This window comes from Streptomyces yatensis, assembly GCF_018069625.1.
GTDB classification, from domain to species: Bacteria; Actinomycetota; Actinomycetes; order Streptomycetales; family Streptomycetaceae; genus Streptomyces; species Streptomyces yatensis.
In genome coordinates this window covers 5948565-6063499 of the sequence record NZ_CP072941.1, presented here as the reverse complement: position 1 = coordinate 6063499, position 114935 = coordinate 5948565, and the positions used below count along the sequence as shown (strand labels likewise).

Here is a 114935-nt window from a genome sequence, read left to right as displayed (position 1 = left end):
GGCGGGCTTCCTGGGCGCCGAGCGCGGGCTGAAGCTGCTCTCCCTGTCCACTCTCGCGGATCTGCCGCGGGAGCCCGTCCCCGCCGACGGGGACCGCTGGCGGCTGGTCACCTCCGAGCGCGGTGAGCCGCTGGGCTGGCGCGACACCGAGGGGCCGGAGGGCGACCGGGCGCCGCTGCTGCCGGTGCGGGCGCTGCGGGACGGCGATTCACTGCTCACCGCCCTGGACGAGTCGCTGGCCTCCCCCGCCGGTCTGGTGGCCCGGGTGGACGCCGACGGCGTGCTGACCGGGGTCACCGGGCGCGAGCGCATACATGAGTTCGCGGGGCGCCGCCACGCGGAGGCGGGCCGCGCGGCGGCCCTCAAGAACGCTGCCGAAGCCGACGAAGCCCCCGGCACCGCTGAAGCCGCCGCGCCCCATGGCGAGACCGACGACGAGGGCACCCCGGCCTCCGACCCGAGCGTGACCGCATGACCGTCGACTGGGGCTGGTTCCCCGATCACCAAAGCGACCTGGTCACGCTCACCCTCGACCACCTCTCCACCGCCGTCCCCGCCGTCCTCTTCGGTCTGCTGATCGCACTGCCGCTGGCCGTGATCGCCCACCGGGTGCGGGCCCTGCGCGGACTCCTCCTCGGGCTCTCGAACATCCTGTTCACGATCCCGTCCATCGCGATCTTCGTCCTGCTGCTGCCGATCACCGGCCTCACCCGCACCACCGCCATCACCGGCCTGACCATCTACACCCTGGTCGTGCTGCTCCGGAACACCGTGGAGGGGCTCGACAGCGTCCCCACCAAGGTCCGCGAGGCATCCACCGCGATGGGCGCCCGTCCGCTGCGCACCCTGCTCACCGTCGAGCTGCCGCTCGCCTTCCCGGTGATCATGGCGGGCGTACGGGTCGCCACGGTGATGGCGATATCCCTGGTCAGCGTGGCCAGCTACATCGGGTACGGCGGTCTCGGCCAGCTGTTCACCGACGGCTTCCAGCGCAACTACCCCACCCCCGTCGTGGCCGGGGTCCTTCTGTCCCTGCTGCTCGCGCTGGTCGCGGACGCCGTGCTGGTCACCATCCAGTGGCTGTGCACCCCGTGGCTGAGGAGGCGTGCCTGACATGATCGAACTGCTCAAGGACCTCCTCCGCTGGCTGACCAGCGGCTCCCAGTGGTCCGGGACCGACGGCATCGCGACCCGCCTCCTGGAACACCTCCAGTACTCCCTGCTGGCCACCCTGGTCGCCGCCGCCATCGCCCTCCCGGTCGGGCTGCTCATCGGGCACACCGGACGCGGCGCGTTCCTCGCCATCAACCTCTCCGGCTTCGGACGGGCGCTGCCCACCGTCGGCCTGGTCACCCTGGTCTTCCTGGCCAGCGGGCTGAGCATGTGGCCGGTGTACATCTCGCTGGTCGCCCTCGCGGTCCCGGTGATCGTCACCAATACGTACGCGGGCATGGCCGCCGTCGACCCCGAGGTCCGGGACGCGGCGCGGGGCCAGGGCATGCGCTGGTACCAGGTGCTGTTCCAGGTCGAGCTGCCCCTCGCACTCCCGCTGATCATGACCGGGCTGCGGCTGGCCTGCGTCCAGGTCGTGGCCACCGCCACCATCGCCGCGTACGTCAGCTTCGGCGGGCTCGGCCGCTACGTCTTCGACGGGCTCGCCCAGCGCGATCTGGTGCAGGTGCTGGGCGGGGCGGTGCTGGTCGCCGTGCTGGCCATCGCCCTGGACCTGGCGCTGGCCGGAGTGCAACGCCTGCTGTTCCGCAACCGCCCCCCGCGCGCCCACGCGCACTGACGTCACCGACCCACTCCGGATCCGAGGAGAGCACCCCATGAACCGCAGGAAACTGCTCGGCGGCCTGCTCGCCGGCGCCTCCGTACCCGCGCTGGCCGCCTGTAGCGGCGGCGTCACCTCGCTCAAGGGCGACGGCGGCAGCGGTGGCTCGGGCGGCGGCAGCAGCCTGGGCGGCCTGGTCATCGGCACCGCCAACTTCACCGAGAACCAGCTGCTGGGCTATCTCTACGCCGAGGCGCTGAAGGGCGCGGGCATCAAGACGAGCGTGCGGCCCAACCTCGGCTCCCGCGAGATCGTCATCCCCGCCCTCCAGCAGGGCGATATCGATCTGCTCCCCGAGTACCAGGGCAATCTGCTGCTCCACTTCGACGACAAGGCCCCCCAGACCGAGGCCGGCGACCTGCAGAACGCCCTCACCGTCGCCCTCCCCAGCGGCCTGGAGGCCCTGTCGTACGCGGCCGCCGAGGACAAGGACGTCTTCTGCGTCACCCATGAGGCCGCGCAGAAGCACGGTCTGCGCAGCTTCGCCGACCTGGCCAAGCAGAACGGCAAGCTGGTCTTCGGCGGCCCGGCCGAGGACAAGAAGCGCGTGGTCGGCCTGGTGGGCCTCAAGGACCGCTACGGCGTGACCTTCAAGGAGTTCAAGGCCCTCGACGCCTCCGGCCCCCTGGTCAAGGGCGCGTTGAAGAAGGGCGATGTCGACGTCGCCAACCTCTTCTCCACCGACCCCGACATCGAGGCCAACGACTGGGTGATCCTCGCCGACCCCAAGGCCCTCATCCCCGCCCAGCACATCGTGCCCGTCATCCGCTCCGCCAAGGCCGACGCCAAGGTCCGCAAGGCCCTGGCCCGCCTGGGCGGCGCCCTCACCACGCAGGAACTGGCCCGGCTCAACAAGCTGGTGAGCAACGACAAGAAGGACCCGGACCGGGTCGCCGCCGACTGGGCAGCCAAGAACGGCCTCACCAAGAAATAGCGGCAGGAGCACACCGTCATGACCGACTCTCTCGACTCCCGCGGCTCCCGCGACGCCACCGACTCCCGCGCCGCCCTCGACTCCCTCGTCGAGAAGCGCTCGATCGACGTCGTCCCGGACGCGGAGCGCCATGGCACCGCCTTCAGCCAGTTCACCCTGTGGCTCGGCGCGAACCTCCAGATCACCGCCGTCGTCACCGGCGCGCTGGCCGTCGTCTTCGGCGCGGGCGCCTTCTGGTCGATCATCGCCCTGCTGCTCGGCAACCTGCTCGGTGGAGCCGTCATGGCGCTCCACTCGGCCCAGGGCCCCCGGCTCGGCCTCCCCCAGATGATCTCCTCCCGGGCCCAGTTCGGGGTCCGGGGCGCGATCGTCCCGCTGCTGCTGGTCATCGTCATGTACGTGGGCTTCTTCGCCAGCGGCAGCGTGCTGGCGGGCCAGGCGGTCGGCGAACTCACCCATCTCGGCGACACCACCGGCATCATCATCTTCGCCCTCATCACCGGTGTGGCGGCCGCCGTGGGCTACCGCCTGATCCACACCCTGGGCCGGATCGCCGGCGTGGTCTGCGCCCTGGCCTTCGTCTACCTGGGCATCCGGCTGCTGGACCGCACCGACCTGGCCACCCTCCTCCACGACCGGACCTTCGACTTCCCGCTCTTCCTCCTCGCGGTGTCGCTGTCCGCCTCCTGGCAGCTCGCCTTCGGCCCGTACGTCGCCGACTACTCCCGCTACCTGCCGCGCGCCACCTCCCCCAAGGCCACCTTCTCCTGGACCCTGGCCGGCACCGTCCTCGGCTCGCAGTGGTCCATGACCTTCGGCGCCCTCGCGGCCGCCGCGGCCGGCCACGCCTTCGTCGGCAACGAGGTCTCCTACATCGTCGGCCTCGGCGGCGGCGCGGCCGTGATCACCTCACTGCTCTACTTCGTCATCGCCCTCGGCAAGCTGACGATCAACGTCCTGAACACCTACGGCGGCTTCATGTCGATGGTGACCAGCATCAGCGGCTTCCGCGGCAACGCCACCCTCTCGCCGCGCGGCCGGGCCGCCTACATCGCCGGGATCATGGTCGCGGGCACGGCGGTCGCGCTGCTCGGCAAGGACAGCTTCCTGTCGTCCTTCAAGGACTTCCTGCTGTTCCTGCTGACCTTCTTCACCCCGTGGAGCGCGATCAACCTCGTCGACTACTACGCCATCGCCAAGGAGCGCTACGACATCCCCGCCCTCAGCGACCCGGACGGCCGCTACGGCGCCTGGCGCTGGAAGGCCCTCTCCACCTACGCGGTGGGCGTCCTGGCCCAACTCCCCTTCCTGTCAACGCACTTCTACACCGGCCCCCTCGTCGCCCCGCTGGGCGGCGCGGACATCTCCTGGCTCGTCGGCCTCGCCGTCCCCGCCGCCCTCTACTGGCTCCTGGCCCACCGGGACACCGCTCACGTTCCCGACCACATGATCCTCGCCCCGGGGCCGACCCCCGACCGCCCGTACGCCACCGAGCCCGGGTGACGGCGAGGCCCCCGGGTGACCGCGGGGCCCCCGGGAGCCAGGGACCGGGTCAGGCCGGGGGCAGGAGCTTCTTCTGGGGCTTGCCCATGGCGTTGCGGGGCAGGGCCTCCAGGAAGCGGACCTTGCGGGGGCGCTTGTGGACGGAGAGCTGGGTGGCGACGAAGTCGATCAGCTCCTGTTCGCCGATGCCGTCGGCCACGACGTAGGCGACGATCTCCTGGCCCAGATCCTCGTGCGGGGCGCCGACGACGGCGGCCTCGCGGACGGCGGGGTGGTCCAGGAGGGCGTTCTCGACCTCGCCCGCGCCGATGCGGTAGCCGCCGGACTTGATCATGTCGGTGGAGGCGCGGCCCACGATGCGGTGGAAGCCGTCCGGGTCGACCGCGGCGATGTCGCCCGTGCGGAACCAGCCGTCCTCGGTGTACGAACCGGCCGTGGCCTCGGGCCGGTTCAGATAGCCGTCGAAGAGGGTGGGGCCGGTGAGCTGGAGTTCGCCGATCTCGGCGCCCTCCTCGGTGGCGATCCGGGTGCGGATGCCCGCCAGCGGGGTGCCGACGTAGCCGGGGCGGCGCTCGCCGTCGGCCCGGGTGGAGATCGTGATGAGGCTCTCGGTCATGCCGTAGCGCTCGATGGGGCGCTGGCCGGTGAGCCGTTCGAGGTCGCGGAAGACCGGGGCGGGCAGCGGGGCGCTGCCGGAGACCAGCAGCCGGGCGGAGGCCAGGGTGCGGGCGGAGTCCGGGTCCTGGACGATCCGGTTCCAGATCGTGGGCACCCCGAAGTAGAGGCTGCCGCCCGCGGCCGCGTACGCCGCCGGGGTCGGCTTGCCGGTGTGGACGAGGCGGCTGCCCGTGCGGAGCGCGCCCAGGACGCCCAGCACCAGGCCGTGCACATGGAACAGCGGCAGCCCGTGGACCAGGGTGTCCTCCGCGGTCCAGGCCCAGGCCGCGGCGAGCCCGTCCAGGTCGGCGGCGACCGCCCGCCGGGAGATCAGCGCGCCCTTGGGCGCCCCCGTGGTGCCCGAGGTGTAGAGGATGAACGCCGTGGACTCCGCGTCCGGCTCCGGCTTCGTCCACGCGGCCCGCTCGGCCGGGTCCACCGGGACGGTCTCGATCGGGGCCTCCACGGCCTCCCCGGTGAGCAGCAGGGTGGCGCCCGAGTCCCGGAGTATGTGGTCGCGTTCGGCCGGGCCGGAGTCCGGCGGTACGGGCACCACCGGCACCCCGGCCAGCAGCGCGCCGACCACCGCGACCACCGTCTCCGGGGTCGCGGTCGCCCGGACCGCGACGACCGGCGCACCGGCGATACGGGCCGCCACCGCGCCCGCGGCACCGAGCAGTTCCTCGCGCGAGAGGGAGCGGCCGCCGACGCTCAGCGCGTCGGGGCGGTCGCCGCCGGGCGCGGCGAGGGACGTGAGGAGAGGTGCGGTCACGGAACTGACTCCTTCCACAGCGGGCCGGGGGTACCAGGGTGTACCTCTTCGCGCCCGCGCGTCTTTCGGGGGCTAGCCCTACCGACAAAGCGTCCCCGCGACCGTACCGTCATTGAGTATGGACGCCCGTGACCCGGATCTGAAAAAAGAACTCGACGCGGCCCTGCAGACCCGTAAGGAGCTGGGTGCGGAGTACGAATCGGAACTGGTCGACTCCTTCATGGACAAAGTCGAGCAGCGCTTCAACGATACGGCGGACCGGCATGTCCGCCGCCAGCTCGCCGAACAGCAGATGGCGGCGGCCCGCGGCACCCGCCCGTACGCCACCGGCACGCATGCGGACCAGGCCCATGGCATGGGCGTCGGCGAGCGCTTCGCCTTCGTCGGGATCTCCTTGGTGCTGGCGATCCCGCTGTCGGCGATCGGCGTGGTGAACGAGGGTCTGCCCGGCCTGCTGATCACCTGGGCGGGGATCTTCGGGGTCAACGCGGTCCACGCCGCGGGGGGCTTCTCCTGGCTGCGGCGGGGCCGTGGGGCGTCCGCCGACAGCGAGGAGGTGTAGCCGGCCGGGCCCCGGCGGGGTAGCCGACCCGCGCCCCGGCGGGTTACGGCCGTACCGGCGGGAGTGTGGGTATTACGCCTGCTCCGCGGTGACGATCCGGGGCAGGTCGAATGCCGTGACGGCGGGGGGATCGTCGCACTTCTCGACCTCCACCAGGCATGTCTGGGCCACCGAGCCCTGCGCGAGCCGTGAGGTGCCCTTGTCGAGCGTCACGACATTCGGATTGCCGTGTTTCTCCAGGCTCCCGGGCACCCCCGGTTCCATGGGGTCGTACCACGAGCCGGTGGAGACCTGGACCACTCCGGGCAGCAGGTCCGGATCGCAGCGGACACCGGCGAGGAATGCTCCCCTGTCGTTGAAGACCCGCACCACATCGCCGTCGGCCAGTCCGCGGGCCGCAGCGTCCCGTGGGGTGATGTGGAGCGGTTCACGGCCGCCGATCTTGGCCTTCCGGCTCAGCGGGGCGTGGTCGAGCTGGCTGTGCAGCTTGTTCTTCGGCTGGTTGCTGAGCAGGTGCAGCGGGTAGCGCTCGGCGAGCGCCCCGCCGAGCCACTCGGCCGGCTCGATCCAGGAGGGGTGCGGAGGGCAGTCGTCGTAGCCGAAGGACCGGATCGTCTCGCTGAACAGCTCGATACGGCCGGACGGTGTGTTGAGCGGAGCGGCGTCCGGGTCGGCACGGAAGTCCGCGAACAGCGCCGGCTCGGCCTCCCGCACCGCGAACTCGTAGGCCTCGCCCTTCCAGAAGCTGTCGAAGTCCGGTGGGTCGAAGCCGCGCTCCTCAGCGATGAGCCGCGCCTCGTCGTACATATGGCGCAGCCACTGCATCTCGTCGCGGTTCTGGTGGTACGCGAAGCCGAAGCCCAGCCGGTCGGCCAGTTCGCCGAACATGTCCAGGTCGTTGCGTGACTGGGCGTACGGCGGCACGACCTGGTGCATCGCGATCCAGTACTTGCCGTGCGCGGGAGCGGCGATGTCGTTGCGCTCCATCGTCGTCGTGGAGGGCAGCACGATGTCGGCGAACCTGGCCGGCGGATTCCACCACTGCTCGTGGACGATCACCGTTCCCGGCCGCTGCCAGCCCTCGAGGAACCGGTTGAGATGCAGGTTGTGGTGGAACGGGTTGCCGCCGGCCGAGTAGATCACCTCGGTGTGCGGCAGGTCGATGACCTTTCCGTTGTACTCGAGCCGGCCTCCCGGGTCGAGCAGCGCGTCGTTCAACCGGCCCACCGGCACCCGGAACGGCACCGGATTGCGGCCGATCGGCTTCGTCGGACGGGGGATGCCTGCCGGGCGGGCCAGGTTGCTCCCGCTCAGCGCGCCGAACCCGATGCTGAAACCGCCGCCGGTCAGGCCGATCTGACCGAGCATCGAGGCCAGCGCGACCGTCATCCACACCGGCTGCTCACCATGGTCCGCGCGCTGTACCGACCAGCTGGTGTTGATCAGCGTCCGGGTCCCCGCCATCCGCCGGGCCAGTCCGGTGATCGTCGCCTCGGGCACTCCGGTGATCCGTGACGCCCAGGCCGCGTCCTTGGGGACTCCGTCGTCCAGGCCGAGCAGATAGCGCTCGAACTGTGGATAACCGGAGCAGTAACGGTCCAGGAAACCGGCGTCGTGCTGTCCCGTGGAGACCAGAGTGTGGGCCAGGCCGAGCATCATCGCGGTATCGGTATTGGGGCGGATCGGCACCCATTCCGGACCGGCCGAGTCCATCACATCCGCGCGGGACGGACTGATGTTGACGACCTCGATGCCCGCCTGCCGGGCTTTTGCGTACCAGTGGGCGTTTTCGTGGTTGACCGCGCCGCCGTTATCGATCTGGGTGTTCTTCACATGCGCGCCGCCGAACATCACCAGCAGCCGGGTGTGGCCGATGATCTCATTCCAGCGCACCACGAGATGCGGGATGTCGGCCCGCCCCATGACATACGGCATGACCCCCGCCGCGGCGCCGAAGCTATGGTCACCTGCCTTCTCGGTGAAGCCGCCGAACAGCGACAGAAAGTGCTTGAGCGTGCTCTGCGCGTGGTGCAGACGGCCGGCACTCGCCCAGCCGTAAGAGCCGCCATAAATCGACTCGTTCCCGAACTCCTCCCGGGCTTCCAGCAACGCTTCGCAGATCAGCTCGTACGCCTGGTCCCAGCCGACCGGGACAAAGCCTTCCGCGCCGCGGCCGCGGCGGCTCGCCTTACGCGAGCGCAAATAGCCCTCACGGACATACGGGCGGTCGATACGCAGTCCACCGTGCACGACATCCGGCAGGCTGCGCTGGATCGGGGAGGGGTCCGGGTCGAAGGGCACTCCGCCGACGGACAGAACTCGGTGCGTCTCCGGATCGGTCTCGACCCGATAGACACCCCAATGTGACGCCGTCTGCGTGGAATTTCCCGCCCTGTCGCCCATAAAGTCTCCCTTGCCTTTCCGGCGGTACGCACGGTACGTGCGGTATACACGCGCGCCGCCTGATCAGTCTAAGCCTCGATCCAGGTGCGTCACGAACGCCAAAAGGGGTTTACATTCATCGCTCGGCGCGCATCAACGCCTAGGTGGTTATCGAGCGTTATCCCGGAATTTTCGCGCAACGAGCGCCAAAAAGACTGCGCGGGGACCGCCGCACCCCGGTGCTGGGCACCGAGGGCGGGACGACGGCGGTCCCCGCGGGGGACGCGGGCCGGGTCAGGGCCGGACTTCCGCGTCCAGGCGACCATGGAGGTCCGGGAGCCGCTCCGGAGGTCCTGTCGCCTCATCCTGGGTGTCGGTGTCGTCCTTCCGACACCCACTAATCTGCCGGAGCTGTGTTAACCCTGTGCTGCGGGCGCGTGACACGTGCGTACCACTTCCCCGAAGCCCTGGCGGGCCTCCCCCGGAGGGCGAGTTGGGCCCCGTTGAGCCCGCTGCTGTGCGCTTACTTGACGCCGCTGGCCAGGTACGCCAGCAGGTCCTGCCGGCTCACCACACCCTTCGGCTTTCCCTCCACCAGCACGATCGCCGCGTCCGCCGTGCCCAGCACCGCCATCAGGTCCTCGACCGGCTCACCGGAGCCGACGTGCGGCAGCGGCGGGCTCATGTGCTTCTCCAGCGGGTCGGTCAGCTCCGCGCGGCGGGCGAACAGGGCGTCCAGCAGCTCGCGTTCCACCACCGAACCGATGACCTCGGCGGCCATCACATCCGGGTGCCCGGCGCCCGGCTTGACGATCGGCATCTGCGAGACGCCGTACTCCCGCAGGACGTCGATGGCCTCGCCCACCGTCTCGTCGGGGTGCATGTGGACCAGCGAGGGCAGTCCGCCCTGCTTGCCCTGGAGGACGTCGCCGACGCGCACCGAGGGGCCGTCCTCCTCCAGGAAGCCGTAGTCGGCCATCCACTCATCGTTGAAGATCTTGGACAGATAGCCACGGCCGCTGTCGGGCAGCAGCACGACCACCACATCGTCCGGGCCGAGCCGCTCGGCGACCTTCAGCGCGCCCACGACCGCCATGCCGCAGGAGCCGCCGACCAGCAGCCCCTCCTCCTTGGCCAGCCGCCGCGTCATCTGGAAGGCGTCCTTGTCGGAGACCGCGACGATCTCGTCCGCGACGGTCTGGTCGTAGGCGGTCGGCCAGAAGTCCTCACCGACGCCCTCGATCAGATACGGGCGGCCGGAGCCGCCGGAGTAGACCGAGCCCTCGGGGTCGGCGCCGATCACCTGGACCCGGCCCTCGCTCGCCTCCTTCAGATAGCGCCCGGTGCCGGAGATCGTGCCGCCGGTGCCGACGCCCGCGACGAAGTGGGTGATCTTCCCGTCGGTCTGCTCCCACAGCTCGGGGCCGGTGGACTCGTAGTGGGAGAGCGGGTTGTTCGGGTTGCTGTACTGGTCGGGCTTCCAGGCCCCCGGCGTCTCGCGGACCAGCCGGTCGGAGACGTTGTAGTACGAGTCGGGGTGCTCGGGATCCACGGCGGTGGGGCAGACCACCACCTCGGCGCCGTAGGCCCGCAGCACGTTGATCTTGTCCGTGGACACCTTGTCCGGGCAGACGAAGATGCACTTGTAGCCCTTGCGCTGGGCGACCATGGCGAGGCCCACGCCCGTGTTGCCGGACGTCGGCTCGACGATGGTGCCGCCCGGCTTGAGCTCACCGGAGCGCTCGGCTGCCTCGATCATCCGCACCGCGATCCGGTCCTTCACCGAGCCGCCGGGATTGAAGTATTCGACCTTGGCCAGGACGGTTGCCCGGATGCCCTCGGTCACGGTGTTGAGCTTCACCAGCGGGGTGTTGCCGACCAGCTCAATCATCGATTCGTAGTACTGCACACCTGCTCCTGGTCCGGTTCCGCGGGATCTCCGCGTCGGGGCGGCCGCCGTCGCGGCGCCGTGCTGTCAGCTTATTGCGCGCCTGCGCGCTGCGGCCCGTGCGTGGGGAGGAAGCCCGTGCTCGGGGAAGAAGGCTGTGCTCGGGGAAGAAGGCTGTGCGTTGGGAGGAAGGCTGTGCGGGGCAACAAGTTGTTAGCGAGGCGTACAAAGGAGAAAGAAGCGCGTGCGCGTGCGGACGGAGGTGGGCTGGACCCATGTCGATGTCGAGGGCGAGGGTGGCGCGGCGGATCGCGGCCGCGGCGGCGTACGGGGGCGGCGGGATCGGGCTGCTGGGCGGGGTGACCGCCGTGTTGTTGCTCACTGAGGTGTCCCATGCGAAACGGGTCGTGGGCGGGTCGGACGACCCTCCGCCGCGCGCGGACGGCCGATATGGCTTCGCCTTCGCCCGCAGGACCGGCCAGCCCCCACTGCGGCTGGCCTTTCTCGGCGACTCCACGGCCGCCGGACAGGGCGTCCACCGCCCTAGTCAGACACCGGGCGCGCTGCTCGCCTCGGGGCTCGCGGCGGTCGCCGAGCGCCCGGTGGACCTGCGGAACGTGGCACTGCCGGGGGCGCAGTCCAGCGATCTGGAGCGCCAGGTCACGCTGGTGCTGGAGGATGCGGAGCTGCTCCCCGACGTATGCGTGATCATGATCGGGGCCAATGACGTCACCCGCCGGATGCCGCCCGCCAAGTCGGTGCGGCTGCTGTCGGACGCGGTGCGCAGGCTGCGCGAGAGCGGCTGCGAGGTGGTGGTGGGCACCTGTCCCGACCTCGGCACGATCGAGCCCGTCTATCAGCCGCTGCGCTGGGTTGCGCGGCGGCTGAGCCGACAGCTGGCCGCCGCGCAGACGATCGGGGTGGTGGAGCAGGGCGGGCGTACGGTCTCGCTGGGCGATCTGCTGGGCCCCGAGTTCGCGGCCAATCCGCGCGAGCTGTTCGGCCCGGACAACTTCCACCCCTCGGCGGAGGGGTACGCGACGGCCTCGATGGCCGTTCTGCCGACCCTGTGCGACTCGCTGGGCCTGTGGCCCGAGGAGGCCCCGGAGACGCTCGACGAGGGCATCCTGCCGGTCGCCACGGCGGCGGCCGAGGCGGCCGCGGAGGGGGGCACCGAGGTCACGGCGGCTCGGGGCCCCTGGGCTCGGTTGCTGCGGCGTCATCGGCCCGCGACGAGGGAGCCGGCGGCCGTGTCCGGCTCCACGGACACCTCGTCCCCGAGCCCCCCGCCCCCGTCGGGCTGCTGACCCCGGCCAAGCCCGGGCCCCTGGGCTAAGCGGCCTCGATGACGTCCGGTGCGGTTCGGGTGCGCCCCGAAGGGGCGCGGGGAACTGCGCGACCAGCCACGACACCGCCGCGGATGAACGACCGCACCTCACGGCACTTCCCGCGAGCGCTTAGCGGCTCGGGTCCCTGGACCAGCGGCGCGGGCCCCTTCGGTGGGAGCTGGTCTGCCCGGCCGGGCGCGAGTCTCGCCTCGCGCCTTCGGCGCAATTGAGCAGCGGCGGCGGACGTGCCCCGCCGAGCCCTCGCCGCCGACCGCCGGGCCGCAAGGGCAGAGGCCGGTGGCGGCCCCACCGCCGGGACCGAGGCAAACGCCGGACAGCGGGCAGTGCCGCGCCGGGCCCGCGCCGCCGCCGGACCGGAGTCGGCGAGGGCCGGTGGCGGCCTCCGCCGGCGGGGGTCAACGGCAGCGCCGGACAGGAGGAGGTGCCGGGCCGGGCCCGCGCCGCCGGGCCAGTAGCAGCCTCTGTGGCCGCGCCCCGGCCGCCATGTCCCTCCAGGGCGGACTGATTTGCCCGGCCGGGCGCGAGTCTCGCCTCGCGCCTTCGGCGCAATTCAGCAGCGGCGGCGGACGTGCCCCGCCGAGCCCTCGCCGCCGACCGCCGGGCCGCAAGGGGCAGAGGCCGGTGGCGGCCCCCGCCGACGGGGCCAAGGCCGACGCCGGACAGCGGGCCGTGCTGGTCCCTCGCCACCGGCCGCCAGGGTGGGCAGCCTCCGTGGCCCGGGCGCCAGGCCGACACCGGACAGCGGGCCGTGGCCGGCCGGGCCCTCGTCACCGTCCGCCGAGTGGGTGGCAGCCTCCGTGGCCCGGGGGGTGGGGTATCCCTCTCGAAATCGCTTGATGAATTAGTTGCACCAGATCAAGTACTGGGCGCGCCGGGGGCGAGGGCGTCGGCCCCGGAATCGGCCGCCCGCCCGGGTAGCGGGCGCTCGGCCCATATTCAGGGCCCGGGGGCACTGGGCCCCGGGCGGGCGGCGCCCGGGGGCGTATGGGCGCCCCGTGGGGCGTGAGACGAAGCGTCGCGGGCGACGCCAACCCGGGGGCGCTGAGCGTACGCTTGGAAAAAAGAGTTCCGCGTCACAGCCCGCACCCCGTGACCCTGTCGATACGTGCAGGTAACTTCCCTCACAGTCCCAGCCCGCACCCCCGCCCCCATGGAGCCGTGATGCCCGAAGCAGTGATCGTCTCTGCAGCCCGTTCTCCCATCGGCCGCGCCTTCAAGGGATCGCTCAAAGATCTGCGCCCGGACGACCTCACCGCCGAGATCATCCAGGCCGCGCTCGCCAAGGTCCCCGAGCTCGATCCGCGCGACATCGACGACCTGATGCTCGGCTGCGGGGCGCCCGGCGGTGAGCAGGGGCACAACCTGGGGCGGGTCGTGGCCGTGCAGATGGGGATGGACCACCTCCCCGGCTGCACGATCACCCGCTACTGCTCCTCCTCCCTCCAGACCTCGCGGATGGCGATGCACGCCATCAAGGCCGGCGAGGGCGACGTCTTCATCTCGGCGGGCGTCGAGATGGTCTCGCGGGCCAAGAAGGGCACCTCGGACGGGCTGCCGGACACCCACAACCCGCTGTTCGCGGACGCCGAGGCCCGTACGGCCACGCGCGCCGAGCAGGGCGGCGAGGACTGGCACGACCCGCGCGAGGACGGCCTGCTCCCCGATGTGTACATCGCCATGGGCCAGACCGCCGAGAACCTGGCCCGACTCAAGGGCGTCACCCGCGAGGACATGGACGCGTTCGGCGTCCGGTCCCAGAACCTCGCCGAGGAAGCCATCAAGAAGGGCTTCTGGGAGCGCGAGATCACCCCGGTGACCACCCCGGACGGCACGGTCGTCAGCCAGGACGACGGCCCCCGCGCGGGCACCACCCTGGAGGCCGTGCAGGGCCTGAAGCCGGTCTTCCGCCCCGACGGCCGGATCACCGCGGGCAACTGCTGCCCGCTCAACGACGGCGCCGCGGCGCTGGTGATCATGTCCGACACCAAGGCGCGGGAGCTGGGCGTGACCCCGCTGGCCCGGATCGTGTCGACCGGCGTCTCCGGCCTCTCCCCCGAGATCATGGGGTACGGACCGGTCGAGGCGTCCAAGCAGGCGCTGGCCCGCGCCGGGATGTCGATCGGCGACATCGACCTGGTGGAGATCAACGAGGCGTTCGCCGCGCAGGTCATCCCGTCCTACCGCGATCTGGGCATCGACCTGGACCGGCTCAACGTCAACGGCGGTGCGATCGCCGTGGGCCACCCCTTCGGCATGACCGGCGCCCGGATCACCGGCACGCTGATCAATTCGCTGCAGTTCCACGACAAGCAGTTCGGCCTGGAGACCATGTGCGTCGGCGGCGGCCAGGGCATGGCGATGGTCATCGAGCGTCTGAGCTGAACCGGCCTGAGCCGGGCGGCCGAGCCCGGCCGAGCCGCTGGACCGATCCGGACCGGGCCGGGGGGCCCGGCCGCCCCGCGTCTGAGACACTGGTTTCGATCGAGCCGTGACCGAATCTCCCCCAGGATGTGACAAAGGTCCTGGGGGAGAGCCGTCTGCCCAGCTCAGCACCGGTGACCAAAGGCCCTTCCGGTACCGAATTCTGTCCATTTGGTGATGGTATGCACTGACGTCGGGAGGCGATAAGCCTCAAGCTGAGGTAGGAATTCGGGGGATCAACAGCCAACCGGGAGTACGTCAGTGAGCCCCACGACTCTTGCCCTCCTCCTGGCCGCGGTGACCGCCACGGCCGTAGGGGCGGCCGCCCTGCACACCGCGCGCGGTATGCGCCGGCAGATCTGTGAGCTGCGCGCCGAGCTCGCGGCCACCGTCGCCGCCGGCGCCCGGGCGGCCGGAGGCGGCGAGGAGAACGGCGTGACGGTGCCCGCACCCCGCGCCACCCCGGCCGCCGAGATACGCGCGGCCGTGGCCGAGGCGCTCGCCGAGGAGCGGGAGCGCGAGCTGGCCGAGGCGCGGGCCTTCTGGGCCGCCCAGGAGGCCAGGGACTCCGCCGGAACGGCCGACGCCCACTCCCTGCTGGGCGGGGCGGGCGGATACGGCGAGGACTCCGCCCAGGACGCGCAGCTCTTCGTGCCCCGCCAGGCCGATCTGGCCGGGCTCGAACCGCTGCTCGGCCTGGACGCGCTGGGTCCCGAGGCCCTGGACTCCGCCGGGGACCAGGAGCCCGAGGTCGAGGCCGAGGTGGAGCTGGAGCTGGGCGTCGAGCCGGAGCCGGCGGCCGAGCCCCGGGAGTCGGCCGAGCTCGCGGCGGCCCGCCGGCGCCATCCGTCCCACCCCGACTTCTCCCCGTCGTCACCCGTGGCCGACCACGACCGTACGGTGACCCGGATCACCGAGCTGGCCGACGCCCGCACCCCGCTGTCCGATGTGCGCCCCGGGCCCCTCGGCACCCTCGATGTCTATGTCTTCGCCGACGGCACCACGATCTGCATGACCCCGGGCCACCGCGAGACGGCCGACCGGCTGGCGGACGCGCTGCGCGAGGGCACCACCCCGGTGCTGCTCGGCGGCTCCGGCGTCTCCGGTGCGTATGCGCTCACGTTCGGTTGCGGCGAGGACAATGTGTACGTCCTGGCCGACCGCGTCATCGCCTCGCTGTAAGGGCAGCCCCCGGCCTCCGGCCGGCGCTCTCAGACCCCGCAGCGCCGGGCCGTCTCCACCACCAGCGCCACCGCCTCGGTGACCCCCTGCGCCGCCCGGCCGCCCCCGGAGCCGCCCGGCGCACGCTCCAGCGCATGCACCAAGTCATGTCCGGCCACCGCGACCTGGTCGGCGATCACGAACAGCCCCGCGTCCGGCATGGTCCGCGGCGGGGTTCCCGGCTCCTCCAGGCGCTGTGCGCGCGCCGACAATTCCCTGGCCAGCGCCAGCCCTTCGGCCGCCGCGCCCGCGCGAAGCCGGGATTGCGGAAGGGCCCGCAGCCGGTCGGCGAGCCGGTCGACGGCGGTCAGGAGGGGGGTCGTATCATCCACGCTCCGAGCGTATGCGCCACTGAGGGACTGTTGCCAACGGGCGAACACTCAGGCACGGTGAGCTGAAGGAAACCCGGGCCATGGACCCGGGGGCCGGCATGGAAGCGTCCGGAGGCGCCGATGTCCCAAATCTTCTCCGACGAGACTCACCGGAACCTACTCTCCCGCATCCCCCAGTGCACGGGCCGTGAAGTTGCCGACTGGCTGCGCACGGTCGACGACGGCCCCGCTTTCTTCCGCTTCGAGGAGAAGGTCAGCTGGTTGCGCGGCGAGCACCAGCTCGCGTACGGCCACGCGAAGGCCATCATCCATGAACACGACTTGAGGCGTGCGGCGCGCAAGCTGCTGTAGCCGCTGCCCGGAGGCAGAAGCGTGTATGACAGACCCACCGAACCGGGCGGCTTAAGCCGCACAGGAAGAAGGGCCCGCGGAGGTCATCGCCTCCGCGGGCCCTTTCAGGTGGTGCGGGTGGGAGCGGGTGGTGCGGACGGGGCCCGCACCACGGGCGCTAGTCCCTGAAGATGGAGATCAGCCGGAGCAGCTCCAGGTAGATCCACACCAGCGAGAGCGTCAGCCCGAAGGCCGCCAGCCAGGACTCCTCGCGCGGAGCGCCGTACCGGACGCCGTCCTCGATCTGCTTGAAGTCCATCGCCAGGAACGCCGCGCCGAGCACGACACCGACGAGGCCGAAGACGATGCCGAGGCCGCCACTGCGGAAGCCGAGGCCGTCCCCGCCGCCGAAGGCGGCGAACAGCAGGTTGACCGCCATCAGCAGCACGAAGCCGATGGCGGCGGCGAGCACAAAGCGCTGGAATCGCGCGTTCACCCGGATGAGACGGGTCTTGTACGCGACGAGCACACCGACGAACACGGCCATCGTGCCGAGCACGGCCTGCATCGGGATGCCGGACCAGCGCTCGTTGTACACCTGGCTGATGACGCCGAGGAAGAGACCCTCGAAGAGGGCGTAACCCATGATCAGCGCGGGCGAGGCCGTGCGCTTGAACGACTGGACGAGACCGAGCACCATCGCCACGAGCGCGGCACCGATGCCCACGCCCACCGGAAGCTGCGCGATCCACGCGGCCGCGGCGGCGACGATGACGGTGCCGAGCGTCATACCGGTGCGCATGACGACGTCGTCCATCGTCATCCGGCCGGTCTGCGGCGGCGCCGTCGGCGGCGCGCCGTACATCTGCTGCAGCTGCTCGGGGGTCAGATTCTGCTGGTCGCCCGCCGCGTAGGGGTTCGTGGGCGCCTGTGTCTGCGCGTACGGATTGCCCTGACCGGCGACGGGGCTCCCGGCCTGCGGCGCCGCGCCGAAACCGGCGTAGCCGCCGCTGCGGCTGAACCCCCGTCGCGAGAAGACCGGGTTGCTGCTCCTCATCTCACTCCTCCATGGCCGCCGGGCGCGACCTTGACTCAAGAGTAATAGGTAAGCAAAGAAAGCACCCTAGTGCCCAAGGAGGATCTTTTCACGCAGGGAGAGACCGCGCGAGGCCCCTGCGGGCCCCGCGCACGCACATGGGGCGACCATCCACACACGCTGAGTGCGCCCACCGGATCTGAAGGTGCCCGGAACCGGACTTGAACCGGTACGCCCGCGAGGGGCAGCGAGGTTTAAGCTCGCCGTGTCTGCATTCCACCATCCGGGCGGCGGTTCCCCCTGGGCCGTACGGAGCGCATACGGCCCTCCCCTGGAAGAGAGCAGCACGAGCCTATCCGGGGACATGCCCCCGCACAGTGAATCCGCGGACCGAGGTTGTCTTATTTTATTGGCAACTGAGGGTGCATCAGCAGCGGGGCGGGGTACCCGAAGATGCCGACGGCCATTGGACCTGCCGATATGCCCTGAACCCCCATTAACTGGGGATTGACGCAATCTCGACGCCCCGCCCGGGGTGTCTTCTCCTCCTCAAGGAGGACTCCGCCACCACCACCTACATCGCGAGACCCCCCGCAGAACCGGAGCACGGGCTGATCCCGTCCCCCTTCACAACCGGAACCATGGAGTGACGTCCCGCCCACTCCCGTAGAGCACGACAGGAGTCATCCACCGTGACCACCACCCCCTTCGGCGTCGAAACCGCCCACCGCACCTCAGCGGCGGCCGCCCGGGCCACCGATCTCTCCAAGGTCTACGGCGAGGGCGAGACCCAGGTCATCGCCCTGGACTCGGTCTCGGTCGAGTTCCGCCAGGCGGAGTTCACCGCGATCATGGGCCCCTCGGGCTCCGGCAAGTCGACGCTGATGCACTGCATGGCGGGTCTCGACACGATCTCCAGCGGCTCGGCCCGGATCGGCGACGTCGAACTGACCACGCTCAAGGACAAGAAGCTCACCCAGCTGCGCCGCGACAAGATCGGCTTCATCTTCCAGGCGTTCAACCTGCTGCCGACGCTGAACGCGCTGGAGAACATCACCCTCCCGATGGACATCGCCGGTCGCAAGGCCGACTCCGCGTGGCTGGACAAGGTCGTGGCCACGGTCGGCCTGGCCGGGCGGCTCAAGCACCGGCCCAACCAGCTGTCGGGTGGTCAGCAGCAGCGCGTCGCGGTGGCCCGCGCCCTGGCCGGCCAGCCGGAGATCATCTTCGCCGACGAGCCGACCGGAAACCTGGACTCCCGCTCCGGCGCCGAGGTCCTGGGCTTCCTCCGCAACTCGGTGCGGGAGATGGGCCAGACGATCGTGATGGTGACCCACGACCCGGTCGCCGCGTCCTACGCCGACCGCGTCGTCTTCCTCGCCGACGGCCGGATCGTGGACGACCTGCGCAACCCCACCGCCGACTCGGTCCTGGACCGCATGAAGCGGTTCGACGCCAAGGGCCGTACGAGCTGACGCGAGGCGCGCCCCCATCCGCCTTTTCGGTTCGCCGCCTCGCACTCCCCTCCCCACCCCTCAGGACTGACACCCATGCTCCGTACAGCCCTGCGCAATGTGCTTGCGCACAAGGCCCGGTTGCTGATGACCGTGCTCGCCGTGATGCTCGGCGTGGCCTTCGTCGCCGGCACCCTGGTCTTCACCAACACCATCTCCGACGCCTACCAGAAGAGCTCCCAGAAGGGCTTCCAGGGCGTCGACGTCGCCATCAGCCCGGACAAGAAGGACGACGACTCCGCCATCCCCGGTGAGGCCCCCCGGCTGAGCCAGCAGGTGCTCGACAAGGCGGCCAAGGTGCCCGGCGCCGCCTCCGCCTACGGCGTCGTGAACGGCTACTCCGCCCTCGCCGACAAGAAGGGCGACCTGCTCGGCGGCGGCTTCTCCAACCGCGGCGGCAACTACTACCCGGGGGCCGACGGCAAGGACCCGCGGTACACGATGACCGAGGGCCGCGCCCCCAAGGCCGCGGGTGAGATCGCGCTCGACTCCAAGACCGCCGAGCGCGGCAAGTACAAGGCCGGGGACTCCATCCGGGTCTCCGTCGACGGCCCGGTGCGCAACGAGAAGGTCGTCGGCGTCTTCACCACCGACGACGGCAATGTCGCGGCCGGCGGCACCCTCGCGCTCTACGACACGGTCACCGCCCAGAAGCTGTTCGCCAAGCCCGGGCAGTTCGACGAGATCGACGTGAAGGCCGCCGCGGGCACCTCGCAGGCGACGCTGAAGTCCGCGCTCGACAAGGTCCTGCCCGAGCAGGCCAAGGCCACCACCGGCGAGAAGCTCGCCAAGGACCAGGCCAAGGCGATCGAAGAGGGCATGAGCAGCATGCAGACCGCGATGCTGGTGTTCGCCGGGATCGCGCTCTTCGTCGGCATCTTCATCATCGTCAACACCTTCTCCATGCTGGTCGCCCAGCGCACCAGGGAGCTCGCCCTGATGCGCGCGGTGGGTGCGACCCGCCGTCAGGTGACCCGGTCGGTGCTGATGGAGGCCACCTTCGTGGGCGCCGTCGCGGCCGTGGTGGGCCTCGCGGCCGGTGTCGGCATCGGCGCCCTGCTGCGCTCGGTGCTCAACTCCACCGGGGCCAGCGTCCCGGACGGTCCGCTGATCGTCGCGCCGACCACCGTGCTGGTCTCGGTGCTCGTGGGCGTCGTGGTGACCGTGCTCTCCGCCTGGCTGCCCGGCCGCCGCGCCGCCAAGATCCCGCCGGTCGCCGCGATGAACAGCGTGCACGCCGCGCCGACCACCCGTGGTCTGGTGCTCCGCAACACCATCGGCTCGATCCTGGCGGCGGCCGGTGTCGCCCTGGTGGTGGCCGGTGCGGGCATGGGCGGCAGCGACGGCCAGGGCCCGATGGCGTTCGGCGCGGCCGTCCTGGTGATCGGCATCTTCGTCCTCACCCCGCTGCTGTCCCGGCCGCTGATCGCGGCCGCCTCCCCGGTGCTGCGGATCTTCGGGATGCCCGGCAAGCTGGCCCGGCAGAACGCGGTGCGCAACCCGCGCCGTACCGCCGCCACCGCCTCCGCCCTGATGGTCGGGCTCACCCTGATCACCGGTATGACGGTGATCGCGGGGAGCATGCAGAAGGGCATCAACAACATGGCCGCCGACGGACTGAAGTCCGACTACGTGGTCAGCATGGGCGGGGACGGCACCCGGCCGCTGTCGCCGGAGGTGGCCAAGACCCTGGCCAAGGTGGACGAGGTCAGCGCGATCAGCCCGCTGCGCTCCTCCCCGGCCCGGGTCGCCGGTGACACCGACACCCTGATGGGCGTCGACCCCAAGGCCATCAAGGAACTGGTGAACGTGGACTTCACCGAGGGCTCCTTCGGGGCGCTCGGGGGCACCAAGGTCCTCGTCGACGACAAGATCGCCGACAAGAACCACTGGAAGGTCGGCTCCACCATCCCCGTGACCTACGAGGACGGCAGCAACGGCAAGCTGACCGTGGGCGGTGTCTACGAGGGCAACCAGATGGTCCACGGCGTCATGCTCGACAGCGCCACGGTCACCCCGCACATGACGACCGTCGCCGACTTCCAGGTGATGCTGAAGACCAAGGGCGGCGCCACGCAGGACACCCAGGACCTGCTGAAGAAGACGCTCGGCGACAACCCCGCGATCAAGATCCAGAACAAGCAGGACCTCTCGGACGAGATCGCCAAGGCCTTCACCCTGATGCTGAACATGCTCTACGGGCTGCTCGGCATGGCCGTGATCGTCGCGGTGCTCGGGGTCATCAACACCCTGGCGATGTCGGTCTTCGAGCGTTCCAAGGAGATCGGCATGCTGCGGGCGATCGGCCTGGACCGCCCCGGTATCAAGCGGATGGTGCGGCTGGAGTCCCTGGTCATCTCGCTCTTCGGCGGGGTGCTCGGCATCGGCCTCGGCGTCTTCTTCGGCTGGGCGGCCGGTGAGCTGATCGCCGCCGAGCTGCCGACCTACGAGCTGGTGCTGCCGTGGGCCCGGATGAGCCTGTTCCTGCTGATGGCCGCGCTGGTCGGCGTCATCGCCGCGCTGTGGCCGGCCCGGCGGGCCTCCAAGCTCAACATGCTGATGGCCATCAAGGCCGAATAGCGGCGAGCCGATCGGCCGGCCGTTACCGGACGTCCCCGTCCGCCCCCTCACCGGGGCGGGCGGGGACGTCCGCGTTTCAGCCGCGCCAGTCGCGGGTGCGCAGCGGCAGCCCCGACGTGCCGCTCTCGGGGGTGCGGACGGCGAGGATCTGGTTGACCCCGATCCGGTTGCGTTCGAAGGAGAGGGCGGAGGCCGCCATGTAGAGCCGCCAGACCCGGGCCCGGCCCGGGGAGGTCAGCCGCACGGCCTGGGGCCAGGACAGCTCCAGATTGGCGACCCAGCCGCGCAGCGTGAGCGCGTAATGCTCGCGGATGGCCTCCACATCGCGTACCTCGAAGCCCGCCTCCTCCAGCTGGGTGACGGTCCGGCCGACCGGGGCGAGCTCACCGTCGGGGAAGACATACCGGTCGATGAACTCGTCCACGTGGTACGCCTCTTCGTCCGGCTGGGGGCGCCGGGCGATCTGGTGGTTCAGCACCCGGCCGCCGGGCCGCAGCAGCCGGTGCAGGATGGCGGTGTACTCGGCGTAGCGCACGGAGCCCACGTGCTCGGCCATGCCGATGGAGGAGATGGCGTCGTAGGGCCCGTCCGGCACCTCGCGGTAGTCCTGGACCCGGATCTCCACCTGGTCGGTGAGCCCGGCGTCCGCGATGCGCTTACGGGCGTACGCCGCCTGCTCCTCGGAGAGCGTGACGCCGACGGCGCGCACCCCGTACTCGCGGGCCGCGTGCAGCACCATCGAGCCCCAGCCGCACCCCACGTCCAGCAGCCGCTGGCCCGGCCGCAGGGCCAGCTTGCGGCAGACGAGGTCCAGCTTGGCGCGCTGGGCGTCCTCGAGCGCCGCGTCCGGGCTGTCCCAGTAGGCGCAGGAGTAGACCATCGAGGGGCCGAGCACCAGTTCGTAGAAGTCGTTGCCGACGTCGTAGTGGTGGCTGATGGCCTTCTTGTCGCGGCGCAGGGAGTGCAGCGGTCCGAAACCGGTCCGCGCCTCCTCACGGGGCGGGGGCGGCGGCAGCCCGGGCCCGGCGAGCGCGATCAGCTTACGGGCGGCGGTGCGCAGCGCGGGGTCGCGCAGCACCTGGATGCCGGTGCTGAGCCGGGACCGCGGCGCGGTGGCGGGGCCGCGCTCCCACAGCAGCCCGGACAGGCGCTCCAGGGCGTCGTACAGATCGCCCTCGACATCCAGGTCTCCGGCGACCCAGGCGCGGGCCAGGCCCAGCTCGCCCGGCCGCCACAGCAGCCGGCGCAGCGCGCGGCGGCGCCGGATGACCAGGGTGGGGGCGCCGGGCGGGCCGGTCTCGCTGTGGTCCCAGGCGCGGACGCGGATCGGGAGGGGGGCTCCCAGCATCTCCTTGGCCAGGGTGTCGATCCGCCCAGCGGCGTCGGACATGTCACACCTCCGTGATGGCGAGTCAGGAAGATTCACTCACCACGTAAACACCATGGAACCCGCTTTACAGTCCCGCCGACACGTCTGGAATCGGCAAAACAGCTTCAAAAGGCGGGCCATCGGCGGGCAGACGAAAGGGCGTCCGCCCCACGGATGGCGGACGCCCTCGGCGTCAGATGTGCGGGTCCGGCCCGGAGGTCAGGACGCCTTGGCCTTCTCGGCCGGTGCCGACGGCTTGACCGCGGCGGCGGCGCTGACCGGGGAGGCGGCCTCGTAGAACTCCTCGCGGGGGTTCTCGATGGCACCGAGCGAGACGACCTCGCGCTTGAGGAACATCCCCAGCGTCCAGTCGGCGATCACCCGGATCTTGCGGTTGAAGGTCGGCATGGCCATGCCGTGGTAGCCACGGTGCATGTACCAGGCGAGCCGGCCCTTCAGCTTGATCTTCATCTTGCCGAAGACGATCATCGCGACGCCCTTGTGGAGGCCCAGGCCCGCGACGGCGCCCTTGTTGGCGTGCTTGTACTCGCCCTGCGGGAAGCCCCGCATACCGGAGATCACGTTGTCACCGAGGACCTTGGCCTGGCGCAGCGCGTGCTGGGCGTTCGGCGGGCACCAGGCGCCCTCGCCGACGGCGAGGTCCGGGACCTGGGCGTTGTCGCCGGCGGCCCAGATGTAGTCGGTGCCCTGGACCTGGAGGGTCGGGGCGGTGTCCACATGGCCGCGCGGGCCGAGCGGCAGGCCGAAGCGGGCCAGCGCCGGGTTGGGCTTGACGCCCGCGGTCCACACGATGGTGTTGGAGTCGACCTCGAGGCCGTTCTTGAGGACGACATGGCCGTCGATGCAGGAGTCCATCGAGGTCTTGAGGTAGACCTCGACACCGCGCTTCTGCAGGTGCTCCAGACCCCACTGGCCGAGCTTCGGGCCGACCTCGGGGAGGATCTTGTCGGCGGCGTCGACGAGGACGAAGCGCATGTCCTCGCGCTTCACGTTCGGGTAGTACTTGGCCGCGTCGCGGGCCATGTCCTCGATCTCGCCGATGGTCTCCGCGCCGGCGAAGCCACCGCCGACGAAGACGAAGGTGAGCGCCTTGCGGCGGATCTCCTCGTCCGTGGTGGAGTCGGCCTTGTCGAGCTGCTCGAGGACGTGGTTGCGCAGGCCGATGGCCTCCTCTATGCCCTTCATGCCGATGCCGTTCTCCGCGAGACCGGGGATCGGGAAGGTGCGGGAGACCGCGCCGAGGGCGATGACCAGGTAGTCGAAGGGCAGCTCGTACGTCTCGCCGACGAGCGGCTGGATGACGGCGACCTTGCGGTCCTGGTCGATGGTCGACACTCGGCCGGTGAGGACCTCCGCCTTGGGGAGCACGCGCCGCAGCGGAACCACGACGTGGCGCGGGGAGATGCTGCCGGCCGCAGCTTCGGGGAGGAAGGGCTGGTACGTCATGTACGAGCGGGGGTCGACGACCGTGACGGTCGCCTCGCCGTACCGCATCTTCTTGAGGATGCGGCGTGCCGCGTACAGGCCTACGTACCCACCGCCTACAACGAGGATCCTGGGACGCTCCGTGGTGCTCATGTTTCGAGTATCCAGCACCTCCCGAGGGGGACCTCGTGAGCCCCTTCACAAGCATGGTGACGGTATCTGCTACACTCCGCCGCCCCCGTGACGGATGCCATATCCGCGGAGGGGAACCATGAGGCGGATCGGCACGTTCCCGACCCCTCTGAGCAGGGCTTGTGGTTGAACTCGGGAGTAGACCAGGCGGTCCGCCCCGGGGCCCGCGACACCCCCCTGACACCTCACGATCCGGTCAATGACGGGGCCCGGCCACCGAAACCGCCCCGGAGGGCCGCATCGGCCGGCCACCAGGCGCCTTTTTCATGTGAAGAGTTTCACGAACTTTCTCGGAGGCGGTTCACGGAAGGCCCCCGAAGGGGGGTCCGTGGCCGCTCATACGTTATTCCGCCCGCTCAGGCGATGCTCCAGGCGATGCCGTCGAGGATGTCATGTTCGCTCACCACGACCTCCTCGGCGCCGGTCCTTTCCATGATCGAAAGCAGGATGACCGCCCCCGCGCCGATCACATCGACCCGCCCCGGATGCATCACCGGAATCTCCGCCCGCTCGGCGTGGGTGGACCCGAGCAGCTTCGCGGTGATCTCACGGACCTGGTCGACGGTGATCCGCGAGTGGTGGATCGCGGAGGAGTCGTACTCCTGCAGACCCAGCGCGATCCCGGCCACGGTGGTGACCGAACCGGCCAGCCCGACCAGTGCGTGGCCGTCCGCGGGGCGGCAGGCGCGGGTGAGCGGCACGGTCCGCTCGGCGAGGTCCAGCGCCGCTTCCACATCGCGCTTCATGGCGGCGAGCTGATCCTCCGTCGGGGGATCGGTGATCCGGCCGTCGATCACCAGATGGCGCTCGGTCAGCCGGACGCAGCCGATGTCCACACTGCGGGCCGCCCGCACCCCCTCGCCGCCCTCGACGAACTCCGTCGAACCGCCGCCGATGTCCACCACCAGATACGGCCCGGCCACATGATCATGGCCCATGAGCTCCTTGGTGGCCCCGGTGAAGGAGAACTCCGCCTCCTGGTCCCCGGTGATCACCTCGGGTTCCACGCCCAGGATCTCCACGACCCCGCGCACGAACTCCTCGCGGTTCTCGGCGTCCCGGGAGGCGGAGGTGGCCACGAAGCGGATGCGCTCGGCGCCCAGCTCCCGGATCACCTCCGCATACTCGCGGCAGGCGGCGAAGGTGCGCTCCAGCGCCTCGGGGGCGAGCCGGCCGGTGCGGTCCACACCCTGGCCCAGCCGGACGATCTTCATCCGGCGGTCGAGCTCGCTCAGCTCCCCGGTGGCCGGATCGGCGTCCGCCACCAGCAGCCGGATCGAGTTGGTGCCGCAGTCCACGGCGGCGACGCGGGTCATGCGCTCTCCTCCCGGCCCGTGTCCTCGGCCCCGCAGAGGCTCACACACGGGCCCTTGCGCCACCACTCCGGCAGCATCGCCAACGCCTCGTCCCCGAGCGGATTGACCCCGGGCCCGGCCGCGAGGGCGTGGGCGACCAGGACGTGCAGGCACTTCACCCGGTCCGGCATCCCGCCCGCGCTGGGAAAGCCCTGGAGCACCTCGATGGCGTCGCGGCGCGCGATGTAGTCCTCATGGGCGGCGCGGTAGGCGGCGGCGAGCTCGGGATCGGAGGCCAGCCGGGCCGTCATCTCCTTCATCACGCCCTCGGCCTCCAGCGTGCCGATCGCGGACGCGGCGCGCGGGCAGGTCAGGTAATAGAGGGTCGGGAAGGGCGTACCGTCCTCGAGCCGCGGCGCGGTCTCCACGACGTCCGGATTGCCGCAGGGGCAGCGGTGCGCGATCGCACGCAGACCCCGGGGCACACGGCTGAGCTGCTCCCGTACGGCGTGAATGTCCGCGTCGGTGGGCGCGGTGGGCTCCGTCTGGGGCGGGGGCGTATCCATGAGTGGGAAGTTCTTCTTCTTCGTTTCGATTCGTCACCGGGTGCGACCGGCGGCCACAGCGCGGCGCCTCAGCGGCGCGCGCTGCCCGCCCCCGCCGCGTCCGCCGTGTCCACGGCGTCCCAGAGGTTGGAGTACCAGGGGCGGCCGGCCGCGCCCTGGTCGGTGGAGCGCTCGGTGGCGCCGCTGCCGTCCACCATGCTGTAGCCGGTCTCCCCCGGCATCAGGAAGTGCAGCCGCTCCCGGGCCTGCTGCTCGGTGTAGGCGGGGTCGCGCAGCCGGGCCTTCCGCTCCCGCAGCTTCTTCACGTCCTCGCGGGCGCGCTGGGCCTCGCTCCGCTGCTCGGCGATGTCGGAGCGCTGGGAGATGTACTGCCGCATCGGGTAGGCGAGCGCCACCACGAGGGAGCAGACGACCAGCGCGAGCAGGGCCGCGCGGCCGGTCAGCCGGCCCCGGCGGCGCTTGGTCCGCACCCGGTAGACCCGGGCGGCGGCATGTTCGCCGAGCGCCTTGAGCCTGGTCGCGGTGGAGAACCGTTCGCGATCCGCCGGCACGTCGCCTCCCCGATGATGACTTCGCTTGAGTGACGCGTAACGCCGTCCCCGGTCACGGTACGGGACCGCGGCCGGGGACGGGTGTCAGACGTGTCTGCTACTTGAGGACGTACGCGGGTCAGCCCTTGAAGCGCGGGAAGGCCGAGCGGCCCGCGTAGACCGCGGCGTCGTCGAGGATCTCCTCGATGCGCAGCAGCTGGTTGTACTTGGCCACCCGCTCGGAGCGGGCCGGGGCGCCGGTCTTGATCTGGCCGCAGTTGGTGGCGACGGCCAGGTCGGCGATGGTGACGTCCTCGGTCTCACCGGAGCGGTGCGACATCATGCACTTGTAGCCGCTGCGCTGGGCCAGCTCGACGGCGTCCAGGGTCTCGGTCAGCGAGCCGATCTGGTTGACCTTGACCAGCAGGGCGTTCGCGGTGTCGTTCTCGATACCGCGGGAGAGCCGCTCGGGGTTGGTGACGAAGAGGTCGTCGCCGACCAGCTGGACCTTGTCGCCGAGCTGCTCGGTGATGGTCTTCCAGCCGTCCCAGTCCTCCTCGTTCAGCGGGTCCTCGATGGAGACCAGCGGGTACGCGGCGACCAGCTCGGCGTAGTACGAGGTCATCTCGGCGGCGGTGCGGGACTTGCCCTCGAACTCGTACGACCCGTCCTTGTAGAACTCGGAGGCGGCGACGTCCAGCGCGAGCGCGATGTCCTGGCCCGGCTGGTAGCCGGCCTTCTTGATCGCCTCGAGGATCAGGTCGAGGGCCTCACGGTTGGAGCCGAGGTTCGGCGCGAAGCCGCCCTCGTCGCCGAGGCCGGTGGACAGGCCGCGCTCCTTCAGCACGGACTTCAGGGTGTGGTAGACCTCGGCGCCCCAGCGCACGGCCTCGGAGAAGGACTCCGCGCCGATCGGCGCGATCATGAACTCCTGGATGTCCACATTGGAGTCGGCGTGCGACCCGCCGTTGAGGATGTTCATCATCGGGACCGGCAGCAGATGCGCGTTCGGCCCGCCGAGGTAACGGAAGAGCGGGAGGTCGGACGCCTCGGAGGCGGCGTGCGCGACCGCGAGGGAGACGCCGAGGATGGCGTTGGCACCGAGCGAGGACTTGTCCGGGGTGGCGTCCAGGTCGAACATCGCCTGGTCGATCAGGCGCTGCTCGGTGGCGTCGTAGCCGACCAGCTCGGGGCCGATCTGCTCGATGACGGCGAGGACGGCCTTCTCCACGCCCTTGCCGTTGTAGCGGTTCTTGTCGCCGTCACGGAGTTCGAGGGCCTCGAAGGCGCCGGTGGAGGCGCCGGACGGAACGGCGGCACGGCCGGTGCTGCCGTCGTCGAGGCCGACCTCGACCTCGACCGTGGGGTTGCCTCGCGAGTCGAGGATCTCGCGAGCTACGACGACGTCGATGGACGGCACGAGGTTCTCCTTCGTATGGGTCTGCGGTAGCAGCACGAGCCTAACGGGCCCGGAGGGCTGCACCCCGCGTTCGCCCGCCCCACGAGACAGGGGCGTGACACAAAAAGCCAGATTCCGAATCACATATCCAGATTTCTGATGAATCCGGTCATGGGGGAGCCCCGGCGGGGCGCGCCATAGGGGCGGCACGCCCGACCGGGGCTCGGCTCTCAGGTGCTCACCCGGCTCAGCCGAGGTGGAGCTTCTGGCCCGGGTAGATCAGGTCGGCCTTCTCCACGATGTCGTCGTTCAGCTTGAAGAGCTTCTTCCAGCCGCCCTTGACGTGGTGCTCCTTGGCGATCGAGCCGAGGGTGTCGCCGGACTTGACCTTGTACTCGCCGTCACCCTTCTTGATCGGGCCACGGGGCTGCTCACGCGTGGCGCGCTCGGGCGCGGAGTGCGGCTGCGCCTTCGGCTGGGCAGGCTGGGCGGCCGGCGCCGACTTGGTGGAGGCCGACGGCTGGTCCTGCGAACCGGAGGGCGCGGAGGGCGCGGAGGGCGCGGAGGGCGCGGACGGGCTGCCGCCGGAGGTCAGACCCTTGCCGCAGACCGGCCAGGCGCCCTTGCCCTGGCTGCCGAGGACCTTCTCGGCGATCTGGATCTGCTGGCTCTTGCTGGCCTTGTCCGCGGTGGGGGCGTAGGCGGTGCCGCCGTACGCGGCCCAGGTGGAGCTCGAGAACTGCAGGCCGCCGTAGTAGCCGTTGCCGGTGTTGATCGACCAGTTGCCACCGGCCTCGCACTGCGCGACCTGGTCCCACTGGGAGCTGGTGGCCGCGGAGGCGGAGGTCGCCCCGATGAGGGGCGCGGCCACGGCGGCACCGGCGAGACCGGTGAGCGCGGCGATACGGGTGGCCTTGGAGGGACGGCGGTGCTTCCCGTTGGACTTCAGCATCGTTGGTTCGTTTCCTCACCGACGCCTACGAGGTGAGCTGTCGGGTTCGGACGTGAGTTGCCCGGCCGGTCGCGATGTGATCGCGCCCGGCTTCACCCCTAGCCGACGAGCCCGTGTCCACAGGCCACTCGGCACCTACCTTGGGTCCCCCGCTCCTGCCTTCGGCGCTGACGCGTCGGATTCCCCCCGACCGCCGGCAGGATTCGGCGTGACGATCGACGGTGCTCGCGGTGGCGAGCGGAAAGACGTTAAACACACCTCCCGAGAACGTTCAAACACCCCAAGGGCAGCGAATGGGGCTGTAATTGATCTCACCCGGCCCACATCGGCGCAGGTAGGGCCGGGTGAGGAGAGATCGGACAGGAGGTGTGGCCCGGAAATTGTGACGAGATGTATGTCTCACCGGAACCAGATCGGGCAATTCCCCCCGAATCACTGCTCCCTGATGGAGAGGTCAAGTCGCTGACCAGGGATGATCAGGTCGGGGTCGATTCCGATGAGCTCCTCGTTGCTCTCGTAGAGCCCTTCCCAACCTCGGGCCACATTCCGGTCCTCGGCGATCCCTGACAGATTGTCACCGGGGCGAACAGTGTAATCGTCGCCCGCGGGGCTCTGGTCGCGGTCCGCGGCGCCCCGCGAAGCGTGGCGGCCGGAGGGCTGGCCGTCCGCCGCGCCGCCGTCATCGGCCCGCTCCCCGGCGTCCGGGGAGCCGCGGTGGCGGCCGGAGGGCGAGGGGTCGGCGGAGGGATCCGCCGAGGACCCCTTCGAGCCGTCCGACGCCGAGTCGCCCGAGCCGTTCGAGCCGTCCGATGCCGGGTCGTCCGAGGCCGAACCCCCCGGCGTCCGGGTGCCCGATGCCGAGCCGTCCAGCCCGTCGGGGGACTTGGAGGTGTGGGGGACCTCCGGCTCCTCGGTCGATCCGGACGAATCCGGCTCACCGGTGCCGTCGGACGTACCCGAACGGTCCGCCTCCGGCGAGGAGGAGCCGTCCCGGCCCCGGTCCCCCGCCTCGCCCCGGCCGGTCCCCTGGTCGGGGGTGGCCGTGCCGCCGGGGTTCACATCGGGGGCGCCGGAGCCGTCGGTGAGCCCGGCGCCCAGCGCACAGCTCGGCCAGGCGTCGGGGCCGCGGTCGCCGAGGATCGACTGGGCGACGGATATCTGCTGGGAACGGCTGGCCAGGTCGGGGCGCGGGGCGTACTCCGTGCCGCCGTAGTCCTTCCACATGTCGAGGGTCAGCTGCAGCCCGCCGTAGAAGCCGTTGCCCTCGTTGGCGCTCCACATACCGCCGCTCTCGCACTCGGCGACCTGGTCCCAGGTGGCGGTGTCGGCGGCCTGGGCGCCCGAGGCCCCGAAGAGGGGCAGGGCGATGCTCGCTCCCGTGACCCCCGCCGCGACGATGATGGCCGGAGCCTGACGGGGGCGACGGTGTCGACCATTACCGGAACGCATGCGATTGCCCTCTCTATGGCGAACTCGGTTGCCGGTGAACATAGCGAGGGCACTCGATCATCACAAGCCGATGTATCCCAGGTCACGCCGAGGTCACACGGCTGATCATTCGTCACCAATGTCCGTACGAAAGGGGCTTGGACGCCTCAGTGGTCCGCGGAATTCCAGGTCACCGGGAGCGTGCGCAGCCCGCGCATGATGAGCCCGCCGCGCCACCGCAGATCCTCCGGATCCGCCGCGAGCCGCAGCCCGGGCAGGCGCCGCAGCAGGGTGGCGATCGCGGTCTGCGCCTCCAGCCGAGCCAGCGGGGCGCCGAGGCAGTAGTGGATGCCGTGGCCGTAGCCGAGGTGCTGGTTGTCGCGGCGGGTGAGGTCGAGCACATCGGGCTCCGCGAACCGCTCGGGGTCCCGGTCGGCCGCGGCGAGCACCACCAGCACCGGCTCCCCCTCGGCGATGCGCTGCCCCGCGAGGGTGAGCGGCTCGGTGGCGAACCGCCAGGTGGCGATCTCCACGGGACCGTCGTAGCGCAGCAGCTCCTCGACCCCGGCGGCCAGCAGCCGCTCGTCCCCTTCCTCCAGGGCCCGCTGCATGACGGCACGCTGCTCCGGATGGCGCAGGAGTGCGTAGACGCCGTTGCCGATGAGATTGACGGTGGTCTCGAAGCCGGCGAACAAGAGGATGAAGGCCATGGCCGCGGCCTCGTTCTCGGTGAGGTGCTCCCCGTGGTCGCCGGCCCGGATCAGCCCCGAGATCAGATCCTCCCCGTCCTCTTCTTCCCTCCGCTCCACGAGCTCCAGGCGCTTGCGGTGGATCAGCTCGCCCAGATACGCGCGGATCCGCTTCACGGCGCGGGCCACTCCGCCGCGCGGGCCTCCGCCGTGCCGGATCATCGCGCCGGCCCAGTCCCGGAAGTCGTCCTGGTCCTCGCGCGGCACCCCGAGCAGATCGCAGATCGCATAAATAGGGAGAGGGAAGGCGAACTCATGGATGAGGTCCGCCTCTCCCCTCTCCTCGAAGGCGTCGATGAGCTGATCGGTGAGGGTCTGCACCCGAGGGGCGAACGCGGCCACCCGGCGCGGGGTGAACGCCGTGGAGACCAGCCGCCGCAGCCGGGTGTGGTCGGGAGGGTCGATATTGAGCAGATGTGTCATCAGATCGGCACGTTGTTCGCCGGGAATGCCCACCTTGCCCTTTGCGTGGGCCGCCGCGCTGTGCCGCTGGGGGTTCTTGGAGAGCCGGGGATCGGCCAGCGCCTTCCGGGCATCGGCGTAACGGGTCACCAGCCAGGCGTCGACACCACTGGGCAGCGTGGTCCGGTACACCGGGGCGTGCTCGCGTAGCCAGGCGTACGCCGGGTAGGGATCGGTGGCGAACTCCCAGGTGAAGAGGGTGGGAGCGGAGCTGTCACGGGGCTGTTCCGACACGCCCCGACGATACCCGCGACCCGTCACCCCCTCCGGCCTGTCGGAAGTAACGGGCAACACGAGAAATAAGTGAATAAGCAGAACAAAGAGAATAAGAGAGTAATGACCGGGATGAATGTCCGGCGGAATTCCCCATTCATCTCCACACACCCTTCACCACCCACGCACAGCGCGGGTCGAATGCCCGGATATCTGATGGCTGCGACCGCCGTTCGGCGGTTGCCCGCGCCGCCCCGATACGAACCCCCGGGACATGCCCTGACGTCGGTCAACGCGGTGAACTGGCGGTGTGGCTGAAACGACGTCAGGTGAACGAATGGGACTGGGGCACATGCACGGGGCCCAGTGATACCGGTGATACGATCACCGCGCTTGCCAGGCGAGCCAAGGGCGCGTAAGACACACGGCGATCCGGCACATCAGCCGAGAGGATCCCCACTCTGAGGAGCATTATGCCGCCAGTTGGGCATATGGAGCCGTTCCGGCGCACCGACGCCTGCGCGCTGCCGCCGGCAAGACGAGTGCGATGTCCCCGGAACCCGCGGGCGCCGTACGGGCGCTGACTTACCGCTGCTCAGGAACATTCCAGACGCATAACGCACCACACCTCCCTAAAGTCCCTGGCGGTCTAGTCGTTTAAAGAGAGTCTCAATGACGCAATATCTACAGGATCCAGCGCTCTGGGCCCTGATCGCCGGCACGCCTCTCGCCGCAACCGCCATTGTGCGCGGGCGAAAGGCGCGAGCGAATCTGCGCCAGGAGAAGGCGGAGCTAGAGAAACGCGCGGCCGATCTCGAGAACAATTACGCCGACGCGGTGCAGGAGGCTCACAACCGCGCCGAGGAGGCCACCAAGAGCGCGCTGAAGTCCGCTATGCGTACGCTTCAGGGCCTCGCCAACGAGCAGCAGCTGGCGATCTCCAAGACACAGGACAAATACGGCGAGCACCAGCTTCTCCAGGACCTCCTGGAGATCGACCACATGAACTCGCAGTTCGGGCGGCGCGCACAGTCCATCGCGGTGCTGTGTGACGGCTGGCTGGGCCGGCAGCGCGCGGTCGCGTCGGTGTACGACGTGGTCCGCAGCGCCAAGGGCCGCATCCGTCACTACACCCGGGTGGAGATCCGCTCACAGAGCAACTTCGCTCTGGTCAGCCGGGCCGTGGAACCGGTCGCGCTGGCGCTGGCCGAGCTTCTGGACAACGCGACCAGTTACTCCGCGCCCGACTCGCCGATCGACATCACCATCCGCACCGTCCCCAAGGGCGTCTGCGTCATCATCGACGACGCCGGTGTCGGTATGAACGAGGAGGAGAAGAACCGGGCGGACAAGCTGCTCTCGGCCACGCACGCCACCGGTGTAACGGGACTCGGCAATCCGCCGCAGTTCGGTTTCGCGGTGATCGGTGTGCTCGCCGCGCGCTATGGCTTCACGGTGTCCGTCGATTCGGCCTCTCCCTACGGTGGTGTACGCGCGGTCGTGCTTCTCCCCGAGGACCTTCTGACCAATATGCCCGAGCCGGAAGAGCAGCCGACGACCCACGTTCCCGCCGCGGCCGAGCAGCCGCAGGCGAGCGGTTCCACCATGACCGGTTCCACCGTCAGCGGTTCGACCGTCAGCGGTGCCACCGCCGGGGGCCTGCCCAAACGTCGCCGTAAGGGGTCGATTTCCATCGTTCCCAGAGCAGACTCCACCAGTGCCCCGGCCCGGACGAGCGAGGAAGCCGCTTCGATCATGGGCGCGTTCCAGCGCGGGACGCAGTCCGGACGCTCAGCAAACCCGAACAGGGAAGGGCATGATCCTCAGTGAACAACGACCTGTCATGGATGCTTGAGAGCGCCCTGGAAGTACCAGGGGCTCGTCATGCGATCCTGGTCTCCGCCGACGGTCTGCTGATGGCCCGTTCTCAAGAGGTCCAAAAGGACGAGGCCGACACCGTTGCCGCGGCGATGAGCGGCATCCAGTCGCTCAGCCGCACCATGGCCGGCTTCTGCGGTGGCACCCATATGACATGGCGCCAGACCCTGGTCGAGTTCGACGGTGGCTGGGTCTTCCTCATCTCCGCGGGTGAGGGCGCGTATCTGGCGGTCTCCTCCGCCCCGGATGTCGACATGGCCGACATCACCTTCCGGATGCAGCAGCTTGTCGGGCAACTCGGCAAGGCGCTGACCACACCACCTCGCGAAAACAGCGGTATTCAGGCATGACGGCACCAGGCGAGCAGGAGCCCGAGTCCGCTCAATTAGTGCGACCGTATGTCATCACCAACGGTCGAGGGCTCCCGGAGAATGACCAGTTCAACCTGATCACGCTGGTCACCGCCTCCGAACAGAGACCTCCCAGTCATCTTGATCCGGAGAAGCGCAGGCTCTTGGAGCTGTGCGCGGGTGGTTATCTCTCGGTTGCCGAGATAGCGGGGCATATGGGGCTCCCGATCGGCATCGTGAAGGTACTGCTGTCCGATCTCTCATCGGACGGGTACCTCATCACCCGTGCCCCCGCGCCTCCCGCGCAGCTTGTCGACGTTTCGCTCCTTCAGGAGGTGCTGGATGGGCTCCAGGCCCGTTTCGGATGACGGCGTCTATCTGAACGAAGCGGTGCAGATCGCGGCCAAGATCCTGGTCGTGGGGCATTTCGCGGTCGGAAAGACGACGTTCATCGGCACCATGTCCGAGATCCCTCCGCTGCGCACCGAGGAGCGGATGACTCAGGCCGGGGCCCACGTCGACGACCTGATGGGCACGCGAGGCAAGACCACGACCACCGTGGCCATGGACTTCGGCCGTCTCACGCTCAGCGAGAGACTTGTCCTGTATCTCTTCGGCACGCCTGGACAGGAACGCTTCGTCCAGGTGTGGGAGGACATGACCCGAGGCGCTCTCGGGGCACTGATCCTCGTCGATCCCGAACGCATCAAGGAATCCTTCCCGGTGATCGACCTGGTGGAGCACTACGGACTCCCCTATGCGATTTCCGTCAATCACTTCGACGGCACGCCGACCCGCCCCGACGAGGAATTGCGCGAGGCGCTCGATCTGCTGCCCGAGACCCCCATCGTCACCTGTGACGCACGTGACGAGAAGTCATCGGCCAATGCCCTGATGGCGCTTGTCCGTTACCTACAGGAACGTACCCGCTAGGAGCACCTGATGAACATGCAATCGGATTTCTCGGCGGTGCCACCACCCGGCTGCCCCGCCCATGGCAGTGGCAAGCGGGTGCCGCTGTACGGGCCGGAGTTCGCCGCCGATCCGGGTGCCTATTACACGTATATGCGCTCGTACGGCCCGGCCGCACCGGTCGAGCTCTCCCCGGGGGTCGAGGCCACCCTGGTCACGGACTACTCGGCGGCCCTTCAGCTGCTGCAGAACCCCGACACCTTCCGGAAGGACTCGCGCCGCTGGCGCGATTACAACGAGGGCAAGGTCACCCGGGACAATCCGGTGGTCCCGTTGCTGGAATACCGGCCGAACTGCATGTTCACCGATGGCGCCGAGCATATGCGGCTGCGTCAGGCGGTGACCGACAGCCTGGCCAAGGTGGATACGCATCGACTGAGCCGCCATGTCGAGCGGGTCGCGGACTATCTGATGGACCAGTTCATCGCCCGCGGCTCGGCCGATCTGCTCAATGATTATGCCAAACTGCTGCCGCTGTTTGTTTTCAATGAGCTCTTCGGATGCCCGGCGGAAATCGGCGACCGGGTCATCTTCGGCATTTCCGGGATTTTCGACGGAATCAATGCGGAGAAGGCGAACGAGGTGCTCGGCCAGAGCGTCAGCGAACTCGTCGCACTGAAGCGCAGGCAGCCCGGGGAAGATGTCACCTCCTGGCTTATGCAGCACCATTCCCAGCTGACCGACGAGGAAATGGTTCACCAGCTGGTCCTGCTGCTGGGTTCCGGCGCCGAGCCGCAGCGGAACCTCATCGCCAACGCGCTGCTCCTGCTGCTCTCCGACGAGCGGTACGCGGGAGCCGGGCTGCTGGTCGAGGACGCCCTCGACGATGTGCTGTGGAACAGCCCGCCGATGTCCAACTATGCCCCCCATTACCCGGTTTCCGACGTGGATTTCGCCGGGACCCGGCTGCGGGCGGGCGATCTGGTGCTGGTCTCCATCGCGGCGGCCAACACCGACCCCGCGCTGTCGGCCTCCCGGCAGCAGCTCAGCAAGCGGGCACACCTCGCCTGGAGCGCGGGTCCGCACGCCTGCCCGGCCAAGGACACCGCTCAGCTCATCGGTGTGGTGGCCATCGAAAAACTGCTCAATCAGCTGCCCGATATTGAGCTCGCGGTGCCCGAGTCGAGCCTGACGTGGCGCCCCGGTCCGTTCAACCGCGGACTGACCGCACTGCCTGCCCGATTCACTCCGATACGTACGGACAAACAGCCCGTTGCACAGCAACAGATCCCGACGGGCGACCATCGCGGCCACGCCCAGAATAAGCAGGAGAAGGGCGGCTTGTGGAGTTCGTTCCTCTCGTGGTGGAGAGCGTGATCCACACCACATCCGGAACCCATTTCATACCGCATGAATGTTCAACTGAACGGGTAGGCACTATCGCGCAATTTTTGTTGGCCCATTCCTAAGAGGAGCTGTCGTGAGGTCTCCCGCCGCCGACGACACCACTGTCGGTCGACGATCCGCGGTTTCACTCATATCCCGACCGCACCACCCCCGCGGCCAATCGAACACCTACCCTAATTTCGCGGAAGCACACGCGATGGGAGCCGAGATACCCGCCCCACGGGGCGGGTATCTTCTCGTGGGGCATGACCGCCCGATAACCCCGCCACACAAACCCAAACTGCCGTTCCTCTCGATTCAGCGGGAGGTTCGATGAACGGTTTCCGTTCGGGTGAGACGCTGCTCGGCGACCTCGCCACGGGTCAGCTGACCCGGCTGTGCCAGGTGGCGGGGCTGAGCGAGGCCGATGCGGCCGCCTACACAGGGGTACTGATCGAGAGTCTGGGCACCTCGGCCGGACGGCCGTTGTCGCTGCCGCCCCCGTCACGGACCTTTCTGTCCGACGACCACAGCCCCGTGGAGTTCTCCCTGGCCTTCCTTCCGGGCCGGGCCCCGGACCTGCGGGTCCTGGTGGAACCGGGCTGCTCCCTAGGCGATGACCTCGCGGAGAACGGCCGGGCCGGTCTGCAGGCGATCCATGCCATGGCGGACCGCTGGGGGTTCTCGACCGACCAGCTCGACCGGCTCGAGGACCTGTTCTTCCCCCACTCCCCCGAGGGCCCGCTGGCCCTGTGGTGCGCCCTGGAGCTCCGCCCCGGCGGCGTCCCCGGGGTCAAGGTCTACCTCAACCCCTCGGCGAACGGCGCCGACCGGGCCGCCGAGACGGTACGCGAGGCGCTGGCCAGGCTCGGCCATCGGCAGGCGTTCGACTCGCTGCCCCGGGCGGACGGCTTCCCGTTCTTCGCCCTGGACCTCGGCGACTGGGACGCCCCGCGGGTGAAGGTCTACCTCAAGCACCCCGGCCTGTCCCCCAGCGAGGCGGGCTCCCTCCCCCGGATGTCCCCCGCACCGGGCCGGGAACTGCTGGAGGAGTTCTTCCGCACCGCGGGCGACCTCCCCGCCGCCGACGACCTCACCGCCGATGAGGACGCCGACCGGCTCACCGGACGCCCCGCCCTCACCTGCCACTCCTTCACGGAGACGGCAACCGGACTGCCCAGCGGATACACCCTCCACGTGCCCGTCCGCGACTACGTCCGGCACGACGGCGAGGCCCGGGAACGGGCCGCGGCCGTGCTGCGCAGTCATGACATGGACAGTGCAGCGCTCGACCGGGCACTGGCCGCCGTGAGCCCGCGCCCCCTCGGCGACGGGGTGGGCCTGATCGCCTACCTGGCGCTCGTCCACGAGCGCGGCCGGCCGCAGCGGGTGACCGTCTACGTCTCCTCCGAGGCGTACCGGACCCGGCCGCCCCGCGAGACGGTCCCCACCCGCGACCGGGTGCGGGCACGGCTGTGACATCCGCCGAGACACCGAACAACGAAACGAAGACAGGAGCAGCGGTCAGCGTGGAGCCGTACAGGATCAAGGTCGTCGAACCGATACCCTTCACCACCCGGCAGCAGCGCGAAGAGGCGCTGCGGCGGGTGAACTACAACCTCTTCGATCTGCGCGCCGAAGAGGTGACCATCGACCTGCTCACCGACTCGGGCACCGGAGCGCTCTCCGCCGCCCAGCTCGCCGCGGGGATGGCCGGCGACGAGTCCTACTCGGGCTCCCGCTCGTTCTACCGGTTCCACGAGACGGTCACCGAGCTCACCGGTTACGCGCATATCCTCCCCGCCCACCAGGGGCGCGCCGCCGAGCGGGTGCTGTTCACCACCCTGCTGGAGCGCGGCGACCTCGTGCTGTCGAACACCCACTTCGACACCACCCGGGCCAATGTCGAGCTGAACCAGGCCGAGGCGCGCGATCTGCCGTGTCCCGAGGCCAAGAACCTCGACAGCACCGAGCCGTTCAAGGGCAACATCGACCTGGACGCGCTCGCCCGGACGCTGTCCGGGCCCGACGGCTCCCGGGTCGCGGTGGTGGTCATGACCATCACCAACAACGGCGGCGGCGGCCAGCCCGTCTCCATGGACAACCTCAAGCGGACGGCGGCCCTGTGCCGTCAGCACGGCGTCCCGCTCTTCCTGGACGCCGCCCGGTTCGCCGAGAACGCCTGGCTGGTCACCCGCCATGAGGAGGGCTACCGCGACCGCACCCCCCGGCAGGTCGCGGAGGAGGCGTTCCGGCTGGCGGACGGCTGCATGATGAGCGCCAAGAAGGACGGCATCGTCCACATCGGCGGCTTCATCGGCACCAACGACCCGGAGCTCGCCCAGAAGTGCGAGCTGCTCCTCATCGCCACCGAGGGGTTCGCGACCTACGGCGGTCTGGCCGGGCGCGACCTCGACATGATGGCGCAGGGGCTGACCGAGGTGACCGAGCCCAGCTATCTCGCCGAGCGCGCCGAGATCGCCTCGCACCTCGCCCACCGGGTCCGCGCCGCGGGCGTGGACATCGTCGAGCCGCCGGGCATGCACGCGCTCTACCTCAACGCCGGGCGGTTGCTGCCGCACATCCCGGCGCACCACTACCCCGGACACGCCCTGGCCGTCCAGCTCTACCTGGAGGGCGGCATCCGCTCGGCCGAGCTGGGCTCGCTCTACCTCGGTGAGGAGGACGAGCACGGGAACCCGATCAAGAGCGCGCCGTACGAGCTGGTCAGGCTCGCCCTGCCGCGACGGGTCTACACCCGCAGCCACTACGACCACGTGGGCGAGACGCTCGCGAAGATCGCCAAGAACGCGGACCAGGTGTACGGCTTCCGGATCACCGACCAGTCGCCGATCCTGCGCCACTTCCGCGCCACGCTGGTGCCGGTGCCCGTCACGGGCTGACCGCCGCACCACAAGGGGCATGGACGCGGGCCCGGCACCGGACACCACCGGTGCCGGGCCCGCGTCGTAGGCCTGCGCCGCGAAGGACAGCCCATACCCCGGCGCCCTGTGCCGGCGCCACGTGGCCGGGGCCGCGCCTCAGCCGTTGCCGAACGAGCCGCTGCTGCCCTCGGTCCAGGTCGGCCGGGCCTCGGCGCCGCCCTTGCCGGAGTCCCGCGTCCCCGAGCCGCCCAGCTCGGACGGGAACCGGCGGCCGCGGTCCCGGTCCAGCTCATCGGGCTCGCGGTGCTGGGTGACATAGCCGACGCTGTCGTCGTCGTCCTGATGCCCCGGCCCATGGCCCGCCTCCCGCGCCTCGTGGTCGGCCTCCTGGGCCTTCTTCCAGGCGCCGGCGCGGGGCTGCGGATGCTGGGGCGGGACCGGCTCACGGGCCCGTAGCCGTATCCCCCACCACACGGCCCCGAAGCACAGGATGACGACCACCAGACCGACGATGAACGGACCGGTCCCGACCAACAGGTCCCGGGTCACGGCGAGATCCTCGGTGTACGTATCCATGACGGCCGGGTACCCGGACCCGCCCGGATATCACTCCGGCCCCACGGGCGTCACACCCCGCCCGCGTCACCGCCCCGCGGCACCGCGGCGCAGCACCGTCCCGCGTCACCGCGTCACCGCCCCGCGGAGCCCTCCGCCGCCCGTATCGCGTCGCGGTAGGCGCGGGCCGCCGCGCGCAGCGCCGCCTCCGGGTCCACGCCGTCCGCCTCGGCGCGCACCGCGAGCGCCAGCAGCTCATAGCCGACGCCCGCCCCGTCCGGCAGGGCCACGTCGAGGGCGGCCATACGGGCGCGAGAGGCCAGCTTGGCGGTCAGTGCGAGCGCCGGCTGACCGAGTGGCACCCCTTCGGTGACCGAATCGCGTTGCTTTTCGGCCGCCTTGGTCCGCAGCCAGTGCCTCTTGACGTCCTCGGGGGTCTCGGCGGCCTCGTCGCCGAAGACATGCGGATGGCGGTGGATCAGCTTGTCCACGATGCCGCCCGCCACATCGTCGATCGAGAACGGGTCCTCGGGGTCGTCCTGGGCGATCCGGGCGTGGAAGACGACCTGCAGCAGCACATCGCCGAGCTCTTCCAGCAGCGCCTCGCGGTCGCCCTCCTCGATGGCCTCGACGAGTTCGTACGCCTCCTCGATGCCGTACTTCACCAGCTCCTCGTTGGTCCGGGTGCCGCTCCACGGGCACTCGGCCCGGATCCGGTCCATGACCTGCACCAGATCGAGCAGCCGCGCGCCCGGCAGATCGTAGGAACCGGGCAGCAGCTCCAGGTCCGGCATCGCCTCACGGCCGGATCCGGCCAGCCGCGCCAGCCCGTCGGTCAGCTCGGACTCGCCCTCGGCCGAGGTGAGCACGACGGCCGTGCGGCCGCCCTCCGCCACGCAGTAGTCGACCAGCTCGCGCGCGGTCGGTGAGCCCGGCTCCACCGCGACGCCCGCCTCCCGCAGATACGGCAGCTGCGGATGGTCCGGATCGCCGGAGAGCACCCGGTCCGCGCCGTGCAGCGCCTGCCAGGCGGGCCAGGACAGCAGCCCCGGCGCCACCCGGTGGGTGGTGGTGAGGAGGACGATGCGGCCGGTGGGGGCGGCGGCGTCGGCGGGGACGGGCGAGTCAGCTGCGGTCACCCTTGCAACGTAACTTACGCCTGCTCCGGAGTGCCGCCGGAGGTGCGCAGCCATGCCTCCTTGGCGAGGACGGCGGTGCCCTGGGTGTTGTCCCACTTTCCGTAGCGGGGGTTCACCTTGATGTCGAGCGCCTTGGAGGTCCGGGCGAACACCTGGTTGACCTTGGAGGTGCCCAGCTTGCGCAGCAGGGCGTTGCGCGTGAGGTCCATCCGGACGGCCTCGTCGATCCCGGCGGGCGCGATGCCCTGCTGCAGGTACAGGGCGCGCAGGGCGGTGGCCCCGCCGCTCTGCGTCTCGGCGGCGGAGCGGGCGCGCTGGATCTCGCGGCGGGTGAGGTGGATCCCGTTGTCCTCACCGGCCCGCTCGATCACCCGGAACTGGATCATCCGGATCAGCGTGTCCTGGCTCAGCCGGCCGCTGCCCGCGACCATTTGAGCCGCCCTCGGGTCATTGCGCTGCGCCTCCCGGACGGCCTTGACCTGCCCCTGGAGCTGGGACACGGTGATCCGGCCGCCGTCCATCACCGCCGCGGCGCCGGGCCGCGGGGCCTCGCCGCACGCGGTGAGCAGCGGGGCGGAGAGGAGGAGCGCGGACGCGGCGGAGACGGAGAGCGCAGTATGGCGGCGGATCATTGAGCCTCCCGGCAGAGATCGTGCGGCGCGACAAACGATCTGGCGTTGATCGATGGTATGGAGTCGGCGCGGCCTAGGCCACTGCTTGGACAACGATTCACCGCGGTCTTGGTCAGCCTCCGGCCGCCATCGGCCGCGGCGGGCCTAGCGGCCGCCCGAGCGCGCGGGCAGCTTCGCCGTCGGGCAGCCGCCCAACACCCGCTTCATCGCACCCTTCTCGGCCTCGGTCACCCACAGCCCGTACGCCTTCTTCACGGCCACCTGATGCGCCACGTAGTCGCAGCGGTAGGCCTTGTTGGGCGGCAGCCAGGTCGCCGCGTCGCCGTCTCCCTTACGGCGGTTGGCGGACGCGTCCACGGCGATCAGATTCAGCGGATCGTTGGCGAACGCCAGGCGCTTGTCCCGGTCCCACTTCTGGGCGCCCTTCTGCCAGGCGTCCGACAGCGCCACCACATGGTCGATGTCGACCTTGCTGTGGCCCCGGACGAACCGCACATCGCGGCCGGTGTACGGATCGTCGGTGAGCGTGCCCGAGGCGACCAGGCAGTGGCCGTCGCGGAACCTCACGTCCTTCAGGTCGCGCTTGAGGATGTCGTCGCGGGTCCCGCAGCCGTTGTCGTCGGTGTCCACCCACGAGCTGCCGAACTCGCTGCGCTCATAACCCGTCTTCGGCGCACGCCCTTTGACTGTGAGCGAGGACACAGCCGTAAGGGCCGATCCGGACGCCGCGGGCGCGCTCGAAGCGCCCCCGCCCTTGCCGCCACCCCGGTCACTGTCCTGGTCACCGCCCTGGTCACCGGCCTTGCAGCCGCCGACCGCCAACAGCGCGACCAGCACCGCCACAGAACCGCGCATCGGTATGCGAAACCGTCCCTGCAACCTTCCCGCCCCCTTCGCGTATCTTTTCGCACAGACCGCCCACACGATAAGGACCCTGGATGGACACGGCCGCAACCGCTCCGCCCGGCACCGGCGCCGAGAGGGCGACCGCCGTCACCACGGGGCGTACCCGGCTCGTCGCGAGAGCGGGTTTACTGCGGCATCCGCGGGCCGATCCGTACTGGCTGGCCCTCGCCCTCTTCGCCGCCTTCACGGCGCTGTCGGTCTGCCGCTACCGCCGCATGGCCACCATGTCCTGGGACCTGGGCATCTTCGAGCAGGCGATACGGGCGTACGCCCACTTCCAGGCCCCCATAGCCGATCTCAAGGGCCCCGGCGCCAATATCCTCGGCGACCACTTCAGCCCCATCACGGCGCTGCTCGGCCCCCTCTACCGGCTCTTCCCCGGCCCCGTCACGCTGCTGGTCGCGCAGGCGGCGCTGTTCGCCGTCTCCGCCGTCCCCGTCACCCGCGTCGCCGCCCGGCTGCTCGGGCGCGGCCGGGGGCTCGCGATCGGCATCGCCTACGGGGTCTCCTGGGGCATCCAGCGCGCCGTGGACTTCGACTTCCACGAGATATGTTTCGCCGTTCCGCTCATCGCCTTCTCGCTGGAGGCGGTGATCCGCAAGCGCTGGTACCCGGCGATGCTGTGGGCCGCCCCACTGGTCTTCGTCAAGGAGGACATGGGCGCCACCGTGGCCGCGATCGGCGCGGTCGTGTGGATCCGCGCCCGGCGCGACCCCGAGCGCGGCCCCCGCGCCGTGCCGCTCGCCGTCGTGCTGATGGGCTTCGGCGTCATCGTCTCGGCGCTCGCGCTCGGCGTCGTCATCCCCGGCTTCAACGGCGGGGGTTCGTACGACTACTGGGACAAGGTCGGCAGCGGCGGTGAGCAGACCGGCACGATCCCCTTCGGCACCGCGCTGCGCACCCTGCTGTGGATCCTGCTGCCGACCACCGGTCTGCTGGCGCTGCGCTCCCCGCTGATGCTGGCCGCCGTGCCCACCCTCGGCTGGCGCTTCCTCTCCCACGACGACCACTACTGGGGCACCGACTGGCACTACAACGCGGTGCTGATGCCGGTCGTCCTGCTGGCCCTGGTGGACGCCCTGGACCGCACTCGCGCCACCCGGCGGCCCTGGCTCGCCTCGTACGCCCGCCAGCTGCCCGCCGCGGTCTGCGGCGCGGCCCTGGCGCTCTCGTCCTCCATGCCGCTGTACGGCCTCACCCAGGGCGCCACCTACGACAAGCCGCCGCAGGCCGCCGCGGTGGAGCGGCTGCTGGACCGGATCCCGGACGGGGCGACGGTGGAGGCCAACGTCGGGCCCATAAGCCGTCTGACCAGCCGCTGCCGGGTGCTGTGGGTCGGCGCCACCGAGGACGTACAGCCGGACTACATAGCCCTGCAGGAGCCGCCGGAGCGCACCGTGCGGCAGGTGCTCGACTACGCGGGGCAGCTCCACCCGGACACGCGGTACACGCCCGTCGGCGCCACCTCGGGCTACTTCGTCCTCAAGCGGGGCTGAGGCCCCTGGAAGCGGGGCTGAACGGGGCCGGGCGGGGGGCCGTGCCGGTTCGGCCCGTGGCTCAGCTCATGGGCTTCGGCGCGATGAGGGCGAACGGCGCCCCCTGCGGGTCCTTCACCAGGGACATCCGGCCCGCGATCATGTCGTACGGCGGGCGGAGGACCGTGCCGCCCTCCGCGGACACCTTGGCCGCGGCGCGGTCGGCGTCCTCGACGGCGAAGTAGACCAGCCAGTGCGGCGGCACCTCCGGCGGCATCCCCTCCCGCAACGGCTGGAGCCCGCCGACCGTGCGGCCGTCGACCGAGAGCGCGAAATAGCCCTCGGCGCCCTCCATCGGCGTCGACTCCAGGCCCAGCGCCTCCGCGTAGAACGCCGAAGCCGCCTCCCGGTCGGTGGTGTTGAGCTCGTTCCAGATCAGCGTGCCCGGCTCGTTGACGAGACCGGCGCCGGGGAAGCCGAGCGGCTGCCAGACGCCGAAGACGGCCCCCAGCGGGTCGGCCGCCACCACCATCCGCCCGAGGTCCATCACGTCCATGACCGGCAGCAGCACGGTGCCGCCGGCCCGGCTGATGGCCTCCGAGGTGGCCTGGGCGTCGGCGGAGCAGAAGTACGTGGTCCACACGGTCGGCGGCGGGCCCTCACCGGACATCGACTGCGCGGACATGGCCCCCGCGACGGGCTTGCCCTTCAGGGTGCATATCGCATAGCCCCCGGACTCCGGAGGGCCGACCTCCGCCTCCCAGCCGAACAGCCCGGAGTAGAAGTCCAGGGCGGCCTGTTGGTCGGGGACCATCAGATCGATCCAGCAGGGCGTTCCGGGCTGATAGGACGTGACTTCGGGCATGGGGCCGCCTCCGTATCGCCACCTCCGGCCGGGCGCGGCCGGATGGGATGGCCCCCTTCGGCCCATTCTCCTCCGGCCGGGGCGGCACGCCACTCGACGGGGCTCGCCACGGCGCGCACCGGTCCGTGACCGGCCGTGCCCACGGCTTCCGGCCGTTCGACGGCCGGTCGTGAGACCGCCGGGCGGCGGCCGGCCCGAAGGCCGGCCGCCGCCCGGCGGTGGTGAGGAGACGGTGTGTCAGGCGCTGCCGACGGCGCTTCCGGACACCCACTGGCTCCAGTCCATGTTCCATCCGTTGAGGCCATTGTCCGGCTGGATGGTCTTGTCGTTGGAGTTCTTCACGACGACGACGTCGCCGACCTGGGAGTTGTTGTAGAACCAGGCGCCGTCCGTGTTGGGGTCGCCCGCTCCCTTGGTGTCCGACAGGCCGACACAGCCGTGGCTGGTGTTGACGCTGCCGAAGATGGACTTGGCGCCCCAGTAGTTGCCGTGGATGAAGGTGCCCGAGGTGGACAGCCGCATCGCGTGGGGGACGTCCTTGATGTCGTACTCGCCCTTGCCGTCGTCGTCCGTGAAGCCGACCGTCGCACCGTTCATCCGGGTCTCCTTGAACTTCTCGGAGATCACCATCTGACCGTTGTAGGTCGTATTGTCGGGGCTGCCGGCCGAGATCTTGATGGTCTTCAGCAGCTTGCCGTCGCGGACGACCTTCATCTCCTTGGACTTGGCGTCGACCGTCGAGACCTGCGAGTGGCCGATCTTGAAGTTGACGGTCTTCTCCTGGACGCCCTTGACACCGGGCGCCGCCTCGACGCCGTCCAGGTCGAGCTTCAGGGAGACGGTCGAGCCCGCCTTCCAGTAGTCCTTCGGGCGCAGGTCCAGCCGGTTCCCGTCGAACCAGTGGCCGACCACCTGCTGGCCGCTGCTGGCGGTGACCTTGATGTGCGACTCGACGTCCTTCTTGTTGGTCACCGCCTTGTCGAACCGGATCGAGACCGGCATGCCGACGCCGACCGTGGAGCCGTCCTCGGGCGTGAAGTTGCCGATGAAGCTGTTGGCGGGCGAGACGGTGGTGAAGGACGAGTTCTCGGTCGCCTTACGGCCCTTGGAGTCCTCGGCGGACGCGGAGATCTTGTACTGGGTGGCCCGCTCCAGCTGCCCGCTCGGCTTCCAGGACGTCTTGTCGGGCGATATGGTCCCGGCCACGGTGTTGCCGGTCGCCGCGGACGTCATCGTGACGGAGTTGAGCTTGCCGCCACTGACCGTGACCTTGGTGTCACTGTTGATGCCCGCGTTCGTCGCACCGGCCTTCGGCGTGATCTTGATGTGGGCGTCCGACGCGTCCTTGGCCGCTGCCTCGTCGACCTGCGACTGCGACTTGTTCCCGTCGTTCTTGGCGTCGTCGCCGCCGCCATCCCCGCCGCCGCAAGCGGCGAGAGTGAGTACGCCGCCGAGCACGGCGGCCGCGGCCACCAGCCCCTTACGGCGCTTGCCGTCCGTCATCACACGCTTCTCCATTTGACCTGGATCTTGATCTGGACCCCAGAAACCCCGGACCTGCCTGAAAAGAACGCCTGTACCTTTTGGCCGGTTCCACGCACAGTAAAACTGTGCGCAAGGCCACTTAGCAAAGACACCGGACAAGCCTAAGACCCGTCGGCACCCGGACTCGTACGGCTCAGCCGTCTTCGGCCCCGTCTTCGCCCCGTCTTCGCCGCCCTGAGCCCCCTCGATGCCGCCCTGAGCCGCCGTGTGCGCCGCCCCGAGGGCCGCCGTGGGCGCCGCCACCCGGCTCCTCAGCCGCCCTCAGCCGTCCTCAGTCGTCATCAGTCGTCCTCAGTCGTCCTCATCGTCCTCGTCCAGCTCGGCGAAGGCCCCGGACCACTCGGCGGCGCGAGGATCGTAGTCGATGTGCTCGCTGCTCCAGGACGCCTGGGCCAGTTCGACCCCCGGCACCTCCTCCACCATTTCGAACGGATCGACCAGATACGCCAGCGCCTCGGCCTCGTCCGACTCCACCATGCGGCGGGCGTGTCCCCGTTCCTCCGCGGCCAGGGACTCATCGCCGTCGATCCGCTCGTACGTCGCGCGCCGCAGCTCGTCCGGATCGGTGATCTCCACCACGAGCTCCACGCGAAGCCGGACAAACCGGGATGTCTCGGTACTCGTCATGCGACGGAGGTTAGGGGTCCTACCCGTCTCGCTTCCGCACGACCCGCAGTTGTCACTACGATCGGCGCACGGGGTCAATTTGCCGCAGCCTCAAGGAGGATGCCGTTGTCCGCACGCCGACCGCTGCTGACGGCCGCCGCTGCCGGTTCGCTGCTGTGCGCCCTGTGGTTCGTTCCGTCCGCCAACGCGACGGTGGAGGACCCGGGGTCGTCATCGGCGTCCTCGCAGACCTCGCCCGGATCGCCGGGCTCGGGGCCCAGGACCGAGGCCGTGCCCGACGGGGATCTGGCCGACACCGGCAGTGTGGACGTCACCCCGTATCTCTTCGGCGGCACGGCCTTTCTGGGCCTGGGCGTCGCGATGGTGACGGCCTCCGTGCGGCGGACCCGCCCGGAGGCGTACTGACGCCGCGGACGCGGCGCGTTCGGCCCGGGCGGACCGCTCAATCCACGCGGCCTCTTCCGTCCACGCGGCCTCAGCCGTCCACGCGGCCTCAGCCGTCCACATAGCCTCAGCCGTCCACGCGGCCGGTTCAGTCCAGGTGGCCCGTCACCGACTCCACGGCCTCGATCAGCTTTCCGGATCGTACGAACGCGTCCGCCGCCGCCAAGTCGGGCGCCAGATAGCGGTCCCCGCCCGGCCCCTCGACGCCCGCCCGGCGCACCGCCGCCAGCACCGCCCGGCTCGCGGGCGCGGGCTCCAGCCCCTCGCGCAGCTCGACGCCGCGGGTGGCGGCGACCAGCTCGACGGCCAGGACACGGGCCAGGTTGTCCACCGCCGTACGCAGCTTGCGCGCCGCCGACCAGCCCATCGAGACATGGTCCTCCTGCATCGCGGAGGACGGGATGGAGTCGACCGAGGCGGGCACCGCCAGCCGCTTCATCTCGCTGACCAGCGCCGCCTGGGTGTACTGGGCGATCATCAGCCCCGAGTCCACGCCCGGGTCGCCGGCCAGGAAGGGCGGCAGGCCGTGGGAGCGGTTCTTGTCCAGCAGCCGGTCGGTGCGGCGCTCGGCGATCGAGGCGAGGTCGGCCGCCGCGATGGCGAGGAAGTCCAGGACGTACGCCACGGGGGCGCCGTGGAAGTTGCCGTTGGACTCCACCCGACCGTCCGGCAGGACGACGGGGTTGTCCACCGCGGAGGCCAGCTCGCGGTCGGCGACCAGCCGGGCGTGCGCGAGGGTGTCCCGGCCCGCGCCCGCGACCTGCGGGGCGCAGCGGATCGAGTACGCGTCCTGGACGCGCGGCGCGTCGTCCTGGTGGTGCCCGGTGAGCCCCGAACCCTCCAGCACCCGCAGCATGTTGGCGGCGCTGGCGGCCTGCCCCGGGTGGGGGCGGATGGCGTGGAGCTCGGGTGCGAGGACGCGGTCGGTGCCGAGCAGCGCTTCCAGCGAGAGGGCGGCGGTCACATCGGCGACGGTGAACAGCCGGGCGAGATCGGCGCAGGCCATGATCAACATGCCGAGCATCCCGTCCGTGCCGTTGAGCAGCGCGAGCCCCTCCTTCTCGCGGAGCTCGACCGGCTCGATACCGTGCTCGGCCAGCAGCTCGCCGGCCGGGCGCACCACCCCGTCCGGACCCTCGGCCTCGCCCTCGCCCATCAGGGTCAGCGCGCAGTGGGACAGCGGCGCGAGGTCCCCGGAGCAGCCCAGCGAACCGTATTCGTGCACCACGGGGGTGATCCCCGCGTTGAGGAGCGCGGCCATCGTCCCGACCACGACGGGCCGGACCCCGGTACGGCCGGACGCGAGCGTCTTCAGCCGCAGGAACATCAGCGCCCGCACCACCTCGCGCTCGACCCGCGCGCCCATGCCGGCGGCGTGCGAACGGACGATGTTGCGCTGCAGCTGGGCGCGGAGCTCGGGGCTGATGTGACGTACGGCGAGCGCGCCGAAGCCGGTGGAGACGCCGTAGACGGGCTCGGGCTTGGCGGCGAGATCGTCGATCACCTGCCGCGAGGCCGCGACGGCCTCGAGCGCCGCCTCGGAGACCTCGACGCGCGCTGCGCCGCGTGCCACGGCGATGACATCGTCGGCGGTCGTTCCGGACGTCCCCACGACCACAGAGTGCATATCCATATTCAGGCACCCTAGAGAGTGAATCGCACCCTGTCACCCCGCCAACCCTCCCCGAACCGGGGTCCGACCCTTCCCGAAGGGGGCCTCCGCCCCGGACCCCGCTCCTCAATCGCCGGAGGGGCTGAGAGTTGGGGGCTCAGCCCGTCGGTCCCGAGGGGGCGGCTCGTTGGATCCGAGGGGGCGCGGCGCCCCGTCTTCCAGCCCCTCCGGCGTTTGAGGAGCGGGTCCGGGGCGGAGCCCCGGTTACGGGAAGGGGCGGGGTGGGGAACGAAACGCGTCTCGCGCGTACGCCGGGGCCGGGGCGGAGCCCCATCGGGGTCCCGGGCGAGCCCCGCCCGGGGTGGGGGAACGGAGCGCGCCATGTGCGCCCTAGCGGCGGCCCCGGAAGCGGCGCCGCTCCGGCGGGTGCGCAGCAGACGTATCGGCCAGGCGGATCACCGAATCCTCCGTACCCCCATCCCGCCCCGCCACCACCGGCTTGAGCGACCGCGCCGCCTTCGCCCGATACTGCGCCGCGTCCGCCAAGCGGAAGAGGCGGCGGGCCGACGGCACCGGCCCGATCGGATCGCCCGTGGAAGCGATCCCGCAGGCAACCCCCTCCCCCATCTCCAGCTCGGCGGCCCGCCGGCACAGCTCATCCGCCACCCGCACCACCTCGTCCGCCGGGGGCCCGACCCCCAACAGGCAGAACTCGTCGCCGCCCAGCCGGGCCACCAGCGCCCCGGGCAGCATCGCGCCGCACAGCGAGAGCAGCGAGCCAAACCGTTCCAGCAGGCGATCGCCCACCGCATGGCCCAGCGTGTCGTTGACCCGCTTGAGGCCGTTGAGATCGCAGACCACCAGGCTCACCACGGTGCCGTCCGCGTGGTACGCCTCCAGCGCCTCGTCCAGCCGTATGTCCACCGCGCGGCGGTTGCCGAGGCCGGTCAGCGGATCGGTGAAGGCGAGGCGGCGGGCCTCCTCCAGGCGTTCGGTCTGGGCCAGCCCGGCGGCGGTCACCGAGGCCAGCACGGTCGCGAAGTCGGCGTCGTCGCGGTCGAAGACGGGACGTCCGGCCGCCCGGGCCACATACAGCTCGCCCCACGCCCGCCCGTGCAGCACGATCGGGGCCACCACACAGCTGCCCCGGCCGCGCCGCCGCAGGGCGGCCACCCTCCCCCAGCTACCGCTGGGGGGCGCGCCCTGACGGCCGGGCGGGGCCGCGCCGGGACGTACGCCGTCGGCGGTCTCGACCCAGGCGTGCGGCTCCCCGCCCGCGGCCCAGTGCTCATGCAGGAACTCGGCGATCTCCGGGAAGTCGTGCACCGGATACGACTCGTCCTCCGGCAGCGGCTCCTCGCCCGCCATCAGCTCACCCACGTTGACCAGCACCCGCAGCCGCCCCCGCGCACGCTCCCACACCGAGATCGCCGCGAAGCCGCCGTCGAGGGCCCGGCGGGCCGCCTCGGCCGCCGCACCCACCGACTCCTGCGGGGTGTGCGCCGCCGCCATCCCCTGGGCGAGCCCCACGACGGCCCGCAATCGTCCATCGACCCCGACGGGCCGTCCGCCGATCTCCCCGTTGTCCGTCACGACGGCCTCGCATTCCTCACGGCCATGCATCGTTCGCTCTGCTCTCCAGCGTAAGAACGTCGAGAACAATCCGCTGCGGGCCGTTCACCCCGGGTATCCGAGCGAACGGTCACCCCCGGTGACCGCGCGCTCCCCGGGCCGGGGCCACTCCCCGGATCCGGTCAGCTTCCCCGGTCCGGGATCCCTACTCCCCCGGCCCCCTACTCCCCCGGCACAGGCCGGTCCGACGGACGGTGAACGTGCTTCTCACCCCCGGCCAGCCCAGCCGGTCCGACGGACGGCGGACGTGCTTCTCTCCCCCGGGCCAGCCCAGCCGGTCCGACGGACGGCAGAGGTGCTTCTCAGCCCCCGGCCCGCCCGGCCAGACCGGCCTCCCCGGCCCGCCCAGCCAGACAGGGCCGCCCGGCCGACCCGCCGCTCACTCCCCCGGCCAGTTCGGCGACCGCTTCTCGTTGAACGCGGCAACACCCTCCGCCCGGTCGCCGGAGAAGGCCACCGTCCGCCACGCCGCGTCCTCGACCTCCAGACCGGCCCGCAGATCCAGCCCCTGCCCCAGCCGCAGCGCCTTCTTGGCGGCCCGCAGGCCCACCGGGGAGTTGGCGGCGATGCCGCGGGCCAGCTCCAGCGCCTCGGCCCGGTCCTCGCCCTCCGCCGCCAGCCGGTCCACCAGGCCCAGCTCATGGGCCTCCGCGGCGGCCACCCGGCGGGCGGAGAAGATCAGCTCGGCGGCGCGCGCGGCGCCCACCCGGCGCGGCAGCAGCTGGGTGCCGCCGCCGCCCGGGATCACCCCGACCGACACCTCCGGCAGCCCCACCACGGCGGTGGGGTCCGCGACGATCACGTCGCAGGACAGGGCCAGCTCGAAACCGCCGCCCAGCGCGAAGCCGTGCACCGCGGCGATGGCGGGCATCGGCAGCTCCAGCACCCCGGTGTAGGCGGCGCGGGAGACCGGCCGGTGCCGCTGCATCTCGGCGTCGGAGAGCGAGTTGCGCTCCTTGAGGTCCGCGCCCACGCAGAAGGCCCGCTCATGGGTCGAGGTCAGCACGACGGCCCGCACGTCACGGTCCTCGGACAGGGCCGCGCAGGCCGCCGTGATGCAGCGCGCCATCTCGGAGGAGACGGCGTTCATGGCCTTGGGCCGGTCCAGCACCAGCTCGGCCACGAAGCCGTCCCTGCGGACCGCGACCCACTCCCCGTACCGCTGCTCACTCATCACGCACTCTCCCGGTTAACGACCGTGAACCCAATGCGGCGATCATTTCAGCTCCCCGGGGCGTGCGGAACCTGTGAGCCACCCGGACCGGGCCTAAGCAGGTCAGAGGAAGTCCGCTACGGTTCGGGCAGCGCCCCGAAGGGGCGCGGGGAACTGCGCGACCAGCCACGACGGCGCCGCGGTCGGCCGACGACGCATCGCGACACTTCCAGCGGAGCGCTTAGCGGGCCCGCCGCCACCGGTTCAGGAAGCCCAGCAGGACCGACTGTTTCTGCCCGTCCTCCGCCTGCTCCTCCAGGTCCGTCCCCTCCAGGGGCTCACCTCCGGACACGGACGCCCCCTCGGTGGCGAGCGGCAGCGAGAGCGGCGGCGGCGCCCCCGGTGGCATCGCTTGCGGCGTGCCCTGCGAGATCCCTTGCGGCATCATCCCCTGCGGTATCGCTTGCGGCATGCCCGGTGGCGCCTCGTGCCGCTGGTCCTGCGGGTCCCGCTCGCCCGGGCGGGCGGCGGGCGGGCCGGGGCGCCGGCCCCCGGGCCTGGCGACGGGGGCGAACCGCACCGGCAGGGAGACCACCCCGCGTACGAAGACCCCGGACAGCCACTTCAGCTCCTCGACATCCCCGGCCAGCGCGAGGTCCGGGATCCGGTCCAGCAGCTTCTCCAGCGCGACGGAGGCGATCAGCCGGGCCGAGCTCCGGCCGGGGCAGGCGTGGGGGCCCGCGCCGAACGCCAGATGGGCCCGGTTTCCCTGTTTGTGCGGGGACCGCAGCAGGGCGTCCCGGTTGGTCGCCGCGAAGCTGATCATCACGGCGTCGCCCGCGCGCAGCCGCTTCCCGGCGAGGTTGGTGTCATGGACCGGGAAGTAGAGCCCCATGTTGGCCAGCGGCGGATCGGTCCAGAGCACCTCGTCCAGGGCGTCCTCGACGAGCATGCTGCCGCCCATCAGCTCGCCCGAGAACCGCTCGTCGGTGAGCAGCACCCGCAGCGAGTTGCCGATCAGGCCGGGCACCAGCCCGGTCACCATGCCGATCAGCAGCAGCAGCTGCTCGACCAGTTCCTCGTCGGTCAGCCGCGCCGGGTGCGCGATCAGCCAGGACGTGATGTCGGCGCCCGGATCGCGCCGCTTGAGGTCGATCAGCTCGCGCAGCGCCGCGGCCGCGGCCCGGTCCCCGCCCGCGGGGTCCGAGCCGTCGATGAACGCCACCACGCCCCGCAGCAGCGGGTCCATGGCCTGCTGCGGGAAGCCGAAGAGCTGGCTGGTCACCAGCACCGGGACCAGTGCGCAGTAGGTCCCGATCAGCTCGGTCTCGCCCGCCTCGCAGAACTGGTCGATCAGCGAGTCGGCGATGCGCTCGACATAGTTCCGCAGCGCGCCGGAGTCGATCCGGCCGGTGCAGTCCTCGATGGCGCCGCGCAGCCGCCGGTGCTCCTCGCCGTCCACGAAGTCGACCTGTGGCCGGGGCCTGATGACCTGCGGGGCATAGCTGGTCCCGGGCAGTACGCCCTCGTTCCTGGCCCGCCAGTGGCGGGGGTCCTTGGAGAAGGTCTCGGGGCGCCGCATGATCTCCAGCGCCGTGTCGTACCCCAGGCACAACATGGCCGGGACGCCTCTGTCCAGCTCCACCGGGGCGAGCTGGCCGTGGGTCTCGCGCAGGCGCCGGTAGACCGCGAAGGGGTCTCTTCCGAACTCGGGCGCGTGGAGCGGCTCGGCACCGGCTCCCTCATGGGCGGGGCAGCCCGGCGGAGGTAAGGCGCCCGGACGCTGAGCACTCGAATCGTAAAGCGGGGTCACACGTGCTCCTGGACACCGCCGGGCCCACCCCGCGGGCGGACGCGCACGGTGCTTCTTCGACGACAGGACCTGGGATCCACCGAGTGGATCTTGCGGACGTAGGCTAGCCCAACAGGCCCGGATCCGCGCCCAGTTCAACGATCCGGCCGCAGCCACCGAAGGGATCCGGACGATGGCCGCCCCGGCGTCCCGCCCACCGCGTCCCGCCCGGCGTCATGCGCCAGAGCGTTCCGGCGTCATGCGCTACAGCGTCCCGGCGTCACGCGCTATCGGCGTCCCGGCGTCACGCGCTATCGGCGTCCCGGCGTCATGGTCATGCGCGACAGCGTCCCGGCGTCATGAACGGCGGCTCAGCAGCCACGGCTCCACGACCCCCAGACCACGCACCGGCCGCTGCCACATCGGCTGGAGCGCGAACCGGTACGAGGGCGGCTCCTCGCCCTCCTTCTCCGCCGCGGCGGCCGCCTCCGCGGCCTCCGCCTCCGACACCGGGGCCTCCCCGGTGCGGCTCAGCTCCTCCGCGAACGCGCCGTCCACCAGGACCGCGTTCTTGGGGGCTATGGACGTCAGCCGGCTGGCCAGGTTCACCGTCGTCCCGAAGACGTCGCCCATCCGGGTCGTGACCGTGCCGAACGCGATCCCGACCCGCAGCTCCGGCATCGTCTCGTCATGCGTCAGCGTCTCGATCAGCCGCAGCCCGATCTCGGCGGCGATGCCCGCGTCGTCGGCCGCGTAGAGCACCTCGTCGCCCAGGGTCTTGATCAGCCGCCCGCCGTGGGCCGCCACCAGGTCGGCGGCCGTGGTCTCGAACGCCTCGACCAGCTCGCCGAGCTCCTCCTCCTCCAGCCGCCGGGTCAGCCGGGTGAAGCTCACCAGGTCCGCGAAGCCGACCGCCAGCCGCCGGTCCACCATCTCCGCGTCGTCCGCCGCCTGCACCACCCGGCCGGTCGCGGCCGCGAGCTGGCGCCGGTAGACGTAGACCAGGAACTCCTCCAGCTCCGGCAGCAACAGCTCGACCAGCGGATACGCGATCTCGGTCCGGGTCATCCCGGTCTCCTGGGGGTCGGTGAGCCCCTCCAGGAACGAGTCGATCTGCCAGTCGGCGAGCCGGGCACTGGTCTGGCCGGTGGACCGCGCCACCTGGATGGCCATCGGCTCGCTCAGCAGCCCGGCCTCCACCAGGCCGGACAGCCGGCGCAGCGCCAGCACATCGGCCTCGGTCAGCGCCTTGGCCTGGCCGATGTCGGCGAAGCCCATGGCCCGCCAGAAACGGGTGGCCAGCTCGACCGAGACGCCCGCGCTGCGAGCGGCCTGGAAGGGGGTGTAGCGCCGCTCGGCACCGAGGATCAGCTGCTCCAGCCGGAGCGCGATGGGATCCGGCTGGTCCTCCTCGTCGAGGGCCTCGTCGGGGGCCTCCTCGGGAGCCTCCGCGGCGGCGCTCTCCCGCGCCCCGGTGTCCCGTACGGCCCCGTCCGGCGCGGCGGCGTCCCACGCCTCGCGCTCCTCGGCCGTGCCGGAACCCGCGTCGTCGGCGGTCACCGCCCGCCCCCTGTCAGATCCCTGCGCACTGCCCTTCCGTTCCCTCTTCCCGGTTGGGGTTCCGAATCGCCCACAGCCGCCCCGAGCTGGACCGACCGCGACCACGATACGTCAGGTGTGCCGTAGCTCACTCTCCACGGCAGGGGTTCATTCCTCCCTCGGTACGGAGCGTAGATGCACGATGTCCCCGGCGGAGACCGGCTCCTGAACCCCGCCCTCGGTGGCCAGCACCAGCCGCCCGTCGCCGTCGACCGCGACCGCCTCGCCGACCCGCTCCCGGCCGCCCGGCAGCTCGGCGCGCACCTGCCGCCCGAGGGTCGCACAGCCCGCCGCGTAGCTCTCCTGGAGGCCGCTGGCCCCGGGGTCGCCCTCGAAGCGGCACCACTCCCCGTACCACTCCGCGATCGAGCGCAGCACGGCCCGCAGCAGTGGATCGCGGTCGGTGGAGATCGCGTCGGCCAGGGCCAGCGACCCGGCGGTGGGCACCGGAAGCTCATCGGCGCGCAGCGAAACGTTCAGCCCCATGCCGATGACCACCGCGTCCCCGGCCCGCTCGGCGAGGATCCCGCCGAATTTCCGCTCCTCGCCCGCGACCGTCACCAGCAGATCGTTCGGCCACTTCAGCGCGGTGTCCACGCCCGCCGTGCGGCTGAGCGCCCCGGCGCTCGCGACCCCGGCCAGCAGCGGCAGCCAGCCCCAGCGCTCCGTGGGCACGCCGGCGTCGGCGGGCCGTAGCAGGATGGAGAAGAAGAGCCCGGACCTGGCCGGGGCCGTCCAGGCGCGGTCGAGCCGGCCGCGCCCCGCGGTCTGCTCCTCGGCGACGAGCACCGCGCCCTCGGGGGCTCCGGCCCGGGCCCGGGTGACCAGATCGGTATTGGTCGAGCCGGTCGCCTGCACCACCTCGAACTCGGTCCACAGCCCGCCGGGACGCACCAGCCCCCGGCGCAGCGCGGTGGCGTTCAAGGGGGGCCGCTCGAGGTCGGACCAGCGACCGGGCCCGTCACCTGGGCTCCCTGAGGTGTCAGAAGGCGTCATGAGGGCCAGCCTAGGGTCAGGAGGTGTGGCCAACGACGCAGTGCCACCAAGCGGTGCCGCCGATACGCTACGTGCCGGTAGCCCAGCCGGCGCAACAGCTGCCGAACGGTCCGTAACCACCGAACGTCCGTAGGCCCCCACTGATCACGATTCCGACCCCGTACCCCGTTTCCGCCGATTCCCCCCGACCCTGAAGTAGTCCGCCGTATCGAGAAGTCCGCCGTATCCACCCCCAGGACGAGCAGGAGCCGCATCCCGATGTCCGAGCCGGAGATCGCCCCCGAGATTCCAGACCGTCACACCACCGCGGGGAAGCTCGCGGATCTGCAGCGCCGCATCGAAGAGGCGACCCATGCGGGGTCCGCGCGCGCGGTGGAGAAGCAGCACGCCAAGGGCAAGCTGACCGCGCGTGAGCGCATCGACCTCCTCCTGGACGAGGGGTCCTTCACCGAGCTCGACGAGTTCGCCCGGCACCGTTCGACCAACTTCGGCATCGAGCAGAACCGGCCCTACGGCGACGGGGTCGTCACCGGCTACGGCACGGTCGACGGCCGCCCGGTGGCCGTCTTCTCCCAGGACTTCACGGTCTTCGGCGGGGCGCTCGGGGAGGTGTTCGGCGAGAAGATCATCAAGGTCATGGACTTCGCGCTGAAGACCGGCTGCCCGGTCGTCGGCATCAACGACTCCGGCGGCGCCCGCATCCAGGAGGGCGTGGTCTCCCTCGGCATGTACGGCGAGATCTTCCGCCGCAACACCCATGCCTCCGGAGTGATCCCGCAGATCAGCCTGGTCGTGGGCCCGTGCGCGGGCGGGGCGGTCTACTCCCCGGCGATCACCGACTTCACGGTGATGGTCGACCAGACCTCGCACATGTTCATCACCGGCCCCGATGTGATCAAGACGGTCACCGGTGAGGACGTCGGCTTCGAGGCGCTGGGCGGCGCCCGGACGCACAACACCACCTCCGGTGTCGCGCACTACATGGCCGGGGACGAGAAGGACGGCATCGAGTACGTCAAGACCCTGCTGTCCTACCTCCCCTCCAACAACCTCTCCGAGCCCCCGGCCTTCGCCGACGAGGCCGATCTGGAGGTCTCGGAGGAGGACCGGGAGATGGACACGCTCATCCCGGACTCGGCGAACCAGCCGTACGACGTGCACAAGGCCATCGAGCACGTCCTGGACGACAACGAGTTCCTGGAGACCCAGGCGCTCTTCGCGCCCAACATCATCACCGGCTTCGGCCGGGTCGAGGGCCATCCGGTGGGCATCGTGGCCAACCAGCCGATGCAGCTCGCCGGCTGTCTGGACATCGACGCCTCCGAGAAGGCCGCACGCTTCGTGCGCACCTGCGACGCGTTCAACGTGCCCGTGCTGACCTTCGTGGACGTGCCCGGCTTCCTGCCCGGCACCGACCAGGAGTACAACGGCATCATCCGGCGCGGCGCCAAGCTGATCTTCGCCTACGCGGAGGCCACCGTCCCGCTGATCACGGTCATCACCCGCAAGGCGTTCGGCGGCGCCTACGACGTCATGGGCTCCAAGCACCTGGGTGCCGACCTCAACCTGGCCTGGCCCACCGCGCAGATCGCGGTCATGGGCGCCCAGGGCGCGGTCAACATCCTCCACCGGCGCACCATCGCCGCCTCCGACGACCCGGAGACCACCCGCACGGAGCTGATCGCGGACTACGAGGACACCCTGCTGAATCCGTATATCGCGGCCGAGCGGGGGTATGTGGATGCTGTGATCATGCCGTCCGAGACCCGCCGCCACATCGTCCGCGGACTGAGGACCCTGCGGAACAAGCGCGAGTCGCTGCCCCCGAAGAAGCACGGCAACATCCCCCTCTAGCCCCCTCGAGCGAAGGGCTAATTCCATGATCCGAATTGTCCGGGGCAACCCGACCCCCGAGGAGTTGGCCGCCGCACTGGCGGTGGTGCAAGCACGCGCGGCGGCCGTCACGGCCGCTGCGCAGAGCGAGGACGATCCGGAGGAGTGGTCCGACCCGGCCCGCACCGTCCCCAGCCACCGGGTGCCGCACCCCGGCCCCAAGGCCTGGCGTACCACCTACTGGCCCGCCTGAGAGCCGCGCGGCAGGACCGGAAGGCCGGAATGGCACCTTCGCGCCGGGGCGCCTGAGTACGCGTACTCAGGCGCCCCGCCGTCCGCGGCCTCAGGATCGGTCCCATGCTGTGGTCCGAGCCGCCCGACGAGCCGCCCGAGGAGCTGCGGCGCGCCGAGGCCATGCTCCGCCGCGCCCGCACGGTGCTGACCGTCTCCGTGCTGCTCGCGATGTGCCTCCTCGGCCTGTGGCCGTGAACGCGGCCCCGATCCGCACCCCGGCCCGATCCGGCTCGATCCGATCTCGTCCGGCCCTACCTCACCGAGGGCCGGTGCCATGGCCCGGTTCCGGCCCCCGGCCGGGCCGTCCCGGGGGCGGCTTACCCTGGTGCGCATGACTGCGCAGCGCACCCTCATCCTCGCGTCCGCCTCGCCCGCCCGGCTCGGACTGCTGCGGCAGGCCGGAATGGCGCCGGAGGTGATCGTCAGCGGGGTGGACGAGGACGCGCTGAGCGCCGGGACACCCGCCGAGCTGGCCCGGGCGCTGGCCGAGGCGAAGGCCACCGCCGTGGCCGGGCTTCCGGAGGCGGCCGACTCCCTCGTCATCGGCTGCGACTCGGTGCTGGAGCTCGACGGTCAGGCGCTCGGCAAACCGGCGGACGCCGAAGAGGCCACCGCCCGCTGGAAGTCGATGCGCGGCCGGGCCGGAGTGCTGCGCACCGGACACTGCGTGATCGACACGGCGAGCGGCCGCCGCACCTCGGCCACCGCGTCCACCACCGTCCGCTTCGGCGAGCCGACGGACGAGGAGATCGCGGCCTACGTCGCCAGCGGCGAACCGCTGCATGTGGCGGGGGCGTTCACGCTCGACGGCCGCTCGGCGCCGTTCATCGACGGCATCGAGGGCGACGCCGGAAACGTGATCGGGCTCTCCCTGCCGCTGTTCCGCCGACTGCTGGCCGAGTTGGGCGTGGGGATCACGGCCCTCTGGGACTGAGAGTCCCCCGGCATCGGGAGCGACTAGGGATTCCCCTGAGTCGGGCCTGGCGGGGGCTAGGGATTTCCCCCGAACAAGCCCGGGACCCGGCTAGGGATTTCCCCTGAATCAGGCCGGGCTGGGGGCGTCCTGACCGCCGCCCGCGGCCTCCGCGGCGGGCTCGGCGGGCGGCTCCGCCTCGTAACCCAACAAGCTCAGCACGATCAGCCCCAGCACCACCATCAGGAACGCGAACGCCGGCCAGCCCACCAGCCCCACCGCGAACGCGCCCACCAGCCCGTGCACCACCGCACAGGTGACCAGCAGGATGCGGGCGAGGCGGCCGGGGGCCCGGTCGCGCACGGCGGTGCGCAGCAGCACCACCCCGCACACCAGCAGATAGAGGCCGAAGAGGCCGCCCCCGACCCAGGTGCCGATGGACATCGCATCGGTGTCCAGGCCGCCCATGGACATCTGCTGACGGTCCACGACCAGGCCGAGGATCCAGTTCAGCAGCGCTATACCGACCGCTTCGAACATGAGCGTCACAGCCGCTATCGCGGCCACTGGTCTGCGCGCCACCGTCTTCCCCCTCCACTCCGTCAGTGCCGAAGCACGCTACTAACGGGTAAGCGCCGCCACAAGAGGTGCGGACGAGCTGAACGCCATGGCAAAGTTTCCGCCCGGCATTCGTAGGGTTTCCACAAAGAAACGCGAAGCGCCGCAGCACGGCGGGCCAGAGACCTTGCCCACACCGTGGACGGCGCACCAGCCCCGAAAACCGGGCGTACGGTGGAGCGACGGGGGATCTGGTCGCTCGCCCAACGCGAGGTTCACGCTCCGTGTGGTCAAGCTCACGCCCGGGATCTTCTCGGCGCGAGGTGTCGCCTGTACCTAAACTCGGCTTGTTTCAAGGAGGGAGCCATCGTGCGCAAGGTGCTCATCGCCAACCGTGGCGAGATCGCTGTCCGTGTTGCCCGTGCCTGCCGGGATGCCGGGATCGCGAGCGTAGCCGTCTACGCCGATCCGGACCGGGACGCTGTGCATGTGCGCGCGGCCGATGAAGCCTATGCGCTGGGCGGTGACACCCCGGCGGCCAGCTATCTCGACCAGGCCAAGGTCCTGGCCGCGGCCGCCGAATCCGGCGCCGACGCCGTCCACCCCGGCTACGGATTCCTCTCCGAGAACGCCGAATTCGCCCAGGCCGTCCTCGACGCGGGCCTGACCTGGATCGGCCCCCCGCCGCACGCCATCCGCGACCTGGGCGACAAGGTCGCCGCCCGCCACATCGCCCAGCGCGCCGGCGCCCCCCTGGTCGCCGGCACCCCCGACCCGGTCTCCGGCGCGGAGGAGGTCGTGGCCTTCGCCGAAGAGCACGGCCTGCCGATCGCCATCAAGGCCGCCTTCGGCGGCGGCGGCCGCGGCCTGAAGGTCGCCCGCACCATGGAAGAAGTCCCCGAGCTCTACGACTCCGCGGTCCGCGAGGCCGTGGCGGCGTTCGGCCGCGGGGAGTGCTTCGTCGAGCGCTACCTCGACAAGCCCCGCCACGTGGAGACCCAGTGCCTGGCCGACACCCACGGCAACGTCGTGGTCGTCTCCACCCGTGACTGCTCCCTCCAGCGCCGCCACCAAAAGCTCGTCGAAGAGGCCCCGGCCCCGTTCCTGACCCCGGAGCAGAACGACCAGCTCTACGCCGCCTCCAAGGCCATCCTCAAGGAAGCCGGCTATGTGGGCGCCGGTACCGTCGAGTTCCTCGTGGGCAACGACGGCACGATCTCGTTCCTGGAGGTCAACACCCGGCTGCAGGTGGAGCACCCGGTCACCGAGGAGGTCACCGGCATCGACCTGGTCCGGGAGATGTTCCGCATCGCGGACGGGGAGAAGCTGGGGTACGACGACCCGCCGATGCGGGGGCACTCCTTCGAGTTCCGGATCAATGGTGAGGACCCGGGCCGTAACTTCCTGCCCGCCCCGGGCACCGTGACCTCCTTCGTCCCGCCCGCCGGGCCCGGTGTGCGGCTGGACGCGGGCGTGGAGTCGGGCAGCGTCATCGGCCCGGCGTGGGACTCGCTGCTGGCCAAGCTGATCGTCACCGGCGCCACCCGCACCCAGGCCCTCCAGCGCGCCGCCCGTGCCCTGGCGGAGTTCCAGGTCGAGGGCATGGCCACCGCGATCCCGTTCCACCAGGCGGTGGTGGTGGACCCGGCGTTCACCAGCGAGCCGTTCACGATCCACACCCGCTGGATCGAGACCGAGTTCAACAACACCATCGCCCCCTTCGCCCCCGTCAGCCCCGACGAGGACGAGGAGCCCACCGCCCGGGAGACCGTCGTGGTCGAGGTCGGCGGCAAGCGGCTGGAGGTCTCGCTGCCCGCCTCCCTGGGCGTGGCCACCGCCCCGGCGGGCGGCTCGAAGAAGCCGAAGCGCAAGGCGGTCAAGAAGTCCGGCTCCGCCGCCTCCGGCGACGCCCTGGCCTCCCCGATGCAGGGCACCATCGTCAAGGTCGCCGTGGGCGAGGGCGACACCGTGGCCGAGGGCGACCTCATCGTCGTCCTGGAGGCCATGAAGATGGAACAGCCCCTCAACGCCCACCGCGCGGGCACCGTCAAGGGCCTGACCGCCGAGGTCGGCGCGTCCATCACCTCGGGCGCGGTCATCTGCGAGATCAAGGACTGACGCAGGGATCAGGGACTGAGGCGGGAATCAAGGACTGACCCGCCCCCCGCACATGACGGCGGGCCCCGACCGGAATCCTCCGGCCGGGGCCCGCCGTCGTCGTGCCCGGTCCGCTCAGCGGCCGTGCACCACGTCCTGGGGGAAGGTCAGCTGGCCGTTCATCCACCGCAGGGCCGTGGGCAGCTCGCGGCGCCAGGTACGGAAGTTGTGGCTGCCCCGGTCCAGGATGATCGACTGCGCGCTCATCGGCGGCCGGACCGCGGCCAGGAAGTCGCGGGTGGCCGCGTAGTTGGGCTCGCCCCGGCGGCTGGAGGAGACCAGCACCGACACCTGCGGCTGGGGCAGCCGGCGCAGCCGCCACAGCAGATCGTGCTCCCGCTTGCCGCGCTCGCCCTCCGGACCCGGGCCGAAGAGGTCGCCGGTGGTGGGGTCGTTGACCACGCGGTAGTCGGGCGACAGGGCCGCGGCCGCGCTGTAGACGCGGGGATGACGCAGGGTCAGCTCAAGGGCGCAGGTGCCGCCCGAGGAGTAGCCCAGCACGCCCCAGGCGCTGGGGTCATGGCCGATCCGGTAGTGCCCCCGCAGCGCCTCGGGCAGGTCCTGGGCGAAGTAGGTCTCGGCCTGCGGGCCGCCGGGGACGTCCACGCATTCGGTGTCGCGGGGCGGGGCGATGGTGGGCCGCACCATCACGATGACCGCCGGCTGCACCGCCCCGGTGCGGATCAGCCCGCCCGCGGTCTGGGGCAGCCGCAGATGCTGGGCGAGCAGGAAGGATCCGCCCGGATAGCCGCTGATCGCCACGATCACCGGGAAGCGCTGCCGGGCGTACTGGCGCTGGTAGTACTGCGGCGGCAGATACACGTACGCCGGGTTGGCCACCTGGCTGCGGCGGCCCAGGATCCGCACCGACTCGACCTTGCCCGCCTTGTCGGGGGGCCCGCTCGGCAGTCCGTGCACCGTGTCCAGCCCCTGCGGCGGGGCGGGCCGCACCAGCCCGCCCGACGTCCCGACCGGTCCCGCGGCGCCGCCCTGCACATGGGACAGGGCCGCCGGAGCCGCCTCGTCCTCGCCCAGCAGTTCGTCCCAGGACCCGTAGAACTGGAAGGTGGTGTTCACCGCGAGGGCCAGCGCGGCCACGATCGCGCATTGCGTCACGGCGAGGGCGGCCAGCCGGCCCAGCCAGGCCCGTACGCCCCGGCCCGCGAAGCGCGGCCACAGCCAGAGCGTCAGCCCCGCGCACCCCACGGCGAGGGCGATCATCACATACTCGAGTGAGCGACTGGTCAGTCCCATCGTTCTTCCACTTCGGCGCACCGCAACGCACGATGCCGTCACCCCGTTTGATGCCGTTCGCGGTACCCGCGTTGCCTGGCCAGGGCGTGCCTCCGGTCACGAAATGGCATGCTTGACTCACGGGCAGCCACGGCAGGGAGGACCGCGATGGCGATCGAGACAGCCACGGCGCAGATGCCACCGCGCCCCATGCGCGCCGACGCGCGCCGCAACTACGAGCGGCTGCTGACCGAGGCGCGCACGGCCTTCACCCGGCACGGTACCGATGCCTCGCTGGAGGACATCGCACGACGCGCGGGTGTCGGCATCGGCACGCTCTACCGCCACTTCCCCAACCGCACCGCGCTGATGGGCGCGGTCTTCCAGGTCGAGATATGCGCCCTGCTGGAGCGGTCGCGGGAGCTGGCCAAAGAGCCGCGGCCGTGCCAGGCGCTGATCGACTGGCTGCGCGCCATCGTCGACCACGCCAGCACCTACCGAGGGCTCTCCCGGGCCCTGATGGCGTGCTCGGGGGACGAGACCTCGGCGCTGTCCCGCGGCTGCGGTCTGCCGCTGCGCGAAGCGGGCAGCGAACTGCTCGCCCGCGCGCAGCAGAGCGGTGCCGTACGGTCCGATGTGGTCATCGCCGATCTGATGCAGCTCACCAACGCGATCGCGCTGGCCGTGGAGCAGTCGCCGGACGACCCGGAGTTGGCCGACCGGCTGCTGGCGCTGGCCTTCACCGGTCTCAAGGCCCGCTGACACCGGGGGCTCTGGGCCCGCCGCCCGCGGGGCCCCACGACCCACGGGCACCAGAGTCTCCGGGCCCACGGACGTCCGTCGGCGACCACCCACTCCAGGGGCCCGGCGGACCACGCGGCGGAGCCGCATATCGACGCTTTCCCCTCCCCGCCCCTTCCCGCGGCGCCGATCCGCGACTCCGCCGCGCGACGGGGGCTTCGCCCCGGACCCCGGGGTCCGGGGCGAAGCCCCCGTCGCGGGAAGGGACGCGGAGGGGAACAGCCCGCCGCAGGCCTCACTGTCCGTCGGACACCCCTAGCGACGGCGCGGCGCCAGATCCGCCACCCGCCCCGGCTGCTCCGCCAGCGGCACCGCGCTGCGCAACTGCGCGGAGCCGGGGCCGCCCGGCGGATGGGGGTGGTTACGGCGCGGCCCCGGCAGCGGCAGGCCCTCCTCGCCGCCGCCACGGCCCTGGGACGCGCCCAGCCGCCCCGACTGCCGGCCCGCCGAACCGCCGCCCTCACCGCCCCCGACCGGGCCGGACCCCGCGCCCGGCCCGGCCACGGCGATCTGAACCCCCTGGTCCGCGAGGGCCTGGAGCTCGGTCAGGGCACGGTCGTCATGGGCGGGTGGCTCATCGGTCACCAGCCGCGTGATCACATCGGTGGGCACCGTCTGGAACATGGTGTCGGTGCCCAGCTTCGTATGGTCGGCGAGCACGACCACCTCCGCCGCCGCCTGGACCAGCGCCCGGTCGACGCTGGCCGAAAGCATGTTGGAGGTGGACAGGCCGCGCTCGGCGGTCAGCCCGCTGCCGGACAGGAAGGCGCGCGAGACCCGCAGCCCCTGGAGGGACTGCTCGGCGCCGCTGCCGACCAGGGCGTAGTTGGAGCCGCGCAGGGTGCCGCCGGTCATCACGACCTCGACCCGGTTGGCATGCGCCAACGCCTGTGCGACCAGCAGGGAATTGGTGACCACGGTCAGCCCCGGAACCCGCGCGAGCCGGCGGGCCAGCTCCTGCGTGGTGGTTCCGGCGCCGACGACCACGGCCTCGCCCTCGTCGACGAGACCGGCCGCGAGATCGGCGATGGCCGTCTTCTCCGCGGTCGCTAGATGGGATTTCTGCGGGAAGCCGGACTCCCTGGTGAATCCGCCCGGCAGCACCGCACCGCCGTGCCGGCGGTCGAGCAGTCCTTCTGCCTCCAGCGCCCGCACATCACGCCGTACGGTCACTTCGGAGGTCTGGACGACGCGGGCGAGCTCCCGGAGCGACACCGCTCCGTTCGCGCGCACCATTTCAAGGATCAATTGGCGACGTTCTGCAGCGAACACGAAACTGACAGTAACGCCAACGACCGTCTGTTTTCAGCAGCTTGCACCAATTAGCAGAAGTTGGACATCTCTGAAGGCGCGAAGTGCTATAAGGACCGGATCTATGACTCTTCCTGAGTCTTCCGGGTGTGCAACTGCCGCGCCACCTCGGCGACCGAACCGGACAGCGAGGGGTAGACCGTGAACGCCTTGGCGATCTGCTCCACCGTCAGGTTGTTGTCGACCGCCAGCGACATCGGGTGGATCAGCTCGCTCGCCCGCGGCGCGACCACCACACCGCCGACCACGATGCCGGTGCCCGGACGGCAGAAGATCTTGACGAAGCCGTCCCGGATGCCCTGCATCTTCGCCCGCGGATTGCGCAGCAGCGGCAGCTTCACCACCCGGGCGTCGATCTTCCCGCCGTCCACGTCCGCCTGCGAGTAGCCGACCGTGGCGATCTCCGGGTCGGTGAACACGTTCGCGGAAACCGTCTTCAGGTTCAGCGGCGCCACCGCGTCCCCCAGGAAGTGGTACATCGCGATCCGGCCCTGCATCGCCGCCACCGACGCCAGCGCCAGCACCCCGGTGCAGTCACCGGCCGCGTAGATGCCCGGCGCGCTGGTCCGGGACACCTTGTCGGTCAGGATGTGCCCCGACTCGGCCAGCTTGACCCCGGCCTCCTCCAGACCCATGTCCGCCGTGTTCGGGATCGAGCCGACCGCCATCAGACAGTGGGTACCGGAGATGACCCGCCCGTCCGAGAGCGTGACCTCCACCCGGTCCCCGACCCGCTTGGCGGCCTGTGCCCGCGAGCGGGACATCACGTTCATCCCCCGGCGCCGGAAGACGTCCTCCAGCACCGCCGCCGCGTCCGGGTCCTCACCCGGCAGCACCCGGTCCCGGCTGGAGACCAGCGTGACCTTCGACCCCAGCGCCTGATACGCACCCGCGAACTCCGCACCCGTGACACCGGAGCCGACCACGATCAGCTCCTTGGGGAGCTCGTCCAGGTCGTACACCTGCGTCCAGTTCAGGATCCGCTCGCCGTCCGGCTTCGCGTCCGGGATCTCCCTCGGATGGGCACCGGTCGCCACCAGCACCGCGTCCGCCACCAGCGTCTGCTCGGTGCCGTCCACCGCCCGTACGATCACCCGCCGCGAGCCGTCCAGCGACTGCTGCGGCTCCACCCGCCCATGCCCACGCATGACCCGGCCGCCGGCCCGGGTGACCGACGCCGTGATGTCGTGCGACTGGGCGAGCGCGAGCCGCTTCACCCGGCGGTTGACCTTGCCGAGATCCACCCCGACCACCCGGGCCGCCTGCTCCATCGGCGGGGTGTCGTCGGCGACGATGATCCCCAGCTCCTCGTAGGAGGAATCGAAGGTCGTCATCACCTCGGCCGTGGCAATCAACGTCTTCGACGGCACGCAGTCGGTGAGCACCGACGCGCCGCCCAGACCGTCGCAATCGACGACGGTCACCTCCGAGCCGAGCTGCGCGGCGACCAGCGCCGCCTCATAGCCGCCGGGTCCGCCACCAATGATCACGATCCGAGTCACATGCTCCATTGTCCCGCACCGGTGCGACCGGCTTCAGCCCGGGGGGTTTCGCAGGGGCGACTGACGTACGAACCTCCCACCCCGAGGGCCGTTCCGCCCCACTCCCGTACCCTCAGACCCATGTCGCTCTACGCCGCGTACGCCGGCAACCTCGACGCGCGGCTGATGTCCCGCCGCGCACCGCACTCCCCGCTGCGCGGAACGGGCTGGCTGAACGGCTGGCGTCTCACCTTCGGCGGAGAGCAGATGGGCTGGGAAGGCGCCCTCGCCACCATCGTGGAGGCCCCGCGCTCCCAGGTCTTCGTCGCCCTCTACGACATCGCGCCCATGGACGAGGACTCCATGGACCGCTGGGAGGGTGTCGGCCTCGACATCTACCGCCGGATGCGGATCCGCGTCCACACCCTGGACGGCGACGAACCCGCCTGGCTCTACGTCCTCAACGGCTACGAGGGCGGCCTGCCTTCGGCCCGCTACCTGGGCGAAATCGCCGACGCGGCGGAATCCGCGGGGGCGCCGCACGACTATGTGATGGAGCTGCGGAAGCGTCCTTGCTGAGTCCGGTGTTTCCGGTGTTTCCGGTCTGTCTGTGTTTCCGGTCTGTCTGTGTTTCCGGGTGAGCTGTGTTTCCGGGCGGCCCGGGAGCCTGGGGGGTTCGCGTCTCCGGCGGCCGGGGTCCAGGGGTCCGGCCGGTCCAGGGATTATGCAACGATCCGAATACCTCCACGGACTCCGTCTACGCGCGTAGGCAGTTACCGGCTACCCTCGTGCGCGTGAACGCATCAGTTTCTTGGGACGACATCCAGGGCGACCCCCACGCCGCCGCCGACGACGCCGCCACCCGCCTGCGCGAGCTGACCGGTGCGGAGACCCACGACGTCGCGCTGGTCCTGGGCTCCGGCTGGGTCCCCGCCACCGACGCCCTCGGCGCGCCCGAGCACGAGTTCCCCGTCACCGAGCTGCCCGGCTTCCCGCCGCCCGCCGTCGAGGGCCACGCGGGCCGGATCCGCTCGTACCGGATCAACGACAAGCGGGCGCTGGTCTTCCTTGGCCGTACGCACTACTACGAGGGCCGCGGTGTCGCCGCCGTCGCACACGGCGTACGCACCGCCGTCGCCGCCGGCTGCAAGACCATCATCCTGACCAACGGCTGCGGCGGCCTCCGCGAGGGCATGCGCCCCGGCCAGCCGGTACTGATCAGCGACCACATCAACCTCACGGCCACCTCCCCGATCGTGGGCGCGAACTTCGTCGACCTCACCGACCTCTACTCCCCGCGGCTGCGCGCCCTGTGCCAGCAGGTCGACCCGACCCTGGAAGAGGGCGTCTACGCCCAGTTCCCCGGGCCGCACTACGAGACCCCGGCGGAGATCACCATGGTCCGCACCCTGGGCGCCGACCTGGTGGGCATGTCCACCACCCTGGAGGCCATCGCGGCGCGCGAGGCGGGCGCGGAGGTCCTGGGCATCTCCCTGGTCACCAACCTGGCGGCCGGTATGACCGGCGAACCCCTCAACCACGAGGAGGTCCTCCAGGCCGGCCGCGACTCCGCTTCCCGCATGGGCAGCCTGCTGTCGCAGGTCCTCGACCGCATCTGACCTCGCCGGCCGGGGGACGCTGTTCCGCGTTCCGCGTTCCGCGTCTGGCGCTGGCGGGGGTGGGGGTGGCGCGCTGGCGGGGGGTGGGGGTTGCGGTGGCGGCGTGCTGCGCGGGTACTCACCCCTCAGCCAACTGAACAGAGCGTCGCGGCACCCTCTGCCGGGCCGGGCCGGGCGCGGTGGGGTGCGTGGTGGGTGCCGGGGGCGGGGCCTCCGGTGCGGCGCCCTGGACCGCACATTTACGGCGCCGGTGCCCGGGGGCGTGGAGTTGGTCGGGGATTGGCGCCACAAATATGCGAAAGCGTCCAGGACACCACACCTCCGACCCCACCCCCTCCCGTCTCGTCAGCGGCCACCCGCCGGTGGGCCCAGGGCGCCCATACGGTTCCGGACGCCTGGTGGCGAGTGCCGGACGGGGGTCGGTACGGCCCCCGCCCTTCCGGCTCACCGACGGCCACCCGCCGGTGGGCTCCGGTCCTGGCCCGGTCCCAGGCCGCCGGGTGGCGAGCGCCGGACGGGGGTGGGCACTGCCCCCGTCCTCCCGGCTCACCCGCGGCCACCTGCCGGTGGCGCCCAGACCCAGTCCGGGGCGCCTGGTGGCGGGTACGCCCTCGTACCTCGTCGGCAACCGCGCCCCGGTCGCTCGGGTCCTGGCCGCCCCCGGATCGTCCGATGGCAGTCCCTCCCCGCCGCGAGGCTGGAGAGGGGCTCACCCGAAGCGGACCCGGTGTCGCTCATGCCCGCCCCAAGGCGGAGGGAACGGTCGCCCACGAGGCCGGAGGAGGCGGGGCCCAGCGGCACTGGCCACGCGGACACCGACGAGCGGCAGGGAGAGGAGCCGCACCCGGGGCGATCCCGGTCGGAGCCCTTGCCGCCAGCGCACGGGCGCCGACGAGACGGGGAGAGGGCCTCCGGACACGCGCAGCGACCGACGAGTGGGAGGGAGAGGAGCCTCACCCGGGCGATTCGGATCCGGGCCGGGGCAGCCGATCCACCACGGCGCGGACACCGACAAGCGAGCGGGAGGCGGGCCGCAGCCGACACCCCGGCGGTCCGGAAACAGGCCGGGGCCTGGGGCCACCGGCTGGTGGCCGCCGACGAGACGGGAGGGGGCGGGGTCGCAGGGGTGGTGTCCTGGACGCTTACGTGTATTTGTGGCGCCAATCCCCGACCAACACAACGCTCCCGGCCAATGGCGCCGTAAATATACGGTCCAGGGCGCCGCCCCGGAGGCCCCGCCCCCGGCACCCACCACGCACAGCAGGCGCACCCACAGCAACCACCACGCACCACGCACCAGCACCAGCACCAGCAAGCCGAACCCGCACCCGCACCCGCACACAGCGGGACCCGCACACAGCGGAACCCGCACCCACCAAACGACCACCCCCAAACGACCACCCCCCAGGAGGCCCCCATGGCCACGGAGCCCGATCTCATCGCACAGGCCCGCGCATGGCTCGCCGAGGATCCCGATCCCGAGACCCGCGACGAGCTCAGCACGCTGCTCCAGGCCAACACGGACGGCGCGGACGGCGCCGAGGACGCGTTCGACGAGATCGCCGACCGGTTCTCCGGCATGCTGCAGTTCGGTACCGCCGGTCTCCGGGGTGAACTCGGCGCCGGGCCCATGCGGATGAACCGCGCCGTCGTCATCCGCGCCGCCGCCGGGCTCGCCGCGTACCTGCGCAAGCATCACGATCAGGGGCTCGTCGTCGTCGGCTACGACGCGCGCTACAAAAGCGCCGACTTCGCCCGCGACACCGCCGCGGTGATGACCGGCGCAGGCTTCCGCGCGGCCGTGCTTCCGCGGCCCCTCCCCACGCCCGTCCTCGCCTTCGCCATCCGTCACCTCGGCGCGGTGGCCGGTATCGAGGTCACCGCGAGCCACAACCCGCCGCGCGACAACGGCTACAAGGTCTACCTCGGCGACGGCTCCCAGATCGTGCCGCCCGCCGACGCCGAGATCGCCGCCGAGATCGCCGCCATCCGCAGCCTGAACGACGTGCCCCGCCCCGAGAGCGGCTGGGAGACGCTGAACGACGACGTCCTCGACGCGTATCTCGCCCGTACGGACGCCGTCCTCACGCCGGGTTCGCCCCGCAACGCCCGCGTCGTCTACACCCCGCTGCACGGCGTCGGCCGCGAAACGCTCACCGCGGCCTTCGCGCGGGCCGGTTTCCCGGCGCCCGCGGTCGTCCCGGAGCAGGCCGAGCCCGACCCGGCGTTCCCGACCGTCGCGTTCCCGAACCCGGAGGAGCCGGGGGCGATGGACCTGGCCTTCGCGACGGCCCGCAAGGTCGCTCCGGACATCATCATCGCCAACGACCCGGACGCCGACCGCTGCGCCGTCGCCGTGCCCACGATCACGAACCCCACCGCCCCCACGGACGCCGCCGGCTGGCGGATGCTGCGCGGGGACGAGGTCGGCGCCCTGCTCGCCACCCACCTTGTCCACAAGCGCGCCCGCGGCACCTTCGCGACCACGATCGTCTCCTCGTCGCTGCTGTCGCGGATCGCGGAGGACGCCGGGCTCCCGTACGCCGAGACGCTGACCGGCTTCAAGTGGCTGGCCCGGGTGGACGGGCTGCGCTACGCGTATGAGGAGGCGCTCGGCTACTGCGTGGACCCGGCGGGCGTACGCGACAAGGACGGCATCACGGCCGCGCTGCTGGTGGCCGAGCTGACGTCCGAGCTGAAGGAGCAGGGGCGCACCGTCACCGACCTGCTGGACGACATCGCGGTCGCCCACGGCCTGCACGCCACCGACCAGCTGTCCGTCCGCGTCACGGACCTCTCCCTGATCGGCACCGCGATGAAGCGGCTGCGCGAACAGCCGCCCACCGAGCTCGCGGGGCTCGCCGTGACCTCGGCGGAGGATCTGTCACGGGGTACGGAGACGCTGCCCCCGACGGACGGGCTGCGCTACCAGCTCGCCGGAAAGGACACCGTCCGGTCGGCCCGCGTGGTCGTCCGGCCCAGCGGCACCGAGCCGAAGCTGAAGTGCTACCTGGAGGTGGTCGTCGATGTGCAGGGGGCGGTCGCCCTGGTCCCGGCCCGCGCCACGGCGGACAGCGTGCTGGCCGCGCTCAAGAAGGATCTCTCGGCGGCGGCTGGAATCTGATCGGTGCCGGTGCCGGAGCCGCGTCAGATCCGGCTGAGGTAGCTGAACCCGGTATCGGGTCCGACGCAGGACTGGAGGGTGAGGTCGCCCCAGTAGAGGCCGTGGGCGGAGGCGCCGCGCCCGGGGTTCAGGTAGTGGGCGTAGACGCGGTGGCGGAAGGTGCCGCGCGGACCGGTCACGGTGACGACCGTGCCGATGGGCAGGGTGGCGAACTGCTGGAACCCGCAGTAGTCATGGCCGACGACGACGGCCGTACGCATCAGGGCGCCGTTCTCCGTGCCGTAACCGAGGGCGCCACCACGCTGCGCATCGGCTCATGGTCCGCGCGGTCGTCCGCGGCGGCCAGGACGCCGTGGACGCCTGCCTCGACGCCGCCGGAAGCCAAGCCGCCAAGCGGCCGAGAGCCGGGCAGCCCCAGCCGAGAGGCCGGGCGGCCAGGACCCGAAAGCCCGGGAGCCGGAGAGCCAGGACCCGGGGCCCAGGACCCGAGCCCCGGACAGCCAAGCACCCGGAGAACCAAGCACCCGGACAGCCAAGCCCCCGAAACCGCGCCGCCAGGCGCTCGCTCGCTCAGCCGATGGCCAGCATGATGACCAGCAGCACCGCACCCGCCAGCGTCGGCGCGATGACCTCGAACGCCCACCGGACCTCGGGCGCCCCCTGGGCGCCTTCCCGCTGGGCGTTGAGTTCGGCCATTTCGCGCAGGTCGCCGATGGCCGCGTCGGAGGGGGCCCGCCGGTCCTCCCCGGCGTTGTTCGCCGACACATGGGCCGACGTACGGCTGAAGGGGTCCTCGGAGGCCGCCCTGGCCTGCTGCCTCGCGGCCCGCTTGCGCTGCCGCAGCGAGACCGGGATCGCCCAGAGCTGGTACGTCGCCCCGCCCGCCAGCACCTCGCTGGTGTAGCCGGCGCGCAGCCCCTCGACCGCGGCCCAGGGCAGCGTGACCGTACGGAACGGGTTGCGGACGAGCAGCCGGTCCTGCCCCGCGTACACCGCCGGGCGCACCGTGAAGGCGATCACCACCGGCACCGCGAACAGCAGCCCGGCCAGCGCCAGCCACGGCGTCCGTCCCTCGCCCCGGATCATCGCGTCGATGCCCAGCCAGCCGCTGAGCGCGAGCAGCAGCACCCCGCCTCCGATGCCGCTCGGGGAGCGGTAGACCCGGTCCGAGAAGGTCTCGGGCATCGAGGAGGATGAGGCGGGGGCGGAGTCGTCGTCCGGGCTCGTCATGCGCCCGATTGTGCACCACACTCCCCATACGGGGGACGCCCAGGGATCGCCCGCCCCGGCCCGCACGGAATCCGGGGCCGGGGGTGACATCCGACTACGCGCGTAGATATGCTCGTCTGGTGACCATGCCCACCACAGTTCCCGCATACGGCAAAGAGGCCGCGGAGCGACTCGCGTCGATGGCGGACGTGACCGCCGACGACCGCGCCCTGCGCCGCTTCCTGCACGGCCTGCCGGGCGTCGACGCGGTCGGCCTGCAGGCCCGTGCCGCGACCCTCGGCACCCGCTCGATCAAGACCACGGCGAAGGCGTACGCCATCGACCTGGCGATCTCGATGATCGACCTGACGACCCTGGAGGGTGCCGACACCCCGGGCAAGGTCCGGTCCCTGTGCGCCAAGGGGATCAACCCCGATCCCACCGACCGCACCGTCCCCCAGGTCGCGGCGATCTGCGTCTACGGCGACATGGTGGCCACCGCCAAGGAGGCCCTGAAGGGCGGCGGCAGCGGCATCCACGTGGCGGCCGTCGCCACCGCCTTCCCCTCCGGCCGGGCCGCGCTGCCGGTCAAGCTGGCCGACACCCGGGACGCGGTGGCCGCCGGGGCGGACGAGATCGACATGGTGATCGACCGTGGCGCCTTCCTCTCCGGCCGCTACCTCGAGGTCTTCGAGGAGATCCGGCAGGTGAAGGAGGCCTGCGTCCGCGAGGACGGCACCGCCGCCCACCTCAAGGTCATCTTCGAGACCGGTGAGCTGCAGACGTACGACAACGTCCGCCGCGCCTCCTGGCTGGCGATGCTCGCCGGCGCGGACTTCATCAAGACCTCCACCGGCAAGGTGGCCGTCAACGCGACCCCGCCCGTCACCCTCGTCCTGCTGGAGGCGGTCCGCGACTTCCGCGCCGCGGTCGGCGTCCAGGTGGGCGTGAAGCCCGCGGGCGGCATCCGCACCTCCAAGGACGCGATCAAGTACCTGGTGATGGTCAACGAGACGCTGGGCGGCGAGTGGCTCTCCCCGGATTGGTTCCGCTTCGGCGCCTCCAGCCTCCTCAACGACCTGCTGATGCAGCGCCAGAAGCTGAGCACCGGCCGGTACTCCGGTCCCGACTACGTGACGGTGGACTGATACGCCATGCCCGTTTTCGAGTACGCACCGGCGCCGGAGTCCCGCGCCGTCGTCGACATCGCCCCGTCCTACGGCCTGTTCATCGACGGGGAGTTCGGCGAGGCGGGCGACGGCAAGGTCTTCAAGACCCTCTCCCCCTCCTCCGAGGAGGTCCTCTCCGAGGTCGCCCAGGCCGGCGCGGAGGACGTGGACCGCGCCGTCAAGGCCGCCCGTAAGGCGTTCACGGCCTGGTCGGCGCTCCCCGGCTCCGAGCGCGCCAAGTACCTCTTCCGCATCGCCCGCATCATCCAGGAGCGCTCCCGCGAACTGGCCGTGCTGGAGTCGCTGGACAACGGCAAGCCGATCCGCGAGTCGCGCGACACCGATCTGCCCCTGGTCGCGGCCCACTTCTTCTACTACGCGGGCTGGGCCGACAAGCTCGCCTACGCGGTCCGCGGGCGTAGCCCGCTAAACGGCACGAGCGGCACGGACCCGAAGCCCCTGGGCGTCGCCGGCCAGATCATCCCGTGGAACTTCCCGCTGCTGATGCTGGCCTGGAAGATCGCCCCGGCGCTCGCCACCGGCAATACGGTCGTCCTCAAGCCCGCCGAGACGACACCCCTGAGCGCCCTGTTCTTCGCGGACATCTGCCGCCAGGCCGGGCTCCCCAAGGGCGTGGTCAACATCATCACCGGCGACGGCTCGACCGGCGCCGAGCTGGTCGCCCACCCCGGGATCGACAAGGTGGCCTTCACCGGCTCCACCGAGGTCGGCAAGGCCATCGCCCGTACGGTGGCCGGTACGAAGAAGAAGGTCACCCTCGAACTCGGCGGCAAGGCCGCGAACATCGTCTTCGACGACGCCCCCCTCGACCAGGCGGTCGAGGGCATCATCGGCGGCATCTTCTTCAACCAGGGCCATGTCTGCTGCGCGGGCTCCCGCCTCCTGGTCCAGGAGTCCGTCCAGGAGGAGCTGCTCGACGCGCTCAAGCGCCGGATGGGCACCCTGCGGCTGGGTGATCCGCTGGACAAGAACACCGACATCGGCGCCATCAACTCCGCCGAGCAGCTGGCCCGGATCCGCGCGCTGGCCGACGCGGGCGAGGCCGAGGGCGCCGAGCGCTGGGCCCCGGCGTGCGAACTGCCCACCTCCGGCTACTGGTTCGCGCCCACCCTCTTCACTGGCGTCACCCAGGCCCACCGGATCGCCCGCGAGGAGATCTTCGGCCCGGTGCTGTCGGTGCTGACCTTCCGCACCCCCGAAGAGGCCGTGGCCAAGGCCAACAACACGCCGTACGGACTGTCGGCGGGCATCTGGACGGAGAAGGGCTCGCGCATCCTGTGGATGGCGAACAAGCTCCGGGCGGGCATCGTGTGGTCCAACACGTTCAACAAGTTCGACCCGGCCTCCCCGTTCGGCGGCTACAAGGAGTCGGGATACGGCCGCGAAGGCGGCCGTCACGGCCTGGAGGCATACCTCGATGTCTGAACGACTCTCGGTCCTGAAGACCTACAAGCTGTTCGTGGGCGGCAAGTTCCCACGCTCGGAGAGCGGGCGGGTGTACGAGGTGACCACAGCAAAGGGCCAGTGGCTCGCCAACGCCCCCCTGGCCTCCCGCAAGGACGCCCGGGACGCGGTCGTCGCCGCGCGCAAGGCGTTCGGCGGCTGGTCCGGGGCCACCGCGTACAACCGGGGCCAGATCCTCTACCGCGTCGCCGAGATGCTGGAGGGCCGCCGCGACCAGTTCGTCGCGGAGGTCGCCGAGGGTGAGGGGCTGAGCAAGGCCAAGGCCTCCGCCCAGGTCGACGCCGCGATCGACCGCTGGGTCTGGTACGCGGGCTGGTCGGACAAGACGGCCCAGATCGCCGGGTCCGCCAACCCCGTCGCCGGGCCGTACTTCAACCTCTCCTCCCCCGAGCCGACCGGCGTGGTCACCCTCCTCGCGCCCCAGGACTCGTCCTTCCTCGGCCTGGTCTCCGTGATCGCCCCCGCGATCGTCACCGGCAACACGGCCGTGGTGGTGGCGAGCGAGAAGTCCCCGCTGCCCGCCCTCTCCCTGGCCGAGGTGCTGGCCACCTCCGACCTCCCGGGCGGCGTGGTCAACATCCTCTCCGGCCGCACCGCCGAGATCGCCGCCCCGCTCGCCGCGCACCAGGACGTCAACGCGATCGACCTCGCCGGCGCGGACCCGGAGCTCGCGGTCGAGCTGGAGAAGGCCTCCGCGGACAACCTCAAGCGGGTCCTTCGTCCACAGCCTGTGGATTGGGCGGCCGACCCCGGCACCGGCCGTCTCCTGGCCTTCCTGGAGACCAAGACCGTCTGGCATCCGATGGGGGTCTAGCCTCCGGCTTCACACCACCGAAGCTCCGCCCCCGCGGCGTCCGTATCCCGGACATCGCGGGGGTCTTTTTCGTCGCACATATTGTCAACAATTTCATCGACAGTTAGGTTGCGAGGAACCGCACGCCGAGAAGGAACCGCGAATGATCATCGACTGCCATGGCCACTACACCACCGCGCCACCGGCGCTGGAGGCATGGCGCACCCAGCAGATCAACGGACTCACCGACCCCGCCCGCACCCCCTCCCGCGCCGATCTCCGCATCGGTGACGACGAGCTGCGCCACAGCATCGAGCCCAACCAGCTCCGGCTGATGGACGAACGCGGCATCGACCTGACGGTCTTCTCGCCCCGGGCGTCCTTCATGGCCCACCACATCGGCGATCTCCACACCTCCACCGCGTGGGCCGCCCTCTGCAACGAGCTCTGCTTCCGCGTCAGCACCCTCTACCCGGAGCGCTTCGCGCCCGCCGCGATGCTTCCGCAGTCGCCGGGCGTCGACCCGGCCACCTGCGTGCCCGAGCTCGTCCGCTGCGTGGAGGAGTACGGAGCCGTGGCGGTCAACCTCAACCCCGATCCCTCGGGCGGCCACTGGACGGCCCCACCGCTGACCGACCGCTCCTGGTACCCGGTCTACGAAAAGCTGGTGGAGTACGACCTCCCGGCGATGGTGCATGTGAGCACCAGCGTCAACCCCGCCTTCCACACCACCGGGGCGCACTACCTCAACGCCGATACGACGGTGTTCATGCAGCTGGTGCAGGGCGATCTGTTCGCCGACTTCCCCACCCTGCGCCTGATCATCCCGCATGGCGGCGGCGCCGTCCCGTATCACTGGGGCCGGTTCCGCGGCCTGGCGATGGCCCTCGGCAAGCCGCCCCTGGAGGAGCACGTCCTGGGCAATGTCTTCTTCGACACCTGCGTCTACCACCAGCCCGGCATCGATCTCCTCCTCGACGTCATCCCGGCCCGGAACATCCTCTTCGCCTCCGAGATGATCGGCGCCGTCCGCGATGTCGACCCCCGGACGGGCCGGCACTTCGACGACACCCGCCGCTACACCGAGGCCGCCGGGCTCTCCGCGGCCGATCTGACCGGCATCTACGAACATAACGCCCGTACCGTCTACCCTCGCCTGGACGCCCTGCTGACCGAGCAGGGCCGCTGATGGCCACCGCCTGGTCCGCCGATCGCGATCACAGGTCCCCTGATGACGACCTCCGGTCCGCCATGACGGCCGCAGGGTCCGCGACGACGACCGCACGGCCCACGAGGACGACCGCAGGGCCGCTCACTCGCCCGGAGGAGCCCTCATGAGCACGCTCTCCCCCAAGACCCCCGGCTGGCTGGACTGGCACCCCGACCCGTCCCGGCCCGCCTTCGCCCTGCCGCCGGGCACCGTCGACACCCACTGCCACGTCTTCGGCCCGCAAGCCGCGTTCCCCTTCGCACCCGAGCGCAAGTACACGCCCTGCGACGGTGGCAAGGACGACCTCTTCGCCCTCCGCGACCACCTCGGGATCGACCGCAATGTGATCGTCCAGGCGACCTGCCACGGAGCGGACAACAGCGCCATGGTCGACGCCGTCCGCGCGTCCGGCGGCCGGGCGCGCGGTATCGCGACCGTACGCCCGGATGTCACCGACGCCGAGCTGCGCCGACTGGACGCGGCGGGGGTGCGCGGAGTGCGCTTCACCTTTCTGCGGCGCCTGGCCGACGCCGCGCCCCAGCACGATCTGGCCGCGATCGCGCGGCGGATCGCCCCGCTCGGCTGGCATGTCGTCCTCTACTTCGAAAGCGCCGACCTGCCCGAGCTGGAACGTTTCTTCACCTCCCTGCCCACCCCCCTCGTCGTGGACCACATGGGACGCCCGGATGTGACCGCACCGGCCACGGGGCCGGACTTCACCCGCTTCCTGCGGTTCGCCGAACGCCACGAGGTGTGGGTGAAGGTCACCTGCCCCGAACGCCTCAGCGTCACCGGGCCCCCGGCCCTGAACGCGGAGCGGCACCCGTACACCGATGTCGTGCCGTTCGCCCGCCGCGTGATCGAGGAGTTCCCCGACCGGGTGCTGTGGGGCACGGACTGGCCGCACCCCAACCTCACCGGCCATATGCCCGACGACGGACTGCTGGTCGACTACGTGCCCCAGGTGGCGGTCACCGCCGAGCAGCGGCGGAAGCTGCTGGTCGACAACCCCATGAGGCTCTACTGGCCCGGCGAAGGCGCCTGACCCCGGTCCCCCGCCGAGACCCGCCCCCGTCCCGTCCCGGCCTCTTCCTCCCCGCCTCTTCCTCTCCGCCCTCCCCCCGCTCTCCTCCCCGCCTCCTCGACAAGGGCCGCCCATGCAGCACTCCAATGCGGTGAACCGGCTGAACAGACTCCCCATCTCCCGGTTTCACAAGATCACCTTGCTGGCCGTCTCGTTCGCCTACTTCTTCGAGTTCGCGGACATCAACACCTTCGCCACCACCGCTCCCCAGCTCATCGACCTCTGGGGCATCACGGTCGACCAGATCGCCTACGTCACCTCGCTGTCGTTCGTCGGCATGTTCATCGGCTCCGTGGTCGCGAGCACCCTCGCCGACCGCTGGGGCCGCAAGAGGGCGCTGATCCACACCACGCTCTGTTTCGGGGTCTTCTCCCTGGCCTCGGCCTTCTCCTGGGACCTCGCCTCACTGAGCGTCTTCCGGGTGCTGACCTCGGCCGGTCTTTCCGCGATGACCGTCGTGGCGGTCATCTACGTCAACGAGATGTATCCGGCCGCCGTACGCGGCAAGTTCCAGGCGTACGCGATCGTCATCGGCATCTGCGGCACCCCGGCCACCAACCTCATCGCCAGCGCCGTCGTACCGCTCAGCGACTGGTCATGGCGGCTGGTCTATCTCTGGGGCGCCGTCGGCATCCTCTTCGTCCTCTTCACCCGGCATCTGGAGGAGTCCCCCCGCTGGCACGAGAGCAGGGGCGAGTACGACGCGGCGGAGGCGATCCTCACCGGAATCGAGACCCGGGTCGCCGCCGAGAAGGGCCCGCTGCCCGAGCCCGCGCCGCCCATCGACGAGACCCGGCCCGCCAAGGCGTCGCCCCGCCTCCTCCTGCGGAAGCGCTACCTCGGGCCGACGCTGCTGCTCACGGTCCTGTGGGTGACCCAGACCATCGGCTTCTTCGGCTACTCGAGCTGGGCGCCCACCCTGCTGGCCAAGGAGGGCTTCAGCGTCGAGAAGTCGGTCTTCTATGTGGCGCTCACCACCGTCGGCGCCCCGCTCGGCTCGTTCCTGGCCTCCCTGGTCACCGACCGCTTCGAGCGCAAATGGTGCCTGGTGGCCTTCGGCGCGGTGATCGCGCTGTGCGGTCTGCTGTACGGACTGACCTTCAACCCGGTCCTGATCGTGGTCTTCGGCTTCCTGGTGAACCTCTTCGAGCGCGGCTACACGGCCCTGGGGTACGCCTACTCCCCCGAACTGTTCGACACCCGCGGCCGCTCGCTGGGCACGGGCGTCTCCTACGGGCTCGGCCGTCTCTCCAACGCCGCCGGACCGCTGATCATCGCGGCCCTCTACCACCGCACCGGCTATCAGAGCGTCTTCTACTTCATCGCCGGCACCTGGCTCCTGGGCGCCCTCATCCTGGCGGTCTTCGGCCCCCGCACCCGCCCGGCCCGCACGGCGACGGGGGAACGACCGCGCGCGGTCGTGTGACGGCGGGGCGCACGGGCGGCGACGCGGTAACAGGACGACGCGGCGACACGGCGACGTCGGACGTTACGTCGTCGGTCACGCGGGGGTCACGTGTGCGAAAGAATGCGTCACACTGGTGTTCCGTGACCAGCCAACCGCCTTCCGCCCGTGTCGTCCTGCTCACCGGCCCCTCGGGCTCGGGAAAGTCCTCGCTCGCGGCCCGCACCGGGCTGCCCGTGCTCAACCTCGACGACTTCTACAAGGAGGGCGGCGACCCGACGCTGCCCCAACTCGCCGACGGCGGGGGCGCCGACTGGGACTCGCCACGCTCCTGGGACGCGGACGCGGCGGTCGCGGCGATCGAGACGCTGTGCCGTACGTCACGGACGACCGTGCCGCTGTACGACATCGCCACCAGCTCCCGCGTCGGCGAGGAGGCGCTGGACATCGGGCGGGCGCCGCTGTTCATCGCCGAGGGGATCTTCGCCGCCGACATCATCGGGCGCTGTGCCGATCTCGGGGTGCTCGCGGATGCGCTCTGTCTGCGCGGCCGTCCGTCCACCACGTTCCGGCGCCGGCTGCTGCGCGATCTGCGGGAGGGCCGTAAGCCCCCGCACTATCTGCTGCGGCGCGGCTGGCGGCTGATGCGCGCGGAGCGCGGGATCGTGGCCCGGCAGACGGCGCTGGGCGCGTACGCGTGCGGCAAGGGCACGGCGATGGGCCGGATAGCGGCCGCGACGGCGGGAGGGCGGATCCCCGCCTCCGGCGAGAAGGCGTCCGTGTAGCGAAGACGGCGCGAGAACAGGCGCGAGGCCGGACGATCCTCCTCGGATGTCCGGCCTCGCGCCTGTTTCCCCCGTACTCCCCCGATTTCTTGTTCCCCTCCCGTTTCCCCCGTGTTCCCCCGATTTTCCCGTTTCCCCCCGGCCTTCGGTCGTCCCGCCGCCGTCAGGCGACCAGTTCGCCGAAGGACTCCTCCTCGTCACGGCCGAAGCTGAGGCTCTCGTCCTCGCGCAGCCGGCGCAGCGAGCGCCAGATGCTGCTTTTGACCGTTCCGACGCTGATGTTCAGGATGTCCGCGATTTCCGGATCCGTCCGGCCCTCGTAGTAGCGCAGCACCAGCATCGTGCGCTGCAGCTCGGGCAGCCGGGCCAGGGCCTGCCACAGCACGGCGCGCAGCTCGGTGCCGCGCATCGCGTCATGGTCGCCCACCGTCTCCGGCAGCTCCTCCGTCGGGTACTCGTTGAGCTTGCGCCGACGCCAGGCGCTGATGTGCAGATTGGTCATGGTGCGGCGCAGATAGCCGCCGACCGCCGCCTTGTCGCTGATCCGGTCCCAGGCCCGGTAGGTCGAGAAGAGCGCGCTCTGCAGCAGGTCCTCGGCCTCGAAGCGGTCACCGGTCAGGTGGTAGGCGGTTGCGTACAGGGAGGCGCGGCGCTCCTGGACATAGGCGGTGAACTCCGCCTCCGACGCGGTGCGCCGCTCCCCCTCCGCCTCCCTGTACGAGCTTCCCCCGTGTCCCCCCGGTCCCCCGTTGTCCCCCCCGAGGCCGTGACCGGCCTCCTTCTCCCCCGTGATCGCGTCAATGGCCACCATGTAAGGAGGCCGCTGACGCCCGGCGCCGCGAGCGCACCCCCGCCCGCTCACGGCACCGGACTTCTCGTTGCCCCGGCCGGTGTCATGGAGGCGCGTGCGAACTGCGCTGGTGTTCGTGAAGTGCAGTGTGCTCATTTCGCGCCCCCCGTCGGTGGAGCCTGATCGGTCTGCTGGCTGCCCCGGCCGGTGGCGTTCCGCCCGGTGCACAGAAGACTTTGCCGGGTCAGTTTCATGGGGCTGTCTGCCGACTGTCACAGGCTCGTCACAGCGGAACGGACCGATAAACCCCTGACGGTCGAACTACAGGCCCCTTGTAGGCCAGAATGACCAACGTGCCTTTCCTGTTGCTGATCGAGGACGACGACGCCATCCGCACGGCCCTCGAACTCTCTCTGTCCCGCCAGGGCCACCGTGTGGCGACCGCGGCGACGGGCGAGGACGGCCTGAAACTGCTGCGTGAGCAGCGGCCGGATCTGATCGTGCTGGATGTGATGCTGCCCGGGATCGACGGCTTCGAGGTGTGCCGCCGGATCCGCCGTACCGACCAGTTGCCGATCATCCTGCTGACCGCGCGCAGCGATGACATCGACGTCGTCGTCGGCCTGGAGTCCGGCGCCGACGACTATGTGGTCAAACCCGTCCAGGGCCGGGTGCTGGACGCCCGGATCCGTGCGGTGCTGCGGCGGGGCGAGCGGGAGGCCAATGACTCCGCGGCCTTCGGCAGTCTGCTGATCGACCGTGCGGCCATGACGGTCACCAAGAACGGCGAGGATCTGCAGCTCACCCCCACCGAGCTGCGGCTGCTGCTGGAGCTCAGCCGCCGACCGGGGCAGGCGCTGTCCCGGCAGCAGCTGCTGCGGCTGGTCTGGGAGCACGACTACCTCGGCGACTCCCGGCTGGTCGACGCATGCGTACAGCGGCTGCGCGCGAAGGTGGAGGACGTCCCGTCGTCGCCGACGCTGATCCGTACGGTGCGTGGGGTCGGATATCGCTTGGATGCGCCCTAGTGACGACAATGCGTGGTGTGCACGGGGGCGGAGACGTGCGGAATTGAGCGCAGTGAGCGATGAGCCCGGTCGGGCCCGGGGCTGGGCCGCTGGGCTCTTGCGGTGGTTCAGCCTGCGGTTGCGGCTGATGCTGGTCTTCGGCCTGGTGGCGCTGACCGCCGCCGTGTCCGCGTCGGCCATCGCGTACTGGCTGAACCGTGACGCGGTGCTGACCCGTACCCAGGACGCGGCGCTGGACGAGTTCCGTAAATCGCTGAAGGACGACACCGATCCGTTGCCCTCCGTCCCGACTTGTTCCGAATTGCGGGATGCCGCGGGTCGTATGGCGGACAACACCCAGAAGTACGAGGTGCTGCTGATCACCCGGACCCGGGATGCCGGAAGCTGTCCGGCCGCCTCGGACAAGCGCCTGTTCACCCTCGACGCGGTGCCCGCGTCACTGCGGCGCGCGGTGGACCAGAAGCGCCCGGTGGGCAAGGGGAACACCTCCCCGTACCACCTCTACTGGCAGCGGATCACGCTGGACGGCACCCCGTATCTCGTCGGTGGGGCCAAGGTGAACGGTGGCGGGCCGACCGGCTACATGCTCAAGTCCCTGGACACCGAGCGCCAGGATCTGAACTCCCTCGCCTGGTCGCTGGGGATCGCCACCGGGCTCGCGCTGATCGGCGCCGCGCTGCTGGCGCAGGCCGCCGCGGCCACGGTGCTGCGGCCGGTGCAGCGGCTCGGGGAGGCGGCGTACCGGCTGGGCGAGGGGCATCTGGACACCCGGCTGCAGGTCTCGGGCTCCGATGAGCTGGCCAATCTCTCCCACACCTTCAACCGGGCCGCGGAGCGGCTGCAGAAGCGGGTGGCGGAGCTGTCCGCGCGGGAGGCGTCCAGCCGACGCTTCGTCGCGGACATGTCGCATGAGCTGCGGACCCCGCTCACCGCGATCACGGCCGTCTCGGAGGTGCTGGAGGAGGAGGCCGATTCGCTCGACCCGATGATCGCTCCGGCGGTGCAGCTGGTGGTGAGCGAGACCCGGCGGCTGAACGACCTGGTGGAGAACCTGATGGAGGTGACCCGCTTCGACGCGGGCACGGCCCGGCTGGTGCTCGACGATGTCGATGTCGCCGACCAGGTGACGGCGTGCATCGACGCCCGCGCCTGGCTGGACGCGGTGGAGCTGGACGCGGCGCGCGGGATCGTGGCCCGGCTGGATCCGCGGCGGCTGGATGTGATCCTGGCGAATCTGATCGGGAACGCGCTCAAGCACGGCGGCTCGCCGGTGCGGGTCTCGGTGCGCACCGACGGCGATGAGCTGCTGATCAAGGTCCGGGACCACGGTCCGGGCATCCCCGAGGATGTGCTGCCGCATGTCTTCGACCGGTTCTACAAGGCGAGCGCGTCCCGCCCGCGCTCGGAGGGCAGCGGGCTCGGGCTGTCGATCGCGATGGAGAACGCGCATATCCACGGCGGTGACATCAGCGCCGCGAACTCCCCGGAGGGCGGGGCCGTCTTCACACTGCGGCTGCCGATGGACGCCTCCCGGATCGCCTCCGACGAGGCCGAGGACGAGCTCGGCGATCTCGACGATCTCGACCGCGAGGGCGCCGCCGAGGGCGAGCGCGACGGCGACGGTGACGGCGGCGGCAGGGCCAGGGACAAGGGCAGGACCTGGAGCAAGGGCAAGGGCAAGGACAAGGGCGGGAATTCGGCCAGGGGCACGGGCCGGAACGAGGAGGGCAGGCCATGAGCGCGCGGTGGAGCCGGTCGAGCCGGTCGGCCGCTCTTCTGCTGGCCGGCGCGGTCGCCCTGCTGGCGGCCGGCTGCGGGATACGCGGCACCTCGGTGCCGGTGGACGCCGGGGCCGCGCCCTCGCGGGCGTCCTGCCGGGCGCCCGAGTCGGAGCGGGCCGCCGAGGGGATGAGCCGGGGCTCCGTACGGATCTATCTGCTGTGCTCCTCGCGGATCCTGTCGGTGAGCCGGACGACCCGGCCGGGCGAGGAGAAGACGTCCCCGGAGCCGGTGCGGGTAGCCCAGGCGCTGCTGGAGCAGCTGCGGCTGCCGCCGACGGCGGCCGAGGCGGCGGCCGGGTTCTCCACGGCGGTCGAGGACTGGGTGGAGATCTCCGGTCCGGCCAAGGACGACCCGGACAGCGCGCTGCGGCTGAGCCGGTCGCCGGAGGAGATCCAGTCCCTGGCGCTGGCGCAGATCGTCTGCACGCTCGCGGACACCACGGTGGCCGGGGAGGACGGCAAGGTGGTGCTCGGCGGCCCGGACAGCCAGCGGGATCCGCTCAAGGCGTACCGGTGCACCGAGGAGATGCGCCGCAACCCCATGATCGCGGTCAACTCCGGGGTCCTGGTCTCCTGATTCGTCACCTGTCGGTACCGCCTCGTCCCAGGTCGGCGACTTATCGGTAACAAGGTGCTGACCAGCGGGGTGCGAGCGGAACCACGACCCCCGCGGGCGGCGTCCTGATTTTCGTGCAGGGTCCCTTCGGCCGCAGGGCCGCCTTTCGCTACCGCGTCGCGGGCTTCGTCCTCCTCGTCGCACATCTCGCGTTCGTCTGCTGGCTGACCCTGCGACCGACCAACGTGCCCTGGGTGTCCGCCGCGACCCTCGAACCCCTGGCCACCATCCGCGCCGATCTGGCGCTCAGCCCCTGGGAGGCCGTCCGCTCCATCGGAGGCGGGCTGCTGCTGCTCGCGCCGCTGGGGGTGCTGCTGCCGCTGGCCGGGGGCCGGGTGGCGGCGTATCCGCTGGCCTCACTGGCCCGTACGGCCTTCAGCGGGGCGATGGCGGCCCTGGGGGTGGCGCTGCTGCGCAGCGAGGTGACCGGGCAGATCATGAACGTGGACTCGGTGCTGCTGAACACCGTCGGGGTCGCCCTCGCGCACGTACTGGTGGTCCCCGCCGTCCGGACGCGGCTCCGCCGTCGGGCCGACCGGGGTCGGGCCGCGCCCCTCCGCCGGGACGACGGCGCCCAGGCTCCGACCCCGACGATTCCCAGGGTCGGGATCGCACCGTGGAGCGACGTCTCCTCCGGCACGCGGACATAGCGTTGAGGACATCGGGAACTTGGCTCTTCCCGAGCCCACTCGACAAGGAGGAGTCCCCTCATGAGCGCACCGCTGGTCCGCCCCCGCCACGAGAAGAAGATCGCCGGTGTCTGCGCGGGTCTCGCCCGGCGCTTCGGGACCACGCCGACGACGATGCGGGTGCTGTTCGTGGTCTCGTGTCTGCTGCCGGGGCCGCAGTTCCTGCTCTATCTCGCGCTGTGGTTCCTGCTTCCGGCGGAGGACGCCTACCGCGAGGCGTGGTGACCCGGCTCGGGCGGCATCGCGGCCCGGCGGCGTAACGGCCGGGCGGCCCAGGCCCAGCGGCCTAGCGGCGCAACGGCGCAACCCTGGCATACGGAAACGGCCGGGCCGCACACCCCATCGGGATGTGCGGCCCGGCCGTGGTGCCAAGGCGGAGATCAGCCCAGCTTGATGAGGTTGCTGGTCGGCAGACCCTGCAGCGGGAGCTGACCCAGCATGCCCTGGCCGGGCTTGGCCTGGGCGGCGGGCTTTCCGGGCTGGGCGGCGGGCTGCCCCGGGGCGGCGACACGGCCCGCGGAGCCGCCCGGAACCGGCGCGCTGGGGGCCGCGGACGCGGCGCTGCCTCCGGTGATGACGGCGACGGCGCCGAGGGCAATGACACCGAGAGTCTTGAGCGTTCCCTGCTTCATCAGAAATCTGTCCTTGAGACGGGGGCTTGACCGATACGGAAACGTAGTCATGGATTTCGGCTGCCCGCAAACGTCGAAAACCGCCCCCGAAACCCCGCCCGGGCCCTGGGCCCAGTGCGCCCGGTCAGCTGCCCTCGGACGCGGAATCCCTGGTCACAGCCGACGCGGAGGCCACATTCCGGAACAGCCATTCGGACTTCAGCTCGGCGTATCCGGGCTTGATCACGTCACTGATCATCGCCAGACGTTCGTCAAAAGGAATGAAGGCCGATTTCATGGCATTGACCGTGAACCATTGCATGTCGTCGAGCGTGTAATGGAACGTTGATACAAGATGCTGGAATTCCGCGCTCATGCTCGTCCCGCTCATCAGACGATTATCCGTATTCACGGTGGCACGGAAATGCAGTCGGCGGAGCAGCCCGATGGGGTGCTCGGCGTAGGAACTGGCCGCGCCCGTCTGGAGGTTGGAGGTCGGGCACAGCTCCAGCGGGATGCGCTTGTCGCGGACGTACGAGGCGAGGCGGCCGAGGGCGAGGGAGCCGTCGTCCGCGACCTTGATGTCGTCGATGATGCGGACGCCGTGGCCCAGCCGGTCGGCGCCGCACCACTGGAGCGCCTGCCAGATGGACGGCAGCCCGAACGCCTCGCCCGCGTGGATCGTGAAGTGGTTGTTCTCCCGCTTCAGATACTCGAAGGCGTCCAGGTGCCGGGTGGGCGGGAAACCGGCCTCGGCGCCCGCGATGTCGAAGCCGACCACGCCCAGGTCGCGGTAGCGGTTGGCGAGTTCGGCGATCTCCAGGGCGCGGGCCGCGTGCCGCATCGCGGTCAGCAGGGCGCCCACCCGGATGCGGTGGCCGTTCTCCCAGGCCCGCCGCTCCCCTTGGCGGAAGCCCTCGTTGACCGCCTCGACGACCTCCTCCAGGGTCAGCCCGCCCTCCAGGTGCTGTTCGGGGGCGTAGCGGATCTCGGCGTAGACGACGCCGTCCTCGGCGAGGTCCTCGGCGCATTCGGCGGCGACCCTGACGAGCGCGTCGCGGGTCTGCATCACGCCGACGGTGTGGGAGAACGTCTCCAGATAGCGCTCCAGCGATCCGGAGTCCGCCGCCTCGCGGAACCAGACACCCAGCTTGTCGGGCTCGTTCTCCGGCAGCGCGTCGTACCCCGTCTCCCTCGCGAGGTCGACGATCGTGCCGGGGCGCAGCCCGCCGTCGAGGTGGTCGTGGAGCAGCACCTTGGGGGCGCGGCGGATCTGTTCGGGGGTGGGCTCGTGGCTGTGCTCGCTCGTCATCTGGGCACCATAGCCCCTACGCGCGTAGAACGTGAGGGATAGATACGGAACAGTGACCCGCACGGGTAGTGGAGTACACCAATCCTTCTGCGATCGTGTCGCCATGGCTCAGCAAGCGTTGCCCGAGCGGGGCGCACGGCTGGGGCGGCCGATGGGCGCGGCCGCCGCGCAAAGGACCGTACACGGTGTGGTGCTGCTCCTCCCCGAGGGCGAACCCAACGGGACGAGACGGCCCTCCAGACTCTCGGTGGCCGCCGCCCTGCCACTGGCCCGGCGGCTGGTCCGGGCGGGCCGGGAGGAGGGGCTGGCCGGTCATGTCGTCCACTACCGGCGCCGGGGCTGGAACGGGGCCGCCGCCGATCCCGCCTCCGATGCCACGTGGGCCGTGGAGGAGGTGGTGCGGCGCTACGGCGATGTGCCGGTCTGCCTCGCGGGCCACGGCGTGGGCGGGCGGGCCGCCCTCCGCGCCGCCGGGCACCCGGCCGTCACCTCGGTGGTGGCGCTGGCGCCCTGGCTTCCGGCACCGGACGAGGTGCTCGAACCCGAGCCGGTGAAGCAGCTGGTGGGACGGCAGGTGCTGATCGCTCACGGCACGAACGACGAGCGGTCCGACCCCGAGCTGTCCTACCGGCTGGCGGAGCGGGCGAAGAAGGCCAACCGCGATGTGTGCCGCTTCGAGGTGCACACCGACGGGCACGGGCTGCATCAGCACCGCTCCGAGGTGCAGGCGCTGGCCGTGGACTTCCTCCTCGGCTCCCTCTTCCACTCCGGCTTCTCCCGCCCGGTCGCCGACGCCCTGGCGGCTCCGCCGCCGCTGGGGCTGCGGATGCCGCTGGCTTCGGGGTTCGGGGCGAACCTGCGGCGCTGAGGGCGCTTGCGCTTTGGGGTGCCTCGGGGGGCTGGTGTTCGCTGCCGGGTGCGGCGACACCCCGCCCCCCATGGGCGAAGGGGCCGGCCCCGCCGGGACAGTGGCGGAGACGGCCCCTTCGGGCTTCGGAGGGCTGCGGCTACAGAGGGGCGCTGCCGCTTCGGAGGGCTGCGGCTACAGAGGGGCGCTGCCGCTTCAGAGGGCTGCGGCTACAGAGGGCTGCCGCTTCAGCTGCGCCGGGCAAGCGCCCGGGGTCGGGTCGGGCTAGGCCGGTGCGCCGACCAGCTCGCGGCGCGCGGCCTCCGCGCGCCGTTCGGCCTGTGCCTTGCGCGTCGCGTACACCGTGATCGCCGCCGCGCCGCCGACCGCCACCAGGCCCATGGCGACCGTGCCGCCCCATCCGGCCGCGTGGAAGGCGAGCGCGCCCAGCGCACCGCCCACGCTGCTGCCGATGTAGTACGACGCCTGGTAGAGCGCCGCGGCCTGGGCGCGTCCGGTCTTGGCCGTACGGCTCACCGCCGAGGAGGCCGCCGCGTGGCCCGCGAAGAAGCCCGCGGTGATCAGCACCAGACCGGCCAGCACCGCCGGGATCGAGTTCAGCAGGGACAGCAGCAGTCCGGCCGCCGTCGTGGACACCGCGACGTACAGCGCGCCGCGCCGCCCGAGCCGGCCGACCAGCTTGCCGGTCGCCGCCGAGGAGACCGTGCCGACCAGGTAGATCAGGAAGATCGAGCCGATCAGGCTCTGCGAGAGGCCGAAGGGCTCGGCCACCAGCCGGTAGCCGATGACCGTGTAGACCCCGCCGAAGACCGTCATGAACAGCGCGCCGATCGCGTACAGCCGGCACAGCAGCGGATCGGAGAGATGCCCGGCGAGGGTGCGGGCCAGGGCCCGCGGGCTCACCGCGGCCGGGGTGAAGTTCCGGGCCTTGGGGAGCAGCAGCCGGAAGGCCACCGCGCACAGCAGCGCCATCGCGCCGACCGCGGCCAGCGCGGCCCGCCAGCCCCAGGCGTCCGCCACCCAGCCGGTGAGGATCCGGCCGCTCATACCACCGACGCTGTTACCGGCCACGAACAGCCCGATCGCGCCGACCAACGCCTTCGGGTGAACTTCCTCCGCGAGATACGCCATCGCGGAGGCCGGGATCCCGGCCAGCGCCACGCCCTGGACCGCGCGCAGTCCGATCAGCCAGCCCAGGTCCGGTGCGAACGGCACCAGCAGGGCGAGGAGGACCGCGACCGTGAGCGAGCCGGTCATCATGGCGCGTCGGCCGAACCGCTCGGACAGCGCGCTCAGCGGCACGACCGCGAGCGCCAGGCCGAAGGTGGCCGCGGAGACGCTCCAGCTGGCCTGGTCCGCCTGGACCCGCAGATCGTCGGAGATCGCGGGGAGCAGCGCCTGGGTGGAGTAGAGCAGGGCGAAGGTGGCGAGTCCGGAGGTGAAGAGGGCGAGCCGCATCCGGACGTAACCGGGGTGGCCCGGGCTCATCTGCTTGGGCGCGGAGCTCGCGTCGCTCGAGGTGCTCGCGTTGCTCGAGGCGGCGGGCTGGGAGGAGTTCGGGTTCGTCGGCATCGAAGTCATCGAAGGCATCGAAGCGGAGGCGTCCACACGGTGGGTTCCGGTGGACGCCCCGGTATCAGCGGGAGGCATGCTTCGACCGTACGTAAGCACGGTTGATGCGTCCAATGCACGGAATGGCGATAATCAATCCACTGCAGCATGAGTAAAGGTCAGGGTCGCAGGTGTCACGCATCAGTTACGAAAACGACATTCCGGTGACAGTAGATGTCGAGGCGGAGTCCTGGGCCGCCACCCTCACACCGCGCCTCGCCCAGTTCGCCGCCGTCGCCCGCCATGAGCATGTGACCCGGGCCGCACAGGAGTTGGGGGTGCCCCAGTCGACGCTCAGCCGGGCGATGGTCCGGCTGGAGGAGGACCTGGGCGTGGCGCTCTTCGCCCGCCGGGGCCGTACGGTGGCGCTCACCCCGGCGGGACGGACGTTCCTGCGCTCGGTCGAACGGGCCCTCGCCGAGGTCGACCGCGCCGCCGAGTCCGTACGGGCCGACGCGGATCCGGCGGCGGGCCTGGTCTCGTTCGGCTTCCTGCACACGCTGGGGACCGAGACCGTGCCCGGTCTGATCCGGAGCTTTCGGGTGGACCATCCGCGCGTGCGGTTCCAACTGGTCCAGAACTACGGCGAGGCGATGATCGAGCGGATGCGCGCCGGCGGGCTCGACCTGTGCCTGACCTCCCCGGTGCCGGACGCCCCCGACCTGGTCGCCCGCCGCCTGGACGAACAGCGGCTGCGGCTGGTGGTCCCCGACGACCACCGCCTGGCCGGGCGCCGCCGGATCCGGCTCGCCGAGGCCGCCTCGGAGCTGTTCGTCACGCTGGAACCGGGCTACGGGCTGCGGCGCATCACCGATGCGCTGTGCGCGGAGGCGGGGTTCACGCCGCGGATCGCCTTCGAGGGCGAGGAGGCGGAGACACTGCGCGGCCTGGTCGCGGCGGGCCTTGGGGTGGCTCTCCTCCCGCCGCCCGCGGTTCCCCGCCCCGGGGTGGCCGAGCTCACCGTCACCGCGCCGCGTGCCGTCCGCGAGATCGGTGTCGCCTGGCTGGACGGACACCCGGACACGCCGCCGGTGGCGGCCTTCAAGAGGTTCCTGCTGGGGCGGCGGGGTCAGCTGCTGACGTAGTTGGGTGCGGGTTCCGCTGTGTGCGGGTGTGTGTGGGTGCGTGGGTGGTGCGCCGGGGTGTGGTGCGGTTCGGGTGCGGGTGCGGGTGCGTGGTGGTTGCTGGGGTGCGCCCGCTGTGCGTGGTGGGTGCCGGGGGCGGGGCCTCCGGGGCGGCGCCCTGGACCGCATATTTACGGCGCCATTGGCCAGGGGCGTTGAGTTGGTCGGGGATTGGCGCCACAAATACACGTAAGCGTCCAGGACACCACCCCTCCGACCCCGCCCCCTCCCGTCTCGTCGGCGACCTCGCCCCGGTGACCCAAGCCGCCTCCGGCCGTTGCGCGGCGGTCCGGTCCACGTTCGGCCCGGGGGGCGTGAATCCAGCCCCTCCGGCGTTTGAGGAGCGGGTCCGGGGCGGAGCCCCGGCGGGGGTGAGGGAGCCCCCCACGCGGCGGAGCCGCATATTGATGCTGTGGGAAGGGGCGGGGTGGGGGCTTTCCGCCGGAGGCGCCCACGGCCCGCACCCGGCGTGCGGCCCCGGGGCCGCGCCCGATCAGGCGATGCGTTCCAGCACGATCGGGGTGGGGGTGAAGTCCGTGTCCTGGGGGGCGTAGGTCACCGCGTCCTTCAGCGCCTCCAAGGCATAGGCGAAGGTCGACGGCGTGTCGGTGTGGAGCGTGAGGAGGGGCTGGCCCGTGGTGACGCGGTCGCCCGGTTTGGCGTGGAGCTCGACGCCCGCCCCCGCCTGGACCGGGTCCTCCTTGCGGGCGCGGCCCGCGCCCAGGCGCCAGGCGGCGAGGCCGACCGCATAGGCGTCGAGGCGGGTGAGGACGCCGGTGGACTCCGCGGTGACGATGTGCTGTTCGCGGGCCACCGGCAACGACGCGTCCGGGTCGCCGCCCTGGGCGGCGATCATGCGGCGCCAGTGGTCCATCGCCGTGCCGTCGGCCAGGGCCTTGGCGGGGTCGGCGTCCGGCAGGCCCGCCGCGTCCAGCATTTCGCGGGCCAGGGCCAGGGTGAGCTCGACGACGTCGGCCGGGCCGCCGCCCGCCAGGACCTCCACGGACTCGCGGACCTCGAGGGCGTTGCCCGCGGTGCGGCCGAGCGGGGTGGACATGTCGGTGAGGAGGGCGGTCGTGCGGACGCCGTGGTCCTTGCCGAGGCCGACCATCGTGGTGGCCAGTTCGCGCGCGGAGTCGATGTCCTTCATGAAGGCGCCGGAGCCCACCTTGACGTCCAGGACCAGGGAGCCGGTGCCCTCGGCGATCTTCTTGGACATGATCGAGGAGGCGATGAGCGGGATCGACTCGACCGTCCCGGTGACATCGCGCAGCGCGTACAGCTTCTTGTCGGCCGGGGCCAGGCCCTCGCCCGCCGCGCAGATGACCGGGCCCACGTCGCGCAGGACGGCCAGCATGTCCTCGTTGGAGAGCTGTGCGCGCCAGCCGGGGATGGACTCCAGCTTGTCGAGGGTGCCGCCGGTGTGGCCGAGGCCCCGGCCGGAGAGCTGCGGTACGGCGGCTCCGCAGGCGGCCACGAGGGGGGCGAGCGGCAGGGTGATCTTGTCGCCGACGCCGCCGGTGGAGTGCTTGTCGGCGGTCGGGCGCGGCAGCGAGGAGAAGTCCATCCGCTCACCGGAGGCGATCATCGCGGCGGTCCAGCGGGCGATCTCGGCCCGGTCCATGCCGTTGAGGAAGATCGCCATCGCGAGGGCGGACATCTGCTCGTCCGCCACCTCGCCGCGCGTGTAGGCGTCGATGACCCAGTCGATCTGGGCGTCGGTCAGGCGGGTGCCGTCGCGCTTGGCGCGGATGACGGAGATGGCGTCCATGGGGCGGTACGGGGCCTTTCGTATGCGGGGGGCCGACCGGGTGGGCCGGGGCGGCGCGCGGTCGTCAGCCGTGGGTGGCGGCGCGGCGCAGATCGGCGGGGCCGAAGGCGTCCGGGAGGAGTTCGGCGAGCGGGCGGATGCCGGTGAGGGTGTCGATCTGGAGCTCGGGGCCGCCGTGCTCCCACAGCAGCTGACGGCAACGGCCACAGGGCATCAGCACGGCGCCCTCGCGGTCGCAGCAGGTGAAGGCGGTGAGGCGGCCGCCGCCGGAGGCGACGAGGGAGGAGATCAGCCCGCATTCGGCGCACAGCGCGACGCCATAGGCCGCGTTCTCCACATTGCAGCCGCTGACCGTGCGGCCGTCGTCGACGAGCGCGGCGGCGCCCACCGGGAAGTCCGAGTAGGGGGCGTAGGCCCGGGACATGGCGTCCCGGGCCAGTGCGCGCAAACCGTCCCAGTCGGGGGCGGAAGTGCTCATGTGCCCTGCCCCTTTCGATAGGGCCTGTTGTTCGCCTTGGGCATCCGCAGCCGCTGTGAGGCGAGCCCCATGACCAGCAGGGTCACGATGTACGGCGTGGCGCTGACCAGGTCGTTGGGGACCGTGTCGGTCAGGGCGTACCACAGCAGCAGCGCGACGGCCGCGGCGCCGGACACCGCGCCCGCGACATAACTCTTGCGGACAATCCGCCAGACCGCCAGCGCGGCGAGGCCGAGTGCGACCAGGAGCAGCAGGGCGTGGACGGTCGCCCCGCCGTTGCGCAGCTGCAGGGCGTCGGAGTAGCCGAAGAGGCCGGCGCCCATCGCCAGGCCGCCCGGCCGCCAGTTGCCGAAGAGCATGGCGGCGAGGCCGATGTAGCCGCGGCCGCCGGTCTGGCCCTCGTTGTAGATGTGCGAGCGGACGAGGGCGAGGAAGACGCCGCCGAGCCCGGCGAGGGCGCCGGAGATCACCACGGCCGCGTACTTGTAGAGGTAGACGTTGACGCCGAGGGATTCGGCCGCCGTCGGGTTCTCACCGCAGGACCGCAGCCGCAGTCCGAACGAGGTCCGCCACAGGGCGAAGAAGCTGCCCACGACCAGGAGGATGGAGACGACGGTCAGCGCGGAGATGTCGGTGACCAGACCGCCGAGGATGCCGGCGACGTCCGAGACCAGGAACCAGTGGTGGTTCTCCAGGTCCGCGAGCCAGTCGGACAGTCCGGGGACGGTGAACGTCTGGATGGGGTCGACCTGCGGGGAGTTCTTCGGGGAGCCGCCGATGTCGGACAGCGGCTCGAACCAGCGCTTGGCCAGATAGGTGGTGGCGCCGAGGGCGAGGATGTTCATCGCCACACCGGAGATGATGTGGTCCACCCCGAAGGTGACGGTGGCCACCGCGTGGACCAGACCGCCGAGCGCGCCGCCGAGGACGCCCGCGAGCACGCCCACCCAGGGGTTGGTCTGGTAGCCCGCCCAGGCGCCGAAGAAGGTGCCGAGGATCATCATGCCCTCGAGGCCGATGTTGACCACACCGGCCCGCTCGGACCACAGCCCGCCGAGGCCCGCGAGGCCGATGGGCACGGCCATGGAGAGCGCGGCGGCGATCTGCCCGGAGGAGGTGACGCGGTCGAAGTCCGCCTGCTGGGCGGCGTCGACGAATGCCCGCAGCACCGACAGCGCGACCAGCGCCCCGGCGACGATCAGCAGCACCTTGCCCAGGGACATCCGGGAGGCGGGCCCGTTCCCCTTGCCCGGCGTGCTCGTGCTCTTGGTGGTGGTCACCGTGGCACTCATGCCGGCACCTCCGTCTTGTCGATGCCCTTGTCGGCCCTGGCCTGGGCGGCGAGCTCCGCGCCGACCCTCTGCTGCTGGCGCTTGAGCCCGTAGCGGCGCACCAGTTCGTACGCGATGACGACACACAGGACGATCACGCCCTGCATCACGCCGACGATTTCCTTGTCGTAGCCCTCGAACTCCAGGCGGTTGGCGCCACGCTCCAGGAAGCCCCACAGCACGGCGGCCAGCGCGATGCCGACCGGGTTGTTGCGGCCGAGCAGCGCGATGGCGATACCGGTGAAGCCGATGCCGGTCGGGAAGTCGGAGGTGAACTGGTGGGTGTCGTTGAGCAGGGTCGGCATGCCGATCAGACCGGCCATCGCGCCCGAGAGCAGCATGCTGGTGAGCACCATGCGCTTGACGTTGACGCCGCTGGCCTGGGCGGCGGACTCGGAGCGGCCCACCGCGCGCAGGTCGAAGCCGAACCGGGTGCGCCCGAGCAGGAACCAGAAGCCGACGCCCGCGAGCGCCGCGACGACGATGAAGCCCCAGATGGGGTCGAGGTCGCCGCCGGCCGGGAAGGTGAAGAAGTGGCTGGAGGACGGCAGCGGGTCGGTGGCCACGATGTTGGTCTGCTTGTCGAGGTCGGCCAGCCGGCCGTCCACCAGCAGATAGCTGATGAGGATGCCGGAGAGGGAGTTCAGCATGATGGTGCTGATCACCTCGCTGACGCCCCGGTAGACCTTCAGCAGACCGGCGATGGACGCCCACATGGCGCCGACGAGCATGGCGACCAGGATGATCAGCGGGATCTGCACCAGCCCCGGCAGCTCCAGCGCCCCGCCGACGACGGCGGCGAAGAAGGCGGCGAGCCGGTACTGGCCGTCGACGCCGATGTTGAAGAGGTTCATCCGGAAGCCGATGGCCACCGAGAGCCCCGCCAGGTAGTACGTCGTCGCCTTGTTGAGGATGTAGACCTGACTGTCGGCCTTCACCCCGTAGTCGAACATGATGCCGAAGGCGTTGAACGGCTCCTTGCCGGTCGCCAGCAGCACCAGCGCGGTCACCACGAACGCGGCGGCGAGCGCCAGCACCGGGGCGGCGACCGCGAGCAGCACCCGCTCCTTGTCCAGCTTCTTCATCGGGCCTCTCCCCCGGTCGCGGCCTCGGTCCCGTCGTCGGCCGGGTGGTCCAGACGGCCGGAGGCGGCGCCGGTCATGGCCGAGCCCAGCTCCTCCGGGGTGATGGTGGCGGGGTCGGCGTCGGCGACCAGCCGGCCGCGGAACATCACCCGCAGGGTGTCGGACAGGCCGATCAGCTCGTCCAGGTCGGCCGAGATCAGCAGCACGGCCAGCCCCTCACGGCGCGCGGTGCGGATCTGATCCCAGATCTGCGCCTGGGCGCCCACGTCCACACCCCGGGTGGGGTGCGCGGCGATCAGCAGCTTGGGGTGGTGGCTCATCTCCCGGCCGACGATCAGCTTCTGCTGGTTGCCGCCGGACAGCGAGGCCGCGGTGACCTCGATGCCGGGGGTGCGGACGTCGTACTCGGCGACGATCCGCTCGGTGTCCCGGCGGGCGGCGGACGGATTGAGCAGCCCGCCCTTGCTGTTGGGCACCTCGGTGACATGGCCGAGGATGCGGTTCTCCCACAGCGGCGCCTCCAGCAGCAGTCCGTGCCGGTGGCGGTCCTCGGGGATGTAGCCGATGCCGTCCTCGCGCCGCTTGCGGGTGGGGGCGTGGGAGATGTCGGCGCCGTCGAGGGTGATGGTGCCGGCGTCGGGGTCGCGCATGCCCATGATGGCCTCGACCAGTTCGGCCTGGCCGTTGCCCTCCACACCGGCGATGCCGAGGACTTCGCCCTTGCGGATGGTGAAGGCGATGTCGTCGAGCACGGCCCGCTCGACCCCGTCCACGTCGGTGGCGCTCAGCCGCAGTGCCTCCACGACGAGCATCTCGGTGTCGGTGACGGTGGATTCGCGGGTCTCCGGCGAGGGCAGCTCGCTGCCGACCATCAGCTCGGCCAGCTGCCGGGGGTTGGTCTCGGAGGGTGCGACGGAGGCGACCGTGGTGCCGCGGCGGATGACGGTGATGTCATCGGCCACCGAGAGCACCTCGCCCAGCTTGTGCGAGATGAACAGCACCGTCAGGCCCTCGGACTTGAGTTCGCGGAGGTTGTCGAAGAGCGCGTCGACCTCCTGCGGTACGAGGACGGCGGTCGGCTCGTCGAGGATGAGCGTCCGGGCGCCCCGGTAGAGGACCTTGAGGATCTCCACGCGCTGACGGTCCGCCACGCCCAGGTTCTCGACGAGGACATCGGGGCGCACCCCCAGCCCGTAGGCGTCGGATATCTCCTTGATCCGGGCGCGCGCCTTGCCGCTGATGCCGTGCAGCTTCTCCGCGCCGAGGACCACGTTCTCCAGCACGGTGAGGTTGTCGGCGAGCATGAAGTGCTGGTGCACCATGCCCACTCCGCGGGATATGGCGTCGGCCGGGGAGTGCAGTTCCACCGTCTCGCCGTCGATCGCGATGGTGCCCTCGTCCGGGCGCTGCATCCCGTAGAGGATCTTCATCAGGGTCGACTTGCCCGCGCCGTTCTCGCCCACGAGGGCGTGCACGGTGCCGCGGCGCACAGTGATGTCGATGTCGTGGTTGGCGACGACTCCGGGGAACCGCTTGGTGATTCCGTGGAGTTCTACGGCGACGTCGGTGACGGCACCGGCGGGAGCGCCCTTGGGTGGGCTGGCGGCTTCGATGGCGCACTCCTGAGGGGCGACGGAGGTGGGGCGGGCCGGGGGCCGGGCCGGCCGGGTGTGCCACGGACCCGGGCGGACGCCCGGGAGGGGGTGCCGTACGGGTCCGTGGCCCGAGGGTCAGTCCTTGTAGGTGTCGTTGACCTTGATCTGGCCGTCGACGATCTTCTTCTTGGCCGCCTCGATCTTCGGCTTGATGTCGTTGATGAATCCGCCGGAGTACGAGAGGGAGACGCCGCCGCGCTTGAGGTCGTAGGACTGGACGCCGCTCTCGGGCTTCTTGTCCTTGATGACGCTCTTGATGAAGTCGTAGACCGAACCGTCCACGGTCTTGACCATGGAGGTCATGATCGAGTTCTTGTACTGGGCCAGGCCCTTGTCGTAGTACTGGTCGCCGTCGACGCCGATCGACCAGGTGCCCTTCTTCCCGGCGGTCGCCTCGATGGCGCCCGCGCCGGAGCCGCCGGCCGCGGAGAAGATCACGTCGACCTTGTTGGAGAGCATGCCCTCGGCGATGTCCTTGCCGCGGTCCGGCATGCCGAAGCCCTTGGGCGAACCGACCTGCACCCACTGGACGTCCAGGGACGCCTTGGGGTTGGTGTCCTTCAGGCCCTGCTGGAAGCCGCCCGCGAACTTCTTGATCAGCGCGCTGTCGGTGCCGCCGATGAAGCCGACCTTGTTGGACTTGGTCTTCAGGCCCGCGGCCACACCGGCGAGGTAGGAGCCCTCGTGCTCGGCGGAGACCAGGCTGGCCACGTTCTTGGCCTCGACGACCGAGTCGACGATGGCGAAGTCGGTGTCCTTGTACTTCTTGGCGGCCTTGGTGAGCGAGGGGGTCCACGCGTAGCCGACGCCTATGACGGGGTTGTAGCCCGCCTCGGCGAGGCTCGCCAGCTTGTCGTAGCGGTCGGCGTCGGTGTCGCCGTCCTTCGCCGTCAGCTCCTTGCCCTTGACGTCGAAGTCCTTCAGGGCCTTGTCATAGCCCTTGGCGGCGGAGTCGTTGAAGGAGTGGTCGCCACGGCCACCGACGTCGTAGGCCAGGCCGATGCCGGCGTCCTTGCTTCCCTCTTCGGAGCTGCTGCCACACGCGGTGACGGAAAATGCGAGAGCCGCGGTGGCAATGCCCGCGACAGCTATCGTGGATACCCGGCGCACGAGGGTCCCCTCTGATGATCTCGAAGCGCCCCTTGCGGCGCTGGCTCCGCCGCATCGTAACGCGCGTAGATGCCAGATAAAGGCCCCCTCGGAAGCCGTTATCGGATCGTCGCGAACCTCTCGTGTCCGCGAGGTCTACGGACCGTTTCGGTTACATGACGCGACCGTACCCGCGCCCGGTACGGCCTCGTATGCGGCCCGCCGGATGAGGCGCCGGGACCAGCCTTCGCTCCGGTCGCGTGCGCGCACAGTTGGCACAGCTGTACCCCTACCCCTACACAGTGGGAGACGGCGTACCCCGGGCCGTGGCGGACGTGCGCGGTAGCATCCGGGGCCTGCTGACCGCATGACGAGGAAGGCGCGATGACGACGATCGCTGTGACGGGGCACATGGACATCAACGACGCGTCGGTGCCGCTGGTGCGAGGAGAGCTGGACAAGATCCTTGCCGCCTATGAGCCCGCCGGCCTGGTAGGTGTGTCGTGCATCGCGCAAGGCAGCGACAGCCTCTTCGCGGATGCGGTGCTGGCCGCGGGCGGGCGCCTGGCTGTGGTGATCCCTTCGGAGGACTATCGGCAGGCGAAGGTGAAGCCGGAGCATGCCGATACCTTCGACCGGCTGGTGGAGGCAGCGGACGAAGTGCTGGTGATGCCTCATGCCACGGCGAACCGTCAAGCGTACGAAGCGGCGAACGCCGTGCTGCTGGAGCGTGCCGATCGGCTGGTGGCCGTGTGGAACGGCCGGCCGCCCACGGGCAAGGGCGGCGGGACGGCGGACGTAGTACACCAGGCGCGCGAGGCGGACATCCCCGTGGATGTCGTCTGGCCGGACGGCGCATCGCGCCGGGCATGACGAAAGCTCCTCGCCCGGCCCGGCGGCAGGACGAGGGGGCGTACGTCAACAAGCAGCGGGTGGGCCGGTGCGGACCCGGCCGCGGAGATGCCGGGTCCGGGCGGCGTAGGCCATCCGCCCGCCCGGGTCTACGCGTTCCGGTCGAGCAGGACCGCGGCAGTGAACAGCTCCACGCCCACCGCGATGGCGCCCTCGTCCACGTCGAAGTCGCCCGCGTGGAGGTCGCGGCGGGTGGTGTCGCCGACCGTGCGGACGCCCAGCCGGGCCATCGCGCCGGGCACCCGCTCCAGGTACCAGGAGAAGTCCTCGCCGCCCAGGGACTGTTCGGTGTCCTCGACCGCGTGCGCGCCGCGGCGGGCGATCATGGCGTCCCGGAGCAGCTCGGCGGAGCTCGCCTCGTTGACCACCGGCGGGACCCCGCGGATGTAGTTGATCTCCGACTTGGCGCGGTGGAGGGTGGCGATCTCGTCCACCGCGGCATGCACCAGGTCGGGGGCCTCGCGCCAGGCGGGCAGGTCCAGGCAGCGGACCGTGGCGGACAGCTCGGCGTGCTGCGGGATCACATTGCAGGCGTGGCCCGACTCCACCCGGCCCCAGGTGACGGCCAGGCCCGAGCGGGCGTCGACCCGGCGGGCCAGCAGCGCGGGCACCTCGGTGATCACCTTGGCGGTGGCGGTCACCAGGTCGGTGGTCAGATGGGGGCGCGCGGTGTGGCCGCCCGGACCGTTCAGCGAGATCTCCAGCCGGTCGCAGGCCGAGGTGATCGGCCCGACGCGCAGCCCGATCCGGCCGACCTCGACCTTCGGGTCGCAGTGCAGTGCCAGGATCCGGCCGACGCCGTCCAGCACGCCCGCCTCGATCGCGTCGGCCGCGCCGCCGGGCAGCACCTCCTCGGCGGGCTGGAACAGCAGCCGCACCGGACGCGCCAGCCGTCCCTCGCGGGCCAGCTCGGCCAGGACCAGACCGGCGCCGAGCACCACGGTGGTGTGCACATCGTGGCCGCAGGCGTGGGCGCGGTCGGCGATGGTCGAGCGGTAGTCGACCGTCTTGGTGTCGGGAATGGGCAGTCCGTCGATGTCCGCGCGCAGCGCCAGCAGGGGCGCTACGCCATCGCGCGGGCCGATGTCACAGATGAGGCCGGTGCCGGAGGGGAGCACCCGCGGCTCGAGTCCCGCCTGCTCCAGCCGCGCCTTGATCGCGGCGGTGGTGCGGAACTCGCAGTTGCCGAGCTCGGGGTGCATGTGTACATCGCGCCGGAAGGCGATGAGTTCGGCACGCAGCTCGTCGGGGAGCGTGCCGGGCAGGGCCGGCGCATCGGCGGGTGTGGCATCGGTCGCATCGAGGGACATCAATTGCTTCACCTGAAGAAGCGTAGAACGCCAGGTGGGCCCACCGAATGTCGATCAACAAAAATTCAATCTCTTCGGGTACGCAAAAATATCCGGCCCGGCGCATGATCCCCCTTGTCAGGGGGTATAACAGCTCGTTTTCCGAGCGGCCGCGGGTGATCAGCGCCACACGGCCGTACGGGCGACGGTCTCAGGACCCGAGACAGTTCCAGGAGGTCCGAGGACGCGGCGAGCGGTCTCCGGACGCCGCTCGCGCTCTCAGGACGCCGCCCGCTCTCAGGAGGCCGCGACCGGCTTCGCGGGCGGGCTCGGCTTGGCCGGCGGGGCCGCCTCCCGCTGCGGGATGGTGTCCCTGGGCGGCGCCGCCTCTCTCGGCGGCGCCGCGTCCGTGGACGGCCCCGAGTTCAGCCGGCGCACATCGCGTGCCGTCCCGGTGACCCCGGACAGAAAGCCCTGGGCGCGCGGGGAGGCGTTGCTGGTCAGCCAGGCGGGGTCCACATCGCAGACCGCGACCTGCACACCGGTGCCCACCAGCGCCAGCGGCAGGGTGTGCACCACGGTCGAGGGGAAGCTCACGATCGTGTGGCCGATGGGGCCCCGGCGGGCTATCAGCTCGAGCGGCAGATCGGGCCGTACGATCTCCAGCCCCACCTCGGCCGAGACCCGGTGCAGCTTCTCGGCGCTCTCGCGGCGGTGGGCGAAGTAGCGGGTGGCGCCATGGGCGCGGGTCAGCGAGCCGACCGCCTCCAGATAGCGCTCCAGGTCCACCACGCCCGTCTCCACCAGGGAGGTCCCGACCAGGTCGGTGCCGCCGGTGAGCCGGGGCGGGCCGAACCGGGCCCGGGTCCAGGCGAAGTCGTTGGCGGTGACGGTGACCCCGTCGGGCGCCTCCACCGGCATCGAGCTGAAGACCTCGACCCGGCGCTTGGCGCCCGGGGTGAGACGGCGGCGCGCGGTGGCGGAGACCGGCGCGAACACCATGTCGCGCGGTCCCCGGTTGCCGCGCCGGTGCCAGCGCACCAGGGGCTCGCCCTTGGCGATCTGGGAGATGAACTCCATGGTGGCCGTGCCGTCGTCCACCACGACCAGGTCCTTGGCGCGGGTGAGGGTCAGCAGCAGCTGGACATAGCGGGAGAACGGATCGCCTATCACGATCCGCGCGGCCCGGCGCAGCGGTCCGCGCAGCCCGCTGATGGTCTTGACCGGCGCACCGGCCCCGCCCCGCGCGTCCTCCCAGCGCACGGCGAAGCCCTCGTCCCGCGCCAGCTCGGCCATCCGGCGCAGCTGGCCGCGGGTCATCGGGTCGTGCGGGGAGAGCACCACGACGGTGAGGTCCTGGGGCGCGGTGGCCTCCGGGCCCTGGGCGCGCCGGGCGTCGGCGTACGCCCACTCCAGCACGTTCAGCAGCTGAACCGGGCTCTCGACGAAGGCGAGTGTGGCCGGAGGGGCAAGGGGGGCAGCGGAGACCATCGCACCGTCCAAAGGCAGGGCCCGGAGGCGGCGGGCAGCCTCTGACGCGTCAGAGGTGCCCGCCGCTTCCGGGCGAGGGCCGGGCACACCGGCCGGAGGATTCACGGCAGAGTGCCTCAGACCGCGGCGGGCTCGCGGTCGGCGGACTCGGACTCGGCGACGACGCCCGCGACACGGCGGAGCTTCTTCATCGGGCCGAGCTCGCTCTCGTAGACCTTCTTGACGCCGTCACCGAGGGACTCCTCGATGGTGCGGATGTCGCGCACCAGCCGCGTCAGGCCCTGCGGCTCGACGGAGGCGGCCTGGTCCGAGCCCCACATGGCGCGGTCGAGGGTGATGTGGCGCTCGACGAACGCGGCACCCAGCGCGACGGCGGCCAGCGTGGTCTGCAGACCGGTCTCGTGGCCGGAGTAGCCGATCGGCACGTTGGGGTACTCGGCCTGCAGCGTGTTGATCACGCGCAGGTTGAGCTCCTCGGCCTTGGCCGGGTACGTGGAGGTGGCGTGGCACAGCAGGATGTTGTCGCTGCCCAGCACCTCCACCGCGTGGCGGATCTGCTTGGGGGTGGACATGCCCGTCGACAGGATGACGGTGCGGCCGGTCGCCCGCAGGGCGCGCAGCAGCTCGTCGTCGGTCAGCGAGGCCGAGGCCACCTTGTGGGCCGGGACGTCGAACTTCTCCAGGAAGGCGACGGCCTCGGTGTCCCACGGGGAGGCGAACCAGTCGATGCCGCGCTTCTTGCAGTGCTCGGAGATGGCGGTGTACTCGTCCTCGCCGAACTCCACGCGGTGGCGGTAGTCGATGTAGGTCATCCGGCCCCAGGGGGTGTCACGCTCGATGTCCCACTGGTCACGGGGGGTGCAGATCTCCGGGGTTCGCTTCTGGAACTTGACCGCGTCACAGCCGGCCTCGGCGGCGACGTCGATCAGCTTGAACGCGTTCTCCAGGTCGCCGTTGTGGTTGATGCCGATCTCACCGGTGACGTAGACCGGGTGGCCGGGTCCGGCGATCTTGTCACCGAGGGTGCGGAGGCGAGAGTTGGAGCTCACTTAAGACAGTTCCTTTCCGAGAATCCACGAGGCGATCTCGCGGATCGCGCCGTCTCCTCCGGGGGTGGAGGTGACCGCACGTGCAGCGCCGCGCACGACGTCGTGCGCACCTGCGACCGCCACGGGCCAGCCGACGAGGCCGAAGCACGGGAGGTCGTTGACGTCGTTGCCGACGTAGAGCACGCGCTCCGGCGCGATGCCCTGCTCCTCGCACCATTGCTTCAGTGCGAGATCTTTTCGGTCGATGCCGTGGAGCACGGGGACCTGGAGTTTGCGGGCCCGTGCGGCGACGACCGGGTTCTTTTCCGTGGACAGGATCAACAGCGCCAGCTCCGCGCGGCGCAGGGCGGCGATCCCGAGCCCGTCGCCGCGGTGCACGGCCACGAGTTCGCGTCCTTCGGAGTCGACCAGCACCCTGTCGTCGGTCTGGGTGCCGTCGAAGTCGAGTACCACCGCGTCGATGTCGTCACGTGTCGGCAGGTGAGCGAGGGCGCCCGGCCGCTCGGCGTCGAGCAGTGGGGCGAGCGCGCGGGCGCGGGCCAGATCGTGCGGATCGTCGATCTCCAGCACCCGGGCGGGGTCGGTGCGCACCAGGTCGGTGCGGCCGAAGAAGCGGTGCCCGGCCTCGCGGAAGCCGCGGGCGTCCATCGCGTAGGCGGCGCCGGTCTCCAGGAAGTCCTGGGGGCGGTCCTGGCGGCGCGGGCGGTAGGACTTGTCGTGGTTGACGCCGTCGCCGCCGTCCGCCGCGGGGTCCTCGCCCTCGCGCCAGACGAAGCCGTGGAAGGGGGCCACGGTCAGGGCGGTGTCGGCGCCCTTCTCGGCGACCGCCGCGGCCACTCCGTCGATGTCCTCGCGGATGATGAACGGGCTGGTGCACTGCACCAGCAGGACCACGTCCACGGTGGTGTCGTGCGACGCCTCGTACGTGTCCATGGCGTGGATCACCGCGGCCTCGCTGGTGGCGGTGTCACCGGCGATGTCGGTGGGCCGCTGGATGACCACGGCGCCCGCACCGCGGGCGGCGGCGGCGATCCCGGCGTCGTCGGTGGAGACGACCACGTCGGTCACCAGCCGGCTGGCCCGGCACTCCATGACGGCGCGAACGACCAGCGGCACGCCTCCCACGGCGGCGAGGTTCTTCGCGGGGACGCCCTTCGACCCGCCGCGGGCGGGGATCACGGCGAGCACGCACGGGCTCGGGGCGGTCATGGCGGCTCCTTCAGGGGTTGCAGAGGTGATCGAGGCCGTCCCGGCCTCCTCTTGGTTCGCGCGTACGTCGCTCACAGCTCCCCCATTCGCCGGATGACCGGGGCCACCCGCTGCACGCCGTGGCGGTAGGCACCGCGGGCCGCTTCGCGCATCGTGTTGCGCACCACCCGGCGCAGCGCCGAGACCTGCGCCTCGTCCTCGGCCGAGGCCCCGGGGCGGGGCGAGCCGTCCGGCTCGAAGCCGTACCGGGCGAGCCGGCCGGGCAGATAACCGGGCGCGGTGGTGGGGGTGTAGAAGGGGGCGAGCGGCGGGAGGGTCGGTGCGGCGGCCAGCTCGGCGACCCGCTCCCGCGCGGCGTCGAACCAGGTCTCGTACGGCCCGTCGGCGGCGACGCCCTGGCGGCCGAGCCACTCGGCGTTCGGCTCCGGCAGGTGCCCGGCGTCCAGCTGGTCCCAGGAGGCGAGACAGCCGGAGCCGAGGAAGTGGTGGTTGCCGAGCGTCTCCCGCACCCCGAGGTCGGTGAGGACGGCGGTCGGTATGGAGCGGTGCAGCGACTCCAGGGCGGCCGTGGAGCTGACCGTGACCAGCAGGTCGGCGGTGTCCAGGACCTCGCCCATGTTCCCGTAGGCGAGCCGGAAGTTGGCGGGCAGATCGTCGCCGAACTTGGCGATCAGCTTCTGGTAGGGAAGCTCTTCGATATGCGTGGTGTGCTCGCCCGGCTTGCTGCGCAGCTTGACCACGACCTCGCGGTCCGGATGGCGGCGCGCGTGCTCCACCGCGCGGCGCAGCAGATAGGTGCGGTCGGCGCGGTTGTCCGGGACGGACGGCTGGACGGCGAAGACGACCGTGCCGCCGGGGTACTTCCGCGCCAGCCGTGCCTTCGGGTCGTAGCGGTCACCGCCGAGGAAGGGCAGCGCGCATTCGACGACGCTGTTCCCGTCGGCGCCGACGCCCGTGTAGACGTCGCGGAAACGGTCCGCGTCATGGCGGGAGTTGGCCAGCACCACATCGGCGCCGTGGCGCAGCAGCAGACCGTCGGCCAGCTTCTCGTAGACGACACCGACGTAGCCGGTGACGACCACGGGGCGGCGCTCGTCGTCCTGCCAGGCGTGGCGCAGTCCGTGCAGCATGGCCTGGACGGCGCCGCCGACCAGGGAGAGCACGATCACGTCATAGCGCTCACGGTCCACGGCCCGGACGAATTCCACGCCCGTGACCTCGCGCATCGCATCGGCGCGCACCCCGACCTCGGTGAGCTGCCGGGCGGTCGGCGTGGCGCGGCCGCGCAGCAGGAAGCCGTCGAGGCGACGGCCCGAGGCAGAACCCGACTCGTCCGGTACGAGGCGATGCGCGGTGAGCGCGCCCCATTTCCACCGGGTGTCGGAGTCGGCGAGCACGGCGACTCGCACAGGGGATTTGGTACGTGAGGACACGTCGCAGACGCTAGGAAGCGTTGTCGATTCACGGCCCAACGCAAGAGCAACAAAGGGTTAACAGAACGTCGACGATTGGAGAATCGGCTGGCTGGAGCGGCGGGTTAACCGTTCCGACGTGTTTCGTTCACCTCTACGTACACCCTAGGTCAAGACGAATGCCGACCAGCGACCTAGCGTCACCCGCGTGGTTAAGCTCTCCGTCATCGTGCCGTTCTACAACGTGCAGACCTATGCCCCCGACACGCTCAGAAGTCTGCGCGCGAACGCGCGTGAGGACTTCGAATTCATTCTCGTCGACGACTGTGCCACCGACGGGACGCCGGAGATCCTGGAGCGCGCCGAACGCGACCTTCCGGGGGCCGTCTACGTACGGCATGAGAAGAACGGTGGGCTGGCCACCGCCCGGAACACCGGCCTGGACAAATCCACCGGCGAGTACATCACCTTCCTCGACGGCGACGACTGGCTCGCCCCCGGCTACTACGAGCAGATGCTCGCGGCGATGGAGGACCTGGGGTGCGACTTCGTCCGCACCGACCACGTCCAGTGCACCGCGCGCGCCCGCTCGATCACCCGGGTGCCGCAAGGCCGCCGCAATGTGGTGATGAACCCGCGGGACGCGATCCTCCCGGCCGACCGCTCCACCTCCGTCGACTACCCCTACGCCTGGGCGGGCATGTACCACCGCCGGCTGGCCGACGAGGGGCTGCTGCACTTCACCCACGGGCTGCGCACCGCCGAGGACCGGCCCTGGATCTGGCGGCTGCACCGCGAGGCCCGCAGCTTCGCCGTCCTCGGCGTGCACGGGGTGTTCTACCGGCGCGGCGTCTCCTCCTCGCTCACCCAGATCGGGGATGTCCGCCAGCTCGACTTCATTCGCGCATTCGACCAGGTCATCGAGGAAACCGCGCGGGACCGCGACGCCGACGCGCTGCTGCCGAAGGCCGTCCGCACCTACTGCGCGATCATTTCCCACCACCTGGGCAACATCGAGAGATTCGAACCACAAGTGGCCCGCAAACTCCGATCCATGTCGGCGGCGGCGATGAAACGCATGCCCCAGGACGTATTGAAGGACGCACTGGATTCCATGGACTACGAGCGCGCCGCACGCCTGCGGCGAGTCAAGCGCCGGCCCGCCGGGGCGGAGGTGGCGGCCTGATGTCCGCCTACAAGCCGCTGGCGGAGCGCAAGCGCACCCAGATCTTCCTCGCCTCGACCCTGTACGGGGCGGCGACCCTCGCGGCCGCGATCGACGCGGACAGCGTCGGCCCGGCCGACCGCCGGCTGCTGCTGATCAGCAATAACGCCGCGACGCCGGAGACCACCCCGCCGGTCGACGAGATGCCCGGCTTCGAGCGGCTGCGCGGCCGCTTCGACCGGGTGCTGTCCTGGAACGAGACGATCTCGCCGTTCCACCCCGGCGGCTGGGCCCCGCGCGTGGACGACGCCCCGCTGTGGGAGCGCCATCTGCGGCTGCTGTGGAACCTCGGCGACGACAACATCGAGCTGGTCCTGGAATCCATCCAGGTCAACCCGGCCATGGCGGTCGCCAATGTCTTCCAGGGCGCGCCCATCGACGTCTACGCCGACGGTCTGATGAGCTACGGCCCGACCCGCAACAAGCTGGACCCGCTGATCGGCACCCGCATCCGCCGGCTGCTCCACCTGGACCTGGTGCCCGGGCTGCGGCCGCTGCTGCTGACCGAGTTCGGCGTCGAACCGGAGATCCTGCCGACCGAGGTGTTCACCAAGGTGCTCACCGAGGTCGCCGACGCCGCCCCGCGCGGTGTCGTCTCCGCCAGCGAGCGGATCGCCGTCGGCAACGGCCCGGCGCTGATGCTCGGGCAGTATCTGTCCGCGCTGGACATCCTCACTCCGCAGGAGGAGGAAGAGCTGCATGTGCGGATGTTGCGCGGCGCCGTGGCGCTGGGCCACCGCACCGTCGTCTTCAAGCCGCACCCCACCGCCCCGGCCCGCTGGTCGCGGATGCTGGAGAAGAAGGCCGCGGAGCTGGGCGCGGAGCTGACCGTCATGGACACCCCGGTCCTGGCCGAGGTGCTGTACCAGCGGATGAGTCCGGCCCTGGTCATCGGCTGCTTCTCCACCGCGCTGCTCACCGCCGACGTCTTCTACGGACTGCCGGTGGCCCGGATCGGCACCGATACGCTGCTGGAGCGGCTCACCCCGTACCAGAACAGCAACCGCATGCCGGTGACGATCGTGGACGCGCTGCTGCCCGACCTCGAGGACCACAAGGCGGTGGCCGCGGCCCAGCCGGTCGACGAGCGGGCGGGCAAGCGGCTGACCGGGCTGATCGCCGCGGTCGGCTTCTGCATGCAGGCCAAGATCTACCCGGATCTGCGGCCCGCCGCCGAGCGCTATCTGGCCGCCCACCTGGACAACCAGACCTGGCGCTACTTCAAGAAGCGCCGGCTGACCGCGCTCGCCCTGCCCGGGGCCGTCCCCTCGCAGCTCGCCTTCATCCCGCGCAATGAGACGGTGCGCAAGGTCGCCCGCCGGGCCCGGGCCATCAAGCGGGCCGCCCTCAAGCGGACGGTCACCGGATGAGCGCGCCGCCCGCCCCCGACGCCGGGCCGATATCCACCGCGGCGGCGACGGCTCCCACGCCGACGCCGCCGCGCGCCCCCGACCTCGCTCTGGAGCGATCCGCCGAGCGCACCGCCAAGGCGGCCGCGCGCGGCGGCGGCCATCCGGTGCGGCTGCGCGCGCTGGACGGGCTGCGGCTGCTCGCCGCGCTGATGGTGGCCGCGTACCACTACGGCGGCCGCGACGGTGAGATAGCCCAGGCGTGGGGCTCCTCGCCCCGCGCCCAGTTCCCCACCCTGTCCAGCACCTTCGCCTACGGCTGTCTGGGCGTCCAGATCTTCTTCGTCATCAGCGGCTTCGTCATCTGCATGAGCGGATGGGGACGGCCGCTGCGCTCCTTCTTCGCCTCGCGCGTCTCCCGCCTCTACCCCGCCTACTGGGTCGCGATCATCCTGGTGACCGCCGTCTTCGCACTCCCCTGGGTCACCTACAAGGCGGTGTCGCCCAGCGACGCGCTGGTCAACCTCACCATGCTGCAGCAGCCGCTCGGGGTGGACCGGGTGCTGGGCGTGTGCTGGACCCTCTGGGCCGAGCTGCGGTTCTACGCCCTCTTCGCGCTGTTCGTGGTGCTGCCGGGCGCGACCCGGCACCGGGTGGTGCTCTTCTGCGCCGTCTGGACGCTGGGCTCGGCGTTCGCCGAGGCGGCGAACCTGCCGCTGCTGGACGTCGTCCTGATGCCGGAGTACTCCTCGTACTTCATCGGCGGCATGGGCATCTACCTGCTCCACCGCTTCGGCCACGACGCCCTGTCCTGGGGCATCATCGGGATCAGCTTCCTGATCGGCCAGCACTACGCGATCCGCGAGCTGTGGCACCCGGCCAACATCGACGCCTTCTCCTACCGTTCGGCCGTCGGCATCATCGGCGTGGTCGCCTTCGGCTATGTGGCGGTGACGCTGATCGCGCTCGGCAAGCTGAACTGGGCGAACTGGCGCTGGCTGACCGTCGCGGGCGCGCTGACCTACCCGTTCTATCTGGTCCATGAGCATCTGGGCTGGGTGGTCGTCTGGGTCCTCCACCAGAAGCTGGGCATCCCCTCCTACGGGACGTTCGCCCTGACCGTGCTGGTGATGCTGGGCCTCGCGTGGCTGCTCTACCGCTTCGTCGAACAGAAGCTCACCCCGGTGATCAAGCGCTCGCTGACGACGGTGCGGCTGTAAGGGCTGGACGTACCCCTCAGGTCGGGGTCGGGGTCAGGGTCAGAGTCAGAGGCTCCCCCCGCCGGTTTCAACGGCGAGGGGAGCCCCGCTCGTCGAGGCCATTGACGACGTTTCCGACTGCACCTCCTGAATCACATGGCGCGCGTTGGCCGCCATCGCCGGATTGGTCTCGCGGTAGTACGGAAGCTGGATCAGCGCCATGCTCAGGGCCCAGCCCCGGCCCCGCGCCCAGGTGGCGTCGTCCACGCCGAGCACCGTACGGAAGTCCTCCCGTACGGAGGCCGGAAGCAGATTCCAGGCCGGGATCAGATCGCAGGCCGGATCGCCCACTCCGGCGGTCCCGAAGTCGATGACGGCGCTCAGCCGGCCATCCGCGACCAGCAGGTTGCCCGGCATCAGATCGGAGTGCGTCCACACCGGCGGCCCGTCCCACCCGGGCGCCGCGAGCGCCTCCTGCCACGCCGCGGTAGCCGTCCCGGTATCGATCGTCCCCTCCAGGAGGCCGATCGCGGTACGGGTCTCCTCGTCGACCTCCCGCAGCGGCCCGCCCCGGTAGGCGGGCGGCCCGTCCGCGGGCTCGATCCGGCGCAGCGCGACGATGAACTCCGCGAGATCGGCGGCGAGCCGCGCGGGCCGGGCGACGTGCCCCTCCCGCGGATTCTCCCCGTCGAGCCACCGATGGACCGTCCACGGCCAGGGGAAACCGTCCCCCGGCACGCCCTTGCCGAGCACGGCGGGAATGGGAACCGGCAGCTTGGGGGCGAGCCACGGCAGCCACCGGTGCTCCCGCTCCACGTCCCCGGCACCACCCGCGATCCGCGGCAACCGTACGGCGAGGTCGTCCCCGAGCCGGAACAGCGCGTTGACGGTGCCCGACGAGGCGAACCGCTCAATGGGCAACTCGGCCCACCGCGGAAACTGCGCGGCGAGCAACCGCCGTACGAGAGCCACGTCGATGGGCCATTCGTCGGCATGCATGGCGCTCGCGCTCATCGGCACCGCCCTTTCCGAGTCGTGTGGGACACCACTACGCGTCAGGGGAGGGCTTGGCGGCAACTCAATTTGGTGGCGGGGGCGTCAGGGGGCCCTGCCGATCGTGACGCCTGCGGCGGGCTGCTCCCCTCCCCGCCCCTTCCCGAACTGGGGCCCAGCCCCAGCCCCCGCCGCCCGGTGGCGAAGCCCCCTGGTCGCGGCGAGGGCCGGGCAGGCTGCACCCCACTCCGCCCCTTCCCCCAGCACCGACATCCGGCTCCGCCACGTGGCAGGGCTCCGCCCCAGCCCCGGCCGGGCCCGGGGGGGCGAAGCTCCCGGAACGGGAAGGGGCGGGGAGCCAAACCAGCCCCTCCAGCGTTTGAGGAGCGGGGTCCGGGGCGGAGCCCCGGTTCGGGGAAGGGGCGGGGTGGGGAAAAATCCGCCCCGGGCCGAGCTCAGAGCCAGCGCGCGGCGTCCGCGCCCAAGCGCCCAGGTGGACGCGCCCAGTCCAGCGGGCCGTCCGCCGTAGCGATCGGCGAGCGGGCGTACCGCAGAACTCCCTGGTCCGAGGCGGTCTCCGCCAGCCAGGGCGCCGGATCATGGGCAGGGCCGTCGCCCCGGGGCACGGGGGCGATGCCGTGCAGAAGCCACGACGCCGTGCCCGCGAGAGAGAACCGCAGATGGCGCCCGCCACCCACCTCCCCCCGCTCCGTCAACCCCCGCAGCACCCCCGCCGCCAACAGATAGCCCGTGCCGTGGTCAAGCGCCTGTGCAGGCAACACACCAGGGTGACCGCCAGCGTCCGCGTCGGCGTCCGCCTCGATCGCGGCGATCCCGGTCCCCGCCTGCACCAGACTGTCGAAACCGCGCCGCCCGACCCAGGGCCCCGACCAGCCCCATGCGCACAGTTGGGCGACGATCAACCCGGGGTGGCGCTCCAGCAGGGCGTCCGGGGCGAGCCCGAAGCGGTCGAGCGCACCGGGGCGGTAGCCGGTGACCACCACATCGGCGTCGGCGAGCAGCGCCTCGAAGGTCCGGCGGCCCTCCGGCGCACCGAGATCGAGTGCGGCGGAGCGCTTGCCGAAGCCGGTGTCGGCGTGCGCGTCCGGGTCCTCGGGCAGCCCCGGGGAGTCGATGCGCAGCACGTCGGCGCCCAGCAGCGCCAGGGTGCGGGTGGCCACCGGCCCGGCGATGACCCGGGTCAGATCGAGCACGCGCACCCCGCTCGCGGGCAATGGCGCCGCCAAGAGCGGACGCGGCGCGCCCTCCCCGATTCGCTGGGACTCGACCAACGGCAGCCCGTCAAGCGGGATCTCGCTCTCGCCGGGCTCCGCCACGGCCACCGCCAGCCCACCCCCCGCGTACACGGTCTCCTGGATCGCCCGGGCGGGCCGGGCCGCGAGCGCCGCCGCGAGCTCGTCCGGCCCGCTGTCGCCGGGCAGGCCGAGCGCGGCGAGCAACCGGGCCCGGTGGTGCGGGTAGTTGGCGTGCGTACGGACCCACCCGTCGGCCGCGCGCCAAAAGCCGGACAGCGGGGCGAAGTTGGTGGGCTTCCGGCCGTCGATACGAAGGTGCCGTTCGCTGACGAACGCGGTGGCCACGGCACCTTCGTCGACCCGTACCGCCGCAACGGCCCCGCCGGAGCGCCGCGCGCCCAGTTCGGCGGCGGCCAGCGAGCACACACCCACGGTGGCGCGGGCCAACTCGGCCACGGGCAGCCGGGCGGGCAGTCCCCCGCTCACCGCGCGGTACGCCACGTTCCCCAGCAGCGCCGGATCGCCGCCGAGGGCGGTCCAGGCGTGAGCGGTGGCCGGGTCCGGTGGCACGTCACTGGCGACACTTGCGTCACTGCTCGTCATGCGCTCATTGTGCGCCGCCGCACCGGACCGCCCCACGGCCAGGGCCCCGCCCCCTCCTCCTGGTCGGGGACGGAGAGGGCGGGCCGTACACAATGGGCCGTACAAAGTGAGCGGTGGGCCTACGCCGCGCCCGCCCGCCGGTAGAGGTCGAGGGCCTCGTTGCCCAGCGTCGGGTGGTATTCGTTCGCACCGGCGCTGACGCTGATGTTGCCGATCAGATAGCCCCCGCCGCCCGAGAAGTCGGCGAGGAAGCCGCCGCCACTGGACCCTCCGGTCTGCACGCAGTCGATGCCCCACATCGTGGAGCCGGGACGGCCCGCGTCGGGGAACTCATTGCCCTCGCAGTGGTTCAGCCGCTCGCCGTTGCCCTCGGCCGCCGAGCCTCCGTAGCCGAAGGAGTGGACATGACGGCCGGTCTGCGAGTTGAAGGCGATGCCCTGCGCACCCACGGTCTCGGCCAGGGTGCGGCCGTTCAACGTGTTCATGACGGCGAAGGCGTAGTCCCAGTTGGCGTTGCCCCGCGTGGAGACGTACTGGGGCTCCCAGAACAGACTGCGGGCGGAGAAGGTGCCGTAGGGGCGGTTGCCGCCTGTGTAGCCCGGGATGAAGACCCAGTTGCGGTAGCCGGTGCCGGTGGCCGCGTCCACGACGCAGTGGCCGGCGGTGAGCACAACGGACCGGTTGTCGCTGTTGGCGACGGTGGCCGAGCAGGCGAAGGTCCCGCCCGAGGCGTTCTGGAAGAAGACCTTGCCCGCCGTGGTGCTGATCAGGCCACCGCCGGTCCAGGCGGTGGGGGAGGTGGCCCGGGTCGAGGGCGCGGAGGTGGGCGCGGCGGGGCCCGGGAGCGGGGGCACGCTCACCCGCTCGCCCGTGGTGGGCGGGGCGGTCGCGAGTTTCGCGGTGCGGGCGGCGGGCAGGGCGGTGACGTCCTGGGCGGCGCGCAGCCGGTCCGTCGTCCAGAAGCGGACGGCGGCGCGCTGCTCCCCGGTGGAGACGGAGGTTCCGGCTGCCCCCTCGGCGGAGGTGGAGGGGGTCGGGGACGGGGCCGCGTGGGCGGCGGTTCCGGCGGTCCAGCCGAGAGTGGCGAGAGTGAGGGCGCTGAATAAGGTGGCGACACGTCTCATGCGGTGAACTCCACGTCCGTTGGAGGTACCCGAGAGCGTGGGACAACGTTGTCCGACGCTTTGTCGCCGACAGGGTGCCACGACTGGTCCAGACCTGCCATGGCACCGGACATCACAATGAGGGATCCCCCTAGACGTCCGTCGAGGCGCTGGTGATGTGGCAGTTGTATCTGTCGCCGTCCACCAAGGAGCCCGGCGCGTTGGTCTGGCCGCCGCTGCAATCACCCTTGGAGAAAAGGCAGTTGGGAGGGACCGGGGATCTGCGCCCTACCGCGGGCCCGGCGGCGCCAGGGTCGCCCCGATGCCCGCCACGACCGTGCGCAACCCCCGGCGCACCCCAGCAACCACCACGCACCCGCACACAGCGGCACGCGCACCCGCCAAGCAACACGATCAGTTGGCGAAGTCCAGCAGCACCTTGCACGACCGACTGCGGTCAGCCGCCTGACCGAACGCCTCCACCGCCTCCCGCGCCGGCCGCACCCCGCTGATCAGCCCGTCGAACGACGACTCCGCCGCCAACAGCCGCAACGCGTCGTCGAACTCGGTATGGAAGCGCAGCGCCCCCCGCAGCTCGATCTCCCGGGCAACCAAGAGGTTCCCGGCGAACGGGCTCCGCCCGGGCGGCAGCATGCCGAGCTGCACCACCACACCACCCCGCCGCACCCGCCGCAGACAGGTGTCGAGCCCAGCCGCGACGCCCGACGCCTCGATCGCGACGTCCATCTCGTCCGAGGGCCAGTTCGGGTCGTCCGGATCGTCGGCCCGTACGCAGGCCGTCGCCCCGGCCGCCGCCGCGAACTCCAGGGCGCGGGGCAGCAGATCGGTCGCCGTAACGGTCGCCGCCCCCGCCGCGCGGGCCGCCGCGACGGTCAGACAGCCGATCGGACCGGCGCCCGTGACCAGCACGTGGCGGCCCTTCACCGCGCCCGCCCGCCGCACCGCGTGCAGCGCAACCGCCAGCGGTTCGGCGAGCGCGGCCCGGCGCGGCTCCAGCCCCTCGGGCAGGGCCCGGAGCTGCACCGCCGGGACCGCGATCCGGGAGGCGAAGCCGCCCTGGACATGCGGGGTGCGCGCGGCGCTGCCCAGATAGCGGGTGTCGCGGCAGACGTTGGCGCGGCCGTCGGAGCACTCCGGGCACACCCCGCACGGCGTGGCCGGGTGCACGGCGACCGGGGTGCCGACCGCGGGCCCGGCCGCGCCCTCGCCGTACGCCACGACC

The 114935-nt window shown here is 71.1% G+C and carries 100 protein-coding genes, 1 tRNA gene and 1 riboswitch (2 of these 102 cut by a window edge); of the genes, 48 read left to right on the top strand and 53 right to left on the bottom strand.

Features of this window, described 5'->3' with window-relative positions:
- The 5 genes in view from J8403_RS25525 to J8403_RS25505 are tightly spaced (at most 37 nt apart) and all read left to right on the top strand, a layout consistent with a single transcriptional unit that may run on beyond the window.
- Positions 1 to 475, top strand: the 3' portion of a protein-coding gene (locus J8403_RS25525; RefSeq protein ID WP_211128425.1) for an ABC transporter ATP-binding protein. Its footprint begins 698 nt before the window's first position; 475 of the gene's 1173 nt are visible here — the last part of the coding sequence; its start codon lies beyond the left edge, outside the window; the stop codon is at positions 473 to 475.
- Positions 472 to 1113, top strand: coding sequence for an ABC transporter permease (locus J8403_RS25520; RefSeq protein ID WP_059145154.1), 642 nt, complete (start codon positions 472 to 474; stop codon positions 1111 to 1113). Before J8403_RS25525 ends, J8403_RS25520 begins: the two co-directional genes overlap by 4 nt.
- 1 nt (position 1114) lies before the next feature.
- Positions 1115 to 1792 (top strand): ABC transporter permease, encoded by a 678-nt coding sequence (locus J8403_RS25515; protein WP_059145155.1) that lies wholly within the window; start codon positions 1115 to 1117, stop codon positions 1790 to 1792.
- A gap of 37 nt (positions 1793 to 1829) precedes the next feature.
- On the top strand, positions 1830 to 2768 hold the full coding sequence (locus tag J8403_RS25510; protein ID WP_211125200.1) for an ABC transporter substrate-binding protein: 939 nt from the start codon (positions 1830 to 1832) through the stop codon (positions 2766 to 2768).
- 18 nt (positions 2769 to 2786) lie between these two features.
- Positions 2787 to 4271 carry a purine-cytosine permease family protein gene (locus J8403_RS25505; RefSeq protein ID WP_211125199.1) on the top strand — a complete coding sequence of 495 codons (1485 nt, stop codon included), beginning with the start codon at positions 2787 to 2789 and terminating at the stop codon, positions 4269 to 4271.
- 49 nt (positions 4272 to 4320) lie between these two features.
- On the opposite strand, the gene J8403_RS25500 is transcribed toward J8403_RS25505, so the two are convergent.
- A complete protein-coding gene (locus tag J8403_RS25500; RefSeq protein ID WP_211125198.1) occupies positions 4321 to 5700 on the bottom strand; it encodes an acyl-CoA synthetase in 1380 nt (459 codons plus the stop codon).
- Between the two features lie 118 nt (positions 5701 to 5818).
- On the opposite strand from J8403_RS25500, the gene J8403_RS25495 reads away from it, so the two are divergent.
- Positions 5819 to 6262 (top strand): hypothetical protein, encoded by a 444-nt coding sequence (locus J8403_RS25495; RefSeq protein WP_211125197.1) that lies wholly within the window; start codon positions 5819 to 5821, stop codon positions 6260 to 6262.
- A 72-nt stretch (positions 6263 to 6334) separates the two neighbouring features.
- Here the strand turns inward: J8403_RS25495 and J8403_RS25490 are convergent, their stop codons facing one another.
- Both J8403_RS25490 and J8403_RS25485 read right to left on the bottom strand, forming a co-directional pair.
- On the bottom strand, positions 6335 to 8665 hold the full coding sequence (locus J8403_RS25490; RefSeq protein ID WP_211125196.1) for a molybdopterin-dependent oxidoreductase: 2331 nt from the start codon (positions 8663 to 8665) through the stop codon (positions 6335 to 6337).
- Between the two features lie 502 nt (positions 8666 to 9167).
- A complete protein-coding gene (locus tag J8403_RS25485; RefSeq protein WP_211125195.1) occupies positions 9168 to 10553 on the bottom strand; it encodes a cystathionine beta-synthase in 1386 nt (461 codons plus the stop codon).
- Positions 10554 to 10807: 254 nt separating this feature from the next.
- Between J8403_RS25485 and J8403_RS25480 the strand changes: the two genes are divergently transcribed.
- The 3 genes from J8403_RS25480 (at position 10808) to J8403_RS25470 (ending at position 15484) form a co-directional block, all read left to right on the top strand.
- A complete protein-coding gene (locus J8403_RS25480; RefSeq protein WP_211125194.1) occupies positions 10808 to 11839 on the top strand; it encodes an SGNH/GDSL hydrolase family protein in 1032 nt (343 codons plus the stop codon).
- A gap of 1203 nt (positions 11840 to 13042) precedes the next feature.
- Positions 13043 to 14263 (top strand): acetyl-CoA C-acetyltransferase, encoded by a 1221-nt coding sequence (locus J8403_RS25475; protein WP_211125193.1) that lies wholly within the window; start codon positions 13043 to 13045, stop codon positions 14261 to 14263.
- 300 nt (positions 14264 to 14563) lie between these two features.
- Positions 14564 to 15484: a hypothetical protein gene (locus tag J8403_RS25470; RefSeq protein ID WP_211125192.1), complete on the top strand. Its 921-nt coding sequence runs from the start codon at positions 14564 to 14566 to the stop codon at positions 15482 to 15484.
- Positions 15485 to 15513: 29 nt separating this feature from the next.
- Here the strand turns inward: J8403_RS25470 and J8403_RS25465 are convergent, their stop codons facing one another.
- Complete coding sequence (locus tag J8403_RS25465; RefSeq protein WP_211125191.1) at positions 15514 to 15855, bottom strand: hypothetical protein; 342 nt, start codon at positions 15853 to 15855, stop codon at positions 15514 to 15516.
- A gap of 120 nt (positions 15856 to 15975) precedes the next feature.
- On the opposite strand from J8403_RS25465, the gene J8403_RS25460 reads away from it, so the two are divergent.
- Positions 15976 to 16206 carry a DUF4287 domain-containing protein gene (locus J8403_RS25460; RefSeq protein WP_014061257.1) on the top strand — a complete coding sequence of 77 codons (231 nt, stop codon included), beginning with the start codon at positions 15976 to 15978 and terminating at the stop codon, positions 16204 to 16206.
- 157 nt (positions 16207 to 16363) lie between these two features.
- Here J8403_RS25460 and J8403_RS25455 read toward each other — a convergent pair whose 3' ends face one another.
- Together J8403_RS25455 and J8403_RS25450 are read right to left on the bottom strand one after the other, a co-directional pair.
- Complete coding sequence (locus tag J8403_RS25455; RefSeq protein WP_211125190.1) at positions 16364 to 17242, bottom strand: Bax inhibitor-1/YccA family protein; 879 nt, start codon at positions 17240 to 17242, stop codon at positions 16364 to 16366.
- A gap of 185 nt (positions 17243 to 17427) precedes the next feature.
- Positions 17428 to 17510: transfer RNA gene (locus tag J8403_RS25450), tRNA-Leu, on the bottom strand.
- 403 nt (positions 17511 to 17913) lie between these two features.
- Between J8403_RS25450 and J8403_RS25445 the strand changes: the two genes are divergently transcribed.
- Positions 17914 to 18696, top strand: a complete 783-nt coding sequence (locus J8403_RS25445) for an ABC transporter ATP-binding protein (protein ID WP_211125189.1) — start codon at positions 17914 to 17916, stop codon at positions 18694 to 18696.
- A 75-nt stretch (positions 18697 to 18771) separates the two neighbouring features.
- A complete protein-coding gene (locus J8403_RS25440) occupies positions 18772 to 21315 on the top strand; it encodes an ABC transporter permease (RefSeq protein ID WP_211125188.1) in 2544 nt (847 codons plus the stop codon).
- 76 nt (positions 21316 to 21391) lie between these two features.
- On the opposite strand, the gene J8403_RS25435 is transcribed toward J8403_RS25440, so the two are convergent.
- The 9 genes from J8403_RS25435 to J8403_RS25395 form a co-directional block, all read right to left on the bottom strand.
- Positions 21392 to 22705: an SAM-dependent methyltransferase gene (locus J8403_RS25435; RefSeq protein ID WP_211125187.1), complete on the bottom strand. Its 1314-nt coding sequence runs from the start codon at positions 22703 to 22705 to the stop codon at positions 21392 to 21394.
- Between the two features lie 198 nt (positions 22706 to 22903).
- Complete coding sequence (locus J8403_RS25430) at positions 22904 to 24283, bottom strand: NAD(P)/FAD-dependent oxidoreductase (RefSeq protein WP_211125186.1); 1380 nt, start codon at positions 24281 to 24283, stop codon at positions 22904 to 22906.
- A gap of 395 nt (positions 24284 to 24678) precedes the next feature.
- Entirely contained in the window at positions 24679 to 25638 is a 960-nt protein-coding gene (locus J8403_RS25425; RefSeq protein ID WP_211125185.1) for a Ppx/GppA phosphatase family protein, read from the bottom strand.
- A complete protein-coding gene (locus J8403_RS25420; protein ID WP_211125184.1) occupies positions 25635 to 26183 on the bottom strand; it encodes a DUF501 domain-containing protein in 549 nt (182 codons plus the stop codon). Before J8403_RS25420 ends, J8403_RS25425 begins: the two co-directional genes overlap by 4 nt.
- A 68-nt stretch (positions 26184 to 26251) precedes the next feature.
- On the bottom strand, positions 26252 to 26734 hold the full coding sequence (locus J8403_RS25415; RefSeq protein ID WP_211125183.1) for an FtsB family cell division protein: 483 nt from the start codon (positions 26732 to 26734) through the stop codon (positions 26252 to 26254).
- 118 nt (positions 26735 to 26852) lie between these two features.
- Entirely contained in the window at positions 26853 to 28133 is a 1281-nt protein-coding gene (eno, locus tag J8403_RS25410; protein ID WP_211125182.1) for a phosphopyruvate hydratase, read from the bottom strand.
- 226 nt (positions 28134 to 28359) lie between these two features.
- On the bottom strand, positions 28360 to 29064 hold the full coding sequence (locus tag J8403_RS25405) for a LysM peptidoglycan-binding domain-containing protein (protein ID WP_211125181.1): 705 nt from the start codon (positions 29062 to 29064) through the stop codon (positions 28360 to 28362).
- 7 nt (positions 29065 to 29071) lie between these two features.
- A riboswitch (cyclic di-AMP (ydaO/yuaA leader) is annotated at positions 29072 to 29241 on the bottom strand.
- A 255-nt stretch (positions 29242 to 29496) separates the two neighbouring features.
- On the bottom strand, positions 29497 to 30513 hold the full coding sequence (locus J8403_RS25400) for a LysM peptidoglycan-binding domain-containing protein (RefSeq protein WP_211125180.1): 1017 nt from the start codon (positions 30511 to 30513) through the stop codon (positions 29497 to 29499).
- A gap of 146 nt (positions 30514 to 30659) precedes the next feature.
- Positions 30660 to 31937 carry a cytochrome P450 family protein gene (locus J8403_RS25395; RefSeq protein WP_211125179.1) on the bottom strand — a complete coding sequence of 426 codons (1278 nt, stop codon included), beginning with the start codon at positions 31935 to 31937 and terminating at the stop codon, positions 30660 to 30662.
- A 651-nt stretch (positions 31938 to 32588) separates the two neighbouring features.
- Between J8403_RS25395 and J8403_RS25390 the strand changes: the two genes are divergently transcribed.
- The 7 genes from J8403_RS25390 to J8403_RS25360 all read left to right on the top strand — a co-directional run bounded on the left by J8403_RS25390 (position 32589) and on the right by J8403_RS25360 (position 39345).
- Positions 32589 to 33746 carry a sensor histidine kinase gene (locus tag J8403_RS25390; RefSeq protein WP_211125178.1) on the top strand — a complete coding sequence of 386 codons (1158 nt, stop codon included), beginning with the start codon at positions 32589 to 32591 and terminating at the stop codon, positions 33744 to 33746.
- Entirely contained in the window at positions 33743 to 34144 is a 402-nt protein-coding gene (locus J8403_RS25385) for a roadblock/LC7 domain-containing protein (RefSeq protein WP_059145176.1), read from the top strand. The genes J8403_RS25390 and J8403_RS25385 overlap by 4 nt, the downstream gene beginning before the upstream one ends.
- Entirely contained in the window at positions 34141 to 34512 is a 372-nt protein-coding gene (locus tag J8403_RS25380) for a DUF742 domain-containing protein (RefSeq protein ID WP_093462411.1), read from the top strand. Before J8403_RS25385 ends, J8403_RS25380 begins: the two co-directional genes overlap by 4 nt.
- Positions 34487 to 35077, top strand: a complete 591-nt coding sequence (locus tag J8403_RS25375; RefSeq protein ID WP_093462412.1) for a GTP-binding protein — start codon at positions 34487 to 34489, stop codon at positions 35075 to 35077. The genes J8403_RS25380 and J8403_RS25375 overlap by 26 nt, the downstream gene beginning before the upstream one ends.
- Positions 35078 to 35086: 9 nt before the next feature.
- Positions 35087 to 36433 carry a cytochrome P450 gene (locus J8403_RS25370; protein ID WP_211125177.1) on the top strand — a complete coding sequence of 449 codons (1347 nt, stop codon included), beginning with the start codon at positions 35087 to 35089 and terminating at the stop codon, positions 36431 to 36433.
- Positions 36434 to 36775: 342 nt separating this feature from the next.
- Positions 36776 to 37921 carry a tryptophan dimethylallyltransferase family protein gene (locus tag J8403_RS25365; RefSeq protein ID WP_211125176.1) on the top strand — a complete coding sequence of 382 codons (1146 nt, stop codon included), beginning with the start codon at positions 36776 to 36778 and terminating at the stop codon, positions 37919 to 37921.
- Between the two features lie 50 nt (positions 37922 to 37971).
- Positions 37972 to 39345 (top strand): tryptophanase, encoded by a 1374-nt coding sequence (locus tag J8403_RS25360; protein ID WP_211125175.1) that lies wholly within the window; start codon positions 37972 to 37974, stop codon positions 39343 to 39345.
- 138 nt (positions 39346 to 39483) lie between these two features.
- Here J8403_RS25360 and J8403_RS25355 read toward each other — a convergent pair whose 3' ends face one another.
- The 4 genes from J8403_RS25355 to J8403_RS25340 all read right to left on the bottom strand — a co-directional run bounded on the left by J8403_RS25355 (position 39484) and on the right by J8403_RS25340 (position 42508).
- Positions 39484 to 39903 (bottom strand): DUF6479 family protein, encoded by a 420-nt coding sequence (locus J8403_RS25355; protein ID WP_211125174.1) that lies wholly within the window; start codon positions 39901 to 39903, stop codon positions 39484 to 39486.
- A 113-nt stretch (positions 39904 to 40016) separates the two neighbouring features.
- On the bottom strand, positions 40017 to 41075 hold the full coding sequence (locus tag J8403_RS25350) for a nucleoside triphosphate pyrophosphohydrolase (RefSeq protein ID WP_246585982.1): 1059 nt from the start codon (positions 41073 to 41075) through the stop codon (positions 40017 to 40019).
- Entirely contained in the window at positions 41036 to 41653 is a 618-nt protein-coding gene (locus J8403_RS25345; protein ID WP_211125172.1) for a SurA N-terminal domain-containing protein, read from the bottom strand. The genes J8403_RS25350 and J8403_RS25345 overlap by 40 nt, the downstream gene beginning before the upstream one ends.
- A 144-nt stretch (positions 41654 to 41797) precedes the next feature.
- Positions 41798 to 42508: an HNH endonuclease family protein gene (locus J8403_RS25340; protein WP_211125171.1), complete on the bottom strand. Its 711-nt coding sequence runs from the start codon at positions 42506 to 42508 to the stop codon at positions 41798 to 41800.
- Between the two features lie 83 nt (positions 42509 to 42591).
- On the opposite strand from J8403_RS25340, the gene J8403_RS25335 reads away from it, so the two are divergent.
- Complete coding sequence (locus tag J8403_RS25335; RefSeq protein ID WP_211125170.1) at positions 42592 to 44055, top strand: DUF2079 domain-containing protein; 1464 nt, start codon at positions 42592 to 42594, stop codon at positions 44053 to 44055.
- Positions 44056 to 44116: 61 nt separating this feature from the next.
- On the opposite strand, the gene J8403_RS25330 is transcribed toward J8403_RS25335, so the two are convergent.
- From J8403_RS25330 to J8403_RS25320, 3 genes are all read right to left on the bottom strand, one after another.
- The gene (locus J8403_RS25330; RefSeq protein ID WP_211125169.1) at positions 44117 to 44899 is read right to left on the bottom strand and encodes a VOC family protein; all 783 of its coding nucleotides are present in this window, start codon (positions 44897 to 44899) and stop codon (positions 44117 to 44119) included.
- A gap of 237 nt (positions 44900 to 45136) precedes the next feature.
- A complete protein-coding gene (locus J8403_RS25325; RefSeq protein WP_211125168.1) occupies positions 45137 to 46402 on the bottom strand; it encodes a L,D-transpeptidase in 1266 nt (421 codons plus the stop codon).
- Between the two features lie 333 nt (positions 46403 to 46735).
- Complete coding sequence (locus tag J8403_RS25320; RefSeq protein ID WP_211125167.1) at positions 46736 to 47071, bottom strand: hypothetical protein; 336 nt, start codon at positions 47069 to 47071, stop codon at positions 46736 to 46738.
- Positions 47072 to 47170: 99 nt separating this feature from the next.
- On the opposite strand from J8403_RS25320, the gene J8403_RS25315 reads away from it, so the two are divergent.
- Entirely contained in the window at positions 47171 to 47476 is a 306-nt protein-coding gene (locus tag J8403_RS25315) for a hypothetical protein (RefSeq protein ID WP_211125166.1), read from the top strand.
- A 127-nt stretch (positions 47477 to 47603) separates the two neighbouring features.
- Here the strand turns inward: J8403_RS25315 and hutH are convergent, their stop codons facing one another.
- From hutH to J8403_RS25285, 6 genes are all read right to left on the bottom strand, one after another.
- Positions 47604 to 49148, bottom strand: a complete 1545-nt coding sequence (hutH, locus tag J8403_RS25310; protein ID WP_211125165.1) for a histidine ammonia-lyase — start codon at positions 49146 to 49148, stop codon at positions 47604 to 47606.
- Between the two features lie 369 nt (positions 49149 to 49517).
- Positions 49518 to 50639, bottom strand: coding sequence for a GGDEF domain-containing protein (locus J8403_RS25305; RefSeq protein WP_211128424.1), 1122 nt, complete (start codon positions 50637 to 50639; stop codon positions 49518 to 49520).
- Between the two features lie 499 nt (positions 50640 to 51138).
- Complete coding sequence (locus J8403_RS25300) at positions 51139 to 51933, bottom strand: enoyl-CoA hydratase/isomerase family protein (RefSeq protein WP_211125164.1); 795 nt, start codon at positions 51931 to 51933, stop codon at positions 51139 to 51141.
- 220 nt (positions 51934 to 52153) lie between these two features.
- Entirely contained in the window at positions 52154 to 53725 is a 1572-nt protein-coding gene (locus J8403_RS25295; protein WP_211125163.1) for a cytochrome P450 family protein, read from the bottom strand.
- Between the two features lie 336 nt (positions 53726 to 54061).
- Entirely contained in the window at positions 54062 to 55264 is a 1203-nt protein-coding gene (locus J8403_RS25290) for an adenylate/guanylate cyclase domain-containing protein (protein ID WP_211125162.1), read from the bottom strand.
- Positions 55265 to 55411: 147 nt separating this feature from the next.
- Positions 55412 to 56299 carry a biotin--[acetyl-CoA-carboxylase] ligase gene (locus J8403_RS25285; RefSeq protein WP_161561035.1) on the bottom strand — a complete coding sequence of 296 codons (888 nt, stop codon included), beginning with the start codon at positions 56297 to 56299 and terminating at the stop codon, positions 55412 to 55414.
- A 258-nt stretch (positions 56300 to 56557) separates the two neighbouring features.
- On the opposite strand from J8403_RS25285, the gene J8403_RS25280 reads away from it, so the two are divergent.
- The 4 genes from J8403_RS25280 (at position 56558) to J8403_RS25270 (ending at position 59360) form a co-directional block, all read left to right on the top strand.
- The gene (locus J8403_RS25280) at positions 56558 to 58153 is read left to right on the top strand and encodes an acyl-CoA carboxylase subunit beta (protein WP_211125161.1); all 1596 of its coding nucleotides are present in this window, start codon (positions 56558 to 56560) and stop codon (positions 58151 to 58153) included.
- A gap of 25 nt (positions 58154 to 58178) precedes the next feature.
- Positions 58179 to 58385, top strand: a complete 207-nt coding sequence (locus tag J8403_RS25275; protein WP_014061293.1) for an acyl-CoA carboxylase subunit epsilon — start codon at positions 58179 to 58181, stop codon at positions 58383 to 58385.
- Positions 58386 to 58489: 104 nt separating this feature from the next.
- Positions 58490 to 58621, top strand: a complete 132-nt coding sequence (mmpB, locus tag J8403_RS44390) for a morphogenic membrane protein MmpB (protein WP_281427947.1) — start codon at positions 58490 to 58492, stop codon at positions 58619 to 58621.
- 136 nt (positions 58622 to 58757) lie between these two features.
- Positions 58758 to 59360, top strand: coding sequence for a Maf family protein (locus J8403_RS25270; RefSeq protein WP_211125160.1), 603 nt, complete (start codon positions 58758 to 58760; stop codon positions 59358 to 59360).
- A gap of 108 nt (positions 59361 to 59468) precedes the next feature.
- On the opposite strand, the gene J8403_RS25265 is transcribed toward J8403_RS25270, so the two are convergent.
- Positions 59469 to 59921 carry a hypothetical protein gene (locus tag J8403_RS25265; protein ID WP_211125159.1) on the bottom strand — a complete coding sequence of 151 codons (453 nt, stop codon included), beginning with the start codon at positions 59919 to 59921 and terminating at the stop codon, positions 59469 to 59471.
- 345 nt (positions 59922 to 60266) lie between these two features.
- Here J8403_RS25265 and J8403_RS25260 point away from each other — a divergent pair, with 345 nt between their 5' ends.
- Positions 60267 to 62015: an acetyl/propionyl/methylcrotonyl-CoA carboxylase subunit alpha gene (locus J8403_RS25260; RefSeq protein ID WP_211125158.1), complete on the top strand. Its 1749-nt coding sequence runs from the start codon at positions 60267 to 60269 to the stop codon at positions 62013 to 62015.
- A 114-nt stretch (positions 62016 to 62129) separates the two neighbouring features.
- Here J8403_RS25260 and J8403_RS25255 read toward each other — a convergent pair whose 3' ends face one another.
- Positions 62130 to 63308 (bottom strand): alpha/beta hydrolase, encoded by a 1179-nt coding sequence (locus tag J8403_RS25255; RefSeq protein WP_211125157.1) that lies wholly within the window; start codon positions 63306 to 63308, stop codon positions 62130 to 62132.
- 147 nt (positions 63309 to 63455) lie between these two features.
- Here J8403_RS25255 and J8403_RS25250 point away from each other — a divergent pair, with 147 nt between their 5' ends.
- Positions 63456 to 64049, top strand: a complete 594-nt coding sequence (locus J8403_RS25250; protein WP_211125156.1) for a TetR/AcrR family transcriptional regulator — start codon at positions 63456 to 63458, stop codon at positions 64047 to 64049.
- A gap of 294 nt (positions 64050 to 64343) precedes the next feature.
- Here J8403_RS25250 and J8403_RS25245 read toward each other — a convergent pair whose 3' ends face one another.
- A complete protein-coding gene (locus J8403_RS25245) occupies positions 64344 to 65324 on the bottom strand; it encodes a DeoR/GlpR family DNA-binding transcription regulator (protein ID WP_237515371.1) in 981 nt (326 codons plus the stop codon).
- Positions 65325 to 65461: 137 nt separating this feature from the next.
- A complete protein-coding gene (locus tag J8403_RS25240; RefSeq protein WP_211125155.1) occupies positions 65462 to 66910 on the bottom strand; it encodes an NAD(P)H-quinone dehydrogenase in 1449 nt (482 codons plus the stop codon).
- Positions 66911 to 67021: 111 nt separating this feature from the next.
- On the opposite strand from J8403_RS25240, the gene J8403_RS25235 reads away from it, so the two are divergent.
- The 3 genes from J8403_RS25235 (at position 67022) to J8403_RS25225 (ending at position 71623) form a co-directional block, all read left to right on the top strand.
- Entirely contained in the window at positions 67022 to 67459 is a 438-nt protein-coding gene (locus J8403_RS25235) for a gamma-glutamylcyclotransferase family protein (RefSeq protein WP_014061302.1), read from the top strand.
- A 215-nt stretch (positions 67460 to 67674) separates the two neighbouring features.
- Positions 67675 to 68499 carry a purine-nucleoside phosphorylase gene (locus J8403_RS25230; RefSeq protein WP_043237321.1) on the top strand — a complete coding sequence of 275 codons (825 nt, stop codon included), beginning with the start codon at positions 67675 to 67677 and terminating at the stop codon, positions 68497 to 68499.
- A 1417-nt stretch (positions 68500 to 69916) separates the two neighbouring features.
- A complete protein-coding gene (locus tag J8403_RS25225) occupies positions 69917 to 71623 on the top strand; it encodes a phospho-sugar mutase (RefSeq protein WP_211125154.1) in 1707 nt (568 codons plus the stop codon).
- Between the two features lie 23 nt (positions 71624 to 71646).
- Here the strand turns inward: J8403_RS25225 and J8403_RS25220 are convergent, their stop codons facing one another.
- Positions 71647 to 71883, bottom strand: a complete 237-nt coding sequence (locus J8403_RS25220) for a hypothetical protein (protein WP_211125153.1) — start codon at positions 71881 to 71883, stop codon at positions 71647 to 71649.
- A 310-nt stretch (positions 71884 to 72193) separates the two neighbouring features.
- Positions 72194 to 72853, bottom strand: coding sequence for a PH domain-containing protein (locus tag J8403_RS25215; protein ID WP_246585981.1), 660 nt, complete (start codon positions 72851 to 72853; stop codon positions 72194 to 72196).
- Positions 72854 to 72978: 125 nt separating this feature from the next.
- Here J8403_RS25215 and deoC point away from each other — a divergent pair, with 125 nt between their 5' ends.
- The 7 genes from deoC (at position 72979) to J8403_RS25180 (ending at position 80763) form a co-directional block, all read left to right on the top strand.
- Entirely contained in the window at positions 72979 to 73980 is a 1002-nt protein-coding gene (gene deoC, locus J8403_RS25210; protein WP_211128422.1) for a deoxyribose-phosphate aldolase, read from the top strand.
- 6 nt (positions 73981 to 73986) lie between these two features.
- Positions 73987 to 75447: an aldehyde dehydrogenase family protein gene (locus J8403_RS25205; RefSeq protein WP_211125152.1), complete on the top strand. Its 1461-nt coding sequence runs from the start codon at positions 73987 to 73989 to the stop codon at positions 75445 to 75447.
- Entirely contained in the window at positions 75440 to 76300 is an 861-nt protein-coding gene (locus J8403_RS25200; RefSeq protein WP_211125151.1) for an aldehyde dehydrogenase family protein, read from the top strand. Before J8403_RS25205 ends, J8403_RS25200 begins: the two co-directional genes overlap by 8 nt.
- Before the next feature lie 142 nt (positions 76301 to 76442).
- Positions 76443 to 77468 carry an amidohydrolase family protein gene (locus tag J8403_RS25195; protein WP_211125150.1) on the top strand — a complete coding sequence of 342 codons (1026 nt, stop codon included), beginning with the start codon at positions 76443 to 76445 and terminating at the stop codon, positions 77466 to 77468.
- A gap of 145 nt (positions 77469 to 77613) precedes the next feature.
- Positions 77614 to 78534, top strand: a complete 921-nt coding sequence (locus tag J8403_RS25190) for an amidohydrolase family protein (protein WP_211125149.1) — start codon at positions 77614 to 77616, stop codon at positions 78532 to 78534.
- Between the two features lie 112 nt (positions 78535 to 78646).
- Positions 78647 to 79999, top strand: coding sequence for an MFS transporter (locus tag J8403_RS25185; protein WP_211125148.1), 1353 nt, complete (start codon positions 78647 to 78649; stop codon positions 79997 to 79999).
- Positions 80000 to 80121: 122 nt separating this feature from the next.
- The gene (locus J8403_RS25180) at positions 80122 to 80763 is read left to right on the top strand and encodes a uridine kinase family protein (RefSeq protein WP_246585980.1); all 642 of its coding nucleotides are present in this window, start codon (positions 80122 to 80124) and stop codon (positions 80761 to 80763) included.
- 163 nt (positions 80764 to 80926) lie between these two features.
- Here the strand turns inward: J8403_RS25180 and J8403_RS25175 are convergent, their stop codons facing one another.
- Complete coding sequence (locus J8403_RS25175) at positions 80927 to 81709, bottom strand: SigE family RNA polymerase sigma factor (protein ID WP_093462460.1); 783 nt, start codon at positions 81707 to 81709, stop codon at positions 80927 to 80929.
- A 197-nt stretch (positions 81710 to 81906) separates the two neighbouring features.
- On the opposite strand from J8403_RS25175, the gene afsQ1 reads away from it, so the two are divergent.
- From afsQ1 to J8403_RS25150, 5 genes are all read left to right on the top strand, one after another.
- Positions 81907 to 82581, top strand: coding sequence for a two-component system response regulator AfsQ1 (gene afsQ1, locus J8403_RS25170; protein WP_174887374.1), 675 nt, complete (start codon positions 81907 to 81909; stop codon positions 82579 to 82581).
- A gap of 127 nt (positions 82582 to 82708) precedes the next feature.
- Entirely contained in the window at positions 82709 to 84319 is a 1611-nt protein-coding gene (locus J8403_RS25165) for a sensor histidine kinase (protein ID WP_246586373.1), read from the top strand.
- A complete protein-coding gene (locus J8403_RS25160; protein ID WP_211125145.1) occupies positions 84316 to 84939 on the top strand; it encodes a hypothetical protein in 624 nt (207 codons plus the stop codon). The genes J8403_RS25165 and J8403_RS25160 overlap by 4 nt, the downstream gene beginning before the upstream one ends.
- Before the next feature lie 113 nt (positions 84940 to 85052).
- Positions 85053 to 85628 (top strand): VanZ family protein, encoded by a 576-nt coding sequence (locus J8403_RS25155; RefSeq protein ID WP_211125144.1) that lies wholly within the window; start codon positions 85053 to 85055, stop codon positions 85626 to 85628.
- A gap of 60 nt (positions 85629 to 85688) precedes the next feature.
- Positions 85689 to 85892: a PspC domain-containing protein gene (locus J8403_RS25150; RefSeq protein ID WP_014061318.1), complete on the top strand. Its 204-nt coding sequence runs from the start codon at positions 85689 to 85691 to the stop codon at positions 85890 to 85892.
- A 155-nt stretch (positions 85893 to 86047) separates the two neighbouring features.
- Here the strand turns inward: J8403_RS25150 and J8403_RS25145 are convergent, their stop codons facing one another.
- Positions 86048 to 86299: an ATP-binding protein gene (locus J8403_RS25145; RefSeq protein ID WP_211125143.1), complete on the bottom strand. Its 252-nt coding sequence runs from the start codon at positions 86297 to 86299 to the stop codon at positions 86048 to 86050.
- A 124-nt stretch (positions 86300 to 86423) separates the two neighbouring features.
- Positions 86424 to 87590, bottom strand: coding sequence for an adenosine deaminase (locus tag J8403_RS25140; protein ID WP_211125142.1), 1167 nt, complete (start codon positions 87588 to 87590; stop codon positions 86424 to 86426).
- A 103-nt stretch (positions 87591 to 87693) separates the two neighbouring features.
- On the opposite strand from J8403_RS25140, the gene J8403_RS25135 reads away from it, so the two are divergent.
- Positions 87694 to 88458 (top strand): alpha/beta hydrolase, encoded by a 765-nt coding sequence (locus tag J8403_RS25135; protein ID WP_211125141.1) that lies wholly within the window; start codon positions 87694 to 87696, stop codon positions 88456 to 88458.
- Positions 88459 to 88722: 264 nt separating this feature from the next.
- Here the strand turns inward: J8403_RS25135 and J8403_RS25130 are convergent, their stop codons facing one another.
- Positions 88723 to 89946: an MFS transporter gene (locus J8403_RS25130; RefSeq protein WP_425519902.1), complete on the bottom strand. Its 1224-nt coding sequence runs from the start codon at positions 89944 to 89946 to the stop codon at positions 88723 to 88725.
- A 287-nt stretch (positions 89947 to 90233) separates the two neighbouring features.
- Between J8403_RS25130 and J8403_RS25125 the strand changes: the two genes are divergently transcribed.
- A complete protein-coding gene (locus J8403_RS25125; RefSeq protein ID WP_425519830.1) occupies positions 90234 to 91154 on the top strand; it encodes a LysR family transcriptional regulator in 921 nt (306 codons plus the stop codon).
- 532 nt (positions 91155 to 91686) lie between these two features.
- Here the strand turns inward: J8403_RS25125 and J8403_RS25120 are convergent.
- The 6 genes from J8403_RS25120 to J8403_RS25095 form a co-directional block, all read right to left on the bottom strand.
- The gene (locus J8403_RS25120) at positions 91687 to 92964 is read right to left on the bottom strand and encodes a thymidine phosphorylase (RefSeq protein ID WP_211125139.1); all 1278 of its coding nucleotides are present in this window, start codon (positions 92962 to 92964) and stop codon (positions 91687 to 91689) included.
- A 64-nt stretch (positions 92965 to 93028) separates the two neighbouring features.
- Positions 93029 to 93442: a cytidine deaminase gene (locus tag J8403_RS25115; RefSeq protein WP_211125138.1), complete on the bottom strand. Its 414-nt coding sequence runs from the start codon at positions 93440 to 93442 to the stop codon at positions 93029 to 93031.
- Complete coding sequence (locus tag J8403_RS25110) at positions 93439 to 94734, bottom strand: ABC transporter permease (RefSeq protein ID WP_211125137.1); 1296 nt, start codon at positions 94732 to 94734, stop codon at positions 93439 to 93441. The genes J8403_RS25115 and J8403_RS25110 overlap by 4 nt, the downstream gene beginning before the upstream one ends.
- Positions 94731 to 95858, bottom strand: coding sequence for an ABC transporter permease (locus tag J8403_RS25105; protein WP_211125136.1), 1128 nt, complete (start codon positions 95856 to 95858; stop codon positions 94731 to 94733). The genes J8403_RS25110 and J8403_RS25105 overlap by 4 nt, the downstream gene beginning before the upstream one ends.
- Positions 95855 to 97471 carry an ABC transporter ATP-binding protein gene (locus J8403_RS25100; protein WP_211128420.1) on the bottom strand — a complete coding sequence of 539 codons (1617 nt, stop codon included), beginning with the start codon at positions 97469 to 97471 and terminating at the stop codon, positions 95855 to 95857. Before J8403_RS25100 ends, J8403_RS25105 begins: the two co-directional genes overlap by 4 nt.
- Positions 97472 to 97588: 117 nt before the next feature.
- Positions 97589 to 98623, bottom strand: a complete 1035-nt coding sequence (locus J8403_RS25095; protein ID WP_211125135.1) for a BMP family lipoprotein — start codon at positions 98621 to 98623, stop codon at positions 97589 to 97591.
- Positions 98624 to 98986: 363 nt separating this feature from the next.
- Between J8403_RS25095 and J8403_RS25090 the strand changes: the two genes are divergently transcribed.
- Positions 98987 to 99475 carry a hypothetical protein gene (locus tag J8403_RS25090; protein WP_211125134.1) on the top strand — a complete coding sequence of 163 codons (489 nt, stop codon included), beginning with the start codon at positions 98987 to 98989 and terminating at the stop codon, positions 99473 to 99475.
- Positions 99476 to 99603: 128 nt separating this feature from the next.
- Here the strand turns inward: J8403_RS25090 and J8403_RS25085 are convergent, their stop codons facing one another.
- The 5 genes from J8403_RS25085 to J8403_RS25065 all read right to left on the bottom strand — a co-directional run bounded on the left by J8403_RS25085 (position 99604) and on the right by J8403_RS25065 (position 105949).
- A complete protein-coding gene (locus J8403_RS25085; protein ID WP_211128419.1) occupies positions 99604 to 100824 on the bottom strand; it encodes an amidohydrolase in 1221 nt (406 codons plus the stop codon).
- Positions 100825 to 101100: 276 nt separating this feature from the next.
- The gene (locus J8403_RS25080; RefSeq protein WP_211125133.1) at positions 101101 to 102294 is read right to left on the bottom strand and encodes a hypothetical protein; all 1194 of its coding nucleotides are present in this window, start codon (positions 102292 to 102294) and stop codon (positions 101101 to 101103) included.
- A gap of 116 nt (positions 102295 to 102410) precedes the next feature.
- Positions 102411 to 103343 (bottom strand): N-acetylneuraminate synthase family protein, encoded by a 933-nt coding sequence (locus J8403_RS25075; protein ID WP_211125132.1) that lies wholly within the window; start codon positions 103341 to 103343, stop codon positions 102411 to 102413.
- Complete coding sequence (locus J8403_RS25070) at positions 103344 to 104552, bottom strand: acylneuraminate cytidylyltransferase (protein ID WP_211125131.1); 1209 nt, start codon at positions 104550 to 104552, stop codon at positions 103344 to 103346.
- 71 nt (positions 104553 to 104623) lie between these two features.
- Positions 104624 to 105949: a DUF6716 putative glycosyltransferase gene (locus J8403_RS25065; RefSeq protein ID WP_211128418.1), complete on the bottom strand. Its 1326-nt coding sequence runs from the start codon at positions 105947 to 105949 to the stop codon at positions 104624 to 104626.
- Between the two features lie 223 nt (positions 105950 to 106172).
- Between J8403_RS25065 and J8403_RS25060 the strand changes: the two genes are divergently transcribed.
- The 3 genes from J8403_RS25060 to J8403_RS25050 are packed head-to-tail and all read left to right on the top strand — an operon-like array spanning position 106173 to position 109758.
- Complete coding sequence (locus tag J8403_RS25060; RefSeq protein WP_211125130.1) at positions 106173 to 107150, top strand: glycosyltransferase family 2 protein; 978 nt, start codon at positions 106173 to 106175, stop codon at positions 107148 to 107150.
- Positions 107150 to 108559 (top strand): polysialyltransferase family glycosyltransferase, encoded by a 1410-nt coding sequence (locus tag J8403_RS25055; protein ID WP_211125129.1) that lies wholly within the window; start codon positions 107150 to 107152, stop codon positions 108557 to 108559. Before J8403_RS25060 ends, J8403_RS25055 begins: the two co-directional genes overlap by 1 nt.
- Positions 108556 to 109758, top strand: a complete 1203-nt coding sequence (locus tag J8403_RS25050) for an acyltransferase family protein (RefSeq protein ID WP_211125128.1) — start codon at positions 108556 to 108558, stop codon at positions 109756 to 109758. Before J8403_RS25055 ends, J8403_RS25050 begins: the two co-directional genes overlap by 4 nt.
- 45 nt (positions 109759 to 109803) lie before the next feature.
- Here J8403_RS25050 and J8403_RS25045 read toward each other — a convergent pair whose 3' ends face one another.
- The 4 genes from J8403_RS25045 to J8403_RS25030 all read right to left on the bottom strand — a co-directional run.
- Positions 109804 to 110751, bottom strand: a complete 948-nt coding sequence (locus J8403_RS25045; protein ID WP_211125127.1) for an aminoglycoside phosphotransferase family protein — start codon at positions 110749 to 110751, stop codon at positions 109804 to 109806.
- Positions 110752 to 111185: 434 nt separating this feature from the next.
- The gene (locus J8403_RS25040; RefSeq protein ID WP_211125126.1) at positions 111186 to 112589 is read right to left on the bottom strand and encodes a CoA transferase; all 1404 of its coding nucleotides are present in this window, start codon (positions 112587 to 112589) and stop codon (positions 111186 to 111188) included.
- A gap of 119 nt (positions 112590 to 112708) precedes the next feature.
- A complete protein-coding gene (locus tag J8403_RS25035) occupies positions 112709 to 113713 on the bottom strand; it encodes a hypothetical protein (RefSeq protein ID WP_211125125.1) in 1005 nt (334 codons plus the stop codon).
- 393 nt (positions 113714 to 114106) lie between these two features.
- On the bottom strand, positions 114107 to 114935 hold the 3' portion of the coding sequence (locus tag J8403_RS25030; RefSeq protein ID WP_211125124.1) for an L-idonate 5-dehydrogenase. Its footprint extends 203 nt past the window's final position; 829 of the gene's 1032 nt are visible here — the last part of the coding sequence; its start codon lies beyond the right edge, outside the window; its stop codon occupies positions 114107 to 114109.

Coding starts and splice junctions, on each gene's coding strand:
- J8403_RS25520 (WP_059145154.1), top strand. CDS start 472: ATGACCGTCGACTGGGGCTGGTTCCCCGATCACCAAAGCGACCTGGTC.
- J8403_RS25515 (WP_059145155.1), top strand. CDS start 1,115: ATGATCGAACTGCTCAAGGACCTCCTCCGCTGGCTGACCAGCGGCTCC.
- J8403_RS25510 (WP_211125200.1), top strand. CDS start 1,830: ATGAACCGCAGGAAACTGCTCGGCGGCCTGCTCGCCGGCGCCTCCGTA.
- J8403_RS25505 (WP_211125199.1), top strand. CDS start 2,787: ATGACCGACTCTCTCGACTCCCGCGGCTCCCGCGACGCCACCGACTCC.
- J8403_RS25495 (WP_211125197.1), top strand. CDS start 5,819: ATGGACGCCCGTGACCCGGATCTGAAAAAAGAACTCGACGCGGCCCTG.
- J8403_RS25490 (WP_211125196.1), bottom strand. CDS start 8,665: ATGGGCGACAGGGCGGGAAATTCCACGCAGACGGCGTCACATTGGGGT.
- J8403_RS25480 (WP_211125194.1), top strand. CDS start 10,808: ATGTCGATGTCGAGGGCGAGGGTGGCGCGGCGGATCGCGGCCGCGGCG.
- J8403_RS25475 (WP_211125193.1), top strand. CDS start 13,043: ATGCCCGAAGCAGTGATCGTCTCTGCAGCCCGTTCTCCCATCGGCCGC.
- J8403_RS25460 (WP_014061257.1), top strand. CDS start 15,976: ATGTCCCAAATCTTCTCCGACGAGACTCACCGGAACCTACTCTCCCGC.
- J8403_RS25455 (WP_211125190.1), bottom strand. CDS start 17,242: ATGAGGAGCAGCAACCCGGTCTTCTCGCGACGGGGGTTCAGCCGCAGC.
- J8403_RS25440 (WP_211125188.1), top strand. CDS start 18,772: ATGCTCCGTACAGCCCTGCGCAATGTGCTTGCGCACAAGGCCCGGTTG.
- J8403_RS25435 (WP_211125187.1), bottom strand. CDS start 22,705: ATGTCCGACGCCGCTGGGCGGATCGACACCCTGGCCAAGGAGATGCTG.
- J8403_RS25430 (WP_211125186.1), bottom strand. CDS start 24,283: ATGAGCACCACGGAGCGTCCCAGGATCCTCGTTGTAGGCGGTGGGTAC.
- J8403_RS25425 (WP_211125185.1), bottom strand. CDS start 25,638: ATGACCCGCGTCGCCGCCGTGGACTGCGGCACCAACTCGATCCGGCTG.
- J8403_RS25420 (WP_211125184.1), bottom strand. CDS start 26,183: ATGGATACGCCCCCGCCCCAGACGGAGCCCACCGCGCCCACCGACGCG.
- J8403_RS25405 (WP_211125181.1), bottom strand. CDS start 29,064: ATGCTGAAGTCCAACGGGAAGCACCGCCGTCCCTCCAAGGCCACCCGT.
- J8403_RS25400 (WP_211125180.1), bottom strand. CDS start 30,513: ATGCGTTCCGGTAATGGTCGACACCGTCGCCCCCGTCAGGCTCCGGCC.
- J8403_RS25390 (WP_211125178.1), top strand. CDS start 32,589: ATGACGCAATATCTACAGGATCCAGCGCTCTGGGCCCTGATCGCCGGC.
- J8403_RS25380 (WP_093462411.1), top strand. CDS start 34,141: ATGACGGCACCAGGCGAGCAGGAGCCCGAGTCCGCTCAATTAGTGCGA.
- J8403_RS25375 (WP_093462412.1), top strand. CDS start 34,487: ATGGGCTCCAGGCCCGTTTCGGATGACGGCGTCTATCTGAACGAAGCG.
- J8403_RS25370 (WP_211125177.1), top strand. CDS start 35,087: ATGAACATGCAATCGGATTTCTCGGCGGTGCCACCACCCGGCTGCCCC.
- J8403_RS25365 (WP_211125176.1), top strand. CDS start 36,776: ATGAACGGTTTCCGTTCGGGTGAGACGCTGCTCGGCGACCTCGCCACG.
- J8403_RS25355 (WP_211125174.1), bottom strand. CDS start 39,903: ATGGATACGTACACCGAGGATCTCGCCGTGACCCGGGACCTGTTGGTC.
- J8403_RS25350 (WP_246585982.1), bottom strand. CDS start 41,075: ATGGCTGCGCACCTCCGGCGGCACTCCGGAGCAGGCGTAAGTTACGTT.
- J8403_RS25345 (WP_211125172.1), bottom strand. CDS start 41,653: ATGATCCGCCGCCATACTGCGCTCTCCGTCTCCGCCGCGTCCGCGCTC.
- J8403_RS25340 (WP_211125171.1), bottom strand. CDS start 42,508: ATGCGCGGTTCTGTGGCGGTGCTGGTCGCGCTGTTGGCGGTCGGCGGC.
- J8403_RS25335 (WP_211125170.1), top strand. CDS start 42,592: ATGGACACGGCCGCAACCGCTCCGCCCGGCACCGGCGCCGAGAGGGCG.
- J8403_RS25330 (WP_211125169.1), bottom strand. CDS start 44,899: ATGCCCGAAGTCACGTCCTATCAGCCCGGAACGCCCTGCTGGATCGAT.
- J8403_RS25325 (WP_211125168.1), bottom strand. CDS start 46,402: ATGACGGACGGCAAGCGCCGTAAGGGGCTGGTGGCCGCGGCCGCCGTG.
- J8403_RS25320 (WP_211125167.1), bottom strand. CDS start 47,071: ATGACGAGTACCGAGACATCCCGGTTTGTCCGGCTTCGCGTGGAGCTC.
- J8403_RS25315 (WP_211125166.1), top strand. CDS start 47,171: ATGCCGTTGTCCGCACGCCGACCGCTGCTGACGGCCGCCGCTGCCGGT.
- hutH (WP_211125165.1), bottom strand. CDS start 49,148: ATGGATATGCACTCTGTGGTCGTGGGGACGTCCGGAACGACCGCCGAC.
- J8403_RS25305 (WP_211128424.1), bottom strand. CDS start 50,639: ATGGCGGCGGCGCACACCCCGCAGGAGTCGGTGGGTGCGGCGGCCGAG.
- J8403_RS25300 (WP_211125164.1), bottom strand. CDS start 51,933: ATGAGTGAGCAGCGGTACGGGGAGTGGGTCGCGGTCCGCAGGGACGGC.
- J8403_RS25285 (WP_161561035.1), bottom strand. CDS start 56,299: ATGACGCCTTCTGACACCTCAGGGAGCCCAGGTGACGGGCCCGGTCGC.
- J8403_RS25280 (WP_211125161.1), top strand. CDS start 56,558: ATGTCCGAGCCGGAGATCGCCCCCGAGATTCCAGACCGTCACACCACC.
- J8403_RS25275 (WP_014061293.1), top strand. CDS start 58,179: ATGATCCGAATTGTCCGGGGCAACCCGACCCCCGAGGAGTTGGCCGCC.
- mmpB (WP_281427947.1), top strand. CDS start 58,490: ATGCTGTGGTCCGAGCCGCCCGACGAGCCGCCCGAGGAGCTGCGGCGC.
- J8403_RS25270 (WP_211125160.1), top strand. CDS start 58,758: ATGACTGCGCAGCGCACCCTCATCCTCGCGTCCGCCTCGCCCGCCCGG.
- J8403_RS25255 (WP_211125157.1), bottom strand. CDS start 63,308: ATGGGACTGACCAGTCGCTCACTCGAGTATGTGATGATCGCCCTCGCC.
- J8403_RS25250 (WP_211125156.1), top strand. CDS start 63,456: ATGGCGATCGAGACAGCCACGGCGCAGATGCCACCGCGCCCCATGCGC.
- J8403_RS25245 (WP_237515371.1), bottom strand. CDS start 65,324: ATGGTGCGCGCGAACGGAGCGGTGTCGCTCCGGGAGCTCGCCCGCGTC.
- J8403_RS25240 (WP_211125155.1), bottom strand. CDS start 66,910: ATGGAGCATGTGACTCGGATCGTGATCATTGGTGGCGGACCCGGCGGC.
- J8403_RS25235 (WP_014061302.1), top strand. CDS start 67,022: ATGTCGCTCTACGCCGCGTACGCCGGCAACCTCGACGCGCGGCTGATG.
- J8403_RS25225 (WP_211125154.1), top strand. CDS start 69,917: ATGGCCACGGAGCCCGATCTCATCGCACAGGCCCGCGCATGGCTCGCC.
- J8403_RS25220 (WP_211125153.1), bottom strand. CDS start 71,883: ATGCGTACGGCCGTCGTCGTCGGCCATGACTACTGCGGGTTCCAGCAG.
- J8403_RS25215 (WP_246585981.1), bottom strand. CDS start 72,853: ATGACGAGCCCGGACGACGACTCCGCCCCCGCCTCATCCTCCTCGATG.
- deoC (WP_211128422.1), top strand. CDS start 72,979: ATGCCCACCACAGTTCCCGCATACGGCAAAGAGGCCGCGGAGCGACTC.
- J8403_RS25205 (WP_211125152.1), top strand. CDS start 73,987: ATGCCCGTTTTCGAGTACGCACCGGCGCCGGAGTCCCGCGCCGTCGTC.
- J8403_RS25200 (WP_211125151.1), top strand. CDS start 75,440: ATGTCTGAACGACTCTCGGTCCTGAAGACCTACAAGCTGTTCGTGGGC.
- J8403_RS25195 (WP_211125150.1), top strand. CDS start 76,443: ATGATCATCGACTGCCATGGCCACTACACCACCGCGCCACCGGCGCTG.
- J8403_RS25190 (WP_211125149.1), top strand. CDS start 77,614: ATGAGCACGCTCTCCCCCAAGACCCCCGGCTGGCTGGACTGGCACCCC.
- J8403_RS25185 (WP_211125148.1), top strand. CDS start 78,647: ATGCAGCACTCCAATGCGGTGAACCGGCTGAACAGACTCCCCATCTCC.
- J8403_RS25175 (WP_093462460.1), bottom strand. CDS start 81,709: ATGAGCACACTGCACTTCACGAACACCAGCGCAGTTCGCACGCGCCTC.
- J8403_RS25165 (WP_246586373.1), top strand. CDS start 82,709: ATGCTGGTCTTCGGCCTGGTGGCGCTGACCGCCGCCGTGTCCGCGTCG.
- J8403_RS25160 (WP_211125145.1), top strand. CDS start 84,316: ATGAGCGCGCGGTGGAGCCGGTCGAGCCGGTCGGCCGCTCTTCTGCTG.
- J8403_RS25150 (WP_014061318.1), top strand. CDS start 85,689: ATGAGCGCACCGCTGGTCCGCCCCCGCCACGAGAAGAAGATCGCCGGT.
- J8403_RS25145 (WP_211125143.1), bottom strand. CDS start 86,299: ATGAAGCAGGGAACGCTCAAGACTCTCGGTGTCATTGCCCTCGGCGCC.
- J8403_RS25140 (WP_211125142.1), bottom strand. CDS start 87,590: ATGACGAGCGAGCACAGCCACGAGCCCACCCCCGAACAGATCCGCCGC.
- J8403_RS25135 (WP_211125141.1), top strand. CDS start 87,694: ATGGCTCAGCAAGCGTTGCCCGAGCGGGGCGCACGGCTGGGGCGGCCG.
- J8403_RS25130 (WP_425519902.1), bottom strand. CDS start 89,946: ATGAGCCCGGGCCACCCCGGTTACGTCCGGATGCGGCTCGCCCTCTTC.
- J8403_RS25120 (WP_211125139.1), bottom strand. CDS start 92,964: ATGGACGCCATCTCCGTCATCCGCGCCAAGCGCGACGGCACCCGCCTG.
- J8403_RS25115 (WP_211125138.1), bottom strand. CDS start 93,442: ATGAGCACTTCCGCCCCCGACTGGGACGGTTTGCGCGCACTGGCCCGG.
- J8403_RS25110 (WP_211125137.1), bottom strand. CDS start 94,734: ATGAGTGCCACGGTGACCACCACCAAGAGCACGAGCACGCCGGGCAAG.
- J8403_RS25105 (WP_211125136.1), bottom strand. CDS start 95,858: ATGAAGAAGCTGGACAAGGAGCGGGTGCTGCTCGCGGTCGCCGCCCCG.
- J8403_RS25090 (WP_211125134.1), top strand. CDS start 98,987: ATGACGACGATCGCTGTGACGGGGCACATGGACATCAACGACGCGTCG.
- J8403_RS25085 (WP_211128419.1), bottom strand. CDS start 100,824: ATGTCCCTCGATGCGACCGATGCCACACCCGCCGATGCGCCGGCCCTG.
- J8403_RS25080 (WP_211125133.1), bottom strand. CDS start 102,294: ATGGTCTCCGCTGCCCCCCTTGCCCCTCCGGCCACACTCGCCTTCGTC.
- J8403_RS25070 (WP_211125131.1), bottom strand. CDS start 104,552: ATGACCGCCCCGAGCCCGTGCGTGCTCGCCGTGATCCCCGCCCGCGGC.
- J8403_RS25055 (WP_211125129.1), top strand. CDS start 107,150: ATGTCCGCCTACAAGCCGCTGGCGGAGCGCAAGCGCACCCAGATCTTC.
- J8403_RS25050 (WP_211125128.1), top strand. CDS start 108,556: ATGAGCGCGCCGCCCGCCCCCGACGCCGGGCCGATATCCACCGCGGCG.
- J8403_RS25045 (WP_211125127.1), bottom strand. CDS start 110,751: ATGAGCGCGAGCGCCATGCATGCCGACGAATGGCCCATCGACGTGGCT.
- J8403_RS25040 (WP_211125126.1), bottom strand. CDS start 112,589: ATGACGAGCAGTGACGCAAGTGTCGCCAGTGACGTGCCACCGGACCCG.
- J8403_RS25035 (WP_211125125.1), bottom strand. CDS start 113,713: ATGAGACGTGTCGCCACCTTATTCAGCGCCCTCACTCTCGCCACTCTC.